The organism is Variovorax sp. 770b2 (assembly GCF_900115685.1).
Lineage (GTDB): Bacteria > Pseudomonadota > Gammaproteobacteria > Burkholderiales > Burkholderiaceae_C > Variovorax.
Genome location: NZ_FOXJ01000001.1, coordinates 3,258,449 through 3,360,669, shown reverse-complemented (window position 1 = coordinate 3,360,669; position 102,221 = coordinate 3,258,449). Strand labels below are relative to the sequence as shown.

Here is a 102,221-nt window from a genome sequence, read left to right as displayed (position 1 = left end):
GTGCTCAGTCCGGTCGATGTGGAAGTGGACAGGCTGTCGATGCTGCTCGTGGCGGTGCTCAGGCCCGACGACGTCGAAGTCGACAGGCTGCTCACGTTGCTGTTGGTCGTGCTCAGGCCGGTGGAGAGGCTGGAGACGCCGCTCGTGGCCGTGCTTAAACCGGTGGACAGACTGCCGATGCTGCTGGTCGCCGTGCTTAGACCCGTGGAGGTCGAGGTCGACAGGCTGGCCAGGTTGCTGTCGGTCGTGCTCAGGCCAGTGGAAAGGCTGCCTATGCCGCTCGTGGCCGTACTCAAGCCGGTGGACAGACTGCCGATATTGCTGGTCGCAGTACTCAGTCCGGTCGATGTGGAAGTCGACAGACTGCTCACGCTGCTGTTGGTGGTGCTCAGGCCTGTGGAGAGACTGGAGATGCCGCTGGTTGCCGTGCTCAGACCGGTCGACGTGGAGGTCGACAAGCTGCTCACGCTGCTGTTGGTCGTACTCAGACCTGTGGACAGGCTGGAGATGCCACTGGTTGCCGTGCTCAACCCGGTCGACGTGGAGGTCGACAGGCTGGCGAGGCCACTGTTGGTCGTGCTCAGCCCCGTGGACAAGCTGCCGATGCTGCTGGTCGCCGTACTCAGACCTGTGGAAGTCGAGGTCGACAGACTGGCGAGGCCGCTGTTGGTGGTGCTCAGTCCCGTGGACAAGCTGCCAATGCCGCTGGTCGCAGTGCTGAGGCCGGTCGATGTGGAGGTCGACAGGCTGGCGAGGCCACTGTTGGTCGTGCTCAGTCCCGTGGACAAGCTGCCGATGCCGCTGGTCGCAGTGCTGAGGCCAGTCGATGTGGAGGTCGACAGGCTGGTCACGCTGCTGTTGGTAGTGCTCAGGCCGGTGGAGAGACTCGAGATGCCGCTGGTTGCCGTGCTCAGACCTGTAGAGGTCGAGGTCGACAAGCTGGTCACGTTGCTACTGGTCGTGCTCAGTCCCGTGGACAGGCTTCCAATGCCGCTGGTTGCGGTGCTGAGTCCGGTCGATGTGGAAGTCGACAGGCTGCTGATCCCGCTCGCCGAAGTGCTCAGGCCAGTCGACAGACTGCTGATCGTGCTGTTGGTGGTGCTGAGACCAGTGGACAAGCTCGAGATGCCACTGGTCGCAGTGCTCAGGCCGGTCGAGGTCGAACTCGAGAGGCTCTTGATGCTGCTGGTTGCAGTGCTCAGGCCGGTCGACGTGGAGGTCGAGAGGCTGGAGATGCCGCTACCCAATGTACTCGCCACGCTATATAGTTGGCTGCCATTGATCGCGTCCGTGCTGCTGGAGCCGATCAGGCCCGCTGCAACATTCTGGATAAGACGCTCCTTGCCGGTAGTACCGACGCTCACCACGCCGAAAGGATTGGACCCGGCGAACGCACCGTAGGTAAAGCCCCCGATCGAAGCACTGGAAACGCCACCCGTACCACCTGTAGCTGACGATGCCGTCCCGGTCGTAATCGAGGAATTCCCCAGTGCGACCGAGTTGGCGACATTGCTGGAAGCATTGGTACCGATTGCAGTTGCGCCGGCAGCCAACGCGCTGCTATTGACGCCCAAGGCCATGGCGCCGTTTTGGTTCGCGATCGTTCCGTTGTTGCCTATTGCAATCGAGTTCGTGCCGCTCGCGGTCGTCTGACTGCCGATCGCGGTCGAATCGACACCGATTGCCTGTGCTGTCGTACCGATTGCAAGAGAGTCTCCCAGGCCAGTCGGACTGGAGGCGGTGGCACCCGAACCAATTGCCGTCGAAGTCCCCGCGGACGCTGCAACAGCGCTGGCTCCGGTGCCAATCGCAATGGCTCCGCTACCCGTTGCCGTCCCGCCGCCGGCTTGGTACTGCGCGTGGGCCACGTTCAGGCCGACGCCACCGAACAGCACAGCCAATGCCACCGCTTGGCTGATGGCCGACTTGCTGCGCTTGCCCCGCGCCGCGGTGTTTTCGGAGGTGGCAACCCAAGCACCAAGCGATTCGTTCCAGATGGAGCGGTAAGTTTTATTCATAGCAGTTCTCTTTGACCAATTTCCCAAGGTGCTCTGGTCGATACGGGGACTTGGTCCATCCCACTCTCCATTGCGTGTGCCGGTTCGATGACATGCATGGCGGGACACATCCAGACCGAGAGTCGTTGCGGCTGGGTGGTGCTTCGGAAGCAAACCGCGAACTGCATCGAACTGGATTCAGGCTGTCCTGTTAACTTTTGTTGTCGAATTTCAGGGCGCGAGTCTATGAGCGCGTAACTGCTTATGTGTGTTAACTACTTCTCGGCATAACGAGCGAAATTTGACAACTGTCATGGTTTGTCAACTTGCGGTCGCTTTGTGTGCAATATGTCGCGCCGATCGTGTGGTGGGCGACGCTGGGTCCGCTCAGGCGCCAGTTGTTTTCAGCGCATTGAGGCGAACTTGGATCGTTGCTCGAGAAATCGGAGCGCTTGAGCTTTTCGAGCAAGAGCGTGAGCGTGACTTACTGAACGGTGTGCGCATCAATTTCAGCTTCACCGATTCAATTTGATTACGTTTGTGAACCATTTCCTAGGGGACGCCCGGCTGAGCTTCTATCGTGCGGTTCCGCAACCTGATGGCGTTTTCGCGAGCACCGAGTGCCGATCGGGCCTCGGAATTCTCTGAATCTCATGACCGCAAAAATCCATCACCAACATCGAGTCGCTCTTGTGGATTCGGATGCCTTGCAACGCACCTGCACCGGCAGTTCGCTGCGAACCGCCGGCATCGACCATCACTCCTTCGAGCATCTCTATGGCTTGATCCATGCCGCGCGCGAAGGAGGGCGCTTCGATGCCATCCTCTTCGGGCTGCATGCGGATGCCGCGCAACAGATGGCATTGATGGCCGACGTTTGGAGCGCGCTCGGGCGGCGCGTCGGGCTGTTTTTTCTGGCGCATCACACCGAACTGCGCCTTGCGCAACTGGCCCTTTCGCAAGCCGGCGAGGGGGAAGGGCGTTCCGAGGTCATCCTTTCACCAGCAAGCGACGACGAATTGCGCGCCATGTTTCATGAAGGAGGAGTCACCCATGCTTAACCCGTTCCTGCCGGACATGAACCCTGACGAGCCGCCCGAACCCAACGTGCGCCCAGCCTACATGGGCTGGCTGCCGCTGCTCCTCTACGTCATGACGACCGCTGCGTTCCTGGTCATGGCCATGCGCATGCCGAACATCGTCGTCGCTTCGCTGTTCGTGACCGCGGCGATGGTGTCCCTGGGGGCGGGCGTCGTCCTCGGACTGAGCGCATGGATATTCCCGGAGCTTCCGCGTTGAACGCACCCGCCATGCAGGCCCGCATTTCGCGCACGCAGGGCTGGCGAGTGGCGGTGATCGCCGCCCTGATCGGACTCGTGGTCATGCTGGCGGCAACCATGGCCTGGCTCGTCGGCTACCAGGTGGAGGCGGCCAACGAGCGGCGCTCGCTAGAGGCCGCGGCGCGCGAAGCGGATGCGCGTTGCTTCGAGCTGGCAACGCGCCGCGAGATAGACCTGTGCCGAGCCGCCAACGCAATGCGCAGCAGCTCGGCGAAATAGAAACGCAGAAACGTTATCAGGCCCGCAAGTTATTCCGGAATGACCGCCAGCGGCGCGCCGCCACGTGCGCGGCCCAGCGTGCCGACGATCAGCGCGGCGATCAGCACCAGCACGCCGCTGAGCACCATCGCGCTGGAGATGCCGAAGTTGTCGACCGTGAGGCCGCCGATGAGCGCGCCCGAGGCGATCGCCACCTGGAAGCCGCTCACGAGCAGCGCCTGGCCGGCCTCGGGTGCATCGGGCACCGCTTCCATCATCCAGCCGGTGAGCGCCACCGGGATCAGGCCGAAGGCCACGCCCCAGATGAAGACCACGACCGCGCCGGGCACGAAGCCGCTACCGATCATCGTGGACAGCAGCAGCGCCGTGGCCAGCATCAGCGCCGCCAGCAACGTGGTGCCGCGCACGCTGCGCGCCACCAGGCTGCCGCCGACGAAGGTGCCGATGAATCCGACCGCGCCATAGACCAGCAGCAGCGTGGAGACCGCGTTGGGCGCGAGGCCGAACACCTGCTGCAGCAGCGGCTTGAGATACGTGTAGGCCGCGAAGTGGCCGGCAATGAAGAACAGCACCGCGAGCAGCCCGACCTGCGCCATGCGGCGCGTGAGCGGCGTGAGCAGGTCGCGTGCGCCGATGGCGCGCACCGGCGGAATCGCGGGCAAGAGCCACAACTGCACCAGCAGCACCACCGCGGCGAGCGCGCCGGTCACCGCGAACGAAGCGCGCCAGCCGAAGAGCGTGCCCAGGAACGAGCCCGCGGGCACGCCGAGCACCGTGGCCGCCGACACGCCGGCCAGCACCAGCGACATGGCGCGTGCCTTCGAGGCATCGGGCACCAGCTGCGTGGCGGCGGCCGGTGCAAAGGTCCAGAAGCCGCCCACGCACAGGCCGAGCAGCAGGCGCGCCACGAGCATCGTGGCGAAGTTCGGCGCAAAGGCCGCGAGCACGTTCGAGGCGATCAGCAAGGTGGTGAGCGCGATCAGCACGGTGCGCCGGTCCAGCTTGCCCGAGGCGACGATCAGCGCCGGCCCGGCGAAGGCGGCGAGCACGCCGGGCATCGTGACCATGAGGCCGGCCGTGCCATCGGACACGTTCAGGCCGCGCGCGATGTCGGTGAGAAGGCCGATGGGCATGAACTCCGTCGAGACCATGGCGAAGGTGCCGACGGCGATGGAGCCGACGGCGAGCCAGGCGGAACGGGTGGTCTCGACCAGCCCGGGCGAGGGCGACGGCGACAGCTCGTCGATGCAGGGGGTGCTGCTGGGTGCATTCATCATGAAGGGAGTCCTGGGGCGCATCGGCCGGGCGCGTGCCGATGCTTGTTGCGGGAGTCCAGGGAGTGTGAAAGCGGATGCCTTCGCGACAAAGGGGGCTCGCGGCAGTAGTCAGTTTCCCCTGGGCGAACAATCGGCCCTTTTTGCAACCCGGTGGCTGCGGATGGCGTCGCCGTGGCGGCTGAAGCCACCAACCTGCGCTGGACAGTCCGCCAGACGGTCCGCCTGCCAGTCCGTCAGAGGGTCCGCAACACCCGGCCGTCGGCGATGAACGAATCGCCCACCAGCACGCGAAAGTCCGCGCCCTGTGCAAAGCGCGGTCTTGCAAGCGCCGGTGCCAGGAACTCGACTTCGAGCGAATGCGGCTTCCCGCGTTCCAGCATCTCGCCCGGCGGCACGAACCATCGCGCGGAGAAGCCTTCGTTGTCGATCACCAGCGCGCAGCGGTATTCGCCCGCCGCAAGCGGCACGTCGTGCACCGGCAGCGCTGTCGGACGCAGCGTCACCTCGACCTGCAGATGGGGCGTGAACGCACCCAGCGCATCGAAGGTCACGGGCTCGGGCGGCGGCGCGCGGCGCGGCAGCTTGCCGATGAGCCACGCGATCACGTTGCCGATGATCGGCACCCACAGCACCATCAGCAGCGTGGCGATGTCGCGCGTGGTCGTGCCGCGCTCCGCGTAGTGCCGCACCACCGCCCCCGTGACCGCCACGCACAGCAGGATGATGACGATGAGCTTGCGGCGGAACTGGATCTTGGTCATGGAGGTGCAGGTAGTGCTGGCAGTGCGGAGGAGCGGTCTGGAACAGGCCCGCGGACCTTAACCCACCCGCAGCACCGCATCCGCCGGCAGCGCCTGCCAGTCGATCCACTCGCCGACGGCCGCATGGTGCGTCGGCGTCGCGGCGACTTCCGGTGCGCCCCATTGCAGCGTGAGATTGCGCTCACCGAGCCGCAGTGCGATCTCGAAGCCCGGCCAGTGCGCAGGCACGTGCGGTGTCAGCGAAAGCTGCCTGCCCTTCACGCTCAGCCCCAGCAGCGTCTCGACGGACGCGCGGTGCAGCCACGCGGCCGAGCCGGTGTACCAGCTCCAGCCGCCCCGGCCCACATACGGCGCCGCGCCGTAGATGTCGCCCGCCATCACGTAGGGCTCCAGTTCGTAGGCCGGCCCGCGCTCGGAATGCGTGGCACGGTGCGCGGGGCTCAGCCCCTCGAAGCTCTGCCACGCCGCTTCGTGGTCGCCCTGCAGCGCCTGCGCCATCAGCGCCCACACCGCGCCGTGCGAATACTGCCCGCCGTTCTCGCGCACGCCCGGCGGATAGGCCTGGATGTAGCCCGGGTTGTTGGTCGAGTGCGCGAAGGGCGGCGTCAACAGGCGCAGCAGGCCCGCAGGCTCGTCGTGCAGGTGCTTCTTCACGGCGGCCATCGCCGGGCCGGTGTGCGCCTCGTCCGAAGCACCCGAGAGCACCGACCACGCCTGCGCGATCAGGTCGATGCGGCACTCGTCGTTGGCCGACGAGCCCAGCGGCGCGCCGTTGTCGAAGAAGGCACGGCGGAACCACGCGCCGTCCCAGCCCGCATCGTGCAGCGCGGCGATCCATCCGCGGCGTGCGTCGGTCCAGCGTGCTGCGCGCTCGTGCTCGCCGCGTGCTTCGGCGATCGGCGCGTAGTGCTCCACCACGCTGCACAGGAACCACGCGAGCCACACCGATTCGCCGCGGCCTTCGTTGCCCACGCGGTTCATGCCGTCGTTCCAGTCGCCCGTGCCCATCAGCGGCAGGCCATGCACGCCGGTCTTCAGGCTCTTGTCGATGGCGCGCGCGCCGTGATCGAACACGGTGGCCGTGCGGCCGTTGTTCTGCGGCGCGTAGTAGGCGTCTTCGGCGCCGTCGGGAATCGCGGGGCCTTCGATGAAGCCGACCACCTGGTCGAGCAGCGAGGCATCGCCGGTCACTTCGACATAGTGCGCCGTCGCGAACGGCAGCCACAGCAGGTCGTCCGAGAAATGCGTGCGCACGCCGGCGCCGCCGGGCATGTGCCACCAGTGCTGCACGTCGCCCTCGGGGAACTGGCGCGCGGCGTTGACCAGGATCTGCTCGCGCAGCCGTGCCGGATCGGTGAGCGCGAAGGCCATCGCGTCCTGCAGCTGGTCGCGGAAACCGAAGGCGCCGCCGGCCTGGTAGAAGCCGGCCTTCGACCAGAGCCGGCAGGCCAGCGTCTGGTAGATGAGCCAGCGGTTGACCATCGCGTCGAAGAGCGGGTCGGGCGTGCGCACGGCAAGGCGCCCGAGCAACTCGTCCCAGAAGCCCCGCACCTGCGCGAGCGCCTCGGGCACGTCGCGCTGCCGCCAGCGGCGGGCGAGCTCGAGGGCCGCATCGGCGTTGTCGGCGTGGCCCAGCACGAAGGTGAAGGTGGCCGTCTCCCCGGCGCCGACGACGAACTCGCCGCCGATGGCCGCGCAGGCATCCAGCCCGCTGCCCGCGCGCCGCGCGAGCGTCTCGGGCACCTCGACGATGCCGTGTCCGGCGAAGAATTCGTTGCGGTCGCAGGTCCACTGCGTCGCGCCCGGCAGTCCCGCGAGCAGCAGGAAGGCCGTGCTCCCGCCGAAACCTCCGCCCGATTCGCGCTGCTGGCCGAACACGGCCGGCTGGTCTTCCGGCTTCCAGCAGTGCACGGTGCGCCGTTCGCCGCGCGCCGCGCCCATCTGCCACTCGACCATGCCGAGCGCGCGCAGGCGCCGCTGGTTCGAGCCCTCGTTGTGCACGCGCACATGCACCAGCTTCGCGGCATCGTCGCGGTCCGCGAAGAAGGTGGTCTTGAGCGTCAGGTTGCGCAGCCGGCATTCGAAGACCGTGTAGCCCTGCCCGTGCCGCACCCGGTGGCGTACGTCTTCGGACCCGCTGGCGCCCTGGCCGGCGGGCGTGAGCGGCAGCAGCTCGCGCGTGGCCAGGTCCTGCAGCAGGTAGTGCTCGAAGGCGGGGTCCTGCACCGGGTCGTTCGACCACGGCGTGACCTGGTGCATGCGGCTGTTGCCGGCCCAGGTGAAGCCCGTGCCCCACTCGGACACCTGGAAGCCGAAGTTGGCATTGGCGATCACGTTGACCCAGGGGCGCGGCGTGCGGTTGTCCATGTCGACGTCGAAGCGGAACTCGCCGCTCTCTGCATCGAAGCGGCCGGCGGGCGCCGCCATCGGCGTCGTCGCAGGTTGCGCCGACTGGGCCGCGGCCGAGCGCATCAGGAGCGGCGTGCGCTGCGGCACCGGCGCGCTGCTGTCGTCGGCAATCGCCGGGCTGCGCGCCTCGTGCAACGCGGCCACCTGCACTTCGAGCGCGCGCCCGTCGGCCGTGAACACCACGCGCGCGAGGCTGGAAAGCGCGGCCTTCTCCGATGGCGCCACCTCGTGGTCGCGCAGCAGGTAGAAGCCGGCCGTGTCGTTGCGCGGAAAGCTGTTCTGGGTCTGCTGCTGCACGCGCGTGCGCAGGGTCTCGATCTCGCGCTGCAGCGGCATCAGGTAGGAGTTGGGCTCGCTGTTGAGCACCACCAGGTCGCAGGCCACGCCGCCGAAGCCCCACCACGGCTGCGCGCGCAAGAGCGTGTTGACGAGCCCCATGCCGTTCATCGAGTGGATGTAGACCAGCACGATGGGCTTGTCGCCCGAGATGCCGAAGCGCCAGATTTGCCGGAGATCGATGAGCCCGCGGTCCTTCATCACGCGCGGCGTGGTGTAGGTGAGGATGGTCGTCAGGTCCTGCAGCGCCAGGTTCTGCGCGGGCGCGATGCTCAGGTCGCGCAGCCGCACCTGCGCCAGCGTGGCGGCCATGCGCGTGGCGCGCTCCACGTGCATGGGCTGCAGGTAGCGGTCGATGCTGGGCATCAGCGCCTCGATGCTTTCGTCGGCGGCGGTTGCGAAGGTCAGGCGCGCGGTGGCGCCCGGCGCGATCGACAGCCGCACGCGCAGGCACGCGATCGGATCCAGGCCATTCACCGGCGTGCCGTTGACGTGCAGCGGCTGCGCGTCGAGCGCGGGGCTGGCGAGCGAGCGGTTGCGGCCGATGAAGGCGCGCCGGTCGGTCATGCAGTCGATCGAGAGCACGTGCGCATCGACCGAGGCCACGAAGTGCGCGGCGGCCACCGCGGGGTCGCCGTGCAGCCGCGGCTTGCGCGACATCAGCAGCACGCGCCAGGCCGGCTCCCAGCGCGACTCGACGAACAGGTTGGCGAAGGCCGGATGCGCCTCGTCGGCCTTGGGGTTGGAGAGCACCGGCTCGAAGTACGAGATGAGTTCGAGCGTGCGCGTCTCCTCGCCCGAGTTGTGCAGCGAAATGCTGCGCAGCTCGGTGTCGTCCTCGGGGCTGATGAGCACCGTGGTGCGCACCTGCAGGCCGGGGCCGGCCGCATCGAACTGCACCTGGTCGGCCAGGAAGCGGGTGCGGTAGCGCCAGTCGGCGCCGGGCGCGGGCAGGGCGGTGAGCGAGGTGAGCTCGCGCCGGCCTTCGTCGCGGATGTAGAAGAAGGTGCCGTGGCTGTCGCGCAGCGGGTCGTCGCGCCAGCGCGTCACGTTGAACGAGCGCCAGCGGCTCACGCCCGCGCCGTTGGCGCGCAGCGCGACCGTGTAGCGGCCGTTCGACAGCAGGTGCGTGGGCTGGAAGCCGGCGGCCATCGGATCGACCAGGCGCGGCTGGAACAAGGGCGCCAGCTCGGTCTGGCTGGGCTCGGGCGGCGTGCGCGGATCGGCGCTGCCGATGATCTGCCGCGGCGTGCGCTCGTGCAGCAGCGACTCGTGCGCCTGCACCAGCGCGGCGCTGCCGAACCAGCGGCGCGGCCCGTCGGCGCACAGCACGTTGCACAGCGCCACCAGCGACATGCCCTGGTGGTGCGCCATGAAGTTGCGCACCACGGTGAAGTCCTGCCCCTCGGCCTGGCGCGAGGCGGTGAAGTCCACCGCGTCGTGAAAGCCGAACTCGCCGCGCGCGCCCAGCGATTCGAGCCGTTCGAGATTGGCCACCGCCGCCGCCGGCGCCAGCACCGCGGCCATCACGCTCGCATAGGGCGCCACCACGCGGTCGGTGGGCGGCGTGCGGCGCAGCGCGAGGCGCGGCACGCCGAAGGGCGAGTACTGGTAGGCCAGCGAGTGGTCCTGCGCGAAGTAGGCCGATTCCGAAACGCCCCACGGCAGGTTCTGCGCGCGGCCGAAGGCCTGCTGCTCGGCGATGGCCGCGGTGTTGGCCACCTGCAGCAGGCCGTCTTCGGGCTCGGACATCACGAGCGCGGGCATCAGGTACTCGAACATCGACCCTGACCACGATTTGAGGCTGGGCTCGAAGCCCACCAGCAGGAACGGCCGGCCCAGCGCCATCCAGTGGCGGCGCGGCACATCGCCCTTGGCGATCGCCAGGAAGCTCAAGAGGCGCGATTCGGAGGCCAGCAGGTCGTAGTAGCTCGCGTCGAGCACGTTCTCTTCGACGCGCAGGCCGATGTGGAACAGATGGCGCTTGGCGTCGTAGAGGCCATTGAAATCCATGCCGGCGTGCAGCGCGTCGCAGCGCTGCGCGAGCGCTTCGAGTGCGGGTGCCTCGTGGGTCTCGCAGCCCTCCGCGGAAAAGGCGCGGCAGGCCTGTGCCACCGCCACGAGGTGGCCCGCGAAGTTGCCGCTGTCCACGCTGGAGACGTAGTCCGGCGGCAGCGGCCTGAGCGTCTGCGTGTCGTACCAGTTGAACAGGTGGCCCTGGTGCTTCTGCATGCGGTCGACGGTGTCGAGCGTGGCGCCGATGCGTTCGAGCAGCGCGGCCGTGCCGATCCAGCGGAACTCGCGCGCGCAGCAGGCCGCCAGCAGGTACATGCCGATGTTGGTCGGCGATGTGCGGTGGGCGATGGTGGGCTGCGGCTCCAGCTGCAGGTTGTCGGGCGGCAGGTGGTTGTCGTCGGGGCCGACCACGTGCTCGAAGAACAGCCAGGTGTCGTGCGCGAGCTTCTCCAGATAGGTGCGCTGGTCGGCGTTCAGCGGATCGGGCACCTCGGCATCGACGCGGCTGCTCCACCACGCGGCGACGGGCGCGAGCGCCCAGAGGGCGAACAGCAGCGGGCCGACGATCGGGTATGCGCTCCAGTGCGACGCCACCGCGAGCGCAAGGCAGGCCACGCTGCTGAAAGCACCGCCGCGCAGGAACGGCAGCAACTGCTGGCTGGACTGCGCCTGCGCCTGTGCGGCGGTGGTCCATTGCAGCAGGTGCTTGCGGCTCACGACCAGCCGCCACGTCGCAAGAAACGCCGCGTCGAGCAACAGGCGCGTCTGCGCCGCGAGCTGCACGAACTGCCAGGCCGCGCCGGCCATGGCGCGCAGCAGTTCGACCGCGCCCACATCGAAGAAGTGGCGCAGCTCGATCGCGCGCCGCGTGGGCACCAGCCCGGCCAGCGCGCCGAGCAGAGGGCCGAGCGTGAGCGCCGAACCGACGGCCGCCAGCGCCCAGCCCAGCGGCATGGCCTGCGTGAAGATCACCAGCACCAGCAGCGCGAAAGAAGCGGGCACCACCTGCGAGCGGCGCAGGTTGTCGCCCATCTTCCAGAGGCCCAGCGCATCGATGCCGAAACGCCGGGCGCGCCACATCAGCGGCAAGAGCTGCCAGTCGCCGCGCACCCAGCGGTGCACGCGCGAGGCGGCCACGCCGGCGTGGTGCGGATGGTCTTCGACCAGCACCACGTCGCTCACCATCGCGCAGCGCGCGACCGTGCCTTCCAGCAGGTCGTGGCTCAGCACCGCGCTGTCGGGCAGGCGCTGGTTCAGCGTGGCGTGCACCGCGCGGACGTTGAGCAGGCCCTTGCCCGTGAAGGAACCGCTGCCGAACACGTCCTGGTAGATGTCGGAGGCGCCGCTGCCGTAGGGGTCGAGCCCGCACTGGCCGGCGAACATCCAGTGGAAGGGCGAGCGCTCGCTCTGCATCGGGAACGGCGTGACGATGCGCGGCTGCAGGATGCCGAAGCCCGCGACGACGCGGCGGCTTTCTGCGTCGACTTCAGGCGCGTTGAGCGGGTGGGCTGCAATCGACACCAGGTCGCGCAGGGCACCGGGAGGAAGGCCCGTGTCGCTGTCCAGCGTGAGCACATAGGGCGTGCGGCCCGCGGCCAGTTGCTGGCCCGGCGCGAGCGGCAGGAAGCCGCCGAAATCGCCGGTATCACTGGTATTGCTGGTATTGCCGCTCGCCAGCAGGCGCACCAGCATCTCCAGCTTGCCGCGCTTGCGCTCCCAGCCCATCCAGCGCGCTTCGGTGTCGCTCCAGGTGCGCGGGCGGTGCAGCACGAGGAAGCGCGGCGCCGCGCCTTCGGATGCAGGGTATTTCGCGTTGAGCGCGGTGACGCGCCCGATGGCGTCTTCGAGCAGCGGCGCGTCTTCGGGCAGCGAGGCCTGCGCGGCATCGGCCCAGTCGGTGAGGAGCGCGAACTGCGCGTGCTGCTCGCGGTTGGCGAGCCAGTGCAGCTCGAGCCGGTGCGCGAGCTGCGCGTTGCTCGCGGCCGAGGTCAGCAGCGTCGGGATGACGACGAGCGCGCGGTGCCGCTCGGGAATGCCGGTCGCGAAGTCCAGGCGCGGCAGCGCCTGCACGCGCACCGACTCGGCCATGATCCGCTGCGCCAGCGCGATCAGCGCCTCGGAGAGCGGCCATGCGAGCAGCACGAGCGCGACCACGGTGGTCCAGTCGCCGCGGTGCGCGAGGCCGTGCGCCACGGCGAACAGCAGCAACGCGGTGCCTACGGCGACGGACAGGAGATAGGCCGGCAATCGCCAGCTGCGATGGCTGCGCGCGGGCCGGATGGGCTCCGCACGGCCGTTGCGGCCCGCCTGCCCATCGGACTGCAGCAGCGCGGCGATCAGCCCCGGGCGGCCCTGGCCGAAGAGGTAGTAGCCCGCGGTCCCGTCGGCACGGTCGGTCTCCGCGGCAGCGTCGTCGGCAGGCGCGCTCGCGGCCATGCGCACCACGGCCTCGGCCACTTCGCGCTCGGGCTGCTCGGTGTCGCGCGCCACGCGCTCCATCGCATGCGTGATCTGCTGGCGCGTGAGTTCGCTTTCGCTCGCGAAGCTCGGCAGCTCGCGCAGCACGCGCAGCGAGCGGCTCACCGGCTCGATCAGGTCGCTCCACTCGACCTGGCCGATCATGCGCAGCGTGGTGATGATGTTGCCGACCGTGAGGTTGGCCGCCGCCTGCGCGTTCTGCGCATCGTTGATGAGCGCCGGGCCGTTGGGGCAGTGCTGCTCGGTCCACCGCACCAGCGCGGGCATGTTCTCGCCGTGCTCGACCGGCAGGCGCTGCCAGAGCTGCGTGAGGTAGTTGTCCTGCAGGCCGTGGCTTTGCAACGCGCGGTACAGCACGTCCAGGTCTTGTGCCGACAGATGCGGGGCCGCATCCCAGGCGGCGTGCGCGATCTCGCGCGCGACCTTGTTCTCGGCAATGCTCTCGGCCACGCGGCGCAGGTTCTCCAGCAGCACCACGCGCAGCGTGGTGGGCAGCGCCCAGAGCTCGCCGAGCGTGAGCTCGTCGATGTCCTGGTAGGCGTTCAGGAAGGCGGTGAACAGCGTCTTGTTGAGCACGCTGTCGGTGTGCGCCACGTAGGCCCACGCGATGCCGTACACGCGCGGCAGGCCCGCCAGCGGCGGCGTGGCCAGCTTGGGCAGGCGCGCGTAGTAGCTGCGCGGCACGCCGTCATGGATCTGCTGGAGCTGCGCCTCGACCAGGTGGAAGTTGTCGAGCAGCCATTCGGCGGCCGGCGACACGTAGCGCCCGCTCTGCGAGATGCGCGCGATGTAGTCGAAGGCGGCGCGCAGCGATTCGAGGTTCTCGTCCACGCGCGGAAAAAAGGGGGCACCCTCGCCGGCGCGGCGGCGGTCTTCCTCCACCACCTGTGCGCGCGCGAGGCTGTGGCCGTGCTGCTCGAAACGCTGGGCGCCGAAGAGTTCGGCGCGGATCGGAGGTGCTACCGGGTCATGCGGACCCAGCAGAAGGGTCCGGGCGTAGTGACTGAGCCCCTGGAGGCGGTCGGCGACGGATGCGGCGCTCAAGCGATCGCGAAGAGGCCGATGGCGAGAACCACGGCCATGCAGGCCATCGTGACGATGCGGCCCGCAGCGAGCGCGCGCACACGTTGCATGTGGCTTCGCACCGAGAACCATCGACCGTGAGCCTGCGCGCAATGGCGCATGTGGGAAGCCAGGGCTTCGAAGTCGTCGTTGACGAAATCGACTTGCGAATGGGTAAGGGACTGCGGGACGGACATTGCAACGGGCTCCTGTGAAACGACTTCGAGCTGCCGCGCGATTGCGAGAACTGTGAACGTGTCCGACCGTACGCTTTTAAATGGCCTTACAGGTGCCTGATTGGCGCCTGTTCACGTAGGAAAGGGCGCACAAGGCGCCCTTTGTCTTTGGTGCTCGACGCCTGAAGTCAGCCAGTGTTGCGCAGGCCCGCAGCCACCCCGTTGATCGAGATATGGATCCCGCGCTGCAGCCGCTCGCCGCCGTCGCCCGCGCGGTAGCGCCGCATCAGCTCCACCTGCAGGTGGTGCAGCGGATCGATGTACGGAAAGCGATGCCGCACCGAGCGCTGCATCTCGGCATTGCCTTCCAGCCGCTGCTTGGCGCCCGTGATGAGCGTGAGCGCGTCCGAGGTGCGGTGCCATTCGGCATCGATCATCGAGAACACCTTCTGGCGCAGCTTGCGGTCGGTCACCAGTTCCGCGTAGCGCGAGGCCAGCGCGAGGTCGCTCTTGGCGAGCACCATGTCCATGTTCGAGAGCAGCGTGCGAAAGAACGGCCACTGCGCATACATGCGCTGCAGCAGCGCCACGCGTTCCTTCTTGCCCGCGGCGTTGCCGGCCGAGGCGAGGAACTGCTCCACGCCCGCGCCGAAGCCGAACCAGCCCGGAATCGTGAGGCGGCACTGGCCCCAGCTGAAGCTCCAGGGCACCGCGCGCAGGTCGTCGATCTTGTGGCTCGGGTTGCGCGAGGCGGGGCGCGAGCCGATGTTGAGCTCGGCGATCTCGCGGATCGGCGTGGAGCCGAAGAAGTAGTCGCCGAAGCCCGGGGTTTCGTAGACCAGCTTGCGGTAGGCGGCCATGCTGGCGGTCGAGAGTTCGCCTGCTGCCGAGAGGAAGGTGGCGGGCGCCGACTTGCCCTGCGGCAGCAGCGTGGCTTCGAGCGTGGCGGCCACCAGCGTCTCCAGGTTGCGCCGGCCGATCTCGCGGTTGGCGTACTTCGAGCCGATGACTTCGCCTTGCTCGGTGAGGCGGATCTGGCCGCGCACCGTGCCCGGCGGCTGCGCAAGGATCGCCTGGTAGCTCGGGCCGCCGCCGCGTCCCACCGTGCCGCCGCGGCCATGGAACATGCGCAGGCGAATCGGGTTGGCCTTTTTCTTGTTGAGCTCGTCGAAGAGCGACACCAGCGCGATGCCCGCGCGGTAGAGCTCCCAGTTGCTGGTGAAGATGCCGCCGTCCTTGTTGCTGTCGCTGTAGCCGAGCATCACGTCCTGCTCGGCGCCCGAGCGCTCGATGAGCGCCTGGATGTTCGGCAGCGCGTAGAAGGCGCGCACGATGGGCGCGGCATTGCGCAGGTCTTCGATGGTTTCGAAGAGCGGCACGACGATCAGGTCGCACACCGCGTTGGTGGCCATCGCACCGCGCAGGAGCCCCACTTCCTTTTGCAGCAGCAGCGCTTCGAGCAGGTCGCTCACCGTTTCGGTGTGGCTGATGATGTAGTGGCGGATGGCCGCGGCGCCGTAGCGCGCACGCGCGGTGCGGGCGGCGGCGAAGATGGCCAGCTCGCTTTTTGCGAGCGGCGAGTAGTCGGCGTCGGGCACGCGCAGGGGACGAGCGTCGTCCAGCAGCTTGAGCAGCAGCGTCTGCTTGGCCTCTTCGGCGAGCGAGGCGTACGACGGCTCGATGCGCGCGGTGGCGAGCAGCTCGGCGATCACCGCCTCGTGCTTGTCGGAGCTCTGGCGCAGGTCGACCGTGGCGAGGTGAAAGCCGAACACCTCCACCGCGCGGATCAGCGGACGCAGGCGCTGCGCCGCGAGCACGCTGCCGTGCTTTTCGCCCAGCGACTCTTCCACGGTGCGCAGGTCGGCAAGAAATTCCTCGGCGTTGGGGTACGGGTTCTGCGGTGCGACGGCATGGCGCGCGGCCTCGCCGCCCGTGAGCTCGCGCAGCGTGGCCGCGAGACGCGCATACACGCCGGTGAGCGCGCGGCGGTAGGGCTCGTCCTTGCGGTGTTCGCTGGTGTCGGGCGAGCGCTCGGCCAGCGCCTGCATCTCGGCCGACACATCGACCAGCGTGGCCGAGAGCGAGAGCTCGCCGCCCAGGTAGTGCACCTCGGTGAGGTAGTGGCGCAGCGCCAGTTCGCACTGGCGGCCGAGCGCGTATTCGAGGGTCTCGGCGGTGACGTTGGGGTTGCCGTCGCGGTCGCCGCCGATCCATTGGCCCATGCGCAGGAACGGCGCGACCGACGGCGTGTGGCCGCCTTGCATCAATGCCTTTTCGAGGTCGGCATAGACGCGCGGAATCTCGCGCAGGAACGTGGCTTCGTAGTAGCTCAGCGCGTTCTCGATTTCATCGGCCACGGTGAGCTTGGAGAAGCGCAGGAGCCGCGTCTGCCAGATCTGGGTGACGCGCGTGCGCATCTGCGTTTCGTTGTCGGCGAGCTCGATGGGCGAGAGCGCGTCTTTTCCGCCCGCGTAGGCGTTCTGGCGCAGCTTGATTTCGTCGCGCGTGGTGAGCAGGAGCGCGATGGCGCGTTCGGCATCCAGGATGCTCTTGCGCTGCACTTCGGTCGGGTGCGCGGTGAGCACGGGCGACACGTAGCTGTGGGCCAGCGAGGCGACGATTTCGTCGGGCTTCACGCCCGCCTTGCGGATGCGGGCGAGCGCAGTCTGCAGGTCGCCGTCTGCCAGCACGCCTTGGCGATCGGCCTCGGTGCGGCGACGGATCTGGTGGCGGTCTTCCGCGAGGTTGGCCAGGTGGCTGAAGTAGGTGAAGGCGCGGATCACGCGCACCGTCTCGGCGGCGCTCAGGCCCTTGAGCAGGTTCTTGAGCGCGCGGTCGGCGGCGTGGTCGGCGTCGCGGCGAAAGGCCACCGACAGGGTGCGGATCTTTTCCACCAACGCATAGGTCTCGTCTCCTTCCTGCTCCCGGATCACATCGCCGAGGATCCGGCCCAACAGCCGGATGTCGTCGATCAGTGGCTGGTCTTCGGCCTGGCGGCGCTTGGGGAGGGCAGGGGTCTTGCTGGCTTTCATTCGATGTTGTTCCTGGGGACTTGAATGGACGCGCCGCCTGCGTTGCTGCGGCGCAACATGCTAGCATTCCGGCGGTCTGGAAACATGTACTTTTTGGGAGCGGTCTTGAGCAATATCGTGATCGCGACGCGCGAAAGCCGGTTGGCCCTTTGGCAGGCCGAACACGTGCAAGCGCTTTTGCAAGAACGGGGCCACACGGTCCAGCTTCTGGGCATGACGACCCGGGGCGACCAGATCCTGGACAAGAGCCTGAGCAAGGTCGGCGGCAAGGGCCTCTTCGTGAAGGAACTCGAAACGGCGATCGAAGACGGGCGCGCCGACATCGCGGTGCATTCGCTGAAAGATGTGCCGATGGACCTGCCCGAAGGCTTCGTCCTGGCCTGCGTGCTGGAGCGCGAAGACCCGCGCGATGCGCTGGTCTCTCCCCGCTACGCCTCGCTCGACGAACTGCCGCACGGCGCGGTGGTCGGCACCTCCAGCCTGCGCCGCGTGGTGCTGCTCAAGGCCAGGCGGCCCGACGTGCGCATCGAGCCGCTGCGCGGCAACCTCGATACGCGCCTCCGCAAGCTCGACGAAGGGCAGTACGACGCGATCATCCTGGCGGCTGCGGGCTTGAAGCGCCTCGGCCTCGAAGACCGCATCCGCGTGGCGTTCGAACCCGACGACATGCTGCCGGCCGCGGGGCAGGGCGCGCTGGGTATCGAGGTGCGCGCCGATCGCGCCGACCTGATCGAACTGCTCGCGCCGCTCGCGCACCGGGGCGACTGGCTCTCGACCGCCGCCGAACGCGCGGTCAGCCGCGCGATGGGCGGCAGCTGCTCGATGCCGCTCGCGGCGCACGCGCGCTGGCAGGCCGATGGGGCATTGCGCATCGATGCCGCCTGGGGCGATCCGGAGGGCAACACGCCGCTGGTTCGCGTTCATGCACAGGCCGAGGTCGGCGATTTCGCGCGTGCCGATGCGCTCGGCGAACACGCGGCCGCGTTGCTGCGCGACGCCGGCGCCCACTGAAATCCGTGGTCATCAGATGACTGCGCGGCCCGTCATCGTCACGCGGCCTGCACGCGAGTCGGTGCAATGGGTCGACGACCTGCGTGCCGCCGGCCTCGATGCGGTGGCGTTGCCGCTGATCGTCATCGAGCCCGTCCACGATGCCGAGCCGCTGCGCGCGGCCTGGCGGCGGCTCGAGGACTACGCCGCGCTGATGTTCGTGAGCGCGACGGCGGTCGAGCATTTCTTTCAGCACCGCGACGCGGGCTCGACCGACGAGGCCCTGGCCGGTCGCCCTGGCCTCCGCTTCTGGGCCACGGGCCCCGGCACCACGCGCGCCTTGCTGCGCGCCGGCGTGCCGCCCGACGCCATTGACGCACCGCCGCCCGAGGCCACGCGCTTCGATTCGGAAGCGCTGTGGGAGCGCGTGCAGGGCCAGGTGTCGGCCAGCGTGCGCGTGCTCATCGTGCGCGGTGGCGATGAGGCGGGGCAGCCCGCCGGCCGCGACTGGCTCGCCAGGGAGATCGATGCGGCGAGCGGGCATCGCGACACGGTGGTGGCCTATCGCCGATTGCCGCCGTTGTTCGACGTCAGACAACATCAACTGGCCGTGGATGGCGCGCAAGGGCGCGCGATCTGGCTCTTCAGCAGCTCCGAGGCGATCGCGAATCTCCAGCGCGCGATGCCCGGCACCGACTGGCACGCCGCGAGCGCCGTGGCCACGCATGCACGCATCGGCGAAGCCGCGCGGGCTGCGGGTTTTGGTGCGTTGCGTGTCTGCACACCGCTGCGGGATGCGTTGATCGCGTCGATAGAATCGTTGGCATGAGCGCCGCGTCCCCGTCCGACGACATTTCTCCTTCTTCTCCCGCTGCCGCAACGGCGCCGGTGCCCGCCACGCTGGCGCCGCACCAGACGCCCGCCGCCATGGCCGCCGCGGCCACGCTGCTGTCCCGCATCGGCTTCGGCCTCGTCGCCCTGGTGGCGCTGGCCGCGCTGGTGATGACCATCGCGCTGTGGCAAAAGGTCGGCGGCATGAAAGAGCAGCTCGCACGCCAGAGCGCCGAGGCCACCACGCAGTCGATGGAAGCGCGCACGCTGGCGCGCCAGGCCAGCGACACGGTGCGCGACGCCGCGGCCCGCGTGGCCCTCATCGAAACCCGCGTGGCCGAAGTCGCGCTGCAGCGCTCGCAGCTCGAAGAGCTGATGCAGAGCCTCTCGCGTTCGCGCGATGAAAACCTCGTGGTCGACATCGAGTCGGCCGTGCGCCTCGCGCTGCAGCAGGCCCAGGTCACCGGCAATGTCGAACCCCTGCTGGCGGCCCTCAAGGCCGGCGACCTGCGCATCTCCCGCGCCGCGCAGCCGCGGCTCGCACCGCTGCAGCGCGCCATGCAGCGCGACGCCGACCGCCTGCGCAGCAACTCGAGCGTCGACAGCGCAGAGGCGCTGCAAAAGCTCGACGAGCTGATGCGCAACGTGGACGACCTGCCCACGATCAACGCGGTGGCGGTTCGCGGCACGGGCGTCAATGCCTGGCAGCCCGAACCGATTCCGGCCGATGCACCCTGGTGGCGCCGTGCGCTGCTCACGGTGCGCGGCGAAGCGCGCTCGCTGGTGCGCGTGGGCCGCATCCAGAGCCCCGAGGCGATCCTGCTGCCCCCCGAGCAGACCTACTTCCTGCGCGAGAACCTGAAGCTCAAACTGCTCAACGCGCGCCTCTCGCTGCTGTCGCGCCAGGTCGATGCCACGCGCGCCGAACTGGCCCAGGTGACCGCATCGCTCAACCGTTATTTCGACCCCGCCTCGCGCCGCACGCAGGCCGCCGCCACGCTGCTGCAGCAGCTGCAGGCGCAAGTGAAGACCACCGAGCCGGCACGCGTGGACGACACGCTCGCGGCCCTCGCCACCGCGGCCGCAGGGCGCTGACCCGCTCATGCGCGCTGCAATCTGGCTCCTCGCGCTGTTCGCCGTCGCTGCGGCAGTGGCTCTTTTCGCGGGCAACAACCAGGGCACGATCACGGTGTTCTGGCCGCCCTGGCGTGTCGACCTGTCGCTGAACCTCGTGCTGGTGATCCTGCTGGCGACCTTCGTGCTGCTGCACGTCGCGCTGCGCGCGCTGGCCGCGTTGTTCTCGCTGCCGACGCAGGCGCGCCACTGGCGCCTCCAGCAGAAGGAGCGCGCGCTGCACGCCGCGCTGCTCGATGCGATGGTGCAGTTGATCGCGGGCCGTTTTTCTCGCGCGCGCAAGGCTGCGCAGGCCGCGCTGGTCCAGGAAAAGACCCTGGCCGCGCTCGATGCAAACCTGCCGCAGGCGCAGCAGGTGCGCGTGCTGTCGCATCTGCTGGCAGCCGAAAGCGCACAGGCCCTGCAGGACAAGCCGGCACGCGATGCGCATCTTCAGCAGGCGCTCAACGAAAGCGTCGACCGCATGGTGCTCGCGAGCCCCGAGACGCGCGAAGGCGTGCAGCTGCGCGCCGCGCGCTGGGCGCTCGAAGACCGCGATGCGGCCGCCGCGCTCGCCCGTCTCGAAGAACTTCCGCAGGGCGCGCAACGGCGCACGCTGGCCCTGCGCCTTCGCCTGAAGGCGGCGCGGCAGGACCGGCGCACGCTCGAAGCCCTCGAAACCGCGCGCCTGCTGGCCAAGCACCGCGCTTTCTCGGATGCGGCGGCGCAGAGCATCGTGCGCGGGCTGGCAACCGAACTGCTGTCGGGCGCACACGACCCGGCGCAGCTGATGCGCGCCTGGTCCGAACTCGACAGCAGCGAACGCGAAATGCCCGAAGTGGCGATCCACGGCGCTCAACGCATGGTGGTGCTGCATGGCGACCTGGCGCTTGCGCGCGGCTGGCTGCTGCCCGCATGGGAGCGCATGGTGGCGAACCCGCGCGGCCTGGGCGACGCGCTGCGCGTCAAGCTGGCGCGCGCGCTCGAAGCGGGGCTCGACTCGGTGGATGCCGACTGGCTCGCCCGCATCGAAAGCGCCCAGCGCAACAACCCGCGCGATGCGAACCTGCAGTACCTCGCCGGCATGGCCTGCATGAAGCGCCAGTTGTGGGGCAAGGCCCAGCAACTGCTCACGCAGGCCGGGCTCGCGCTGCAGGACGCCGAGCTCTATCGCCGTGCCTGGCTCGCGCTGGCCGAACTGGCCGAAGCGCGCGAGGATGCAGAACAGGCCGCCGCCGCCTGGAAGCGCGCGGCGCAGGCGCCCAGCACCTGAGCCTGCCCGGCATTCAGGGGCAAGCGCCCGAAGGCTGCAGCGACGGCCGGCGGCTGCCGAAGACCACGAAGCTGATCGCCGCCAGCACCCAGATGCCGACGCCGCCATAAGAGCATCACGAGCCCGAAGTCGCGCACCTGCTGCGATCGAGCCGGGCATGAAGATCGTCGAGGGTCGCTATGGCCTGCCGCCGTTGCCGAGCGTCGAGTTCGCGCTGATCTGGAGCGAGGGCGGCAAGACGCCGTGTGCCTGCCGCTTCGGGCAGATGATCCTGGAAATGCCAGATTTGCCAGATTTGCCGGACCTGCCGGTCAGCAGCGTGCAGGCATAAAAAAACGGCGCCCGAGGCGCCGTTTTTCATTTGCGAGCTTCGTGCTCAGTGCGTGCCGGGCGCTTGCGCGTCGGTGGCCGTCTTCTCGAACGGCAGCGACATCGAGCCCAGGTCGCGGCGGGTTTCTACCAGCACCAGCGGGCCTTCATCCAGCACGATCGCCGGCGGGCGTTCGCGCGGCACGTGCAGCGGCTTCGGCTCGGCGGCGATGGCGGCGCGCGCTTGCGCGATGCGGTCGGCGTCCGAGTTGACCCACTGCAGGCCCGAGCTCTCGGCGATCTGCGCGAGGTCGTTCAGCGGCAGTTCGAAGGGCTGCACCTTGGGCAGCGCGCGGCCGTTGCCGGCGGGCGCTGCGGGTGCTGCCTTGGGGCTCTCGACCACGATGGGCGCTGCGACCGGTGCGGGCGCGGGGCGCTCGAAGCGCGGCTGCTGCTGCGGTGCGGGTTCCCGCACTTCGGGCGCTGCGGCGACCTCGTTCACTTGGCGTTCGGCGACGGGTTCCGACGCGAGCGGCAGCGGCTGCTGGCGGGCGGCCGGCGCTTCGTACGACTCGCCGGTGGCTTCCATGGCGGCTGCGACGGCGCCTTCGGCGGCCGGTGCATCGGCTGCGTTGGCTTCGTTCTCGTCGCGCGGGCCGCGTTCGCGGCGGTCGCGGCCGTAGCGGTCACGCGAACGGCCACGGCGCTCTTCACCTTCGCGGCCTTCACGGCGTGGGGCCTGGTCGTTGCCGGCGTTGTCGCTGCCTTGTTCGCCCTCGGCGGATGCCACTTCGGCCACGCGCGCTTCGCCTTCGGCGGTCGGTGCGTCGCTCCGGCGTTCGCGGCGGCCGTCGGTGCGCTCGCCGCGTTCGCCACCACGATCACCGCGCGGGGCGCGTTGTTCGTCGCGGCCGTTGCGGGGCTGGCGCTCGCCTTGCGGGGCGCCTTCACCGGCGACGGCTTCGCCGCGCGGTTGTGCGTCGCCGTTGCGTTCGCCGCCGCGGTCGTTGCTGCGCTCACCGCGTTCGGCACGGTCACCGCGCTCGCCGCGTTCACGACGCTCGCCACGGGCGCGCGGTGCGCGTTCCGCTGCGTTGCCTTCGTCGGCGCCGGGCGCCTGCGGCTGGGCTTCGAGGTTGACGTTGCCGTCGACCAGTGCCTCGGCCGGTGCATTGCGGCTTTCGCCTTCGCGGCGCTCGCCACGTCCGCCACGGCGTTGTTCGCCGTCGCGCGGGGCACGTGCCTCGCGGGGTTCACGCGGCTCGCGGGGCTCGCGTTGCTCACGCGGCTGGCCTGCGGCTGCGTCGTTGCGCAGTTCGCTGCTGCGGCCGTCGCGGCGCTCGCCGCCGCCTTCGCGACGTTCACCGCCACCTTCGCGGCGCTCGCCACCGCGGCCGCCACGGCGTTCGCCGTCACGACCACCGCGGCGTTCGCCGCCTTCGCCGCGGCCTTCGCCACCGCGACCGCTACGGCGTTGTTCGCCATCACGTGCGCCGCCGCGGGCTTCGCCATCGCGGCCCGGACGGCCATCGCGGCGGGGCTTCGGTGCCTCGACCGGAATCGCCGACGGTGCGGGCGCCTTCGCTTCGGCGGGCGCGCCGCCGAACAGGTTCTTGATCCAGCCGAAGAAGCCGCTTTGTGCAGGAATCGGAGCGCTCACGACGGGCGGCGCGACCGGTGCGGGTGCGGCGACAGGCGCGCGCACTGCTTCGGGCTTGGGCGGAACCACCGGCGCGGGTGCGTCGGGCAGCACGCCCTTGATGACCGGCGTCTGCTTGTTGGTCGGCTCCTGCGAGCGGCGGGTGACGGCCGTCGGGTCTTCGATCTCGTCGGCCATCTTGTAGCTGGCTTCGATGTGGTCCAGGCGCGGATCGTCGTGCTTCAGGCGCTCGAGCTTGTAGTTCGGCGTTTCGAGCGTCTTGTTGGGCACCATCAGCACGGTCACGCGCTGCTTGAGCTCGATCTTGGCGATTTCGGGGCGCTTCTCGTTCAAGAGGAACGACGCCACTTCGACCGGCACCTGGACGTGCACGGCGGCCGTGTTGTCCTTCAGGCACTCCTCCTGGATGATGCGCAGGATCTGCAGCGCGCTGGATTCGGTGTCGCGGATGTGGCCCGAGCCGCCGCAACGGGGGCAGGGGATCGACGAACCTTCGCTCAGTGCCGGCTTCAGGCGCTGGCGGCTCATTTCCATCAGGCCGAACTTGCTGATCGAGCCGAACTGCACGCGGGCGCGGTCTTGGCGCAGCGCATCGCGCAGGCGGCTTTCGACTTCGCGGCGGTTCTTCGATTCGTCCATGTCGATGAAGTCGATGACGATCAGGCCGCCCAGGTCGCGCAGGCGCATCTGGCGGGCCACTTCGTCGGCGGCTTCCAGGTTGGTGCGGGTGGCGGTCTCTTCGATGTCGCCGCCCTTGATGGCGCGGGCCGAGTTCACGTCGACCGAGACCAGCGCCTCGGTGTGGTCGATCACGATGGCGCCGCCCGAAGGCAACTGCACGGTGCGGGCGTAGGCCGATTCGATCTGGTGCTCGATCTGGAAGCGGCTGAACAGCGCCGCGTCGTCGCGGTAGCGCTTCACGCGGGCGGCATGCTCGGGCATGACGTGCGCCATGAACTGCTGCGCCTGGTCGTAGATGTCGTCGGTGTCGATCAGGATGTCGCCGATGTCGTGATTGAAGTAATCACGGATCGCGCGGATCACGAGCGACGATTCCTGGTAGATCAGGAAGGCGCCCTTGCCGCCCTTGGCAGCGCCGTCGATGGCGGTCCACAGCTTGAGCAGGTAGTTCAGGTCCCACTGCAGTTCGGGCGCCGAGCGGCCGATGCCGGCGGTGCGCGCGATGATGCTCATGCCCTTGGGGTACTCGAGCTGGTCCATCGCCTCCTTGAGGTCGGCACGGTCTTCGCCCTCGATGCGGCGCGAAACGCCACCGCCGCGGGGGTTGTTGGGCATCAGCACGACATAGCGGCCGGCCAGCGAGATGAAGGTGGTGAGGGCCGCGCCCTTGTTGCCGCGTTCTTCCTTTTCGACCTGGACGGTGAGTTCCTGGCCTTCGCGGATCGCGTCCTGGATGCGGGCCTGGCTGGCCGACACGCCTTCGGCGAAGTACTGCTTGGAGATTTCCTTGAACGGCAGGAAGCCGTGGCGGTCTTCGCCGTAGTCGACGAAACAGGCTTCGAGCGAAGGCTCGACGCGGGTCACGACCGCCTTGTAGATGTTGCCCTTGCGCTGTTCGCGCCCTTCGATCTCGATTTCGTAGTCGAGGAGCTTTTGCCCGTCGACGATGGCCAGGCGCCGTTCTTCGGCTTGCGTGGCATTGATCAGCATCCGCTTCATGATGCGTTGTCCTTATATGTATCGTTTACCGGCTCATGACGAGCCAACGATGCACGGACGACGCCCGCGAAACCAGGGAATTGCCGCTTGGCCCCGGATGCTGTGACTGCCGCGCCAGGCGCGAGCAGGCCTCTCGAGCGTCAGCTCAAGAAGACAGCCGGGGTGGGGGCGCGTGGATGGGCGCGAGCCAGATTCGGTGTTGAGTGGCGATCTTTTCGATAGCCGGTTGCGCAAGGGGGGCGCGCGCTGCAAAAGATCCAATGCCGGAGGCCGCTGGCAGAAGCCAGGTCGGCCAGCGAAGGCATATTTGAATCAGCAGCATCAACACAACAAGGGACTCGCTTCGATCCGCCGGCAGCTTGGAAGCTGCAGGCTGGGTATTCCGTATCGGTGTTTCGTGGGTGTCGGCTTGACTTGGGTGCCGGGCCTGCCACTTTGCGCAATTGCGCGGGGTTTGCAGCTCGGCGCCAAAGCGGCATCGACCTCACAGCATGGTCGTCAGTGCTCTAAACTTCTGTCTAATCAAGCACTTACACGACCGCGCTGGTGAAAAACATTATAGGTGCGAAGCAAAGCCCCGAGACCGCTCCAAATCCCGCAGATCGAAATGCCGGGGCCGAGGCAGGCGCGCACGGCGCTATCAAATTCATCACTGTCGACGCGGAGTCTGCGGGGCAGCGCCTGGACAACTTTCTTTTTCGCCATCTGAAAGGCGTGCCCAAGACGCACGTCTACCGGATCATCCGGTCGGGTGAGGTGCGCATCAACAAGGGGCGCGTCCAGGCCGAGACCCGCATCGAGGCGGGCGACGTGGTCAGGCTCCCGCCGGTGCGGATATCGCCCCGCGCGGAGGAGGGCGCCACGCCACCCGCCCCGGCCCGCGAATTCCCGGTGCTGCTCGAAGACGACGCCGTGCTGGCCATCGACAAGCCCGCCGGCGTGGCGGTGCACGGCGGCAGCGGCGTGAGCTTCGGCGTGATCGAGCAACTGCGCACGGCGCGCCCGGGCGCCAGATTCCTTGAACTGGTCCACCGGCTGGACCGCGAGACCTCCGGCATCCTGCTGGTCGCCAAGAAGCGCAGCGCGCTGGTCGCGCTGCAGGACCAGTTCCGCGAGCGCGAGACCGGCAAGACGTACCTCGCGCTGGTCGAAGGCGACTGGCCCGCCAACAAGAAGGTGCTCGATGCGCCGCTCGCCAAGTATTTGCTGCCCGATGGCTCCGGCGCCGGTGCCGGCGAACGCCGCGTGCGCGTGGTCGCCAAGGACCACCCGGACGCCATGCGCGCCGTGACGCTCGTTCGCGTGCTCGCACGGCTCACGCTGCCGGGCGACGCCACGCCGCTGTCACTGCTGGCGGTGACGATCAAGACCGGACGCACCCACCAGATCCGCGTGCACCTGGCTTCGGCCGGCCATGCGATCGCGGGCGACGACAAGTACGGCGATTCCGAGCGCCAGCGCGCGTTGCAGAAACTCGGCTTGAAGCGCATGTTTCTCCACGCGTGGCGACTGCAGTTCAACCACCCGGCGGGCGGCGAGCGCATGGCGCTGCAGGCCGACCTGCCGTCCGAACTGCACGCGCTGATGCCACCCTCCGCGCTCCAGGCGCTTGCCCAACACCCCACTCCCACGGCCCATGACTGATTCCTCCGCCAGACCTCCCCGCTTCGACCTGATCGCCTTCGACTGGGACGGCACGCTCTACGACTCCACGCGCCTGATCGTGCGCTGCATCCAGGCCGCGGTGATCGATGTCGGCGGCGCCAAGCCCACCGAGAACGACGCCGCCTGGGTGATCGGCCTGGGGCTGGCAGAAGCGCTCGCGCGCGCGGCGCCCGATGTGCCGAAGGAAAAGTACGCCGAGCTCGGCGCGCGCTACCGCTACCACTACCTGCAGCACCAGGACGACCTGGTGCTGTTCGACGGCGCGTTGCAGATGCTCGATGCCCTGCGCGCGCGCGGCCACAAGCTGGCCGTGGCCACCGGCAAGTCGCGCCGCGGGCTGAACGAGGCGCTGAAGTCCGTCGCCCTGCGCGATCGCTTCGACGCCTCGCGCACGGCCGACGAGACCTTCGGCAAGCCGCATCCGCGCATGCTGCTGGAACTGATGGAAGAGCTCGACGTGCCGGCCGAGCGGACATTGATGATCGGCGACACCACGCACGACCTGCAGCTGGCGACGAACGCCGGCTGCGCCAGCGTCGCAGTGAGCTACGGCGCGCACGAGCCCGCCAGCTTCGACGAATTCAAGCCGCTGTTCGTCGCTCACTCGGTGCCCGCGCTCCAGACCTGGCTCCTGGACAACGCCTGAGGATCTCGCCATGAGCGAAGAGCACATCCCGCTGTGCAATGCCTCGGACCTGGTCGAAGGCGGCCGGGCCGTACCTTTCGACGTGATCCACGGCGGCGAGACCTGCCGCGCCTTCGCGGTGCGCTTCGAGGGCCAGCCGCATGCGTACCTCAACCGGTGCAGCCACGTGGCGATGGAAATGGACTTCCAGCCCGACCGCTTCTTCGACGACACCGGCCAGTGGCTGCTGTGCGCCACCCACGGCGCGGTCTATTCGCCCGACACCGGCGAATGCATGGGCGGCCCCTGCCGCGGCGGCCTCGTGAAGATCGCCCTGAGCGAACGCGACGGCGTGGTGCACTGGCATACTGACTGGAACCTCCAACCTCTCACCTTCTGACACATGACCGACCCGACTCGCAGGGAACCTGAAGGTTTCGATCCGTTTGAGCCGGCAGCTCCCCTCACGCCCTCGCAAGACACCCCCAAGAACATGGCCCAAGACCCCACACAGCGCCCCGGCTGGGAGCGCGCAACGCTTGAAAAGCTGGCCTTCGCCGCGTTGAGCGAGCAGAAGTCCACGCGCCGCTGGAAGACCTTCGTGCGTCTTTCGTGGCTCGCCTTCTTCATCTTCCTGGCCTGGTTCGCGCTCTCGCGCAGCACGCCGAGCACGGCCAAGACCACGGCCCACACGGCCGTCGTCGAGATCAAGGGCGAGATCGCAGCGGGCGGCGACGCGAGCGCCGAGTTCGTCGTGGCCGCCATGAAGACGGCCTTCGAGGACGACGGCGCCAAGGGCGTGGTGCTGCTGATCAACTCGCCGGGCGGCAGCCCCGTGCAGGCCGGCATCATCAACGACGAGATCAAGCGCCTGAAGGCCAAGCACAAGAAGCCGGTCTACGCGGTGGTCGAGGAGACCTGCGCCTCGGCGGCTTACTACATTGCCGCCGGCGCCGACAAGATCTTCGTCGACAAGGCCAGCATCGTCGGCAGCATCGGCGTGCTGATGGATGGCTTCGGCTTCACCGGCGTGATGGACAAGGTGGGCGTGGAGCGCCGCCTCCTCACGGCCGGCGAGAACAAGGGCTTCCTCGATCCGTTCAGCCCGATGAGCGACGCGCAGCGCGCGCACGCCCAGACGATGCTCAACCAGATCCACGCGCAATTCATCAATGTGGTGAAGACCGGCCGCGGCGATCGACTGAAGCTGGACACCCCGGGCCTCTTCAGCGGCCTCTTCTGGAGCGGCGAGCAGGCGGTCGAGTACGGCCTGGCCGATCAGCTCGGCAACGTCGATTTCGTGGCGCGCGAGGTGATCAAGGCCGAAGAGGTCATCGACTACACCCGTCGCGACAACGTGGCCGAGAAGCTGGCCAAGAAGTTCGGCGCTGCGATGGGCGAGGCTTCTGTGCGCTCGCTGCAGGTCGCGACGCCCGCGCTGCGCTGAAGCAGATCAAGACCTTCGATCTTCAGGCCGCTTCGCTGCGCGTGAAGCGGGCCGAAGCGGCCAGCGCCGCGGCAAAGATCACCACCACATAGAGCGCGGCGGTCAGCGAGCTGGCCCGCGCCAGCAGGCCGATCACCGCGGGTCCGGCCATGAATCCCAGATAGGCCACGGCCGACACCGAAGCGATGCCGCTCGCGGGCTCGACGCCCGGGACGCGGGCCGAGGCGCCGAACAGGATCGGTACCACGTTCGCAAAACCGACCCCGACGCCTGCGAAGCCGACCAGCGCGAGCCAGGGCAGGTCGGTCGACAGCACCAGGGTCATCGCCGCGGCCGCCAGCACGCCGCTGCCGCGCAGCAAGGCAACCGGGGTGAAGCGGGCGCGCATCGCATCACCGCCGAAGCGCGCAGCGGCCATGGCCGCGGAAAAGGCGGCATAGGCCAGCGCCGCCTGCTTCTGCGGGCTGCCGAGCTCCTGCTGCATATAGAGAACGCTCCAGTCGTAGATCGCGCCTTCGGCGATCAGGCCCAGCGCAGCCAGCACGCCGAGCACCGCGAGGGGGCCGCGGGGCAAGCGAAAGCTGTGATCGGCGCCGGCCGCATTGCCCGTGGCGACTGCCTTGGGCAGCATGCGCGTCGAAGACACGGCAACGAGCAGCACCATCACCGCGGCAACGAGCAGCAGGTGCGTCTGCGCACCCATGCCCGCCGCAAGCACCGCGCTGCCGCTCGCGGCGCCCGCCATGCCGCCCAGGCTGAACATGCCGTGCATGCCGCTCATCAGCGGCGTGCCGCTTTGCATTTCGAGCTGGGCCGCTTCGGTGTTGATGGCCACGTCGAACACGCTGGTGACGAGCCCGAATGCGGCCAGCAGGCCCATCAGTGCGAAGTAGCCCGGCATGGCGATGAGGCCGGCCAGCAAGAGCGCATAGACGCAGCCGGAAAGGGCAGCGATCCGTCGCGGACCATGGCGGCCGATCCAGCGCCCCGCGCTGGTCAGTCCAACCATCGCGCCGGCGCCAGCGGCGAGCAGGGCCAGTCCGAGCTGGGCCTCGTCCAGGCCGTAGTGCGCCTTGACCGTGGGCACGTGCACGCCCCAGGTCGCGAAGATGAAGCCAGAAGAAAAGAACTGCGCGCGCGAGGCCCAGCGCGTGCCGGCGGTGATTGCCACCATCGTCAGCGCCCGATCGCGAACACGGCGGGCAGGCGCTCGTCGGTCGCGGTCTGCGGCTTGGCGCGCCAGGACTTCACGGTTTCGCTGCGCACATGGGACGTTGCGAGGGTCAGGCCGCGCGCGACGGCAAGGCGGGTGTTTGGGTGCATCGTTTGAACCAAGGCCTGCAACAGGGCGGCGTTGCGGTAGGGCGTTTCGATGAACAGCTGCGTCTGGCCGGTCTTGAGGGCGATCGCTTCGAGCTCGCGGATGCGGGCCTGGCGTTCGCTCGCGTCCTGCGGCAGGTAGCCGACGAAGGCGAAGTTCTGGCCGTTCAGGCCGCTCGCGGCCAGCGCCAGCAGCAGCGAAACCGGGCCGGTCAGCGGCACCACGGTGATCCCCAGGTCGTGCGCGGCGCGCGCCACCGAGGAGCCGGGGTCGGCCACGGCCGGCATGCCGGCTTCGCTCAACAGGCCGATGTCGTGGCCCTGGAGCGCGGCGGCCAGCAGAGGCCGGGCGTCGAACTGGCCGGCGTGATCGCCTTTCTTGTGCACTTCGCGCGGTAGCTCCTGGATGACCTGCGCCTGCAGCGGGGCGGCCAGCGGTGCGACCGCGTCGATGCGCTTGAGGTACGCGCGGGCGGATTTTGCGTTCTCGCAGATCCAGTGCGTGATGCCGGCGGCCACCTGCAGGGTGCCGAGCGGCAGGGCGTCCTGCAGCGGGGCCTGGACATCGCAGCCGAAATCGAGCGGCGCGGGAACGAGGTAGAGCTTGCCGTGGGTCACAGGAGTTCGACCCCCGCGGCGCGCAGCATCTGGCAGGTGCGGATCAGCGGCAGGCCGACCAGGGCGGTCGGGTCGTCGCTGTCGATGGCATTCAGCAATGCAATGCCGAGGCCTTCGCTCTTGGCGCTGCCGGCGCAGTCGTAGGGCTGCTCGGCTTGAAGGTAGCGCTCGATGGCGGCGTCGCTGAGTTCGCGGAACACGACGCGCACGGGCGCCAGGTCGCGCTGGACGAAGCCGGTGGCGTGGCAGACGACGGCGACGGCGGTCTGGAAGATCAGCGTCTGGCCGCGCATCCGGCGCAATTGAGCGGTGGCGCGGGCGTGGTCGCCGGGCTTGCCGAGCGCCTCGCCTGCGAGGTCGGCCACCTGATCGGAGCCGATGACCACCGCTTCGGGGAAGCGGGCGGCGACGGCGTTGGCTTTTTCCAATGCGAGGCGTTCGGCCAGGGCGCGGGGCGTTTCGCCATCCAACGCGGTTTCATCGACTTCCGGGGCGTGCACATCGAAGGGCAGGCGCAGGCGGTTCATCAGTTCGCGGCGGTAGCGCGAGGTCGAGGCGAGGATCACAGGGCGTTGCATGGGGACGATTGTGCGTGAGCCGCACGAATCCTCCGCCACGCACCATGACGGTGAAGCGGTGGCGCGCTAGACTGGCGCGGATGAAGAGAGAATTTGCCCCCGAACGGCTCGACGTGGCCGGCTTTGCCGCCGCAGCCGCAACCCTGAATGCCGCCGACCCGGTCCCGAACTACGTGCGCCTTGTGGCCGAACTGGCGGATTCGGCCGCCGATGCGGTCGTCCACTGGGAAGCAGCCGGCGAGGAGCGCCCGGGCGCCGATGGCAAGGCGGCCCCCTGGCTGCACCTGGAAGCCGAGGCGATCGTTCCGCTGACTTGCCAGCGCTGCCTGGCGCCCGTCGAGGCGGAGCTCGTGGTGGATCGGTGGTTCCGTTTCGTCGCCGACGAGGCCACGGCGGAGTCGGAGGACGACGAATCCGAGGAAGACCTGCTGGTCGTCAGCCGGGATTTCGACTTGCACACCCTGATCGAGGACGAGCTCCTGATGGAAATTCCCGTCATGCCCGTCCATGACGTCTGTCCGGTGCCCGTCCAGTTGTCGTCCAGCGACGATGACTTCCAAGCCGCCGAGGAAGCCAAGCCGAACCCGTTCGCGGTGCTCGGAGCGTTGCGTTCGCGCAAGCCGGAAGAGGGCAAGTAGCCCTTTCCCGGCACCTGGGCTATAATCATGGGCTTCGCGCGCGCCGCCGTGAGCAGCGATACAGAGATGACAAACAGGGGCATTCCATACATGCCGCTCACTTTTTTGTATCGCCACCGCAAAAGAGCGCATCCAATCACTCACCTAACAGTCCAGGAGCCATCATGGCCGTCCAGCAAAACAAGAAGTCGCCTTCCAAGCGCGGCATGCACCGTTCACACAACGCACTGGTTGTGCCCGGCATCGCCGTGGAGCCGACCACTGGCGAAACGCACCTGCGCCACCACATCAGCCCGAACGGTTTCTACCGTGGCCGCCAGGTGCTCAAGAACAAGTCCGAAGCCTGATCTCGCATCCCAAGGCCAAGGCCCGAAGCTACTTTCCCTGTAGCGTCGGGCCTTTGTTTTGATGGCTACGTCTTCTTCTCCCGAATTCACTGCTGCGCCTTCCGCAATCACGCTCGCCGTGGATTGCATGGGGGGCGACCATGGGCCGCACGTCACGCTCGCGGCCTGCCGCGCGTTTCTCGAGCGGCACAGCGAAGCGTCGTTGTTGCTGGTCGGTGCGCCGGCCGCACTGGCGGGGTTCGCCCCACATCCACGTGCCCGCATCGTTGCCGCCAGCGAAGTGGTGGGCATGGACGATCCCATTGAAATCGCGCTGCGCAAGAAGAAGGATTCTTCGATGCGCGTCGCAATCCAGCAGGTCAAGGACGGCGCAGCCCAGGCCGCCATCTCCGCCGGCAACACCGGCGCCTTGATGGCGATCGCGCGCTATCTACTCAAGACGCTCGACGGCATCGATCGCCCCGCGATCGCGCCGCAACTCCCGAACGCGAAAGGCGGCGCAACCACCGTGCTCGACTTGGGTGCGAACGTCGATTGCGATGCCGAGGATTTGCTTCAGTTCGCCGTACTCGGCTCGGCGCTGGTTTCGGCGCTGACCGGCAATGAGGCGCCTTCGGTCGGCCTGCTCAATATCGGCGAAGAAGCCATCAAAGGCAGCGAAACGATCAAAAAAGCGAGCCAACTGCTGCGTACGGCCGCCAATTCCAAAGATTTGAACTTCTACGGCAACGTCGAGGGCAACGACATCTTCAAGGGCACGACCGACATCGTCGTCTGCGACGGCTTCGTTGGAAATGTCGCGCTGAAAGCCAGCGAAGGCGTGGCCTCGATGATCGGTGAGTTCATTCGCGTCGAATTTTCGCGAAACATTTTCACGAAGATTGCGGCAATTGTTGCTTATCCGGTTCTAAAAGCGTTCAAAAGTCGCCTGGATCATCGTCGGTACAACGGCGCCGCGTTGTTGGGCCTCCGCGGCCTGGTTTTCAAGAGCCATGGCTCGGCCGATGAAGTGGCTTTCGGACATGCGCTGGATCGCGCTTATGATGCCGCTCGCAACAACCTGCTCGATCGCGTGCGGGCCCGCATCGCCCACGCCGCGCCTTTGCTCGCGCGGCAGGAACCGGCGGTGCCGGTCGACGCGACGGCCCTTCACGTTTGATGACCCCTTTTTCACGCATCACCGGCACCGGCAGCTATCTGCCTCCCCGCCGAGTGACCAATGACGATCTCGCCAAGGAGTTGGCGCTGCGCGGCATCGAAACCTCCGATCAGTGGATCGTCGAGCGCACCGGCATTCACGCGCGTCACTTTGCCGCGCCGGATGTCGGCAGCAGCGATCTTGGCCTGGAGGCTGCGAAGCACGCGCTCGAAGCGGCGGGCCGCAAGCCCAGCGATGTCGACCTGATCATCGTGGCGACCTCGACGCCCGACATGGTGTTTCCATCGTCGGCCGCCATCCTGCAGAACAAGCTCGGCATCGCCGGCTGCCCGGCGTTCGACGTGCAGGCGGTCTGCAGCGGCTTCGTCTACGCGCTGACCGTGGCCGACGCGATGATCCGCACCGGCAGCGCGCGCTGCGCACTGGTGATCGGCGCGGAAGTGTTCTCCCGCATTCTCGATTTCAACGATCGCACCACCTGCGTGCTGTTCGGCGACGGCGCGGGCGCAGTGGTGCTCGAGGCCAGCGACGAGCCCGGCATCCTGTCGAGCGATCTTCATGCGGACGGCAAGCACGTCGGCATCCTCTGCGTGCCGGGCCACGTGTCCGGCGGGAACGTGCTGGGCACGCCGCTGCTGCACATGGACGGCCAGGCCGTGTTCAAGCTGGCGGTCCGTGTGCTCGAAGAGGCGGCGCGCACTGCGCTGGCCAAGGCCGGCAAGACCGAGGCCGACATCGACTGGCTGATTCCGCACCAGGCCAACATCCGCATCATGGAAGGCACGGCCAGGAAGCTGAAGCTGCCGCGCGAGAAGCTGATCGTCACGGTCAACGAGCACGGCAACACCTCGGCGGCCTCGATTCCACTGGCGCTCGACGAAGCGGTGCGCTCCGGCAAGGTGAAGAAGGGCGAAACCCTCATGCTCGAAGGCGTGGGCGGTGGTTTCACCTGGGGCGCCGTGCTATTGAATCTGTAGCGTGTCGCGGTCCTCTTCGGGGCTGCGATGCGATATGACGCATACAACAATGAAATCCTTTGCTTTTGTTTTTCCAGGTCAGGGCTCGCAGGCCGTCGGCATGCTCGACGCCTGGGGTGACCATCCGGCCGTGGCAGAAACGCTGCGCGAGGCTTCCGAAGCGCTGGGCGAAGACGTCGGCGGGCTGATCAAGAGCGGCCCCAAGGAAGATCTGGCGCTCACCACCAATACGCAGCCCGTGATGCTGGTTGCTGGTGTCGCGGCCTGGCGTGCCTGGCTGTCCGAAGGCGGTGCAACGCCCTCCGTCGTGGCGGGCCATTCGCTGGGCGAGTACTCGGCGCTGGTGGCTTCCGGCGTGTTGACGCTGGCGCAAGCCGCGCCGCTGGTGCGTTTCCGTGCGCAGGCCATGCAACAGGCTGTTCCCGTCGGTATCGGCGCCATGGCCGCCGTGCTGGGCATGGAGTCCGGCAAGGTCGTGGCGGGCTGCGCGGAAGCGACGGCCTCCTTCGGCGCGGGCAGCGCTGAAATCGTCGAAGCCGTGAATTTCAACGACCCCGCGCAGACCGTGATCGCCGGCAGCAAAGCCGCTGTCGACAAGGCCTGCGAGCTGCTCAAGGCCAATGGCGCCAAGCGCGCGCTGCTGCTGCCCGTTTCTGCGCCTTTCCATTCGAGCCTGATGAAGCCCGCCGCCGAGGCGCTGCGCGAAAAACTCGCTTCCCTTGCGTTCGCCGCGCCGCAGATCCCGGTGCTGAACAACATCGACGTGGCTGTCGAGACCGACCCGGACCGCATCCGCGACGCCCTGGTTCGCCAGGCCGCCGGCCCGGTTCGCTGGGTCGAGAGCGTGCAGGCCTTGAAACTGCGCGGTGTAGCCGCCATCATCGAGTGCGGGCCCGGCAAGGTGCTGGCCGGCATGGTCAAGCGCATCGCCCCCGATCTGGAAGCTGCGTCGGTGTACGACCCGACAACGCTCGCGGACACCCGACAATCGCTCGCCGGCTGAACGGCGCAAGGCCCCGATACTTTTTATATGAGCATTCCCAAATTCGAGGGGCAGGTCGCCCTGGTCACCGGCGCATCGCGCGGCATCGGCGCAGCGATTGCGCTCGAGCTGGCGCAGCGCGGCCTGAAGGTGGTCGGCACCGGCACCACCGAGGACAGCGCGGCGAAGATCACTTCGGCACTGAGCGCGTTCGACGGCCGTGGCCGTGCACTCAACGTGAATGACGCTGCAGCCGTCGAGGCGCTGATCGACGAGATCGTCCAGGCCTACGGCGCGATCCACGTGCTCGTCAACAACGCCGGCATCACGCGCGACACGCTCGCCATGCGCATGAAGGACGACGACTGGGATGCGGTGCTCGACACCAATCTCAAGGCCGTGTTCCGACTCTCGCGCGCGGTGATCCGCCCGATGATGAAGCAGCGCTACGGCCGCATCATCAGCATCACGAGCGTGGTGGGCGCCTCCGGCAATGCCGGCCAGGCCAACTACGCCGCCGCCAAGGCCGGCGTCGCGGGCATGACCCGCGCGCTGGCCCGCGAACTGGGCAGCCGCAACATCACCGTCAACTGCGTCGCGCCGGGCTTCATCGAAACCGACATGACAGCGAGCCTTCCCGAGGCGCAGCAACAAGCACTCCTGCAACAGATCCCGCTGGGCCACCTGGGCAAGCCGGCCGACATCGCGCATGCGGTGGCGTACCTGGCATCGCCCCAGGCGTCCTACGTGACCGGTCAGGAGTTGCATGTGAATGGCGGCATGCACATGTAGCCGCAAGGCGCAATCTTTCCCGTACCGGGGGTGAGGCAAATGCCACAATCCGCCCGGCTAAAATCCACCGATTACCTACAACCCTCAGAGGGAACCAAATGAGCGATATCGAAGCACGTGTCAAGAAAATCATCGCCGAGCAACTCGGCGTGGAAGAGTCCCAAGTGACGAACGAAAAGGCTTTCGTGGCCGACCTCGGCGCTGACTCGCTCGACACGGTCGAACTCGTGATGGCACTCGAAGACGAGTTCGGCATCGAGATCCCCGATGAAGATGCCGAGAAGATCACCACGGTGCAAAACGCCGTCGACTACGCCACCAAGAATCAAAAGGCCTGATCGGCCAGCTTGACGCTGCGATGGCGGCCAGCGGCTTGTTCTCAAACCGCATGCGCCGACCCGCAGTTGTTCAGCGCTTTCAGAAAGGTTTGCCGGCATGACCAAACGCCGCGTCGTCGTGACCGGACTCGGTTGCATCGCTCCTGTCGGAAACACCGCAACCGAATCCTGGGCCAACTTGTTGGCCGGGAAGTCGGGCATTGCGAACATCACCGCGTTCGATGCAAGCGCCTTCGCCTGCAAGTTCGCCGGTGAGGTCAAGGGTTTCGACATCACCCAATACATCTCGGAGAAAGAAGCGCGTCACATGGACCGCTTCATTCATCTGGGGCTCGCTGCCGCCATCCAGGCAGTGCAGGACAGCGGACTGCCGACCGGCGAAGCGCTGTCCTATGAAGAGGCCGTGCGCATCGGCTGCAACATCGGCTCGGGCATCGGCGGTCTGCCGATGATCGAACAGACGCATGGCGAATACGCGAGTCGCGGCCCGCGCCGCATTTCGCCGTTCTTCGTGCCGGCGTCGATCATCAACATGATCTCGGGTCACGTGTCGATCAAGTACGGCTTCAAGGGCCCGAACATCGCCGTCGTGACCGCCTGCACCACGGGCCTGCATGCCATCGGCACGTCGGCACGCATGATCGAGTACGGCGATGCCGACGTCATGATCGCGGGCGGCGCCGAGTCGACCATTTCCCCGCTCGGCATCGGCGGCTTCACTGCGCCTCGCGCGCTGAGCACCCGCAACGACGATCCCGCAACGGCCTCGCGCCCGTGGGACAAGGACCGCGACGGCTTCGTGCTGGGCGAGGGCGCCGGCGTGCTGGTGCTCGAGGAGTACGAGCATGCCAAGGCACGCGGCGCCAAGATCTATGCGGAAGTGGCGGGCTTCGGCCTGACCGGCGACGCGTATCACATGACGGCGCCCGACGTCGACGGCCCCCGCCGCTCGATGGTTATGGCACTGGCCAATGCGGGTGTCAATGCCGATCAGGTCCAGTACCTGAACGCGCACGGCACCTCCACGCAGATCGGCGACCTCAACGAGACCAATGCGCTCAAGCTCGCCTTCGGCGACCACGCGAAGAAGCTCGTCGTGAATTCGACCAAGTCCATGACCGGCCACTTGCTGGGCGGCGCGGGCGGCATCGAATCGGTGTTCACGGTGCTTGCGCTGCACGAGCAGAAGAGCCCGCCGACCATCAACATCTTCAACCAGGATCCGGAGTGCGATCTCGACTACTGCGCCAACGAGGCGCGCGATCTGAAGATCGATGTCGCGGTCAAGAACAACTTCGGCTTCGGCGGCACCAACGGTACGCTGGTGTTCAAGCGCGCTTGAGCATTGCTCTCTCATGCACAGCGCGCCGTCGGTGACCTATCCGGTGGGGCGCTCACGCGGCGCTACCCGGATTCTTGTTGTTCTCTGGACCCTGGGCGCCTGCTGCGCCGGCGCATCCTGCTATCTCTTCGATAGCGCTGGATGGCGCCAGCTGCTGCTGGTTCTCAGCGTCGTCTTCTCGGGCGTTGCCGCAGGCTTCGGCTTGCGGCGCGATGGAGCCGCCACCCTGCACTTCGATGGACTCTATTGGTCCCTGACGGGCGCCGATCCGACCCGCGGCGTTCGTGCGGCGCGGGCCACGGTCGCGCTCGATTTCCAATCGCTGATGCTGGTCCGGCTCTCGGAGCCGGGCCGCGCCTCGCGCTGGGTCTGGCTCGAGCAGCGGTCCATGCCGGAGCGCTGGCGCGACGTGCGCCGGGCGGTCTATTCGCGCGCGCCGGCTGCCGAACCTGCGTCCGATCCCTGGCGCGCGACGGCGCCCGCCGACGCGCCCTGAAACCCCGTCGATGACAACTTCTCCCCCGCCTGTGCCACCGGAGTCCGGCCTGACCGACGCGTCGGCCGAGGCGCCGCGTCCGGGCGAGGTCGATTTCCAGCTGGTCCAGCGCACGGTCGCGGGCGACCAGAAGGCCTTCGAGCTCCTGGTCATCAAATACCAGCGCCGCATCGAGCGCCTGATCGGCCGCATGGTGCGCGATGTCGACCTGGTCGAGGACATTGCCCAGGAAACCTTCATTCGGGCCTACCGCGCGCTGCACCAGTTTCGCGGCGAGGCGCAGTTCTATACCTGGCTCTACCGGATCGCGGTCAACACCGCCAAGAAGGCGCTGGTGGACATGAAGCGCGATCCGACCATCTCCGAAAGCGCGCTGCGGCCGTCTTCTGACGACGACGATGAAACTTACCGTCCCGGAAACGAACCAATCAGCGACGAAACCCCCGAATCGGTCATGGCGGCGAACGAAATCGCCAGCGCCGTCGAGGCAGCCATGGAAGCGCTCCCAGCCGAGTTGCGCCAAGCGGTCACGCTGCGCGAGATCGAGGGGATGAGTTACGAAGAGATTGCCGAGGTCATGGATTGCCCTATCGGCACAGTGCGCTCACGTATTTTCCGGGCGCGCGAAGCCATTTCGGCCAGGGTCAAACCGCTTCTGGACAACCAGTCCGGCAAGCGTTGGTAAGTAAGCAGGTGAATGAAATGAATCAGACGATGACGGTTCGGGAACAGGTGTCCGCACTTGCGGATGGTCATTTGCAGGGCGAGGCGTTCGCGCAGGCGATCGAAGCCGTCTGCACGGAGGGCGATTCGCGCGCGGCATGGCATGCCTACCACGTGGTGGGCGACGTGTTGCGCTCGGGCTCGCATTCGACGTGCAGCGACAGTTCGGCGTTCCTGGCCCGTTTCCAGCAGCGACTTGCCGCGGAGCCGGTGGTCGCGATGCCGGCGCTGGTGCCGGTTGCCGCAGCGCCCGTGGTCCAGGTCCGGCGCAGGGCCGATGCCGCCAATGAACCGGTCTTTCGCTGGAAGCTGGTGGCAGGCGCCGCTTCGATGGTCGCCGTCGCGGCCATCAGTTGGACGCTGATCGGCAACGGCACGGCCGGGTCTCAGGCCGGCGCGCAGATCGCGGCCCAGCAACAGCCCGCGGTGAATTCGGTCTTGGCGGCAGCTGCCGTCAACAGTCAGCAACCGGCCAGCGCCACGCTGACGCCCACGCGCGTGATGGTGGGCAACGGCAATCCGCAGGTCATGCTGCGCGACCCGCGGCTGGACCAGTTGCTCGAAGCGCACCAGCAGGCTGGCGGCGCTTCGCAAATGCCTTCTGGTTTCCTGCGCAACGCCACTTTCGAGGGACCTACGCGCTGATTGCGCGTCCGTAGCCACCCGCAATGACCGTTCAGATGCCGATCTCCGCACGCGCGTTCGTGCTTGTGTTTGCAGCCTTCTGCTTCGTGCAGGTTGCCACCGCACAAAACCGCTCCGGCCCGGCGACCGCCAAGGGCGCGGCTTCGGCGCAAACGGACGAGCCGCCGGCGATGAGCGTGGCCGACTGGCTGCAGCGCATGCATACCGGCGCGCGGCAACGCAACTACGTGGGCACCTTCGTGGTGTCGGCGCCGGGCGGGGACCTGTCGAGCGCGCGCATCTGGCACGTGCGCGACGGCGATCATCAGATCGAGCGCATCGAGGCCCTCTCGGGGCCGCCGCGCTCGACCTTCCGGCGCAATCGCAATGTCATGACCTTCCTGCCCGAGGCAAAGCTCGTGAAGGTGGAGAAGCGCGAGAACCTCGATCTCTTCCCCAATCTGCCGGACAAGGCCGATTCGTCGATCGGCGACTTCTACGATGTGCGCGCAATCGGCAAGGACCGCGTGGCCGGCTTCGACGCCGATGTGGTGCAACTGGTGCCGCACGATGGCCTGCGTTTCGGCTATCGCATCTGGAGCGAGCGCCGCTCGGGCCTGGTGGTGAAGCTGCAGACCATCGACAGCGAATCGCGGGTGGTGGAGCAATCGGCGTTCTCCGAGTTGCAGCTGGACGCGCCGGTGAAGGCGCAGGCGCTGGCGCAGATGATGACCAACACCACGGGCTACCGCATCGAAAAGCTGGAGCTCGAGCGCACCACGGCGCAGGACGAGGGCTGGACGCTCAGCGCGCCCGTGGCCGGCTTCAAGCCCCGCAGCTTTTTCCGCCGGCCGACCGCCGGTGGCGACAAGGCGAAGCAGGACGCCGCGACGGTCCAGTGGACTTTCTCGGACGGACTGGCCTCGGTGTCGCTTTTCATCGAGCGCTACGACGCCGCGCGTGCGCCGCGGGACGGCGTGCTGACCATCGGTGCCACCAATGCCATCCGCCGGCGCTTGCCCGAGCCCGCGAGCGACTGGTGGCTGACCGCGGTGGGCGAGGTGCCGCAGCAGACGCTCAACGCCTTTGCCCAGAGCCTCGCCCGCACACGCTGATTGCCCTTGGCGCGGATGGCGCTGAACCAAGTCGTTGACGCTGACTCACAGCCTTTGTTGTTTTCGCCGCTCTCTCTCTTCGTTCTTTTGAAAGAAAACCGATGATGTTCAAAGTCGAGGGACACAAGCTCCGTTCCTATCTCTTCGCATTCGGCCTGGCCTGCACGGCGGCCGTGGGTTTCCTGCCAGCCACACCGGTCATTGCACAGACGCGCGGCTTGCCCGATTTCGCCGATCTCGTGGAGCAGGTGGGCCCCGCGGTCGTCGGGATCCGCACCATCGAGAAAGTCTCCGCGCGTGGGGGTGGCAGCGGCAGCGGGGAGATGGACGAGGAGATGCAGGAGTTCTTCCGGCGCTTCTTCGGGCAGCCATCGCCAGGCAATCCTCGTCCGGGCCCGGGCCCGCGCCCGAACCGCCCGCAGCAACCCCAGGAAGAAGAGCGTCCGCGCGGCGTGGGCTCGGGCTTCATCCTGACGGCCGACGGCTACGTCATGACCAATGCCCACGTGATCGAGGATGCCTCTGAAATCATCGTCACGTTGACCGACAAGCGCGAATTCAAGGCCAAGCTGATCGGCGCGGACAAGCGCAGCGACGTCGCCGTCGTCAAGATCGAGGCGACGAGCCTGCCGGTGGTGAAGATCGGCGACATCTCGAAGCTGCGCGTCGGCGAATGGGTGATGGCCATCGGCTCGCCCTTCGGCCTGGAGAACACCGTGACCGCCGGCATCGTGAGCGCGAAGCAGCGCGACACCGGCGAACTGGTGCCCCTGATCCAGACCGACGTTGCGATCAACCCAGGCAACTCGGGCGGTCCGCTGATCAACCTGCGCGGCGAAGTGGTCGGCATCAACAGCCAGATCTATTCGCGCTCGGGCGGCTACATGGGCATTTCGTTCTCGATCCCGATCGACGAAGCGATTCGTGTCAGCGACCAGCTGCGCACGACCGGGCGTGTCTCGCGCGGGCTGATCGGCGTTGCCATCGGCTCGGTCTCGAAGGACGTGGCCGAGTCCATCGGCCTGGGCAAGGCGCGAGGCGCGCTCGTGAGCAGCGTGGTGCCGGGTTCGGCGGCCGACAAGGCCGGCGTGCGCGAGGGCGACATCGTCATCAAGTACGGCGACAGGGTCATCGATACGCCGAGCGATCTCTCGCGCTCGGTGGCCAGCACCAAGCCAGGGGTCAAGAGCACGCTGACCGTGTTCCGCAACGGCAGTTCGCGTGAACTCTCGATCACTGTTGCCGAGGGCGATCCGGAAGCCAAGTCGTCCAAGCGCCAGCCTGACCGCGAAGAGCCGCAACCCAAGCCCTCGGCTGCAGGCAAATCGCTCGGCCTGGCGGTCAGCGACCTGACCGACGCCCAGAAGAAGGAACTCAAGGTGCGCGGAGTGCGCATCGACGCAGCGAGCGATGCCGCTGCGAAGGCGGGGCTCCGGGAAGGGGATGTGATCCTGTCGATCGGCAACATCGAAGTCTCGAGCGTCAAGGAGTTCGAGGCCGCGGTCGCCAAGGCCGACAAGAGCAAGGCGCTCAGCGTGCTGTTCCGCCGTGGGGAGTGGGCCCAGTACGCCCTGATCCGTCCCGCACGCTGATCTGGCGCTGCCGTCAAGTGGCCCCACCCGGCAGTCGGGTTTGGGGCCGTTTTTTTGAGGTGTTTACGACGTTCGGGCGCCGGGCGTTAAAAAAATCTGAAGCGCCAAAAGCGCCGAGATTTGTTTGTGGTCACTAACTTATTTGAAGGCTTAGGACGGTTTTCGGTAGAATAGAGCACTCGCGGCGGCCGGTCAGCGCATAAGGAGTGCAACGACCTTCACGATGCGAGATGTCAGACAGCAGTCCACCGGTGCTCCACAGATCGCCCACAAGTTGTTCATAGACTGCTCCACCGATCCTGTTGATAACCTGTTTATATCTTTGATGTTGTGGACCCGCAACGAGCCCTTTGGACCCTGTTCCCGGATGTACGTGCCTCCCTTTTTGCCTACAATGAAGTTCCAACTACTGCAGTTGCCATTGCTTGTTGGTTCAGGGCGCGTCTCCAGAAGACGCGCCCTTTTTTCTTGCCCGCTCACTGCTGGGCACGAGCCAATTCAAGTACTTAAGCGTTCCCGTTGATGAATCACATCAGAAATTTTTCGATCATTGCGCACATCGATCACGGCAAGTCGACGCTCGCTGACCGTTTGATCCAGCGTTGCGGCGGCCTCGCAGAACGCGAGATGGAAGCGCAGGTGCTCGACTCGATGGACATCGAAAAAGAGCGTGGGATAACCATCAAGGCGCAGACCGCCGCGCTGCACTACAAGGCACTCGATGGACAGGTCTACAACCTCAATCTGATCGACACGCCGGGCCACGTCGACTTCTCTTATGAAGTGAGCCGCTCGCTGTCGGCATGCGAAGGCGCACTGCTCGTCGTCGACGCATCGCAAGGCGTCGAAGCGCAGACGGTGGCCAACTGCTACACCGCGCTCGACCTCGGCGTCGAAGTGGTGCCGGTGCTCAACAAGATGGATTTGCCGAACGCCGATCCCGACAACGCGCGCACCGAAATCGAAGACGTGATCGGCATCGACGCGACCGATGCGATTCCGTGTTCCGCCAAGACGGGCCTGGGCATCGACGAGATCCTCGAAGCCATCGTGCACAAGATGCCTGCGCCGCGCGGCAATCCCGACGGCGCGCTGCGCGCGATGATCGTGGACAGCTGGTTCGACCCGTACGTCGGCGTCGTCATGCTGGTGCGCGTGGTCGATGGCCGGCTGGTCAAGGGCGAGCGCATCAAGATGATGGCGTCCGGCGCCATGTACAACGCCGACAACATCGGCGTCTTCACGCCGGCCACCGAAGCGCGCGCTTCGCTCGAGGCGGGCGAGGTGGGCTTCATCATCGCGGGCATCAAGGAGCTGCAGGCGGCCAAGGTCGGCGACACCGTCACGCTGATCAAGGCCGGCACGGGCGGCGCGGCCGCAACGGCCACCGAGGCGCTGCCAGGCTTCAAGGAAATCCAGCCGCAGGTGTTTGCCGGTCTCTACCCGACCGAAGCCAGCGAGTACGACTCGCTGCGCGACGCGCTGGAAAAGCTCAAGCTCAACGATTCGTCGCTGCGCTACGAGCCCGAGGTGAGCCAGGCGCTGGGCTTTGGTTTCCGCTGCGGTTTCCTCGGCCTCTTGCACATGGAGATCGTGCAGGAACGCCTGGAGCGCGAGTTCGACCAGGACCTGATCACGACCGCGCCGAGCGTGGTCTACCAGGTGGTGCGCAACGACGGCGAAGTCATCATGGTCGAGAACCCGTCCAAGATGCCCGACGTCGGCAAGATGAGCGAGATACGCGAGCCGATCGTGACCGTGCATCTCTACATGCCGCAGGAATACGTGGGCGCCGTCATGACGCTGGCCAACCAGAAGCGCGGCGTGCAGATGAACATGGCCTACCACGGCCGCCAGGTCATGCTGACCTACGAGATGCCGCTCGGCGAGATCGTGCTCGATTTCTTCGACAAGCTGAAGTCGGTGAGCCGGGGCTATGCCTCCATGGACTACGAGTTCAAGGAGTACCGCGCCTCGGACGTGGTGAAGGTCGACATCCTGCTGAACGGCGAGAAGGTCGATGCGCTCTCGATCATCGTGCACCGCACCCAGTCGCAGTACCGCGGCCGGGCGGTGGTCTCCAAGATGCGCGAGATCATTTCGCGCCAGATGTTCGACGTGGCGATCCAGGCGGCCATCGGGGTCAACATCATTGCGCGTGAGACAATCAAGGCGCTCCGCAAGAACGTGCTGGCCAAGTGCTACGGCGGTGACATCTCCCGCAAGAAGAAGCTGCTCGAGAAGCAGAAAGCGGGCAAGAAAAGAATGAAGCAGATCGGTTCCGTCGAGGTCCCGCAAGAGGCCTTCCTGGCGATTCTGCAAGTCGAAGACTGATCAAAAAATGGCACTCATCACTTCCCTGGTCCTTGCGGCGTTCGCCAGCTATGTCGGCGCCTGGTATTTCGGCGCGATCGAAGGCAACTTCGCATTGCTGCTGTTCGTGGCCACGGTGGTCACCGGCCTCTACTGGCTGGCCGAGCGCTTTTATTTCCTGCCCCAGCGCGAGCAGGCGGCCGCCAGGCTCGAGGCCTCGATGGCCGAACGCAACACGCGGCTGGCCGGCCAGGGCATCACCCAGGTCGACACGGCCGACACCAAGGCCAGCGAGCGCCTGCTGATGCAGCCCTGGTGGCTGGACTGGACGGCGGGCCTCTTCCCGGTGATCCTGGTGGTGTTCCTGCTGCGCTCGTTCCTCTACGAGCCCTTCAAGATCCCCTCGGGCTCGATGATGCCCACGCTGCTGACCGGCGACCTGATCCTGGTCAACAAGTTCACCTATGGCCTGCGCCTGCCGGTCATCAACACCAAGATCACCGACGGCACGCCGCTCGCGCGCGGCGACGTGGTGGTGTTCCGCTACCCGCCCAAGCCCAGCATGGACTACATCAAGCGCGTGGTCGGCATCCCGGGCGACGAAGTGGCCTACCTGAACAAGAAGCTCACGATCAACGGCCAGCCGGTGTCGAAGGTTGCGGCCCCCGACTATCTGGACGGCGAATCGATGCGCCTGCTCAAGGAGTTCGACGAGGACCTCGCCGGCAAGAAGCACAAGATCCTCAACGACGAAGGCGCGCCTTCCTTCGTGCCGGGCGCCAGCGACTTCCCGTTCCGCGAGAACTGCCGCTACTCCGTCGAAGGCGTGGTCTGCAAGGTGCCCGCCGGCCAGTATTTCATGATGGGCGACAACCGCGATAATTCGGCGGATTCGCGCTTCTGGGGGTTCGTTCCGGACAAGAACGTCGTGGGCAGGGCATTCTTCGTCTGGATGAACTTCGGCGATTTCGGTCGTATCGGTCCATTTCAATAAGCAGTCAACACTGTACGAGGGGTAAGAGGGCATGAGAGCAAACCGGTCCATCCGCAGCAGGGCTGCGCATCAGCGCGGCATCTCGTTCATCGGCCTGCTGTTCGTCGCGGTCGTGGTGGGGGGGCTTGGCGTGGTCATCGCGCAAGTCATTCCGACACTGATCGAATGGCAAGCCATCGACAAGGCCGCCAACAAGGCCAAGGAGGGCGCCACCGTGCCCGAAGTGCGCGCCATCTTCGATCGCGCGCAGGCCATCGACGACTTCAAGTCGGTCAGCGGCCGGGACCTGGACATCAAGAAGGTCGGCGACAAGGTCGTGGTCTCGTATGCCTACGAGCGCGAGATCCCCCTGTTCGGCCCGGCCTACCTGACGCTCAAGTACAAGGGCGAGACCCGCTGAACGCGGCGCTGAAAAAGGTGGACGGCAGCCTCGTCGCGCTGCAGGCGCGCCTCAAGCACTCGTTCTCCGACACGCGGCTGCTCCAGCTCGCGCTCACGCACCGCAGCTTCTCGTCCGACCACAACGAGCGCCTCGAATTCCTCGGCGACTCGGTGCTCAACCTGGCGGTCTCGCACCTGCTGTACACCCGCCTCTCGGCACTGCCCGAAGGCGACCTGTCGCGCGTGCGTGCCAACCTGGTCAAGCAGGACACCCTGCATCGCCTGGCGCTCGAACTCCAGTTGTCTCCGCTGTTGCGGCTGGGCGAGGGCGAGGCCCGTTCGGGCGGCCCCAGCCGGCCTTCGATCCTGGCCGACGCGCTTGAGGCGCTGATCGGCGCGGTCTACCTGGACGCTGGCTTTTCGGCCGCCGAGGCACTGGTGCGCCGGCTCTACGAATCGGTCGAGATCAACCCGCGCATGGAGGCGGCCGCCAAGGACCCGAAGACCGAATTGCAGGAATGGCTGCAGGGCCACAAAATGAAGCTGCCGCTGTACCGCGTGGCGGCAACGCTGGGTGCAGCGCACAAACAGACTTTCGATGTCGAGTGCGAGGTGCCCGAGTTGGGCCTTCGCGAACGCGGCATCGGCGGCTCGCGCCGCGCCGGCGAGCAGGCTGCCGCGGCTGCCATGCTGATCCGGCTCAAGGCACGCGGTGCTGCGTGAAATCACAATGAACGACGCTATCAATCCAGAAGCCGGACCCGAAGACGCCACAGGCGACACCGCGGGCGCCGGCGGACCGCAACACTGCGGCCTCATCGCCATCGTCGGCAAGCCCAACGTGGGCAAGTCGACGCTTCTCAACGCGCTGGTCGGCCAGAAGATCAGCATCACCTCGCGCAAGGCACAGACCACGCGGCACCGCATCACCGGCATGCGCACGCTGGGTGCGACACAGTTCGTGTTCGTCGATACGCCGGGTTTCCAGACCCTGCATGCCAACGCGCTGAACAAGTCGCTCAACAAGACCGTGCAGGGCGCGGTGGGCGACGTGGACCTGATCCTCTTCGTGGTCGAGGCCGGCAGCTTCACGCCGGCCGACGAGCGGGTGCTCAAGCTGCTGGGCAAGGGCATTCCGACCGTGCTGCTGGCCAACAAGCTGGACAACGTGCACCGCCGCGGCGACATCGCCCCCTGGCTGCAGACCATGCAGGCCAAGCACGCCTTCGCCGAATTCGTGCCGATGTCGGCCAAGAACGCCAAGGACGTCGAGCGCCTGTTCGGCATCTGCGAGAAATACCTGCCCGAGCAGCCCTGGTTCTACGCCGAGGACGAACTCACCGACCGCAGCGAGAAATTCCTGGCTGGCGAACTGGTGCGCGAAAAGCTCTTCCGCCTCACGGGCGACGAGTTGCCCTACACCTCGACGGTCATCATCGACAAGTTCGAAGAAGAGCCGCCCCAGAAGAAGGGCCAGAAGCGCCTCTTGCGCATTGCCGCCACCATCGTGGTCGAGCGCGACGGCCACAAGGCCATGGTGATCGGCGACAAGGGCGAGCGCATCAAGCGCATCGGCATGGAAACGCGCGTCGAGCTCGAGAAGCTGGCCGACGCCAAGGTGTTTCTCGAACTGTGGGTGAAGGTGCGCTCGGGTTGGGCGGACGACGAGGCCCGCGTGCGCTCCTTCGGCTACGAATGAAGTGGCCGCTGCCCACCGCGTTTCGCACGAACCGGCGTACGTGCTCCATCGCTACGACTGGAGCGAGTCGAGCCTGATCCTGGAGGTCTTCACCCGCCACCACGGGCGCATCGCGCTGGTGGCCAAGGGGGCGAAGCGGCCGAGTTCCAATTTCCGGCCGGTGCTGCTGCCGCTGCAGCCGCTGCAGCTCAACTACGGCGGCGACGCCGAGATCCGCACGCTCAAGGGCGCCGAGTGGATGGGCGGCCACGTCATGCCGACCGGCGAGGCCCTGCTCTCGGGCTACTACGTCAACGAACTGCTGCTGCGCCTGCTGGCGCGGGACGATGCGCACGAGGCATTGTTCGATGCCTATGCCGGCGTGGTGCAGGTGCTCGCGGGCGACCATGCCGGCGCGCAGGCCGCAACCCAGGCTGCGGCGCTGCGCGCCTTCGAACTGATCCTGCTGCGCGAGGTCGGCCTGCTGCCCGCGCTCGACGTGCAGACGCTGACCCTGGAGCCGCTCGCCCCCGACCTGCGCTACAGCCTCGTGCCCGAAGCGGGCCTGCGTGCCGCGGTGGACGGGGAGGCCGCGCTGGCCGGCGCCGACTGGCAGGCCCTGCAATCCGTGCTGGACGACCGCGCGCCTTTCACCGCGACCCTGCGCGAGATCGCCACCATGAACGCCGGCAGCAACAGCGCCCTCAGAAACCAACTGCGCGCCTTGCTCAACTACCATTGCGGCGTGTCCACGCTGCGCACGCGGCAAATGATGAGAGATCTGCAAGCACTATGAGCACTTCAGGCAACGCCAGCACCTTTGCGGTCACCTCGCTGTCAGTCAACCTCAACAAGGTGGCCTTGGTCCGCAACACGCGCCACCTGGGCATTCCGAGTGTGCTGACCGCCGCCAATGCCTGCCTGGCGGCCGGCGCCCAGGGCATCACCGTGCATCCCCGGCCCGACGCGCGCCACATCCGCGCGCACGACGTGAGCGACCTGTCCGCGCTGCTCGCCAAGGACTGGCCGGGCATCGAGTTCAACATCGAAGGCAATCCCTTCCAGAACCTGATGGACTTCGTGCGCGCGCTGAAGCCGCACCAGGCCACCTTCGTGCCCGACAGCGAAATCCAGTCGACCAGCGACCATGGCTGGACCTTCCCCGACGACGCCGAGCGCCTGCGCCCGCTGATCGCCGAGGCCAAGGCCCTGGGCGTGCGCGTCAGCCTGTTCATGGACCCGATTCCCGAGATGATGGCCGCGGTCAAGGCCGTGGGCGCTGACCGGGTCGAGCTCTATACCGAAGGCTATGCCGCATCGCGCGGCACCGCCGACGAAGACGCCGTGCTCCAGCGCTATGTCGAATCGGCACGGGCAGCCCAGGCTGCGGGCCTTGGCGTCAACGCCGGCCACGACCTGAGCCGCGACAACCTGGCCGCGTTCCTGCGCGCCGTGCGCGGCGTCCACGAGGTCTCGATCGGCCACGCCTTCGTCGCCGATGCGCTCGAACTCGGCTACGCCGCCACGACGCGCGAATACCTGCGCTGCATCACCGAGGCGCAACAGGCACGGCCTGCATGATCTACGGCATCGGCACCGACATCTGCGACCTGCGCCGCATCGCCGCGACCTTCGAGCGCCAGGGCGAACGCTTCGCGCGCAAGGTGTTGTGCGACGCCGAATTCGCGGTCTGGCAAGCCCGCAGCGCGCGCTGGCCCAAGCGTGGCCTGAGCTACCTGGCCACCCGTTTTTCCGCCAAGGAGGCCTTCAGCAAGGCCATCGGCCTGGGCATGCGGATGCCGATGACCTGGCGCCTGTGCGAGATCGCGAACCTGCGCAGCGGCAAGCCCGTCATCGTGCTGCACGGCGAGCTCAAGGACTGGTTCGAGGCCAAGGGCCTCACCGCCCACGTCACCGTGACCGACGAGACCGAATACGCCGCGAGCTTCGTCGTGGTGGAGCACCAGAGCAAAAGCAACGACAACGACGCATGACCGTGACGACCAGCACCCACGCGCCGCTCATCATCGATGTGGCGGGCGCCGAACTCAACGCCGCCGACCGCCGGCGCCTGGCCGACCCCCTGGTCGGCGGCGTGATCCATTTCACCCGCAACTGGCAAGACCGCGCGCAGATGACCGCGCTCAATGCCCAGATCAAGGCGATCCGCCCCGACCTGCTGATCTGCGTCGACCACGAAGGCGGGCGCGTGCAGCGCTTTCGCACCGACGGCTTCACGCGGCTGCCCTCGATGCGTTCGCTGGGCGAGCTGTGGATGCGCGATGCCATGCACGCCACTCAGGTCGCGACGGCGGCAGGCCAGGTACTGGCTGGTGAGCTGCGTGCCTGCGGCGTGGACTTCAGCTTTGCACCCGTGCTCGACCTTGACCATGGCGGCAGTACCGTGATCGGCGACCGCAGCTTTCATCGCGATCCGCGCGTGGTGGCGCTGCTGGCCAAGAGCGTGATGCACGGCATGCTGCAGATGGGCATGCGCAATTGCGGCAAGCACTTTCCGGGGCATGGGTTCGTGAATGCGGATTCGCATGTCGAAATCCCGGTTGACCGCCGCGGCCTCAAGGCGATCCTCGAAGACGATGCGCGGCCGTTCGATTGGCTGTCAGGCGCGCTCACGGCGGTGATGCCGGCGCACGTGATCTATCCGAAGGTCGACAAGCGCCCGGCCGGGTTTTCGTCGAAATGGCTGAAAGACGTGTTGCGCACCCGGCTTGCATTCGACGGCGCGATCTTCAGCGACGACCTGAGCATGGAGGCGGGGCGCTACATCGATGGCCAACTGCTGAGCTTCACCGACGCGGCGCTGGCGGCGCTCGAGGCTGGCTGCGACCTGGCGCTGCTGTGTAACCAGAGCATTGGCAATGGGCGGCCGCTCGACGAACTGCTCGAGTGCTTTGGCGCGGCAAGGGCGGCGGGGCGCTGGCAAGCCGACGCCGACAGCGAGAGGCGGCGGCGGGCCTTGCTGCCGAGCGAGGCTGCGCCCGATTGGCAGGCGCTCGTTGCCTCGCACGGGTATCGCGACGCGCAGCGCTGGTTGCAGGCGAGCTAGAGACGCAGGGAATCCGGGAGCTTTGCGAAAAACCTGACAACCGCTGGTAAAAACTGTTAACCCCTTCCGGTACAGTCAAATACCCGTCCCGCCCACTCCCAGAGAGCACCTCTTCCATGGCACACATTGGCTACTCCTGGCCGACCTTCGATGCCTTGACGCAGCAAGTCGTCAAGACCATCAATCCCAGGCGCATCCTGGACATCGGCGCGGGTGGTGGCAAGTACGGCGCTTTGCTCAAAGACGTCGTGCCCGAGTGCGAACTGACGGCGCTCGAATGCGACGAGGCTGCATTTCCCCAACTGCGCGAAGTGGGCTACCACCACATCCTCCCCATCACCGCCGACAAACTCTACGAGCGCGGCAATGACCTCTATGACATCGTCATTCTGGGAGACGTCATCGAGCACATGCTCCACTCGCAAGGGCGGGACCTGCTGGAGTTCCTCAACTACCGCTCGCGCTACCTCATCGTCTCGACGCCCGAATGCATGCCAATGAGCCGGGCCGTGTTCTTCGAGGGCCACAACTCGCTGTGGCGCCCGGATTCCTTTGGCTGGCACGACTACTGGGCGCATCAGCAATGCGGCCTGATGCATTTCTATCTGCTCAGGGGCCACGACAACTGGGCCGGACCGGGGCTGGCCGAGGTCGTAGCTGCGGCCAACGCGGGGGGAATCTTCAATCACTACTCCGAAGAGAAGCAACTGCCCGTGCAACTGACCATTCGCGACACGCGCTACAAGGAGCCGGTGGACGAGAACAACGTGATGCTGTTCCGGCCCTTCTGACCTCAAGAAGCCTCTCGCGAGAACTCACGATCTATGGCGGAAATCGAAAAAACCTCTCTGCGCGACATCGACATCATCGTGTCGTACCGGGAAGCCAATGAGGAGCGGCGCGAAAATCTATACGCCGTTCTGGCGCATCTGGCGTATACCTATTCCGACTACCGGCTGTGGCTGATGGAGGCGGCGGCGTTGCCGAGCTTTGACTGGCAACGGTTGAAGGACCCGAAGATCCGGCACGTCTTCATTCCGCATGGAGGCCCGTTCCCCAAATCGATGCTCTATAACGTTGGTGTGCGGTTGTCCCGTAGTCCGGTGATCTGTTTTCATGATGCCGATTCGCTGGCGCGGCCGGTGATCCTGCGGCACTGCGTCGACGCATTGCTTGACGGCCAGAACAGTGACGTGCTCTGCCCCTACTGGAACGTCATCAACGTGTCCGGGGCGCTCAAGCAGAGTTTCATGGAGGTGCCCGACTACGAGCGCTTCACCTCGATCTACAACGAGCCTCTGCCAGCCGATGCCAACGAGATGTATGCGAGTGCCAACGGCGGCATCGTGCTGTTCAGGAAGCAGGAGTACATCCGTGTCGGCGGCTACAACGCAAGGCTCGAAGGATGGGGAGGCGAAGACGATGAACTGCTGCGCCGCGCCGGGCGGCTCGGCTTGCGTTGGCATTCATTCCACACGCCATTGGTCCATCTGCATCACGATACCAATTCCCGCGCCGCGCACATCGAAGGGATTCAGGGCACAGAAAACCTTCGGGCTTCGCTGGCCATCGAAGACATGTCGCAGGAAGCACTGGAGGCGCTCGCGCGCGAGCTGTCGAGTTTTTTTGACTAAGCGTGCGTTGCCTACGCACCGAGGATCGTGCTTTGCCAGGCAAAAAAATCATCGAGCGCCGGACCCAGAATCGCCGTCTGGCTTCGGCGACTGAAGGTCTCGAAACCGAGATGTTCCAGACGTTGACGCAGTTGTGGGGCTCCTGCTAAAAGTACGGCCATATCTGCAAGGTTGTCGTAGGCTGCGCCGGCGACAACTCGCCGCAACTCGGGATAAATCTCGCTGTCGCCGTAGAGTTCACAAAGCACGGCCTTGCGCTGCCGGAAAAGCATCGAGAGTCTTGGGATCTCCACAATGCGCGAGTTGTCGAAGTAGTGCATGTTGAGCACAAGCTTGGACCGGCGAATGAGCTCGTCGCGATAAACGTTGTCCCACAGGGAGCCGTCGTTGCAGACAATGTTGAGACCCTTCTTTTTCATGGCGAGAATGACCCTCTCGCGCCTCGGGCTCAAGGAACCAAAAAAGAGCACGTCGATATCCTGCAGTGCGTCGGGCAGAACGTCATCCGGACGCAGAGTGTTGGCAGCTTCTTCCTCATACCCGAGCGGCACATGATGCCCATTTGGGATGCCGAATTTGGCGTAGTGCGCCAGATTGGTCTTGCTGTAGTCCCAGACGTAGTGGGCTCTCAGCAGGGACAGATACGATTCCGTGTGGGCTTGGGAGCCTGAGACCAGTTGTTCGAAATTCACCACGATGCTGTTCGTGCGGATCTCCAACAGAGACTCAGGCGGCAGCTGATGCGCGAAGCACACGATATTGATGGCATCGGCGCGCAACGAGGCACGCTCGCTGCTTACCTCGTACCCCAGCTTTCTTGCCGCGACGATGAAGGTTTGGACCACATCGTCCACCATGTGCAGTGGCGCCAGCGACGTGAAATGCAGCGGCGTTGGATGGCTCATCTCACACGCAGCCTCAGTTGTTTACTGCAGACCCAAGACATTTCGCTTGTAGTAGTAATCCGCAAGAGCGGTCCGAAGTTCACTGGCCTTCTGAATCAGCTCTGGCGACGCCTCTTTCCCCAAGCCGAAGAAGTACAGATCGTGGCTCGTGTGGTCGTAGTTGAACGACCACACGGAAAACCAGCTGTCGCAAGGGATGATGGCCTTGAAATCGTCTTCGACCAGATTCTTGTAGTAGTTCTGGTCGTTCTGCATGGTTAGCGGAGAATCGGTCGGCGCGTACTCGGTGGTTCCATGCTGCCTGCGCCCGGTGGATGCACAAGTCATCACAACGAGACCGGATTCCTTGGCTACCCGAAGCATGTTGAGCCAGGTTTTGCGCCATCCCGGGTTGTGTTCCATGGCTTCACAGGAGATCACTACATCGAACTCGTTGGCTTTGGCGCCGTAGTCCTCGCCGTAGCAAACCAGATCGACGCCGTTGCCTTCGCCAACATCCAGCCCTATGTATTCGCACTCCTCGAAGTACGTGCGCACCGATCCATTGATGTCCAGGCTGCCGATTTCCAAGACCTTCTTGTGCTGAAAAAGGTCGCCGAGAAACTGTTTGATAGCGCCGACAAAGAACAATTGCTGTGGGTGCGACATGGCGTTTTCTATGTATGAAGAGTTGAGTGGCGCAGTTGCAAGTTAAAGCCCGCACCGGGCTTCCCCCAAGTGCGCCTTGCCGCGAAAGTTTACTTATGTTGATCGATCGATCAAAGGCCTGTTGCGGGCATCTATCGCCCAGAGCTTCGTTCCACCCGCATCCAAGTGCGTCAAATACAAACGCAGGTCAAATTCAAATCGATGGTAATCGGGCTCCATGTGCGTGCACAGTGAATAGAACGCCTTGTCATGGTCGCGTTCTTTCATATGTGCCAATTCGTGCACGGCGATCATCCGCAGCCACTCCGACGGCACTTCCTTGAACAAGCTGGCCACCCGAATTTCCCGCTTGGCCTTGAGCTTGCCGCCCTGGACGCGCGAGACCGTGGTGTGCGTGCCCAATGCATTGCGGATCACGTGCAGCTTGTTGTCGAACATCACCTTGGCAAGCGGCTCGGCCTTGCGCATGAAGTCGTTCTTTAGCCCACTCACGTAGTCGTAGAGCGCCCGGTCGGACTGGATGTCGTGCGCGCCGCCGGGATAGCGCTGGCTGAGCAGTGCCGAGAGCTTGTCTTGTGCGATCAGTTGCGCGACCTGTTCCCGCAGGCTCGCCGGATAGCCCGCCAGGTATTTCATGCCCGGCGCCGTTGAGGCGCGGCGCAGGCAAGGCCCGTGGCCACGCCGCCGAACAGGTCGCCTTCCACCAGATTCACGCCCGCGAAGCTTTTTCGCAAGGCGTGCTGGAAAGGGCGCAGGGCCGACGAGCCGCCCGTGAGGTAGATCGCATCGAGGTCACCGCTGCGCAGGCCCGCACGCTTGACGCAGGCATGTGCGCTCGCAATCACGTTCTCGAGCTGACCGGAAAGCTGTTGCGCCATGTCTGCGGGCGAAAGCGTGGCCGCCAGCCCCGGCTCCGCGCACGAGAGGTCGATCGAGATGGGCGCGTCGGTCACCGAGGCATCGATCTTTGCTTGTTCGACGGTGGCGGCAATGCGGTGGCCGTGGCGCTCTTCCAGCACTGTCATCAATCGATCGTGCAACTGCGTGTCGGCATAGCTGGTGCGCAGCTCCTTCGCCTGGCGCACCGCCTTGGCGGCATAGAGCCAGTTGATCAGGTGCCACGACGACAACTCGAAGAACACCTTGCTCGGCACCTCGCGGCCCTGCGGCCCGTGGTGGCGAAAGCCGAGCTGCGGCATCACGCGGTCGAGATTCAGGCGCTGGTCGAAGTCGGTGCCGCCGATGTGCACGCCGCTGGTGGCCAGCACGTCGTCGCTGCGGTCGGTGCGCGCGGCCCGGTCCGGGCCCACGCGCACGACGGTGAAGTCCGAGGTGCCGCCGCCGATGTCGACGATCAGCACCACCGATTCCTTCGTGATGCGCTGCTCGTAGTCGAAGGCGGCCGCGATCGGTTCGAGTTGAAAAGCCACGTCGCGAAAACCGGCCGCGCGCGCCGCATGGCGCAGGCTCTCTTCCGCGCGTTCGTCGCGCTTCGAATCGTCGTCCACGAAGTGAACGGGCCGACCGATCACGACCTGCTCGGGAATCCGGCCGAGCTCGCGCCCAGCTCGCACCGCCAGCTCGCGCAGGAAGCGGGCGATGATGTCCTCGAAGCTCACGAGCCCGTCGTACACCGCCGTCTTCTCCTGCATCAGCGCGCTGCCGAGCAGGCTCTTGAGCGAACGCATCAGGCGCCCTTCGACGCCCGAAAGGTACAGGGCGACGGCCTCGCGGCCGAAATGCGTGGTGCGGTCTTCGGCGTTGAAGAAGATCGCGGTCGGCAGCGTGGTGGCCGTGCCTTCGATGGGCAGCAGGCGGGCCACCCCGTCGACCCGGCAGGCCACGGCGGAATTGGAGGTGCCGAAGTCGATGCCGATCGTCGGCAGCGACGACGGTGAGGGCACGCTCAAGACTCCCTGCGCAGCGCCGGGAACAGGATCACGTCGCGGATGCTCGGCGAATCGGTCAACAGCATCATCAACCGGTCGATGCCGATGCCGCAACCCCCGGTGGGCGGCATGCCGTATTCGAGCGCGCGCACGAAGTCGTGGTCGTAGAACATGGCTTCGTCGTCGCCGCTGTCCTTGGCGGCCACCTGCGCGTTGAAGCGCGCGGCCTGGTCTTCGGCATCGTTCAGTTCGCTGAAGCCGTTGCCGAATTCGCGGCCCGTGATGTAGAGCTCGAAGCGCTCGGTGACCTCGGGGCGGTCGTCGTTGGCGCGCGCCAGTGGCGAGATCTCGGTCGGGTGCTCCATGATGAAGGTCGGCTGCCAGAGCTTCTCTTCGACAGTCTCTTCGAAGTACATCACCTGCAGGCTCGCCAGGCTGCGCTGCGAGAGCTTGTCCTTTTCTTCGCCGAGGCCGAGCTTGCGCAGGGCGTTGACGAGCCATGCGGCATCGTCCACGCCATCGCCAGCGTCGGTGTGCTTCAAGATCGCTTCGCGGATCGTCAGGCGCTCGAAGGGCTGTGTCAGGTCGACGGGCTTGCCGCCGTAGGTGAGCTGCTGCGAGCCCACGGCCTTGTCGGCGATGGTGCGGATCAGCGTCTCGGTGAAGTCCATCAGGTCGCGGTAGTTCCAGTAAGCCGCGTAGAACTCCATCATCGTGAACTCGGGGTTGTGCCGCACCGAGATGCCCTCGTTGCGGTAGCTCCGGTTGATCTCGAACACGCGCTCGAAACCGCCGACGATCAGGCGCTTCAGGTACAGCTCCGGCGCGATGCGCAGGAACATCTCCTGGTCCAGCGCGTTGTGGTGCGTCTTGAACGGCTTGGCGTTCGCGCCGCCGGGAATGGGGTGCAGCATGGGCGTCTCGACTTCCAGGAAGTCGTTGGCGACCATGAATTCGCGCAGGGCGCTCACGGCCTTGCTGCGTGCGGTGAAGCGCGTGCGCGCGGATTCGTCGGTGATCAGGTCGACGTAGCGCTGGCGGTACTTCTGCTCCTGGTCGGCCATGCCGTGGAACTTGTCGGGCAGCGGGCGCAGGCTCTTGGTGAGCAGGCGCAGCTTCGTCACCTTGACCGAGAGCTCGCCGGTCTTGGTCTTCATCAGGGTACCTTCGGCGCCCACGATGTCGCCCAGGTCCCAGCGCTTGAAGTCGGCGTAGATTTCTTCGCCGACCGCATCGCGCGTCACGTACAGCTGGATGCGGCTCGTCGCGTCCTGCACGGTGGCAAAGCTGGCCTTGCCCATCACGCGCTTGAGCATCATCCGGCCCGCCACGCTCACGGCAACAGCCTGGCCTTCGAGCGCTTCGGTTTCGGTGGCCCCATGCGCCTGGACGAGCGCTGCGGCGCGGTGGCTCGGCTTGAAGTCGTTCGGGAACGCAACGCCCTTGCCCTCGGTCTGCGCCGTGCGCAGCAGCTTGAGCTTTTCGCGACGTTCGGCGATGAGCTGGTTTTCGTCGACGGCAGGCGCAGCATTGGGCGTTGCAGCCGGCGTAGGAATGGGAGGGGTCAGGTGATCGGACATGAGGAACGGGTGAGGCGCAACAGGAACGTGCGCGAGCCGGTGATTTTAGCCGATCGGGTTCGAGCACGACCGGCTGCCAGCGCCCGCCAATCCTGCGCGATACGCTACGAAAAATATAGCTGACTATTCAGTGATGCCCGTGCGTGCGAGCAGATCGCTGACCAGCTCGAGCCGCATCAAGGGGCTGTCGAGTTCCATCAGCCGCTGCCGCAGTTCGAGCTGCATCGGCACCAGCTCGCACCAGCGGTTCGCCACCCAGCCGCAGTCGTCGAAGCGGTAGGGTTCGCCGATGGGCAAGCGCACGGTTTCCGCACCCTGCGCGCGTCGGCGTTCTTCGAGGGTGTCGACCAGGCGTCGCAAGGCAATGGCCGTGTGCTGGAGGTCGTCCGGAATTTCGAGCGTGATGTCGTCGATCACTGCTTCCACTTCGGCGACCCACAGCCCGTGCTTCTGCAGTTCGGTGCTCCGAATGCGAAAGCGCTGGGTGCCCACGCACTCGATCTGCAGCAGTCCGCTTTGCGGCGACTCGAACTCGCGGATGCTGGCCAGGGTGCCGACCGTGGCAAAGCCTTCGGCGTCGGCACCGGCTTTTCGCACTTCGCTGCCGTGGGTCAGGTTGACCACGCCGAAAGGCAGATCGGCCTTGCGGCACTTGCCGATCATGTCGAGGTAGCGCACTTCGAAAATGCGCAGCGGAAGGAGGCCACCGGGAAACAGCACCGTCCCCAATGGAAAAAGCGGAATTTGCACGTCAGGGCGGTTCGTCGCAGAACGTCGAAGTCAATGGGATTGAAAGATCAGATCGAGGATTTCCGCATGCTCGTTGCGCAGTATTCCTCTTGTCTCGAACCCTTGCCGCGCATTGTTCAGCAAGTTCAGGATCGATTGCCGGCAACCGCTTTCGCTTTGCCCCCAGCGGGTGTCGATGTGAGAGAGGGCACTGCGGGCGGCGCGATGAACGTCCACCATGTAGGCCAGTGTTTGCGGCATGTCTTCCTGACGCCGGTACAGCATCAGCAATTGCTCGCACTCCTGGCCACTCAGGCGTGGGAACAGCAGCGGCAGAAAGCGGCGGTAGATTCGGTCCTTGGAGGCGTACAGCCGATCCGCCTGCAGGATTCGCGAGGTCATGTTCGCATGGACACGGTAGCGCGTCAGGGGTTCGGGCAGGTTGGCGAAGCGCGCGCCGTGCAGCATGCAGTCCATCCAGAAGCCCAGATCGTCCACCACGTACAGATTGGGGTCGAATCGCAGCGCGTGCGCACGGTAGAAATCCAGCCGGCCCATCGTGCTCTGGTTCGCGAGGTACTCGAAGCCCTGGACCATGTGCGCCTTGATCGTCGCGTCGTCCGACGGCAGCATCGTGATGCCGACTTCGTCGTGAAAGTGCTCCAGCTGGCTGCCCACCACGGTGATCGAGGGCTCTCGTTCCAGCAGGGCCACCTGCAGCGCGAAGCGCTCGGGCGCGGCGCAATCGTCATGATCCACGCGGGCCAGGTACTTGCCGGAGGCCATCGACATGGCGATGTTCATGTTGGTCGGAAGCCCGACATTGACCGCGTTGCGATGCAATCGGATGCGCGCGTCGTCCAGACGGGCCAGGCGCTCCCAGGTGCCGTCCGAACTCGCGTCGTCCATGATCAGCAACTCGAAGTCGGTGAAGCTTTGCGCCATCAGGGACGCGATGGTTTCGACAACGAATTCGCCGCTGTTGAAAGTGGGAAGCACGACGCTGAGCAAAGGCATGGAAATCCGAAGGGGACGTGGGAGGCCGGAGGCCTTGTGATCCAAAATGGGCTCGTTGCCGCCCATCTCCTGAGACCCACATGTTGTACCAGATACCCTCGTTCCTTCTCGACGTGATCGTCGGCCTGCTCGGCGGCGCCTGCCTCCTGCGCCTGTACATGCAGTACCACCGGGTGCCGTTCGGCAATCCGCTCGGGCGTTTCGTGTTCGCGATCACCGACTGGATCGTGCTGCCGCTGCGGCGCATCGTGCCTGCGGTCAAGCGCTGGGACCTGGCGAGCCTGATCGCCGCCTGGCTGCTGGTGATGCTGAAGTTCCTGCTGCTGTGGCTCCTGATCGGCAACCTCGGCCGCATCGCCACCTTGCCGCTGGTGTCGCTCGTGGGGTTGCTGCAGCTTGCGATCTCGGGGCTGACCGCGCTCCTGGTGGTCTATGCCGTGCTGTCGTGGGTGCCGGGCGCGTCGCCGATGCTGCTCGACCTGATCTCCCGATTGGCCGAACCGCTGGTGCGGCCATTCCGCCGCTTCATCCCGCTGATCGGCGGCGTGGACCTGTCGCCCCTGGCCGCTATCGTGGTGCTGCAGGTGATCGCGATCGTGCTGAGCAATCTGCTGGTGTTTGCCTACCAACTGACTTTCTGAGCGCCCCCGGGGCCGGGCTGCGCCCAGCCCGCCCCCCGCGGGAGATCAAGTCAAGTGGCAAGGCCACATTGACTTGAGAGTCGCAGCAAACAAACAAAAAGGGCCCGGGTGCATTGCACCTGGGCCCTTTTGCTTTGGCTTGTCGCGTTTCGCTGCGCGGTCAGCTCACCGCGTCGGCTGGCTGGCGCAGCAGCATCGCGAGCGTGCTCGCGATGGTCTTGCGCAGTTCGCGGCGGTCGCTGATGAAGTCGATCGCGCCCTTGGTCTGCAGGAACTCGGCGCGCTGGAAGCCTTCGGGCAGCGTCACGCGCACGGTCGACTCGATCACGCGCGGGCCGGCAAAGCCGATCAGCGCCTTGGGTTCTGCAATGACCACGTCGCCCACGAAAGCGAAGCCGGCGCTCACGCCGCCCATGGTCGGGTCGGTCAGCACGCTGATGTAGGGCAGGCCCTTCTTCGCCAGGCGCGTGAGCGAGGCGTTGGTCTTGGCCATCTGCATGAGCGAGAGGAGGCCCTCCTGCATGCGCGCGCCGCCGGTGGCGGTGAAGCAGATGAAGGGCACCTTCTGTTCGATGGCCGTTTCGACGCCACGCACGAAGCGCTCGCCGACCACGCTGCCCATGCTGCCGCCCATGAATTCGAATTCGAAGCAGGCCACGACCACGTTGATGCTGTGGACCGAGCCGCCGATGACGACCAGCGCGTCGGTCTCGCCGGTGTTCTCCAGCGCTTCCTTCAGCCGCTCGGGGTACTTGCGGCTGTCCTTGAACTTCAGGGCGTCGACGGGGAGCACCTCCTGGCCGACTTCGTAGCGGCCCTCGGCGTCGAGGAACGCGTCCAGGCGCGCGCGGGCGCCGATGCGGTGGTGGTGGCTGCAGCTCGGGCAGACGTTCTGGTTGTGCTCCAGGTCGGTCTTGTAGAGCACCGTCTCGCAGGCCGGGCATTTGATCCACAGGCCCTCGGGCACCTGGCGGCGCTCGGCAGGGTCGGTTTGTGCGATCTTGGCGGGTAGCAGTTTTTCAAGCCAGCTCATAGGACTCCGGAATTAGCTCCCCTCTCCTTTGGGGGAGAGGGGCTGGGGTGAGGGCAACCGAGATTATCGGCCAGCCTCATTCTTGGGGGTAGCCGCCGGCAGGGCGTCCAGCGCCTCGCGGATGCCGGCGAGGAATTCGCGCACCGCGGGCACCACCTTCTCGCGCGGCTGCCCGTCGATCAACTGGATGATCCTGGTGCCGATCACGACGGCGTCCGCCGCCGATCCGACCGCCTGCGCGGTGCGCGCGTCGCGGATGCCGAAGCCCACGCCGACCGGGATGCTCACATGCTGGCGGATGCGCGGAATCATCTGGCCGACCGCCTCGGTGTCCAGGTGGCCCGCGCCGGTCACGCCCTTGAGCGACACGTAGTAGACGTAGCCGGTCGCGATGCGCGCGACCTGCGCCATGCGCTGGTCGGTGCTCGTGGGCGCCAAGAGGAAGATCAGATCGATGCCGGCGGCCTTCAGGTCGGCGGCGAAGGCCTCGCATTCCTCGGGCGGGTAGTCGACCACCAGCAGGCCGTCGACGCCGGCGGACGCCGCATCGCGGATGAAGGCTTGCTTGCCGTGCACGAGGTCATAGCGCTCGACCGGGTTGGCGTAGCCCATCAGCACGACCGGCGTGGTCGTGTCCTTCTGGCGGAAGGCGGCCACGATGGCGAGCACCTGCTTCATGCCGATGCCCAGTGCGAGCGCGGCCTCGCCGGCCTTCTGGATCACGGGGCCGTCGGCCATCGGGTCGGAGAAGGGCACGCCCAGCTCGATCACGTCGGCACCCGCCTCGACCATGCTGTGCATCAGCTCGGGCGTGATGTCGGCGAAGGGGAAGCCGGCGGTGACGTAGGGAATCAGGGCCTTGCGGCCCTGCGCCTGGAGCGTCTTGAAGGTTGCGGCAATGCGGCTCATCACTTGCCTCCCTTCACGCTCAGGCCGCGCATCGAGGGCCGGTCGTAGAAATCGACGCCCGACAGGTCGGCCACGGTACCGATGTCCTTGTCGCCGCGGCCCGAGAGGTTCACCAGGATCGACTGGTCGGGGCGCATGGTTTTCGCGAGCTTCAGCGCGTAGGCCACGGCGTGGCTGGATTCGAGCGCGGGAATGATGCCCTCCGTTCGACACAGGTAGTGGAAGGCCTCGAGCGCCTCGACGTCGGTGATGCCGACGTACTCGGCGCGACCGATGTCGGCCAGGTACGCGTGCTCGGGGCCGACGCCGGGGTAGTCGAGACCGGCGCTGATGCTGTGCGTCTCGGTGATCTGGCCGTCTTCGTTCTGCAGCAGGTAGGTGCGGTTGCCGTGCAGCACGCCGGGGCTGCCGCGAAGGATCGAGGCCGCGTGCTTGCCGCTGTCCAGGCCTTCGCCCGCCGCTTCCACGCCGATGAGCCGGGTGCCGGCAAACGGAATGTAGGGGTGGAAGATGCCGATCGCGTTGCTGCCGCCGCCCACGCAGGCGACCACCACGTCGGGCTGCCTGCCCTCGGCTTCACCCGTGATGCCGTCGGCCGCGAGCATGGCGGGCATCTGCTCGATGCACTCGGTGCCGATCACGCTCTGGAAGTCGCGCACCATCGTCGGGTAGGGGTGCGGGCCTGCCACGGTGCCGATGATGTAGAAGGTGTTTTCCACGTTCGTCACCCAGTCGCGCATCGCCTCGTTGAGCGCGTCCTTCAGCGTCTTGCTGCCCGACTCCACCGGCACCACGGTGGCACCGAGCAGGTTCATGCGGTAGACGTTGGGGCTCTGGCGCTTCACGTCCTGGCTGCCCATGTAGACCACGCATTCGAGGCCGTAGCGCGCACAGATCGTGGCCGTCGCCACGCCGTGCTGGCCGGCGCCGGTCTCGGCAATGATGCGGGGCTTGCCCATGTGGCGCGCGAGCATCGCCTGGCCGATCACGTTGTTGATCTTGTGCGCGCCGGTGTGGTTCAAGTCTTCGCGCTTCAGGTAGATCTGCGCGCCGCCCATTTCGCGGCTGGTGCGCGCGGCGTGGTAGATCGGCGAGGGGCGCCCCACGAAGTGCTTCAGCTCGTAGTGGAATTCGGCGAGGAACGCCGGATCGTTCTTGAACTTTGCATACGCGTCGCGCAGTTCGTTGATCGCGTGGGTGAGCGTTTCGCTCGCGAAGGTGCCGCCGTAGTTGCCGAAGTGGCCGGTGGCGTCGGGTTGCTGGTAATCCTGGAAATTGCTTTGCATGGTTCTCGATCGTTGGGCCGCAGCCCGAATGACGATCGGGTGCGGCGGCTAACTGGAGAAGGACGAGGCGTCTGCCGCCCTGACTGCGGCGACGAATTGCCGGATCTTGCCGGCGTCCTTCAGGCCCTTGTTCCCCGGGCCGTCGATTTCGACGCCCGAGCTCACATCAACGGACAGCGTCTTGCAGCGTGTCCGCAGGATGCGAATGCCATCGCTCACGTTTGCAGGTGTGAGCCCACCACTCAAGACGAGGTGAGCGTCGACGGCGGGTGGAAGAAGTGACCAATCGAAAGCCTTGCCGCCACCGCCATAACCTTCGACATGGGCGTCGAGCAGGATGGCCTGGGCGTGGGAGTAATCGGAAGCGTATTTTACGAGGTCGAAGCCGGCCCCGGCAGCCCCCAGCGGAATCCGGGCGGCGCGCATGTAGCGAAAGCGTCCCGGGCCGGTGGCTTCCTCGCACTGTCCGGACGTCTCTTCACCGTGGAACTGCGCGATGGCGCCCTTCACGCGGGCGAGTGACGCTATGACTTTGGGAGCATCCTCGTTCACGAAGAGGAGCACCGGCGTGATGAAAGGAGGCAGTCGCGAGGCGAGTTCGGCGGCACGTTCAGCCGTGATGGCGCGGGGGCTTTGGGCATAGAGCACGAAACCGACGGCATCGACACCGGCCTGGACCGCGGCATCCACGTCGGCCTCACGCGTGAGGCCACAGATCTTGATGCGGGTGCGGGGAGGCGATGACGTCATGGCGGACCATCATAAGGAGCACCGCCGGCCTGGAGCGTGGCCTCGGCCGGCAGACCCCACCTGGCGTCGTACAACGGGCCGAGGAAGTACAGGCCGTCCGCGGAGAAGGTGGGCGCCGCGACCTTGCGGCTGCGCGCCTGGAGCACCTCGGCGATCCACTCGGGCCGCTCGTCGCCGCGACCGATCCGCACGAGGCAGCCCATCAGGTTGCGGATCATGTGGTGCAGGAAGGCGTCGGCCTCGAACTCGAAGTGCCAACGGCATCGCTCGCCTTCGCCGACCCGCGTGATCTCGATGCGGCGCAGGTTCTTCACGGGCGATTTGGCCTGGCAGGCCGAGGCGCGGAACGAACTGAAGTCATGCGTGCCGATGAGCACGGTGGCGGCTTTGCGCATCGCTTCGCCATCGAGCGGGTGCATCGACCAGCCGACGCGGCCCGAATCCAGGCTCGGCCGCACCGGCGATTGCGAGAGCACGTAGAGGTAGCGGCGCGCGAGGGCACTGGCGCGGCAATGGAATTCGTCGGGCACCGGCTGGGCCCACTGCACCGCGATGTCGTCGGGCAGGAAGCGGTTGGTGCCGCGCATCCAGGAGAAGGGCTCGCGCTCGATGTCGGTGTCGAAGTGCACCACCTGCATCAGCGCGTGCACGCCGGCATCGGTGCGGCCGGCGCACAGCGTGCCGATGCGACCCGATGGGTCGGCGGCGAACTTCGCGAGGGCGGCCTCGAGCTTGTCCTGAACCGTGCGCCCTGAGCGCTGGCTCTGCCAGCCCTCGTACGCCTGGCCGTTGTAGCGGATGCCGAGCGCCAGCCTCACGAATTCAGGAAAGGAAACAGCAAGGGCTCAGCGCAGTTCCGCGAGCAGTTGCTTGGCTTGCGACTTGAGGTCGCCAGCGCTTTCGGCTTCGACTTCCTCGACCAGCGAGCGCGCGCCTTCGACGTCGCCGATGGCCTGCAGTTCGCGGGCGAGCGAGAGCTTGACGGCGTGGGGGCTGTCTTCGCCTTCGTCGTCGAGCGTGCTGGCGGCGCGTGCCGGTTCGGCGGCACCGTTGGAGCGGGCCGGCAGGCCTGCCAGTGCGCTCATGTCGAACTCGATGAAGCCCGAATCGGCAGGCAGCGCATTGCGCAGCATGGCCGGACGCGTGTTGTGCTCTGCATCGCCCAGGCTCGACGGCACGGTGTTGGGGGTCAAGGCGCCGGGGGCCGTGTCGAAATCGTTCTCCAGATCGACGGGCGTTGCCGCGTGACCGTTGGACAGCGGCGCGGCAGGGCGTGCCGTCGTCGGGGCGGGTGCATAAGCCGACTTGGGCAGGCTGGCGCCGACCGGTGCGTGGCTTGGTGCCGGTGCCAGTGGCACCGGTTGGCTCAGGTCCAGGTCGAAATCCAGCGGTGCCACCGAGGGCACGAAGGCCGGCGGCGGGGCCGAGGCGATCGGCGGCGGTGCAACGGGCGTCGGCACTGCGGCAACAGGCGGCTTGGCGGCGGATGCCAGTGCGCCTGCGAAGGCGGCCGTTTCGGCCTGGCTCGCGCTGCGGGGGGCGCCCGATTCGTACAGCGGATTGCCCGGATCGAGGTCCTTGCCCATGTCGACCACGCGGTTCCAGTCGGAACCCGCGCCGCCGGTCAGCTTGTGCACTTCGGTGGCCAGGCCTTCGTAGGCCCGCACGTCGCGGCGCTTGGCGTGGATTTCGAGCAGCTTCAAGTGGATGGCGGTGCGGTCCGGGTTCAGGCGGAGCGCTTCGCGCAGGATTTCCTCGGCCTGCAGGTCGCGGCCGTAGGCCAGGTAGACATCGGCTTCGGCGACGGGGTCGACATCGCCCGCATCGAGCTGGCTCGGCGAGTACGACAGCGACGAGACGGTGGAGTCGCCGCGGTGCTTGGTGTCCACCGATTCGCCGCCGCTGGCGCCGAAGAACGAGTCCTTCGGAATGCGGCTCTCGAGGAACACGCTTTCGCTCATTTCCTCGCGCCGGCGACCCAGCACGCGGTACAGCAGGAAGCCGACCAGGAGCGCGATCAGCGCGGCGCCGGCGAGCATCAGCGGGTTGTCCAGCAGTTCTTCGAAGAAGCTGCGTTCCGGCGGCGGCGGCGGAGCGGCCTTGACCACAGCCTTCGGAGCGGGAGCCGGTGCTGCAACTGCGGCGCTGGCTGCTGCTGCGGGGACGGCGGCGGCCTCCGTTGCCGAAGGCGCGACGGCGGGTTCGGCGGCAGCGGGTGCAGCAGCTGTCGCTTCCGGCGTGGGTGCGGCCGGTGCGGCGGCTGCCACCGCAGGAGCGGGTGCCGCAGGTGCCGGGACGGGCGCAGCCGCCACTGGCGCCGGTGCGGCGGCGGCTGGCGGCGACGTCGTGGCGCTGGTGGAAGGCGTTGGAACGGGGATTCCCGGTGCGGCAGGCGCCGGCGCTGCCGCCGCGGCGGGTGCCGACGATCCAGCGCCGGACTTGATCTTGTTCAGATCGTTGATGTTCTTGGACAGCTCCGCCACGCGGTTGCTGCTCTCCTGCGCCTGGCGGGCTTGCGCGAGCTTTTCGTCGGCCGCGCGGGTGGAGGCGCTGCCTTGCGAGATCGTGAGCTTGTCGGGTGCGCTGGCGGCCGCGTTGCGGTCTTCGACATTGGCCTGCAGTTTGCCCGAGGCCTTGCGGCTGGCGGCGGCGACGTTCGATGTCGGCGCGTTCTCGGCCAGGCGCTGGCGGTAGCTGCCGAAGTCGCGGCTTTGCGCGGTGACCGTGCGGCGTGCTTCCGCGGCGGGAACGGCGTTGGCTTCGGTCGAGCCCGGCAGATCGAGCACCGCGCCGGCCTTCATGCGGTTGACGTTGCCGCCAATGAACGCATCGGGGTTGGCGAGCAGCAGGGCGACCAGCATCTGGTCGAGGGACACGTCGGCCGGCTTGTGGGCGCCGGCAATCTTGCTGGCGGTATCGCCGCGCTGCACGGTGACCTGCTCGCCGCCACCGCTGGCGCGGGGGGCGGTGGCTGCAACTGCCGCGGGCGCAGCGGCGGGGGCTGCCGGGGTCGGCGCGGCGGCGACCGGCGGTGCTGCAGACGCTGCGGCCGCAGCGCGCTCACGGCGTGCGCGGGCTGCCGCGACGGCGGGGCGCTCGACCGGGGCGCTGATCTGGGGCGCCACAGGGGCGATCGGCGTGCTGGCGGCCGCCTGGGCCTGGCGCGTGACCGGCGGATCGAGCAGCACGGTGTAGTCGCGGACGATGCGGCCCGAGGAGCCGTTGGCTTCGAGCAACAGGTCGATGAACGGGTCGCTCAGCGGGCGGCTGCCGCTCAGGCGCACCACGTACTGGCCGCCTGCACGGCGCTGCAGCGTCGCCTTGACGTCGCTGAGCGCCGAGTTGTAGGGAACGCCCGCGTTCTTGAAGGCTTCGGCGGTGGCGATGTTGATCTTCAGGCCGTCCGCTTCGGCAGCGGCGATTTCGGTCACGTCGATCTCGGCGCGCAGCGGTTCGCCCAGCGCCGATTGCACCTTCAGCTGTCCCAGCGTGAAAGCGCTGGCGTCGGTGCTGGCCATCCCCAGGGCCACGGCGGCTGCCGCACCCAGGATGGAGAGGCGCCAACCGCTGGAGGACGGGGAGGGGCGAACGGCCGATGGGCGGGCCGCGGGCAACAGATGTCTTGTCATGCTGATAGGGGCGGCTCAGGCCCAGAATTTGTAAGAGGACGTTAGCATCATCACTCCGGACTGACAAGGCAATGCGCCTGTTCTACCCAGTGCGCGCATACTTACGAACACACTTTTCGTTGCCAAACTGCAACAATCCGGGATTCAAGGGCCTGAGCAGCCCGCATCAGGCCTCGAGCAGGATGCGCAGCATGCGGCGCAGCGGCTCCGCGGCGCCCCACAGCAGCTGGTCGCCGATGGTGAAGGCGCCCACGTATTCGGGGCCCATCGCCAGCTTGCGGATGCGGCCGACCGGAATGTTCATGGTGCCCGTCACCGCCACCGGCGTCAGGTCCTTCAGGGTCGCTTCGCGGGTGTTCGGCACCACGCTCGCCCAGGGGTTGTCGGCGGCGATCAGCGCTTCGATGTCGGCCACGGGCACGTCCTTCTTGAGCTTGAAGGTCAGTGCCTGGCTGTGGCAGCGCATCGCGCCGATGCGCACGCAGAAGCCGTCGACCGGCACGGCGGCGGTGCCGAAGCCCGCGCCCTGGCCGAGGATCTTGTTGGTTTCGGCGCCGGCCTTCCACTCTTCCTTGGACATGCCATCGCCCAGGTCCTTGTCGATCCAGGGGATCAGCGAGCCGCCGAGGGGGGCGCCGAAGTTGGCCGTTTCGGCGGCGCTCAGGTTCTGCTGCTTGTGCAGCACCTTGCGATCGATTTCGAGAATGGCCGACTTCGGATCGTCCAGCAGCGCGCGCACTTCGGTGTTGAGCGTGCCGAACTGGGTCAGCAGCTCGCGCATGTGCTGCGCGCCGCCGCCCGAGGCCGCCTGGTAGGTCATGCTGGTCATCCACTCGACCAGACCGGCCTTGTAGAGGGCGCCCACGCCCATGAGCATGCAGCTCACGGTGCAGTTGCCGCCGATCCAGTTCTTGCCGCCGTTGGTGAGCGCGTTCTGGATCACGGGGAGGTTGACCGGGTCCAGCACGATGACTGCGTCGTCCTGCATGCGCAGGGTGGAGGCGGCGTCGATCCAGTGGCCCGTCCAGCCGGCGGCGCGCAGCCTGGGGAAGACTTCGCTGGTGTAATCGCCGCCCTGGCAGGTGATGACGATGTCGCACTTCTTCAGTGCGTCGATGTCGTTCGCATCCTTCAGCGCGGTTTCGTTCTTGGCCATCGCCGGGGCCTTGCCGCCGGCGTTGGAAGTCGAGAAGAAGACCGGCTCGATGAGCCCGAAGTCGCCTTCGGCCTGCATGCGGTCCATCAGGACCGAGCCGACCATGCCGCGCCAGCCTACGAGGCCGACCAGAGGTTGAGATGCGTTCGCCATTTCAGTTTGCCCTTATGAAAAAAGAAAAAGTTGTCTTTTTTGCCCCCGACTCGTCGAGCCGGGGAGGGGCGTGACGAAGCGGGCTGCGGTTAGCCGGTAATCGTCTTTTTGGTGATTGCTGCAACGACCGCGTCGCCCATTTCGCGGGTGCCGACGCGCTTCGTACCTTCTGACCAGATGTCACCCGTGCGCAGGCCGGAGGCCAGCACGTCCTTGACCGCCGACTCGATACGGTCGGCAGCTTCGGGTTGGTTGAGTGAAAAGCGGAGCATCATGGCAGCGGACAGGATTGTAGCCAAAGGATTGGCAACCCCTTTGCCGGCAATGTCGGGCGCGCTGCCGTGGCTCGGCTCGTACAGGCCCTGGTTGCTCGAATTGAGCGAGGCCGAGGGCAGCATGCCGATCGAGCCGGTGAGCATCGCCGCCTCGTCCGAAAGGATGTCGCCGAACATGTTGCCGGTGACCACCACGTCGAACTTCTTGGGCGCCTTCACCAGCTGCATGGCCGCGTTGTCGACGTACATGTGGTCGAGCTCGACGTCCGGATATTCCTTGCCGATCTCGGTCACGATGTCCTTCCAGAACTGGAAGGTCTCCAGCACGTTCGCCTTGTCCACGCTGGTCACGCGCTTGCTGCGCTTGCGGGCCGCTTCGAAGGCCACGCGCGCGATGCGCTCGACCTCGGGGCGCGAGTAGCGCATCGTGTCGAAGGCTTCCTCGGCGCCCGGGAAGTGTCCGTCCACCGCGGTGCGGCGGCCGCGCGGCTGGCCGAAGTAGATGTCGCCGGTCAGCTCGCGAATGATGAGGATGTCCAGGCCCGAGATCAGTTCGGGCTTCAGGCTCGAAGCGTCGACCAGCTGCTCGTAGCAGATGGCCGGGCGGAAGTTCGCGAACAGGCCCAGGTTCTTGCGCAGGCCAAGGATGGCCTGCTCGGGGCGCAGCGGCCGGTCGAGCTTGTCGTACTTCCAGTCGCCGACTGCGCCGAACAGCACCGCGTCCGATTCCTTGGCGAGTTTGAGCGTCGACTCGGGCAGCGGATGGCCGTGCGCCTCGTAGGCCGCGCCGCCGACCAATGCCGACTCCATCTCGAACTTCAGGTCGAGCACATCGAGCACCTTGACGGCTTCCGCCACGATTTCGGTGCCGATGCCGTCACCCGGGAGAACTGCGATTTTCATAAGTTGGTCTGAAGCTTGAATGAGGATGGAATGCGAAAGAAATGCGGTCGCTCACGAGATCATCGTGTGCGCGAGCCAGGGCTTCTGCGCCAGGCGCTCGGTCTCGAAGGCCTTGATCTTGTCCTTGTGGCGCAGCGTGAGGCCGATGTCGTCCAGCCCGTTGATGAGGCAATACTTGCGGAAGGCCTGCACGTCGAACGCGAGCTCGCCGCCGTCCGGCTTCACCACCACCTGGCGCTCCAGGTCGATGGTCAGCGTGTAGCCGGGAAAGGCCAGCGCCTCGTCGAACAGCTGCGCGACCTGCGCTTCGGACAGCACGATCGGCAGCAGGCCGTTCTTGAAGCTGTTGTTGAAGAAGATGTCCGCGTAGCTCGGCGCAATGATCGCGCGGAAGCCATATTGGTCGAGCGCCCACGGCGCGTGTTCGCGCGACGAGCCGCAGCCGAAGTTCTTGCGCGCCAGCAGCACCGAGGCGCCCGCGTAGCGCGGCTGGTTCAGCACGAAGTCCGGATTCGGCTTGCGCGTTGTCGGGTCCTGGCCCGGAAAGCCCGCGTCCAGGTAGCGCCATTCGTCGAACAGGTTCACGCCGAAACCGGTCTTCTTGATCGACTTGAGGAATTGCTTCGGAATGATCGCGTCGGTATCGACGTTCTCTCGGTCCATGGGGGCCACGAGGCCCTTGTGCACGGTGAATTTCTGCATGTGATGTCTCCAGATCAGGCGAAGGTGCGCACGTCGACGAAGTGGCCGTGCACGGCGGCAGCGGCGGCCATGGCCGGGCTCACGAGGTGGGTGCGGCCACCGGCGCCCTGGCGGCCTTCGAAGTTGCGGTTCGAGGTCGATGCGCAGCGCTCGCCCGGCTCGAGCCGGTCGGCGTTCATCGCCAGGCACATCGAGCAGCCGGGCTCGCGCCATTCGAAGCCCGCGGCCTTGAAGATGAGGTCCAGCCCTTCGCGCTCGGCCTGTTCCTTCACCACGCCCGAACCGGGCACGACCATCGCGAGCTTCACGTTCTTGGCGACCTTTTGGCCAAGCTTCTTCACCACCGCGGCGGCTTCGCGCATGTCCTCGATGCGGCTGTTGGTGCACGAGCCGATGAACACCTTGTCGATGAAGATGTCGTTCATCGCCTTGTTCGGCTCCAGGCCCATGTAGACCAGCGCGCGCTCGATGGCGCCGCGCTTGCTCGCGTCTTTTTCCTTGTCGGGATCGGGCACGCGGCCGTTGATGTCGACCACCATTTCGGGCGAGGTGCCCCAGGTGACCTGCGGCGGGATCTGCGCGGCGTCCAGTTCGACCACGGCGTCGAAGACCGCGCCGGCGTCGGACTGCAGCGTGCGCCAGTAGGCCGCGGCCTGGTCCCATTCCACGCCGCTGGGTGCGAGCGGGCGGCCCTTGATGTAGGCGATGGTCTTTTCGTCGACCGCCACCAGCCCGGCGCGTGCGCCGGCTTCGATGGCCATGTTGCAGACCGTCATGCGGCCTTCCATGCTCAGGTCGCGAATGGCCGAGCCCGCGAATTCGATGGTGTAGCCCGTGCCGCCGGCGGTGCCGATCTTGCCGATGATGGCCAGCACGATGTCCTTGGCGGTGCAGCCGAGCGGCAGCTTGCCCTCGACCTTCACGAGCATGTTCTTGGCCTTCTTGCCCAGCAGCGTCTGCGTGGCCATGACGTGCTCGACCTCGCTGGTGCCGATGCCGTGCGCGAGCGCGCCGAACGCGCCGTGCGTGGAGGTGTGCGAGTCGCCGCAGACCACCGTCATGCCCGGCAGCGTCGCGCCCGACTCGGGGCCGATCACGTGCACGATGCCCTGGCGCTTGCTCAGGAACGGAAAGAACGCGGCGGCGCCGAATTCGGCAATGTTCTTGTCCAGCGTGGTGACCTGCTCCTTGCTGGTCGGGTCGGCAATGCCTTCGTAGCCGCGCTCCCAGCCGGTGGTCGGCGTGTTGTGGTCGGCCGTGGCCACCACCGAGCTGATGCGCCAGAGCTTGCGGCCCGCTTCGCGGAGGCCCTCGAAGGCCTGCGGGCTGGTCACCTCGTGCACCAGGTGGCGGTCGATGTAGAGGATCGCGGTGCCGTCTTCCTCGGTGTGGACGACGTGTTCGTCCCAGATCTTGTCGTAGAGCGTGCGTGCCATGTCGGTCTCTTGTCTTTCGTGGGGAAATGGATTGTCTGTCTATGCGGCCCGTGCCGCGAGGGGGGCGGTGCCTTCGGCTGGATGGACCTGGGCCGGACGGGCCGGATCGGCTGAATCAGCCGCCGCGTGCAGGTGGTTCACCAGCGTGCGCGCCGCCACCGGCAGGGTGGAGAAGTCGCGTGCCACCAGGCGGATCTCGCGCGCCGCCCAGGCGTCGTTGAGCGTGACGCTCACGAGGCCGCGGCCGATGCCGTTCTGCATGAGTTCGAAGGCGCGCTGCGGCATCACGCCGATGCCCAGGCCGTTCTCGATCATCCGGCACATGGCATCCAGGCCGGTGACGTGGATGCGCAGCTTCACGCTGCGCCCGGCGCCCAGCGCCGCCTCGTGCATCGCGACGTAGATCGAGCTGTTGGTGTGCAGGCCGACGTGGTCGAAGTCCAGCGAGTCGATGAAGTCGACGGCGCCGTGCGACGCCAGCGCGTGCCCCGTGGGAACGATCAGCGCGAGGCGGTCGTGCCGGTACGACAGGCTCTGCAGCTCGCCCGCGCCACCGGCCACGTGGCACACGCCCAGGTCGGCCGCGCCTTCCTGCACCGCGCGGATCACCTCGCTGCTCAGGTGCTCCTCCAGGTCGATCTTGATGGCCTCGTGCGCCCGGGTGAAGACGCCCAGGTCCTCGGGCAGGAACTGCACGATGGCCGAGATGTTGGCGTGCACCCGCACGTGGCCGCGCACGCCATCGGCGTATTCGCTGAGCTCGCCCTGCATCTTCTCCAGGCTGTAGAGCACCGAGCGGGCGTGGTGCAGGAGGCTTTCGCCCGCCGGCGTGAGGTCCACGCCGCGCGCGTGCCGGTAGAGCAGCGTGGTGCCGAGCGTGGCCTCCAGGTCCGACAGTCGCTTGCTGATGGCCGAGGCCGCGATGAATTCGCGCTCCGCCGCGCGCCCGATGCTGCCCAGCTCGCACACGGCCACGAACAGCTGCAGCGACGTGAGGTCGATGCGGCGGGCGAAGTTGCGTTCGGAGGTGGTCATGGGTCGTGGGCATCGCGGCTGGCGATGGGAAATTGCATTTTCTCCCCGTTTTTGTGTCTCTTGCATCTCAATCCGAGATGTCTGGGGTGGCGATCAGCGATGAGGGGCGTGTGGATCGCACCACAAATGAGGCCTATATAGCTAATTCAGGTGATGGCCCATTTTTGTTACTCGACGTAATCTGATGTAGATCAAATGTTTACCAAGTAACAAATAAGTCGTCATGAACACTTCTTTCCGCAGTCTTTGGAATAACTCGCTTGGCGCCTGGGTCGCCGTCTCGGAAATCGCCACGGCGCGGGGGAAACCGCAGCGTTCGTCCCGCGCCGGCGCGGCGCCGGACGGTGAGCGCGATGGCGGCACGCCGTTCCGGCTGAGCGGCTTGATGGCCGCGGTCGTGGTCGCGGTGGCCGGCGCGGGGCTCGTGGCGCCCGCTTGGGCGCAGAACCAGGTCATCGGTACCGCCGGTGCCGCTGGAGGCGGCGCCAACGGCGGCAAGGCCGGCGGGGCTGGCGGCTTCGGCGGTGGCGGCGGCGGCGGCAGCGGCGGTGGCGGTGCAGGTGGCGGTGGCGGCGGGTTCGGTGCCGGCGGTGGCGGCGCAGGCCTGACGACGTTTTCGGACAGCGGCGGAGCGGGCGGCGTCGGCAACGGCGCGGGCGCGGCTGGGGTTGGCGACTTCAACAGCCTCGGAGGTGCGGGCAACAACGGCGGCAGTGCCGGCGGCAACGGCGGTGGAGGCACTTCGGGCGCGGGCGGCGCGGCGCTGGTAGGCACCCCCACCGGCAACCTGGCGGGCGGAACGACCACGCGCAACATCACGAACGGCAACAGCACGATCACTGGCTCTGTCGCGGTGGGCGGCGGCGGCGGTGGCGGCGGCGGCGGGGGCGGCTTCAACGGCGGCACCGCCGGCACCGCCGGCGGTGCCGGCGTGCTCAACGTCAGCGGCGGCGCGACGACCATCAACGGTGCGCTGCTGATCGGCGGCGCGGGCGGCGGCGGCGCTGGCGGCACGGGCAATGGCCCCGGCGGCGCGGGCGGCGCGGGCGGTACCGGAAACGTCACGCTCTCGGGCGGCAACCTGTCGGCCGCGAGCATCGTGGTCGGCGGCTACAACGGCGGCACCGGCAGCGGGCGCGGGGGCGCCGGCGGCGCAGGCGGCGCCGGCACATTGACCATCACGGCCGGTTCGCTGACCACGGCTGGCGGCATCACGGTCAATGCCAACGGCCAGGTGGTCTACGCCTCCGGCGGCAACCCCGCGGCGGCCTACAACATCTCGGGCGCCGGCTCGGTCACGCAATCGGGCGCCAGCACCACGACGATGACCGGCACCAACACCTACACCGGCGGCACTACGATCTCGGGCGGCACCCTTCAGATCGGTAATGGCGGCACCACGGGCAGCCTTGCGGGCAACGTCACCAACAACGCGGCGCTGACCTTCAACCGGTCGAATGGCATCACCTTTGCGGGCACCATCAACGGCACCGGCCGCGTCACGCAAAGCGGTGGCGGCACGCTGACGCTTTCGGGCACCAACGGCTACACCGGCGGCACGTTCATCAACAACGGCACCGTCCAGGTGACGGCCGATGCGAACCTGGGCGGGGCGGCCGGCGGGGTCACGCTGAACAACGGCGCCACGCTGAGCACGACCGGCGCCTTCACCAGCGCGCGCAACGTGGCGCTCGCGGGCAACGGCAACATCGTCTCGAACGGCGCGCTCACGATGAGCGGCACCTTCAGCGGCAACGGCACCCTGTCGGTGAACGCGGGTGCCAACGCCATCACGATGACCAACGCCAACAACAACTTCGTTGGCGCGGTGAACCTCACGGGCGGCGCGACGGCGATCAATGACGTGGACGCGCTGACGCTTGGCACGCTCGCCATCACCGGCGCGCTGACGGTCACGAGCCACGGCAACCTGAACCTGGGCAGCGGCACGGCGGCTTCACTGAACGCCGCCAGCAACAACGGCAACGTCAACCAGACCGGCGCACTGGTCGTCGCGGGCACGAGCGCGATCAACGCGGGCACCGGCACCATCACCCTGACGAGCACGAACAACAACTTCGGCGGCGCAGTGTCCCTCACGGGCGGCACGACCCAGATCAACGACGTGAACGCGCTCACGCTCGGCACGCTCGCCACCGGCGCGCTGACCGTCACGAGCCACGGCGCGCTCGACCTGGGCAGCGGCACCGCGACCTCGCTGAGCGCCAGCAGCAACGGCGGTGCCATCACCCAGACCGGCGCCCTGGGCGTGACCGGCACGACCACGCTGGATGCAGGGACGGGTGCCATCACGCTGACGGACGCGAACAACAACTTCGGCGGCACCGTGAACCTCACGGGCGGCACCACCGCGATCAACGACCTGAATGCGTTGACACTCGGCACGATCGGCACCGGCGCCCTGACGGTCACCAGCCACGGCAATCTGAACCTGGGCAGCGGCACCGCCAATTCGTTGAATGCCAACAGCAACGGCGGCGCCATCACCCAGGCTGTCGGGGGCGGACTGGTCGTTCAGAACGCGAGCGCAATCAACGCGGGCACCGGCGCCATCACGCTGGCGAACGCGACCAACGATTTCCGCGGCGCCGTGAGCCTGACGGGCGATACGACCTCGATCAGGGACACGAACGCCCTGACGCTCGGCACGCTCGCGACCGGCGCGCTGACCGTTCGCAGCAACGGCTTGCTGAACCTGGGCAGCGGCACTGCGGCATCGATCGATGCCACCAGCGGCAACTCGGCCATCACGCAGACCGGCGGACTGAACGTGGCCGGCACGAGCGTGCTGAACGCCGGCACTGCCGACATCACGCTGAATCAGGCCACCAACAAGCTGGCGGGCGCCGTGACCTTCACGGGGCGCAACGTGGCGCTGGCAAACAACACCGGCCTGGTGCTGGGCGCCAGCACCGCAACCGGCACGTTCGCAGCCACAGCCGTCGGCGCGATCACGCAGACCGGTGCGTTGACCGTCGACGGCGCGAGCACGATCAACGCCGGCACGAACGCCATCACGCTGGCGAACGCGAACAACGATTTTGGCGGTGTCGTGAGCCTGACGGGCGGTACGACCTCGATCCGGGACGAGGACGCCCTGACGCTCGGCGTGCTCAATACCGGTGCGCTGACAGTTCGCAGCAACGGCACGCTGAACCTGGGCAGCGGCGTTGCGGCATCGATCAATGCGACCAGCGGCAACTCCCTCATCACGCAAACCGGCGCACTGAGCGTCGCAGGCACCACCACGCTCGACGCCGGAAACGCCGACATCACGCTGAACCAGGCCGCCAACAACTTCGCCGGCGCGGTCGGCACGACCGGGCGCAACGTCCAGATCAGAAACGGCGCCGCGCTGGTGCTGGGCGCGAGCAACGTGTCGGGCACGTTCGGGGCCACCGCCACCGGCGCGATCACGCAGACCGGTGCATTGAACGTCACGGGCGCGAGCACGATCAACGCGGGCACCAATGCCATCACGCTGGCGAACGCGGGCAACAATTTCATCGGCGTTGTGAACCTGACCGGCGGTGCGACGTCGATCAGGGACGCGAACCTGCTGACGCTCGGCACGCTCAATACCGGCGCGCTGACCGTTCAGAGCAACGGCGCGCTGAACCTGGGCAGCGGCGTCGCGGCATCGATCGATGCGACCAGCGGCAACGGCGCCATCTCGCAGACCGGCGCGTTGAACGTGGCCGGCGCGAGCACGGTCAACGCAGGCACAGGCACGATCATGCTGGCGAACGCGGGCAACGATTTCGGCGGCGCGCTGTCCCTTACCGGCGGCAAGACCACGATCATGGATGCGAATGCGCTGACGCTCGGCACGCTCAACACGGGCGCGCTGACGGCCACGAGCAAGGGCATGCTGAACCTGGGCAGCGGCGCCGCGGCTTCCCTGGATGCGACCAGCAACGGCGGCAACATCGTCCAGGCCGGCGCGCTGACCGTCGCGGGCACCAGCACGCTGACCGCAGGCGCAGGCGCCGTCTCGCTCGCGAACCCCGCCAACAACTTCGTCGGTGCGGTGACCGTGTCGGGCAGCAGCATCTCGCTGGCCGACGTCGACAACCTGAACGTCGCATCGCTCACCAATGGCACCAACGGCAGCGTGAGCCTCGTCGCCGGCGGCACGCTGACCTTGCCCTCCGCGTCCATCGACACCGGCACCGCCGCGCTGACGCTGGCCGCCAACGGCGGCGCGCTGGCAGTGAACAACGCCCTCTCGGGCGGCGCCGTTTCGCTCACCGCACGCGACGGCATCACGCTGGGCAGCGACGTGAGCGCCTCGGGCGCACTGAGCCTGAACGGCGGTGCCAACATCGCCCAGACGGCGGGCGTGATCACCACCACCACGCTGACGGGCGGCGCCACCGGCGCCGTGGTGCTGAACGGCTTGAACCAGATCGGCACGCTCGGCAACTTCACGGCCAACGGCCTGAGCCTGAACAACGCCGCTTCGCTGGCGATCAACGGCAACGTGGCGGCCGGCAGCAGCGCGAACTTCAATTCGCTCGGCGCGCTCACGCAGGGCGCGGGCAGCGTCGTCACGGCCGGCACCCTGACGGGCAGCTCGACCGGCAGCACGGCCCTGACCGGCGCCAACCAGATCGACACGCTCGGCGCCTTCACGGCCGCCGGCTTCAGCCTGAACAACGCGAAGTCGCTGACGGTCACCGGGCCGGTGGATGGCGGTGCGAGCGTTGCGCTCACCACGACCGCCGGCAACCTGGCGATCAACGGCGCGGTCAGCGGCACGGCCACGGCGCTCGTTTCGGCCGGCACGATCACGCAGGGCGCGGGCAGCGTCATCACCGCGGCCTCGCTCTCCGGCAGCGCGGTGGGCGACGCCACGCTCGACGGTGCGAACCAGATCGACGCGCTCGGCAACTTCACCGCCGCGAACCTGGCCCTGACCACCGCGAAGGCGCTCGCCGTCACCGGCAACGTCGTGGCGGGCAACATCGCGCTCGACGTCTCGAAGGGCGCGGTCGTCACGGGCAGTCTCCAGGCAACCGACGCCGCGGGCGGCACCACCGTCGCGACCGGCACCTCGCTGCAGATCGGCAACGGCGCCGCCACCGGCACGATCTCGGGCAACGTCATCGACAACGGTGCGCTCGCGTTCAACCGCAGCGACGCGGTCGACTTCGCCGGCAACATCGGCGGCACGGGCACGCTCACGCAAGCTGGCCCCGGCACGCTGACGCTCACCGGCGACGCCACCCACACCGGCGGCACCACGGTCAGTGCGGGCGCGCTGCAGATCGGCAACGGCGACAAGAGCGGCAGCATCGCCGGCAACATCACCAACAACAGCGAACTGGCCTTCAACCGCTCCGACGCGCTGAGCTTCGGCGGCGTCATCGACGGCTCGGGCATCGTGGTGCAGCGCGGCACCGGCACGCTCGAACTCACCGCCGGCAACACGTACACGGGCTCGACCTTCGTGGATGCCGGCACGCTGCGCGTGAACAACGCCACCGGCAGCGCGACCGGCACCGGCACGGTGTTCGTCGGCAACGGCGGCACGCTGGGCGGCGCGGGCACCATCGCCGGCGCGGTCGACATCGCCGACGGCGGCACGCTGGCCGCGGGCAACAGCCCCGGCGCGCTGAACACCGGCGCGCTGTCGCTGAGCGGCGGCTCGATCCTGAGCTACGAACTGGGCCAGGCGGGCAAGGTGGGCGGACCGCTCAACGACCTCATCAACGTGACCGGCAACCTCACGCTGGACGGCACGCTGAACGTCGCCGAATCCTCGGGCGGTACGTTCGGGCCCGGTCTCTATCGCCTCATCACGTACACCGGTTCGCTGACCGACAACGGGCTGAACGTCGGCACGGTGCCATTGGGCACGGTGGCGAGCGACCTGTCGGTGCAGACCTCGATCGCCAAGCAGGTCAACCTGGTGAACCGCGCCGGCTTCAGCCTCAACTTCTGGGACGGCGGCACCGGCGCCGACTACAACAACGGCGCGGCCAACGGCGGCTCCGGCACCTGGCGCGTGGGCGCGCCGGGCGACGGCTGGACCGACATGGACGGCACCCTCAACGCATCCTGGAAGCAGGACCAGTTCGCCATGTTCGGCGGCACGGGCGGCATCGTGACGGTCGACAAGTCGGGCGGCACGGTCAGCATCGGCGGCGCGCAGTTCATGGCCGACGGCTACGTGGTGCAGGGCGACGCGCTCAACATCAGCGGCGCCAGCACCGTGGTGCGCGTGGGCGACGGCATGGCGGCCGGCGCGAACATGACGGCCACCATCAACTCGGCCATCACCGGCACGGGCGGGCTGTCCAAGGAAGACTTCGGCACGCTGGTGCTGGGCGGCGCCAACACCTACACGGGCGGCACGACCGTCAAGGCCGGCGTGCTGCAGGGCAACACCACCAGCCTGCAGGGCGACATCGTGAACGACGCGAAGGTCACCTTCGACCAGGCGACGAACGGCACCTACGCCGGCACGATGAGCGGCACCGGCAGCGTGCGCAAGATCGGCACGGGCGAGCTCGAACTCGCGGCGGTCAACAGCTACAGCGGCGGCACGCAGGTGGATGCGGGCACCGTGAACGCCAGCATCACCGGTGCGCTGGGCACCGGACCAGTGTTCGTGGCGGGCGGCGCGGGGCTCGCGTTCAGCGGCACCGCGGAGGCAGGCAGCCTGCACATTTCCACGGCCGCGCGCGACGGCATCGTCAACGGCGGCTTCGTCGAGTTCAAGGACAGCAGCTCGGCCGGCAGCGCGACGCTGGTTACCGCCACCGACGCCAACGTGACCTTCTCGGGCACTGCAACGGCCGGCAACGCGACGATCGAGAACCGCGGCGGCGGCACGACGGTGTGGAACGACGCCACCGCCGGCAAGGCTCGCATCACCAACTACGCGGGCGGCCATACCGACTTCCTGGACAACGGCTCGGCCGGACAGGCGACGTTGGTCAACGAGACCGGCGGCGTCGTCGACTTCTTCGACAACGCGAAGGCCGACCAGGCAACGCTGGTGAACAAGGCAGGAGGCACGGTGCGCATCAGCAAGATGAGCACCGACGGCATCACCATCGGTTCGCTCGAAGGCGCGGGCCGGGTGCTGCTGGGCGCCAAGGCGTTGACCACCGGCGGGCTGAACACCGACACGGAAGTCTCGGGCGTGATCTCGGGCGTGGGCGGCTCGGTGGTGAAGGTCGGCACCGGCGCGCTCACGCTGTCGGGCGCCAACACCTACACGGGCGGCACGGTGCTGCATCAAGGGCGTTTGAACGTCGGCCACAACGAGGCGCTGGGCACGGGCGCGTTGTCGATGGACGACGACACGACGCTGGGCTTCAACGCCGATGGCCTGACCATCGCCAACGCGATCCAGCTCACGGGCCAGAACGATCCGGTCATCGACACCGGCGCCTTCAATGGCGCGCTGACTGGTGCGATCACCGGTGGCGGCTTCATCACCAAGGAAGGCACGGGCACGCTGACGCTGTCGGGCGCCAACAGCTACACCGGCGCGACCAACGTGGCACAAGGCACGCTGAAGGCGGGCGCGGCCAACACGCTCAGCGCCGCTTCGGCGCACAGCGTGGCGGCCGGCGCGACGCTCGATCTCGCGGGCTTCAGCCAGACGGTCGCCTCGCTCGCCAACAGCGGCACGGTGTCCCTCGCGGGCACCGCGCCGGGCGCCACGCTGACCGTGAACGGCAACTACGTCGGCAACAACGGCGTGCTGAAGCTGGCCACGGCGCTGAACAGCGGCAGCGGTCCGTCGGACCGGCTGGTGATCAACGGCGGCGCGGCCACCGGCAAGACCACCGTGCAGGTCACCAACCTCGGCGGCCTGGGTGCGCGCACCATCGGCAACGGGGTGGAGATCATCGGCGCGCAGAACGGCGCGACCACGACGGCACAGACGACCAAGGACGCGTTTGCACTCGCGGGCGGCCATGTCGATGCGGGCGCCTACGAGTACCGCCTGTACGCGGCCGATGCCAGCGGCGCCGGCGAAAGCTGGTACCTGCGCACCGACCCGGCACCGGGCTCCGCATCGGCATCGCCGACGCTGCCTGCGTACCGCGTGGAAGCCTCGCTCTATGCGGCGCTGCCGAGCCAGCTGCGCCAGGGCAATCTCGCGATGCTGGGCGACCTGCGCAAGCGCGTGGGCGACGACGACGTGAAGGGCACGGCCCCCACGCCGACCGGCTCGGACCGCCGCGCCTGGGCACGCGTGCTCTCGACCGACATCGACGTCCAGCAGGGCGGCACCGTCTCGCCGACCAGCAAGGGACGCCTCACGGGCTTCCAGGCCGGCACCGACCTGCTGGCCACGCCGAACTGGCGCGCGGGCCTTTACGTCGGCCAGCTCGACGGCGATGCAACGGTGAACGGTTTCGCGAGTGGCGTGAACAACCTGCGCACCGGCCGCAACGACCTGCGCAGCCAGTACGTGGGCATCTACGGCACCTACACCGGCGACAGCGGCTTCTATGCCGATGCCGTGGTGCAGTCGGGTCGCCATCGCTACACCGTGCAGCCCAATCTTTCGGGCGGTGTGGAAGGCAAGGGCAACAGCCTGCTGGGGTCGATCGAAGTGGGGCAGTCGTTCGAGCTAGGGGGCAGCGGCTGGCGCATCGAGCCGCAGTTGCAGCTGATCCACCAGCACATGGACCTGAGCAACTCGGCCATCCTCGGCGCCGTGGTCCAGCCTCAGGCTGACAGCGGTTGGATCGCCCGAGCCGGCGTGCGCGTGAAGGGCCAGATCGACACGGGCATGGGCGCATTGCAACCCTACGGCCGCTTCAACGTCTACAAGACCTCGAGCGGCACGGACATCGCGCGCTTCGTGAACGGCGCGACCACGACCGACATCGCGGCACCCACCGGCGGCACGAGCACCGAACTGGCGGGCGGTTTCACGTTGTCCCTGAGTGAATCGACCAGCCTCTACGGCGAAGTCGGCAAGCTCTGGTCCTCGGGCGGCGATGCCAAGGTCAAGAGCTCGATCAACGGATCGCTGGGCGTGCGCGTGAAGTGGTGAGGGACTGAGGCCTATGCCATGAAGAGCTGCCCCGGCGGGAGCTCTTCATGTCAGTTTGCAGGAACCCCCGCGCGCCAGACCGGCCAATTGCCGACGATCGCATCGACCAGCGGGCGACCCGCGATCACCAGATTGGCGGTGGCCAGTGGAAATCCGCCCGAATCGGCGGCGAGCGAGTCATAGGCGGTCTGCCTCGGATGCGGGCGGTCGAAATTGGAAGCCGTGCGCAGCACCGCCACGCGCTGCAGGTCGAGCAGTCCGGCCTGTGAGCCCCGCTTCAGTGCCTCGTAGGTTGCGTTGTCCTCCTGCTGGGTCGTGCAGTACTTGCCCTGCCCATCGGTCACGACCGACACCCAGCGCGTGGCGGTTTCGCCCAGGTACTTGCCGTGCCAGTAGGTGTCGCCGGCGGCGGTGTCGCATTGCAGCACCGACGGACGGGTCCTGGCGGCCGGTTCGAGGTACTGCGCGCGGTAGGCGCGTGCCTTGTCGTTGTCGATCAACGGCGCGCTGGCGGACAGGCTCAGGGCCTTCTGCAGCAGCCTTTCGTTCAATTTGAAGACTTCGGTCCGGTATTCGAAGGTGGGCTTCGAGTCCGGGTCCTTGGCGCCGATGCCGAAATAGCCCGAGGGCCAGCCCGAGGGCATTTCGCGCGCATCGATCTCGTGCGCGATGCCGAAGTCGACCAGGTACCGCGCCCACGTGGCCGAGCCGATGGTCGAGACATGCGGGTCGATGCCTGCGATGCCGGCGACCAGGAAGTAGGTGCGCGAAAGATCGAACTTTCCGCTGAACACCAGGGCCGTGATCGAGGTCGCGGCATTCGTGTGGCCCATGCCGGTAGTCACCTGGCACACCGAATCGGCGTTGCACCGGACCAACTGGTTGTCGGCCGACAGGCCCGGCACCTTGATCTCGCGCGTGAGCTTCAATGGCTCCCACCACACCTGGGCTTCGGGCACGAACATGCTGATGATCAGGACCTTGGGTGCGATCTGCGGTCGCGGCCCGAAGGACTCCGCCGAATCGGAGGACGCCGGGAGGGTGTCGGCCGCTGCGCAGCCGAACAGGAGAGCCGCGGCGGCGCCGGTCAACGCGCTTGCGAGCCATCGGGTCGTGGGTCGAAAAACAGGCATTCCTTTTTCTCCTTCATGCAGGGTTGGCGTGGCATCCAGCGGGCGCTGGATGAATCGTCATTCTGCGGTCCAAAAAAAAGCTGCCCGAAGGCAGCTTTTTGTTTTCAAACCGGAAGGCGACCGGTGATCAGCGAGCCGAAATCGGCTTCACATCGCGCTTGGGCGAACCTTCGAACAGCTGGCGCGGGCGGCCGATCTTGTACTCGGGGTCGCCGATCATTTCGTTCAGCTGGGCGATCCAGCCGACCGTGCGGGCCAGCGCGAAGATCGCGGTGAACAGCGGCACCGGAATGCCGATGGCGCGCTGCACGATGCCCGAGTAGAAGTCCACGTTCGGGTAGAGCTTGCGCGAGACGAAGTACTCGTCTTCCAGCGCGATCTTTTCCAGCTCCTTGGCGAGCTTGAAGAGCGGGTCCTGTTCCAGGCCCAGCTCGGTCAGCACTTCGTTGCAGGTTTCCTGCATCAGCTTGGCGCGCGGGTCGTAGTTCTTGTACACGCGGTGACCAAAGCCCATGAGCTTGACGTTCGAGTTCTTGTCCTTGACCTTCTTGATGAACTCGCCGATCTTCTCCACGCCGCCTTCCTTCTGGATGTCGTAGAGCATGTTGAGCGCCGCTTCGTTGGCGCCGCCGTGGGCCGGGCCCCAGAGGCAGGCCACGCCGGCCGCGATGGCCGCGAAGGGGTTGGTGCCCGACGAGCCGCACAGGCGCACGGTCGAGGTCGAGGCGTTCTGCTCGTGGTCTGCGTGCAGGATGAAGATGCGGTCGAGTGCGCGCTCGAGCACCGGGTTCACCTTGTACTCCTCGCACGGCGTGGCGAACATCATGTGCAGGAAGTTGCCTGCATAGCTCAGGTCGTTCTTCGGGTACATGTACGGCTGGCCGATCGTGTACTTGTAGGCCATGGCCACGAGCGTGGGCATCTTCGCGATCAGGCGGATCGCTGCGATCTCGCGGTGCTCGGGATTGTTGATATCCGTGCTGTCGTGATAGAAGGCCGACAGGGCGCCCACCAGGCCGGTCATGATGGCCATCGGATGCGCGTCGCGGCGGAAGCCCCGCAGGAAGAACTGCATCTGCTCGTTCACCATCGTGTGGTTCGTCACGAGCTTGGTGAAGTTGGCCTTCTTGGGCGCGTCGGGCAGCTCGCCGTACAGCAGCAGGTGGCAGGTTTCCATGAAGTCGCAGTTGGTCGCGAGCTGCTCGATCGGGTAGCCGCGGTACAGCAGCTCGCCCTTGTCGCCATCGATGTACGTGATGGCCGACTGGCAGGCGGCGGTCGACATGAAGCCCGGGTCATAGGTGAACATGCCGGTCTGTGCGTACAGCTTGCGGATGTCGATCACGTCGGGACCGACGGTGCCCTTGTAGATCGGCAGTTCGACGCTGTCGCCGCCGTTGCTGAACGACAGCGTGGCCTTGGTATCGGATGCTTTCATTTCGGTTTACTTTCAGAGGAGGATTCAGGACGAAGGAGAGATTGCGGGGCGCTGGGCGCCGTCGGTGCGCATCAATTGCAGCAATGCGACCACCTCGGCACCGGCCCATTCGGGCTCGGGCTCCTTCCTGCGCAGCAAAAGGTCGAGGAGATCGTTGTCCGACAGGTCCATCAATGTCTCCATCGCTCCCGCCTGACCGTTGGTCATGTGGGATTCGTGCCGCTCGAAGAAGCGGGCGATGAACAGGTCGTTTTCGAGCAGGCCGCGCCGGCAACGCCATTTCAGCTTGCTCAGCGCACGTTCGCTGAGCGGCTGCTGGAGTTCGTCGGCGGTTTGCATGGTGATTTCTTGAAGAAGGATCAGATGGCGCGACGCACCATCAATTCCTTGATCTTGCCGATGGCCTTGGTGGGGTTCAGGTTCTTCGGGCACACGTCCACGCAATTCATGATCGTGTGGCAGCGGAACAGGCGGTACGGGTCTTCCAGGTTGTCCAGGCGTTCGGCGGTGGCTTCGTCGCGGCTGTCGGCGATGAAGCGGTAGGCCTGCAGGAGGCCGGCCGGGCCGACGAACTTGTCGGGGTTCCACCAGAAGCTCGGGCAGCTCGTGGAGCAGCTCGCGCACAGGATGCACTCGTACAGGCCGTTGAGCTCTTCGCGCTCTTCGGGCGACTGGAGGCGCTCCTTTTCGGGCGGCACGTTGTCGTTCTGCAGGTACGGCTTGATCGAGTTGTACTGCTTGAAGAACTGCGTCATGTCCACGATCAGGTCGCGGATGACGGGCAGGCCCGGCAGCGGCTTCAACACGATCGTGCCCTTGAGCGTGAGCATGTTGGTAAGGCAAGCCAGGCCGTTCTTGCCGTTGATGTTCATCGCGTCCGAGCCGCAGACGCCTTCGCGGCAGGAGCGGCGGAACGACAGCGTCGGGTCTTGCGCCTTGAGCTTCATCAGGGCGTCCAGCAGCATGCGTTCGTGGCCGTCGAGTTCGATCTCGATGGTCTGCATGTAGGGCTTGGCGTCCTTGTCCGGGTCGTAGCGGTAGATCTGGAATGTGCGCTTCATCGTGGTGACCTTGTGAATGCTTTTACTTGGCTGACTGTGAGCCGTGACTTAGAACGTGCGGACCTTCGGCGGAACCGAGGCCACCGTGAGCGGCTGCAGCTTGACCGGCTTGTACGAGAGGCGGTTGTCCTGGCTGTACCAGAGCGTGTGCTTCATCCAGTTGACGTCGTCGCGGCCCAGCGGCGACACCGGATCGTCCGCGGGACGTTCGTAGTCTTCCACCGTGTGGGCGCCGCGGCATTCGCGGCGGGCTGCGGCCGAGACCATCGTGGCCTGCGCCACTTCGATCAGGTTGTCCACTTCCAGCGCTTCGATGCGGGCGGTGTTGAACACCTTGGACTTGTCCTTCAGGCCGATCGCATTGACGCGCTCGCGCACGGCGGCGATCTTGACCACGCCTTCGTCCATCGAGGCTTGCTTTCGGAACACCGCGGCATGCTGCTGCATGACGGCGCGGATCTCGCCGGCCACGTCCTGTGCGTATTCGCCGGTGGTGGTCGATTCCAGGCGGTTCAGGCGCTCCAGCGTGCGGTCGGCCGCATCCTTCGGGAGGTCCTTGTGTTCCTTCAGCTTGTCGTTGAATTCGACGATGTGGTTGCCAGCCGCGCGGCCGAACACCAGCAAGTCGAGCAGCGAGTTGGTGCCCAGGCGGTTCGCGCCGTGCACGCTCACGCAGGAGCATTCGCCCACGGCGTAGAGGCCGTTCACCACGGCGCTGTTTTCTTCACCCTTCTGGATGACGACCTGGCCGTTGATGTTGGTCGGGATGCCGCCCATCTGGTAGTGGATGGTCGGCACGACGGGAATCGGTTCCTTGGTGATGTCGACATTGGCGAAGTTGACGCCGATCTCGTACACCGAAGGCAGGCGCTTGTGGATGGTGTCGGCGCCCAGGTGGTCCAGCTTGAGCAGCACGTAGTCCTTGTTGGGACCGCAGCCTCGGCCTTCCTTGATTTCCTGGTCCATGGAGCGCGAGACGAAGTCGCGCGGTGCCAGGTCCTTCAGCGTGGGCGCATAGCGCTCCATGAAGCGTTCGCCGTTGCTGTTGAGCAGGATGGCGCCTTCGCCGCGGCAGCCTTCGGTGAGCAGCACGCCCGCGCCGGCCACGCCGGTCGGGTGGAACTGCCAGAACTCCATGTCCTGCAGCGGAATGCCCGAGCGCGCCGCCATGCCCAGGCCGTCGCCGGTGTTGATGAAGGCATTGGTCGAGGCCTGGAAGATGCGGCCCGCGCCGCCGGTGGCCAGCAGCACGGTCTTGGCCTGCAGGATGTGCAGGTCGCCGGTTTCCATTTCGAGCGCGGTCACGCCGACCACATCGCCTTCGTCGTCACGGATGAGGTCCAGCGCCATCCATTCGACGAAGAACTGCGTGCGGGCTTCGACGTTCTTCTGATAGAGCGTGTGCAGCATCGCGTGGCCGGTGCGGTCGGCCGCGGCGCAGGCGCGCTGCACGGGCTTCTCGCCGTAGTTGGCCGTGTGGCCGCCGAACGGACGCTGGTAGATGGTGCCGTCGGGGTTGCGGTCGAAAGGCATGCCGAAGTGCTCGAGCTCGTACACGACCTTCGGGGCTTCGCGGCACATGAACTCGATCGCGTCCTGGTCGCCGAGCCAGTCGGAGCCCTTGATCGTGTCGTAGAAGTGGTAATGCCAGTTGTCCTCGCTCATGTTGCCGAGCGATGCGCCCACGCCGCCTTGCGCGGCGACGGTGTGCGAGCGCGTCGGGAACACCTTGGAGAGCACGGCCACGTTGAGGCCGGCGCGCGCCAGTTGCAGCGATGCGCGCATGCCGGACCCGCCGGCGCCGACGATCACGACGTCGAACTTGCGCTTGGTGATTTGTTCTTTTGTGTAGGTCATGGTGGGGATGTCAGGTCAGATCTTCCAAAGCACTTGAATGGCCCAACCCGCACAACCGACAAGCCAGACGATGGTGAAAATTTGCAGCGCGAGACGGATGCCGACGGGCTGGACGTAGTCCATCCACACGTCGCGCATGCCGACCCACACGTGATAGAGCAGGGCGACGATCACCGAGAAGGTCAGCACCTTCATCCACTGCGCGGCGAAGATGCCGGCCCACAGGTCGTAGCCGATGGGGCCGCGCGAGAAGATCAGCTGCGCGAGCAGGATGATCGTGAAGAGCGCCATCAGGCCGCCCGTGATGCGCTGGCTGAGCCAGTCGCGCAAACCGTAATGCGCGCCGACGACGATGCGCTTGGAGCCGTAATTCACAGACATGGGTGGCTCCTTCTCAGTACAGGCCGAACAGCTTGGCGCCGAGCACCACGGTGAGCAGGACGCTCAGTGCCAGCGTGACGACGGCCGAGGTATGACCGAATTCCTTGGTCACGGCCGCATGGCTCACGTCCATCCAGAGGTGGCGCAGGCCCGCGATGAAGTGGTGCAGGTAAGCCCAGATGAGCGCGAGTGCCACCAGCTTGAAAAACCAACCCGGAACGAAACCAAGGCCGCTGTTGAATGCGGCCTTGAATCTGGCGAACGAATAGTCCGATGAGAGCGAGGTGTCGAACATCCAGATGATGAACGGCAGCAGCAGGAACATCAGCACGCCGCTCACGCGGTGCAGGATCGACACGATGCCGGCCGGCGGGAGCCGATAGGTCGTGAGATCGGTGAAGGCATTGATGTTTCGGAATTCGCGACGCGGTGGCCGGGGGGGAGTTGCAAGCTCTGTCATTGAGGGGATGCTTTCGTGGCTTTGTGACTTGTTGGCTTGTTCTGAGAGCGAACGCTTTTGTTTCTTCTGCGGAAATGCAAACAACGCAAAATTCTATTGCAATGCACCATCGCGCATCGGTCGCGTCCGAGTCGGCGCACTGCGGCAGTGGGTTGCTATTGACTTCGGAGCATGTTGCGCGCGGTGTGCGGGCGATGCAAGGCGATTGAATCGATGGTCCATGTCCGGGCGCTGTCAGCCGAGCTGATTGCGATAGTGGTGCGTGTCGGTGCGATAGAGGCCGCGGCGCAGCTCCATCGGCATGTCGTGGTAGGTGTGCGCCACGCGCTCGACGCTCAGGAGCGGCATCTGCGCCGTCACGTCGAGCAGGAGGGCCTGCTCCGCATCGGGCAGCACGGCGCGGATCTTTTCTTCGGCGCGCACCATGCGCACGCCGAACTCGGTTTCGAAGAGCGAGTACATCGGGCCGGGCCATGCGCGCAGCCGCTCGGCCGTGAGTCCCTTGAAGGGCGTGCCGGGCAGCCAGAGGTCTTCCAGGATGGTCGGCACGCCCGCATAGGCGAGCACGCGGCGCACCTGCAGCACGGCGTCGCCGGTGCGAAGGCCGAGCGCGCGCGCCACGTCGGCCGATGCGCGCTGGCGCTTGCAGTCGACGATGGTGCGTTCGGCCGGGCCTTCGGTGTTCGGGTCGCCGGCATCGGGCACCAGCTTGAGGAAGCGGTACTGCACATGCTGCTCGGCATGCGTGGCGACGAAGGTGCCTTTGCCCTGGCGGCGCACCACCAGGTTTTCGGCCGACAGCTCGTCGATGGCCTTGCGCACCGTGCCCTGGCTCACGCGATAGCGCACGGCCAAGTCCATCTCGCTCGGAATGGGTTCGCCCGGCTTCCACTCGCCCGCCTGCAGGCTCTGCAGGATCAAGGTCTTGATCTGCTGGTAGAGCGGACTGAAGGACGGCGTAGGGGGCTCGTCGAGAGGCGTGGGGGTGTTCATGGCAGCGGTGGGGTGCGCCGTGGCGGACCCCCAGAGGATATCTTATATAAGACATAAGACGAGGCTCATTGAATCGGCTTAAAATGCGGGCCGGTCTCGCGCCGCGGGACGCTGTTTCCCCCGTCGGACCTTGGCGCCCCACGAGAGCGCCGACACCGTTTCATCACCTTCTGGAGTCTTCCCATGAGCAAAAAGCCCGTCCGCGTTGCCGTCACCGGTGCCGCCGGTCAAATCGGTTACGCCCTGTTGTTCCGTATCGCATCCGGCGAAATGCTCGGCAAGGACCAGCCGGTCATCCTGCAACTGCTCGAGATCCCCGACGAGAAAGCCCAGAAGGCCCTCAAGGGCGTGATGATGGAGCTGGACGACTGCGCCTTCCCGCTGCTGGCCGGCATGCAAGCCCACGGCGACCCGATGACCGCCTTCAAGGACGCCGACTACGCCCTCCTGGTCGGTTCGCGCCCCCGCGGCCCAGGCATGGAACGTGCCGAACTGCTGGCCGTCAACGGCGCCATCTTCACCGCGCAGGGCAAGGCCCTGAACGCCGTCGCCAGCCGCAACGTCAAGGTGCTGGTGGTCGGCAACCCCGCCAACACCAATGCCTACATCGCCATGAAGAGCGCACCCGACCTGCCGCGCAAGAACTTCACCGCCATGCTGCGCCTGGACCACAACCGCGCTGCCAGCCAGATCGCCGCCAAGACCGGCAAGGCCGTGGCCGACATCGAGAAGCTCACCGTCTGGGGCAACCACTCGCCCACGATGTACGCCGACTACCGCTTTGCCACCGTCAACGGCGAAAGCGTCGCCAAGCTGATCAACGACCAGGAATGGAACGCCAACACGTTCCTTCCGACCGTCGGCAAGCGCGGCGCGGCGATCATCGAGGCCCGCGGCCTGTCGTCGGCCGCCTCGGCTGCCAACGCCGCCATCGACCACATGCGCGACTGGGCCCTGGGCACCAACGGCAAGTGGGTCACGATGGGCATTCCGTCGGACGGCCAGTACGGCATTCCGAAGGACGTGATGTTCGGCTTCCCGGTCACCTGCGAAAACGGTGAGTACAAGCTGGTCGAAGGCCTGGAGATCGACGCATTCAGCCAGGAGCGCATCAACAAGACCCTCGAAGAACTCGAAGGCGAACGCGCCGGCGTGGCCCACCTGCTGTAAGCAAGGCCAGCCCCGCATGCTCGACTGGAACCCCGCGCTCTACCGTCGCTACGAGGACGAGCGCACACGACCCGCACAGGAACTCCTGGCGCGGGTGCCATTGGCCGAAGCCGACCGCGTGGTCGACCTCGGTTGCGGGCCGGGCAACTCCACCGAGCTGCTGGTCAACCGGTTCCCGAAGGCAAAAGCCCTCGGTACCGACAACTCCGAAGCCATGCTGGTCAGCGCGCGCGAGCGCCTGCCCGGTGCGCGCTTCGAGTTGAGCGACATCGCGACCTGGGCGCCGCAAGACCAAGCGCCCGACCTCATCTACGCCAACGCGTCCCTGCAATGGGTGCCGGATCACGAAACGCTGATCCCGCGCCTGTTCGACGCGCTGGCCCCGGGCGGCGTGCTCGCCGTCCAGATGCCCGACAACCGCCAGGAGCCCACGCACCGCCTGATGCGCGCGCTGGCGGCCGAAGCGCCCTGGGCCGAGCCCATCGGCGATGCCGACCGGCTGCGCACCCAGCTGCTGCCGCTCGGCGGCTACTACGACCTCTTGGCGCCGCATGCCGCCAACGTCGATGTCTGGCACACGATCTACCAGCACCGCATGGCCGATGCCGCGTCCATCGTCGAATGGGTGCGCGGCACGGGCCTGAAGCCCTTCGTCGACCGGCTGCCGCCCGACCTGCAGGCGAGCTACCTCGCCGAATACGAGCGCCGCGTGAACGAGGCCTACCCGGCGCGTACCGACGGCAAGCGGCTGCTCGCGTTCCCGCGCATGTTCATCGTGGCGCAGAAAAAAGCATGACCCAGGCCGTCCATCCGGGTGAAGTGCTGCTGGGCGCGCAAGCCGGCGCCGTGACGCTGCCCGTGTGCGACCACTACAGCGGCGTCGAAGCGCGCATGAAGAAGAGCCTCGCGCTGCAGGCCGAGATGGCCGAGGAGTTCGGCGCCTGCGTGTTCGACGTCACCCTCGATTGCGAAGACGGCGCCCCGGTGGGCGGCGAGGCGGAACATGCCGCGCTGGTCACTGAATTGGCGCTCGCCGCCAGGCCCGGCATGCGTGTCGGCGTGCGCGTGCACCCAGTCGATCACCGCGCATTTGCCGGCGACGTGATCACCATCGCCGGACGCGCCGGCCAGCGCCTGAGCCACCTCATGGTGCCCAAGGTCGAATCGGTGGCCGACGTGTGGCAGGCCGTCGCCGCGCTCGAAGCGGCCGATGCCGATGCGCTGCCGCTGCACGTGCTGATCGAATCGCCCCTGGCGGTGCACAACGCCTTCGAGATCGCCGCGCATCCGCGCGTGCAGTCGCTCAGCTTCGGCCTGATGGATTTCGTGTCGGCGCATGCCGGCGCCATTCCCTCCGATGGCATGGGTGCGGCCGGCCAGTTCACCCACCCGCTGGTGGTGCGCGCCAAGCTGGCCATCGCCTCGGCGGCGCATGCCTACGGCAAGGTGCCTTCGCACTGCGTGGTGACCGAATTCAACGACACCGACGCGATGCGCGTCGCGGCCCGCAAGGCGGCGGCCGAATTCGGCTACACGCGGATGTGGAGCATCCACCCGAACCAGATCCGCCCCATCCTGGAGGCGTTTGCGCCCGATGAGGCACAAATCCAGATTGCTACACAAATCATTGCAAAAGCCGCCGCTGCGGATTGGGCGCCGACACAAATTGATGGCACATTGCACGACCGCGCGAGCTACCGCCATTTCTGGCAGGTCCTGACGCGCGCCCACGCAACAGGGCGCGCGTTGCCCCCCGAGGCGAAAGCCTGGTTTGCAGTCGCGGCCTCCTGAAACGAAACCTTCGAACCCAGCCTCAAGGAAACCCACACATGAAGAAAATTGCCCTGATCGCCGCACTGGCCCTGGCTCTGCCGTTCGGTGCCATGGCACAGACTGCGGCGCCCGCCAAGCCGGCCGCCAAGTCCACCGAAGCCAAGAAGGCGCCGCCCAAGCGCCAGGTCACCCGCAAGGCGGCCAAGGCTGTCGAGGAAGTCACGCCGATCGCCGACGAAACCAACGTCGTCCTCACCGACGCCGACCTGGCAGTCGCCAAGCGCGTGTCCACCGGCAAGGCCCAGTGCGAACTCGGCGCCGACGTGACCGTGACAGAAGACGAAAAGAAGCCCGGCTTCTTCAACGTGACCACCAAGGGCCTGAAGTACCGCATGCACCCGGTCGAAAGCCGCACCGGCGCCATCCGCCTGGAAGACCCGCGTGCCGGCGCCATGTGGCTCCAGCTGGGCAACAAGTCCATGCTGATGAACCAGAAGGCGGGCCTGCGCATCGCCGACGAATGCCAGACGGCCGCCCAGGTCGCCTTTGCCGAAGAAATGAAGAAGAACCCGCCGAAGAGCCTTTTCGAAGGCGCCGATCCGGCCAAGAAGTAAGAGCCCCCACCAGGGATGCGGCGCGGCTCTTGCTTGCCGCGCTGCATGCCCGCCAGCCCAGTTTCCGGAGAAAAGAAGATGTTGCAAGCCTACGTTGACCATGTTGCCGAACGCGCCGCGCTCGGTATCCCGCCGCTGCCCCTGAGCGCCAAGCAAACCTCTGAAGCGATCGAGCTCTTGAAGAGCGCGAACGAAAAGGACGGCGCCTTCCTGCTCGAGCTGCTCACCTATCGCGTGCCCGCCGGCGTGGACGACGCGGCCAAGGTCAAGGCAAGCTACCTCGCAGCCGTGGCGCATGGCACCGAGAAGAGCGCATTCCTCTCGCGCGCCCGCGCCACCGAACTGCTCGGCACCATGCTCGGCGGCTACAACATCAGCCCGATGATCGATCTGCTGGACGACGCCGAAGTCGGTGCCGTGGCGGCCGAGGGCCTGAAGAAGACCCTGTTGATGTTCGACCAGTTCCACGACGTCAAGGAAAAGGCCGACAAGGGCAACGTCCACGCCAAGGGCGTGCTGCAAAGCTGGGCCGATGCCGAGTGGTTCACCAGCCGCCCCGAAGTGCCCGAGAGCATCACCGTCAGCATCTTCAAGGTGGCTGGCGAAATCAACACCGACGACCTGTCGCCCGCACCCGATGCGACGACGCGTCCCGACATTCCGATGCACGCCCTGGCGATGCACAAGAACGCACGCCCCGGCATCGTCCCTGAAGAAGACGGCAAGCGCGGCCCGGTGAAGTTCATCGAAGACCTGCGCGCGCGCGGCCACCTCGTGGCCTACGCCGGCGACGTGGTCGGCACGGGTTCGTCGCGCAAGAGCGCCACCAACTCGGTGCTGTGGTTCACCGGCGAAGACATTCCGTTCGTGCCGAACAAGCGTTTCGGCGGCGTCTGCCTCGGCGGCAAGATCGCGCCGATCTTCTACAACACCATGGAAGACTCGGGCGCGCTCCCGATCGAGCTCGACGTGGCGCAGATGAACATGGGCGACGTGGTCGAGCTGCGTCCCTATGAAGGCAAGGCGCTGAAGGACGGCAAGGTCATCGCCGAATTCACCGTCAAGAGCGACGTGCTGTTCGACGAAGTGCGCGCCGGCGGCCGCATTCCGCTGATCATCGGCCGCGGCCTCACGACCAAGGCGCGCGAGGCGCTGGGCTTGCCGGTCTCCACGCTGTTTCGCCTGCCGCAAAGCCCGGTGGACACCAAGAAGGGCTTCTCGCTCGCACAGAAGATGGTCGGCCGCGCCTGCGGCCTGCCCGAAGGCCAGGGCGTTCGCCCGGGCACGTATTGCGAACCCAAGATGACTTCGGTCGGCTCGCAGGACACCACCGGCCCGATGACGCGCGACGAGCTGAAAGACCTGGCCTGCCTGGGCTTCTCGGCCGACCTCGTGATGCAGTCGTTCTGCCACACGGCGGCGTACCCGAAGAAGGTCGACGTCAAGATGCACCACGAACTGCCCGAGTTCATGGCCAACCGCGGCGGCGTCTCGCTGCGCCCGGGCGACGGCGTGATCCATTCGTGGCTCAACCGCCTGCTGACGCCCGACACCGTGGGCACCGGCGGCGACAGCCACACCCGTTTCCCCATCGGCATCAGCTTCCCCGCGGGCTCAGGCCTGGTGGCCTTCGCGGCCGCCACCGGCGTGATGCCGCTGGACATGCCCGAATCGGTGCTCGTGCGCTTCAAGGGCAAGATGCAGCCCGGCGTCACGCTGCGTGACCTGGTCAACGCGATTCCGCTGTACGCCATCAAGGCGGGCCTGCTGACGGTGGCCAAGCAAGGCAAGAAGAACATCTTCTCGGGCCGCATCCTGGAAATCGAAGGCCTGCCCGACCTGAAGGTCGAACAAGCCTTCGAGCTGAGCGACGCCTCGGCCGAGCGCTCGGCCGCCGGCTGCACGGTGCACCTGAACAAGGAACCGATCGCCGAATACATCAACAGCAACATCACGCTGATGAAGTGGATGATTGCCGAAGGCTACGCCGACGCCCGCACGCTGGCGCGCCGCATCGCCGCGCAGGAAGCCTGGCTGGCCGACCAGCAACTGCTCAAGGGCGATGCCGACGCCGACTACGCGGCCGTCATCGAGATCGACCTGGCCGAGATCCACGAACCCATCGTGGCCTGCCCGAACGACCCGGACGACGTGAAGACGCTCAGCGATGTGGCCGGTGCCGTGATCGACGAGGTGTTCATCGGTTCGTGCATGACCAACATCGGCCACTTCCGTGCGGCCTCCAAGCTGCTCGAAGGCAAGCGCGACATCCCGGTCAAGCTGTGGATCGCACCGCCGACCAAGATGGACGCGCAGCAGCTCACCGAGGAAGGCCACTACGGCGTGTTCGGCAATGCCGGCGCGCGCACCGAAATGCCGGGCTGCTCGCTGTGCATGGGCAACCAGGCGCAGGTGCGCGAAGGTGCGACGGTGATGTCCACCAGCACCCGCAACTTCCCCAACCGCCTGGGCAAGAACACCAACGTGTACCTCGGCTCGGCCGAACTGGCCGCGATCTGCTCGCGCCTGGGCCGCATCCCGACGCGCGAGGAATACATGGCCGCGACGGGCGTGCTCGATGCGTCGAGCAGCCAGATCTACCAATACCTGAACTTCGACAAGATCGACGACTACAAGGTGGCCGAGACGGCTGCGGCCTGATCGTCTTCAGGTCTGCGCATTGAAAAAGCCCCGCTTCGGCGGGGCTTTTTCGTGGGCGCTGCGTTTGCTCGTGCCTTGTTTATCCCGGCACGTTCGGCTTGAGGTGTTCCTCGCCCCTGAGCACCATCGCCGCGCCGGCAGGGCCGCCCACGGCGTGGGGCAGCGAGGTCAGCAGCGAGTTGGCGAAATCGCCGCGGTACATCTTGGCGCCCTGGTGGCTCAGGTTGGAGTTCGCGTCGATGTAGATCGACTCGCCCAGCCCCGACCACAGGCGGCAGAAGCCGTAGTCTTCCGACAGGTAGCGGCGCGTTTCCGGGTCGACCATCACATCGAAGAACCGGTAGTGCAGGCCGCGGTCGGCCTCGCCGATGCTGTCGGGCACGTAGTTCAGGTCGGGGTAGCTGGCCACGAGGCGCTCGAACACAGCGCGCTTGATCACCATGAAGCCGGTCGGCGCCTCGGTCATCTTCATGAAGCCGTCGGGCTGCACTTCGAGCTCGACCTTGGAGGTGACTTCGGACGCCTTCGCGTTGACCGTGTAGCGGGTGAAGGTGGCTTCGAACTGTTGCTGCGTCGTGCCTGCGGGTACGCCTTCGGCGGGCCAGTTCTCGCGCTTGAGCGGATAGACGCCGGCGGCGATGTCGTAGCCCGACAGCAGCAGCCGGAAGGCCGCCTGTGCCGAGAAGCCGACGTCGGCGTCGATCCAGAACAGGTGCGTCCAGTGCGGGTTGGCCAGGAACTGGGCCACGCAGTTGTTCCGCGCGCGCGTCACCAGGCTCTCGCCCTGGTGGAACAGCACCTGCATGCGCATGCCGGCGCGCTCGGCTTCGATGGCGAAGTTCAGCAGCGACGTCACGTAGTTCTGGAAGAACTTGCCGTCGTGGCTGGGCGAGACGACCACCGGGAAAAACTGCCGGAGTTCGGAGGGTTCAAGCATGGCGGGTTCCGTTCATCGGGCAGGGCGCTGCATCAGGCCGAGCAGCAGGTCGTTGTAGACCTCGGTGGCTGCCGCGTTGCCGGGGAGGTAGCGATCGATCAGGCGGCGCTGGCGCTCGCGGTACGCGGGGGCCTGTGCATCGTGGGTGTCGATGGCTTCGAGCACGCGGGCGCTGCCCGCGGCCACGTCGTTGCCCTGGTAGTAGTAGCCCAGGTCCGCGCACAGGTGCGCGTTGTGCACCAGCGGGTAGCCCTGCCAGCAGGTCTCCAGGTAAAAGTAGTTGAGCGGGTTCTCCCACTGGTGGGAAACCACGATGTCGGTGCTCTCGGCGAGGAACACGGGCGTTTCGTGCCGGCCGAGGAACACGGCCTTGTGTTCGCGGACCAGGTCGAGCTGGTTCATCAGCATGATGAACTCCATGTTCTCCTTGGCCATCCGCTCGGCGTTGGTGACCTGAAGGAGGGCGATGGCGTCGGGCCGCGCGCGGTAGGACAGTTCGGCAACCAGGATCGGATAAAGACAGAACTTCACGACGTTGATGTTCGGCTCCATCACGCTGAGCCGGCGCGGCCCGCTGCGGGGCTGGTACACGCCGGCGTCGGGCAGGGCGCGCGTGCGCTCGTCCAGAAACACCGGGCTCCAGACGAAAGGCACCGCGCGCGCCTCGGTGCGGCGCAGCACCTCGAAGTACGGCTGGCTGATGTTGGCGACCTGCGGAACCATCCAGATGTCGTCGTAGCGCTGGTTGACATACAGGTTCTGGCCCCAGAGGGGCTTGTTGAACAGCATCGACTCCATGGCATGGACGTACTCGAAGCCGCAGCAGTACGACACCAGCCGTGCACCGCGCTGCTTCAGGTAGTCGGTCTGCGTGCCGTCGATCTGCCCGCCGAGCTCGATCAGCACGTCGACGGTGTCCTTGGCCGCTTCGAAGGTCACGGTGGGCCAGCGGGCCTGGTCCCAGGGCAGGGCGGGGGTGATGGAGATGGCGGTGGTGTTGACCAGGACGACCGAGGCGACGTTGGGGCAGTGCTTGAGGGCTTCGGCCAGGAATACGGCGTTTTGCTTGATGCCGTTGTTCCAGAGGGTCTCGGCCTCGTGGTGGAGGCCGATGGTGATGCCGATGCGCAGGCCGGTGCCGGGGGTCATTGCGTTTCGCGGGGGACGTAGCCGGTCAGTTTCCAGCCGCCGGGCTCCAGGCGGAAGCTGACCTTTTCGAAGACGGTCTTGTCGTTGTTGAGATGCGTGGCGAAGTCGACGTTGGCGTACTGGCCGGCTGGCACGCCACTGCTGTCATCCAGATAGCGAATGCGCACCACGCTGGCCCAGTCGCGGCGGACCACGGTGCCGACCGTCTGGCGGGTGCGTTGCATGTTGCTCACGAATTCCGCCTTCGGAAGCCTCGTTTTCACGAAGGCGGAGGTGGCATCCCACAGCTCTGCGGAACGGTTCTCATCGATCTGGCGCAAGCCGGTTAGAGCCGCCTGGACCAGTTCGTCTGCCGAGGTGCCTTCTTGGGCCAAGGCACACGAAGCGCTCGCGGTAAATGCAAATACGGCAAAGAGGCGGAGAAAAAGCTGCTTCATCGGGGCGTCCTTGAATGGCGAAGCCAGGGTCTGGCAGGGCGCTCGCAATTCTAGGTGGCGCCCCGCGGCCCCGTCGTCTGGCCGCAACAGCCGTTCACGCATTGCCCGGTGAACCACGAGATTTTGTGAACTAAATCCTCAATTTTCGGTTTTCATTGCTGCAGTGCATCAAGAATGTAAACGGATGCGTACATTCCAGCATTCCTGTAAGCACACGCGCGTCTTTGCGCCTGATGTCCAGCGACCAGCCGTGGCAGCTGTCGTTTGGATGCCGACCTGTGTCAGTCCCTCTGTGAACCGAGCTCGAATCTAATGAACAAGTCATACCGTAGTATTTGGAATGAAGCGCTCGGCGCGTGGGTGGCGGCTTCCGAACTCACCTCGGCTCGGGGCAAGCGCAGCAGCAAGTCGACTGTGGCTGTTGCGGTCGCTCTCGTGGTTGCGGCCACGGGCTTTGCGCCAGGCGCGCGAGCCTCATATATAGGCACCAGCGCGACGGTCGGTGCGGCGTCGGCCACTGGCGTTGCCATCGGATCGGGCAACACGGCGACCACAAGGGCGAACGCAGCTGGCGCGAATGCTGTGGCTATCGGCTCTTTGGCAAGCGCTGGCGGCACTGGCGCGACGGCCGTTGGTTTCAGTGCCGTCGCGTCCAACACGGCCGACGTCGCCTTGGGCAACGGCGCCACGACCAACGGCGGCGGCGGCTATAACATCGCCATCGGCAACAACGCGAGCGCCACCGCCGTTGGCGGTAGCGCAACCGCCATTGGTTCCGGGGCGAAGGCTAACGGCAATGCCGGCGCATTCGCGCTCGGCAACGATGCCAACGCCAGTGGGACGTCTTCGGTTGCCATCGGTGGAGGCAACGGCACGGGCAAAGGCGGGTCCGTGGCTTCGGGCGAGCAGGCCATCGCCATCGGCCGCAGCAGCAACGCGGCGGGCTTGAACAGCGTCGCCATCGGCGGCGCTCTGACCGAGGACACCGGAGCCAAGGCTCTGGGGGCCAACGCGGTGGCGGTTGGTGTGCTGGCGGTTGCAAACGGCGGTGCATCCGTCGCGATCGGCGAAAACGCCAACACCACCTCGACCAATGCCGTTGCTCTGGGCGCCAACACAGTAGCGGGCACAAAGGCCGTCGCCTTGGGCAACTCGGCCAAGGCCAGCAGCGCGTCCGGCGTTGCGATCGGTGATAGCGCGACTTCATCGGCCACCGGGGCCGTTGCCCTTGGCGGGAATGCGGTGGCTGGCGCAAATGCCGCCGCAACCGACGCCATCGCCATTGGCGGCGAATCGTCGGTCGTGGCTGCGGCTACGTCGGGCATTGCCATCGGTCGCGGTGCGGTTTCGAACAATGCACGCAGCGTAGCGTTGGGTGACGGCGCTTCGACGGCCGCAGCAAACGGCGTTGCCAGCGCAACAGTCGGCGGGGTGACATACGGCGGGTTCGCCGGATCTGCGCCAGTTGGCGTGGTCAGTGTCGGTTCGGCGGGTAACGAGCGCCAAGTCACCAATGTGGCAGCAGGTCGTGTCACATCCACATCCACGGACGCGATCAACGGAAGCCAACTGTTTTCCGGATTGAGCACGACTGGCAGCAGCATCAGCAGTCTGTCGACATCGACTTCGTCCGGGCTGAGCACCGCCACGAGCGGCATCGCGAGCCTGTCGACGGGTTTGAGCTCCACGAACAGCAGCGTGAGCAGCCTGTCGACTTCGACGTCGAGCGGCCTGAGCACGGCGACCAGTCGCATCAGCAGCTTGTCGACCTCGACCTCTTCGGGTCTGAGTACGGCAACCAGCGGTATTTCGAGCCTGTCTACTGGTTTGAGCTCCACGAACAGCAGCGTGAGCAGCCTGTCGACTTCGACTTCTTCGGGTCTCAGCACTGCAACCAGCGGCATTTCGAGCCTTTCGACTGGTCTTAGCTCGACCAACAGCGGCGTGAGCAGCCTGTCGACCTCGACCTCGTCCGGCCTGAGCACGGCGACCAGCAGTATCAGCAGCTTGTCGACCTCCACTTCGTCTGGCCTGAGCACCGCCACCAGCGGCATTTCCAGCCTGTCCACAGGCTTGAGCTCGACCAACAGCAGCGTCAGCAGCCTCTCGACGGGCTTGAGCAGCAGCGCCAGCGGCGTTTCGAGTCTGTCCACAGGGCTGAGTTCGACGAACAGCGCCGTAAGCAGCTTGTCGACCTCCACGTCGTCCGGCCTCAGCACCGCCACCAGCGGCATCTCCAGTCTGTCAACGGGCCTGAGTTCCACGAACAGCGGCTTAAGCAGCTTGTCCACGTCGACGTCGAGCGGGCTGAGTACGGCGACCAGCAGCATCAGCAGCTTGTCGACATCGACCTCTTCTGGCCTGAGTACGGCGACCAGTGGTATCTCCAGCCTGTCGACCGGTCTGAGCTCGGCCAACAGCAGCGTCAGCAGTCTGTCGTCCTCGACGTCGTCGGGTTTGAGCACAGCGACCAGCGGCGTCTCCAGCTTGTCCACCGGCCTGAGCTCGACCAACAGCGCCGTGAGCAGCCTCTCGGCTTCCACGTCGACCGGCTTGAGCACGGCCACGAGTGGCATCGGCAGCCTGTCCACCGGCCTGAGTTCCACGAACAGCAGCGTGAACAGCTTGTCCGCCTCGACGTCGAGCGGGTTGAGCACGGCGACCAGTGGCATCAGCAGCTTGTCGACTTCGACCTCGTCCGGGCTGAGCACGGTGACCAGCGGCGTCTCCAGCCTGTCCACCGGCCTGAGTTCGACGAACAGCAGCGTGAGCAGCCTGTCGACTTCTACTTCGAGCGGCCTGAGCACCGCGACGAGCCGTATCAGCAGCCTGTCGACCTCGACGTCGTCCGGCCTCAGCACGGCGACCAGCGGTATCTCGAGCCTGTCTACCGGTCTGAGCACCACGAACAGCAGCGCCAGCAGCCTGTCGACTTCGACGTCGTCGGGTCTGAGCACGGCCACCAGCGGCATATCGAGCCTGTCGACCGGACTGAACTCCGCGACCAGCGGCATCTCCAGCCTGTCCAGCGGCCTGAGCACGGCCACGAGCGGTATCGGCAGCCTGTCGACCGGCCTGGCCAACTCGGTTCAGTACGACGACGCGAGCCACACCAAGATCACCCTGGGCGGTGTGGGCGCCGCGGCGCCGGTGGTCCTCACCAACGTCGCAGCGGGTGCGAACCCCACCGATGCAGTGAACTTTGGCCAGTTGACGTCGCTGTCGACTTCCGTCTCCAGCGGCATTTCGAGCCTGTCCACGGGACTGAGCACAACCAACAGCGGCGTGAGCAGCCTGTCGTCCTCGACATCGTCGGGCCTGAGCACCGCGGCCAGCAGCGTCTCGAGCCTGTCTACCGGTCTGAGCACCACGAACAGCAGCGTGAGCAGCCTGTCGTCTTCGACGTCGTCGGGCCTGAGCACGGCGACCAGCGGTATATCGAGCCTTTCGACTGGTCTGAGCTCGACCAACAGCAGCGTCGGCAGCCTGTCGACGTCCACGTCGTCGGGTTTGAGCACGGCGACCAGCGGTATATCGAGTCTTTCGACTGGCCTGAGCACCACGAATAGCAGCGTGAGCAGCTTGTCGACATCGACGTCGTCCGGCCTGAGCACGGCAACCAGCGGCATCTCCAGCCTGTCTACCGGCCTGAGCTCGACGAATAGCCGTGTGAGCAGCCTGTCGACATCGACGTCGTCCGGACTGAGCACTGCCACCAGTGGCATCTCTAGCCTTTCCACCGGCTTGAGCTCGACCAACAGCAGTGTCACTAGCCTCTCGACCTCCACGTCGTCGGGCCTGAGCACCGCGACCAGCAGCATCTCAAGCCTCTCGACTTCGACCTCTTCGGGCTTGAGCACGGCGACCAGCGGGATATCCAGCCTCTCCACTGGCTTGAGCTCCACCAATAGCAGTGTCAGCAGCTTGTCGACCTCCACTTCGTCCGGCCTGAGCACTGCAACCAGCGGCATCTCAAGCCTGTCGACTGGCTTGAGCTCGACCAACAGCAGCGTGAGCAGCTTGTCGAC

The 102,221-nt window shown here is 66.6% G+C and carries 83 protein-coding genes; 44 read left to right on the top strand and 39 right to left on the bottom strand.

Annotated features, from left to right (window positions below; translation table 11 throughout):
• Positions 1–2,018: ESPR-type extended signal peptide-containing protein (locus BM133_RS15550; protein WP_305728063.1), on the bottom strand; the 2,018-nt coding region annotated here is incomplete at its 3' end.
• A 632-nt stretch (positions 2,019–2,650) separates the two neighbouring features.
• Here BM133_RS15550 and BM133_RS15545 point away from each other — a divergent pair.
• The 3 genes from BM133_RS15545 to BM133_RS15535 are packed head-to-tail and all read left to right on the top strand — an operon-like array spanning position 2,651 to position 3,556.
• Complete coding sequence (locus tag BM133_RS15545; protein WP_093434914.1) at positions 2,651–3,058, top strand: hypothetical protein; 408 nt, start codon at positions 2,651–2,653, stop codon at positions 3,056–3,058.
• Complete coding sequence (locus BM133_RS15540; RefSeq protein WP_093434912.1) at positions 3,051–3,296, top strand: hypothetical protein; 246 nt, start codon at positions 3,051–3,053, stop codon at positions 3,294–3,296. The genes BM133_RS15545 and BM133_RS15540 overlap by 8 nt, the downstream gene beginning before the upstream one ends.
• Positions 3,293–3,556 (top strand): general secretion pathway protein GspL, encoded by a 264-nt coding sequence (locus BM133_RS15535; RefSeq protein ID WP_256219181.1) that lies wholly within the window; start codon positions 3,293–3,295, stop codon positions 3,554–3,556. The genes BM133_RS15540 and BM133_RS15535 overlap by 4 nt, the downstream gene beginning before the upstream one ends.
• Positions 3,557–3,585: 29 nt before the next feature.
• Here the strand turns inward: BM133_RS15535 and BM133_RS15530 are convergent, their stop codons facing one another.
• The 5 genes from BM133_RS15530 to ppc all read right to left on the bottom strand — a co-directional run bounded on the left by BM133_RS15530 (position 3,586) and on the right by ppc (position 17,103).
• A complete protein-coding gene (locus BM133_RS15530) occupies positions 3,586–4,833 on the bottom strand; it encodes an MFS transporter (protein ID WP_093434908.1) in 1,248 nt (415 codons plus the stop codon).
• A gap of 233 nt (positions 4,834–5,066) precedes the next feature.
• Complete coding sequence (locus tag BM133_RS15525; protein ID WP_093434906.1) at positions 5,067–5,594, bottom strand: hypothetical protein; 528 nt, start codon at positions 5,592–5,594, stop codon at positions 5,067–5,069.
• Between the two features lie 57 nt (positions 5,595–5,651).
• On the bottom strand, positions 5,652–13,877 hold the full coding sequence (locus BM133_RS15520) for a glycoside hydrolase family 94 protein (protein WP_093434904.1): 8,226 nt from the start codon (positions 13,875–13,877) through the stop codon (positions 5,652–5,654).
• A complete protein-coding gene (locus BM133_RS15515) occupies positions 13,874–14,092 on the bottom strand; it encodes a hypothetical protein (RefSeq protein ID WP_093434902.1) in 219 nt (72 codons plus the stop codon). Before BM133_RS15515 ends, BM133_RS15520 begins: the two co-directional genes overlap by 4 nt.
• Before the next feature lie 167 nt (positions 14,093–14,259).
• Positions 14,260–17,103, bottom strand: coding sequence for a phosphoenolpyruvate carboxylase (gene ppc, locus BM133_RS15510; RefSeq protein ID WP_093434900.1), 2,844 nt, complete (start codon positions 17,101–17,103; stop codon positions 14,260–14,262).
• Between the two features lie 84 nt (positions 17,104–17,187).
• Between ppc and hemC the strand changes: the two genes are divergently transcribed.
• The 5 genes from hemC to BM133_RS15485 all read left to right on the top strand — a co-directional run bounded on the left by hemC (position 17,188) and on the right by BM133_RS15485 (position 21,641).
• The gene (gene hemC / locus BM133_RS15505; RefSeq protein ID WP_093434899.1) at positions 17,188–18,114 is read left to right on the top strand and encodes a hydroxymethylbilane synthase; all 927 of its coding nucleotides are present in this window, start codon (positions 17,188–17,190) and stop codon (positions 18,112–18,114) included.
• A 16-nt stretch (positions 18,115–18,130) separates the two neighbouring features.
• Positions 18,131–18,922 carry a uroporphyrinogen-III synthase gene (locus BM133_RS15500; RefSeq protein WP_093434897.1) on the top strand — a complete coding sequence of 264 codons (792 nt, stop codon included), beginning with the start codon at positions 18,131–18,133 and terminating at the stop codon, positions 18,920–18,922.
• Positions 18,919–20,019, top strand: coding sequence for a uroporphyrinogen-III C-methyltransferase (locus tag BM133_RS15495; RefSeq protein WP_093434895.1), 1,101 nt, complete (start codon positions 18,919–18,921; stop codon positions 20,017–20,019). Before BM133_RS15500 ends, BM133_RS15495 begins: the two co-directional genes overlap by 4 nt.
• A 7-nt stretch (positions 20,020–20,026) precedes the next feature.
• Positions 20,027–21,310 carry a heme biosynthesis HemY N-terminal domain-containing protein gene (locus tag BM133_RS15490; RefSeq protein ID WP_093434894.1) on the top strand — a complete coding sequence of 428 codons (1,284 nt, stop codon included), beginning with the start codon at positions 20,027–20,029 and terminating at the stop codon, positions 21,308–21,310.
• A gap of 157 nt (positions 21,311–21,467) precedes the next feature.
• Positions 21,468–21,641 carry a hypothetical protein gene (locus BM133_RS15485; protein ID WP_256219180.1) on the top strand — a complete coding sequence of 58 codons (174 nt, stop codon included), beginning with the start codon at positions 21,468–21,470 and terminating at the stop codon, positions 21,639–21,641.
• 45 nt (positions 21,642–21,686) lie between these two features.
• Here the strand turns inward: BM133_RS15485 and BM133_RS15480 are convergent, their stop codons facing one another.
• Positions 21,687–24,959: an Rne/Rng family ribonuclease gene (locus BM133_RS15480; RefSeq protein ID WP_093434892.1), complete on the bottom strand. Its 3,273-nt coding sequence runs from the start codon at positions 24,957–24,959 to the stop codon at positions 21,687–21,689.
• 546 nt (positions 24,960–25,505) lie between these two features.
• Here BM133_RS15480 and BM133_RS15475 point away from each other — a divergent pair.
• Genes BM133_RS15475 through BM133_RS15460 form a run of 4 tightly spaced genes read left to right on the top strand, consistent with a single transcriptional unit; the run spans position 25,506 to position 28,696 of the window.
• Positions 25,506–26,603, top strand: a complete 1,098-nt coding sequence (locus BM133_RS15475; protein WP_093434891.1) for an RluA family pseudouridine synthase — start codon at positions 25,506–25,508, stop codon at positions 26,601–26,603.
• Entirely contained in the window at positions 26,596–27,270 is a 675-nt protein-coding gene (locus BM133_RS15470; RefSeq protein ID WP_093434889.1) for an HAD family hydrolase, read from the top strand. The genes BM133_RS15475 and BM133_RS15470 overlap by 8 nt, the downstream gene beginning before the upstream one ends.
• Before the next feature lie 10 nt (positions 27,271–27,280).
• The gene (locus tag BM133_RS15465; RefSeq protein WP_093434888.1) at positions 27,281–27,649 is read left to right on the top strand and encodes a Rieske (2Fe-2S) protein; all 369 of its coding nucleotides are present in this window, start codon (positions 27,281–27,283) and stop codon (positions 27,647–27,649) included.
• A gap of 3 nt (positions 27,650–27,652) precedes the next feature.
• A complete protein-coding gene (locus tag BM133_RS15460; protein ID WP_093434886.1) occupies positions 27,653–28,696 on the top strand; it encodes a S49 family peptidase in 1,044 nt (347 codons plus the stop codon).
• A gap of 22 nt (positions 28,697–28,718) precedes the next feature.
• Here the strand turns inward: BM133_RS15460 and BM133_RS15455 are convergent, their stop codons facing one another.
• From BM133_RS15455 to BM133_RS15445, 3 genes are read right to left on the bottom strand one after another with little or no spacing between them, the layout of a single operon-like run.
• The gene (locus BM133_RS15455; RefSeq protein ID WP_093434885.1) at positions 28,719–29,870 is read right to left on the bottom strand and encodes an MFS transporter; all 1,152 of its coding nucleotides are present in this window, start codon (positions 29,868–29,870) and stop codon (positions 28,719–28,721) included.
• A gap of 2 nt (positions 29,871–29,872) precedes the next feature.
• Entirely contained in the window at positions 29,873–30,634 is a 762-nt protein-coding gene (locus tag BM133_RS15450) for an SAM-dependent methyltransferase (protein WP_093434883.1), read from the bottom strand.
• Positions 30,631–31,212: a Maf family protein gene (locus BM133_RS15445; protein ID WP_093434882.1), complete on the bottom strand. Its 582-nt coding sequence runs from the start codon at positions 31,210–31,212 to the stop codon at positions 30,631–30,633. The genes BM133_RS15450 and BM133_RS15445 overlap by 4 nt, the downstream gene beginning before the upstream one ends.
• A gap of 80 nt (positions 31,213–31,292) precedes the next feature.
• Between BM133_RS15445 and BM133_RS15440 the strand changes: the two genes are divergently transcribed.
• From BM133_RS15440 to BM133_RS15325, 24 genes are all read left to right on the top strand, one after another.
• Positions 31,293–31,850 carry a YceD family protein gene (locus tag BM133_RS15440; protein ID WP_093434880.1) on the top strand — a complete coding sequence of 186 codons (558 nt, stop codon included), beginning with the start codon at positions 31,293–31,295 and terminating at the stop codon, positions 31,848–31,850.
• 164 nt (positions 31,851–32,014) lie between these two features.
• Positions 32,015–32,197, top strand: a complete 183-nt coding sequence (rpmF, locus tag BM133_RS15435) for a 50S ribosomal protein L32 (RefSeq protein WP_007830466.1) — start codon at positions 32,015–32,017, stop codon at positions 32,195–32,197.
• A 61-nt stretch (positions 32,198–32,258) separates the two neighbouring features.
• Entirely contained in the window at positions 32,259–33,356 is a 1,098-nt protein-coding gene (gene plsX / locus BM133_RS15430) for a phosphate acyltransferase PlsX (RefSeq protein WP_093434879.1), read from the top strand.
• Entirely contained in the window at positions 33,356–34,333 is a 978-nt protein-coding gene (locus BM133_RS15425) for a beta-ketoacyl-ACP synthase III (protein ID WP_093434877.1), read from the top strand. Before plsX ends, BM133_RS15425 begins: the two co-directional genes overlap by 1 nt.
• 49 nt (positions 34,334–34,382) lie before the next feature.
• Positions 34,383–35,336, top strand: a complete 954-nt coding sequence (gene fabD / locus BM133_RS15420; protein WP_093434876.1) for an ACP S-malonyltransferase — start codon at positions 34,383–34,385, stop codon at positions 35,334–35,336.
• 27 nt (positions 35,337–35,363) lie between these two features.
• Positions 35,364–36,107, top strand: coding sequence for a 3-oxoacyl-ACP reductase FabG (gene fabG / locus BM133_RS15415; protein WP_093434874.1), 744 nt, complete (start codon positions 35,364–35,366; stop codon positions 36,105–36,107).
• A gap of 98 nt (positions 36,108–36,205) precedes the next feature.
• Positions 36,206–36,445 (top strand): acyl carrier protein, encoded by a 240-nt coding sequence (acpP, locus tag BM133_RS15410; protein WP_007830471.1) that lies wholly within the window; start codon positions 36,206–36,208, stop codon positions 36,443–36,445.
• A 97-nt stretch (positions 36,446–36,542) separates the two neighbouring features.
• Complete coding sequence (gene fabF, locus BM133_RS15405) at positions 36,543–37,787, top strand: beta-ketoacyl-ACP synthase II (RefSeq protein WP_093434873.1); 1,245 nt, start codon at positions 36,543–36,545, stop codon at positions 37,785–37,787.
• A gap of 13 nt (positions 37,788–37,800) precedes the next feature.
• A complete protein-coding gene (locus BM133_RS15400; RefSeq protein ID WP_093434871.1) occupies positions 37,801–38,283 on the top strand; it encodes a hypothetical protein in 483 nt (160 codons plus the stop codon).
• Positions 38,284–38,293: 10 nt separating this feature from the next.
• Complete coding sequence (rpoE, locus tag BM133_RS15395) at positions 38,294–38,968, top strand: RNA polymerase sigma factor RpoE (protein WP_256219179.1); 675 nt, start codon at positions 38,294–38,296, stop codon at positions 38,966–38,968.
• A gap of 17 nt (positions 38,969–38,985) precedes the next feature.
• Complete coding sequence (locus BM133_RS15390) at positions 38,986–39,651, top strand: sigma-E factor negative regulatory protein (RefSeq protein ID WP_093434869.1); 666 nt, start codon at positions 38,986–38,988, stop codon at positions 39,649–39,651.
• Between the two features lie 23 nt (positions 39,652–39,674).
• On the top strand, positions 39,675–40,745 hold the full coding sequence (locus BM133_RS15385; protein WP_093434868.1) for a MucB/RseB C-terminal domain-containing protein: 1,071 nt from the start codon (positions 39,675–39,677) through the stop codon (positions 40,743–40,745).
• 101 nt (positions 40,746–40,846) lie between these two features.
• On the top strand, positions 40,847–42,337 hold the full coding sequence (locus tag BM133_RS15380; RefSeq protein WP_093434866.1) for a DegQ family serine endoprotease: 1,491 nt from the start codon (positions 40,847–40,849) through the stop codon (positions 42,335–42,337).
• A 522-nt stretch (positions 42,338–42,859) separates the two neighbouring features.
• Entirely contained in the window at positions 42,860–44,671 is a 1,812-nt protein-coding gene (gene lepA, locus BM133_RS15375) for a translation elongation factor 4 (protein ID WP_093434865.1), read from the top strand.
• 7 nt (positions 44,672–44,678) lie between these two features.
• Positions 44,679–45,644, top strand: a complete 966-nt coding sequence (gene lepB / locus BM133_RS15370) for a signal peptidase I (RefSeq protein ID WP_093434863.1) — start codon at positions 44,679–44,681, stop codon at positions 45,642–45,644.
• A 31-nt stretch (positions 45,645–45,675) separates the two neighbouring features.
• Positions 45,676–46,044, top strand: coding sequence for a DUF4845 domain-containing protein (locus BM133_RS15365; RefSeq protein WP_093434862.1), 369 nt, complete (start codon positions 45,676–45,678; stop codon positions 46,042–46,044).
• Positions 46,045–46,061: 17 nt separating this feature from the next.
• The gene (gene rnc, locus BM133_RS15360) at positions 46,062–46,748 is read left to right on the top strand and encodes a ribonuclease III (protein WP_093434860.1); all 687 of its coding nucleotides are present in this window, start codon (positions 46,062–46,064) and stop codon (positions 46,746–46,748) included.
• A 7-nt stretch (positions 46,749–46,755) separates the two neighbouring features.
• On the top strand, positions 46,756–47,724 hold the full coding sequence (gene era, locus BM133_RS15355) for a GTPase Era (protein ID WP_093434859.1): 969 nt from the start codon (positions 46,756–46,758) through the stop codon (positions 47,722–47,724).
• A 1-nt stretch (position 47,725) separates the two neighbouring features.
• Complete coding sequence (gene recO, locus BM133_RS15350; protein ID WP_093434857.1) at positions 47,726–48,499, top strand: DNA repair protein RecO; 774 nt, start codon at positions 47,726–47,728, stop codon at positions 48,497–48,499.
• A complete protein-coding gene (locus BM133_RS15345; protein WP_093434856.1) occupies positions 48,496–49,284 on the top strand; it encodes a pyridoxine 5'-phosphate synthase in 789 nt (262 codons plus the stop codon). Before recO ends, BM133_RS15345 begins: the two co-directional genes overlap by 4 nt.
• Complete coding sequence (gene acpS / locus BM133_RS15340; protein ID WP_093434854.1) at positions 49,281–49,697, top strand: holo-ACP synthase; 417 nt, start codon at positions 49,281–49,283, stop codon at positions 49,695–49,697. The genes BM133_RS15345 and acpS overlap by 4 nt, the downstream gene beginning before the upstream one ends.
• Complete coding sequence (gene nagZ / locus BM133_RS15335; protein ID WP_093434853.1) at positions 49,694–50,770, top strand: beta-N-acetylhexosaminidase; 1,077 nt, start codon at positions 49,694–49,696, stop codon at positions 50,768–50,770. Before acpS ends, nagZ begins: the two co-directional genes overlap by 4 nt.
• Before the next feature lie 116 nt (positions 50,771–50,886).
• Positions 50,887–51,561 (top strand): class I SAM-dependent methyltransferase, encoded by a 675-nt coding sequence (locus BM133_RS15330; RefSeq protein WP_093434851.1) that lies wholly within the window; start codon positions 50,887–50,889, stop codon positions 51,559–51,561.
• A 33-nt stretch (positions 51,562–51,594) separates the two neighbouring features.
• A complete protein-coding gene (locus tag BM133_RS15325) occupies positions 51,595–52,404 on the top strand; it encodes a glycosyltransferase family 2 protein (RefSeq protein WP_093434850.1) in 810 nt (269 codons plus the stop codon).
• Between the two features lie 11 nt (positions 52,405–52,415).
• Here the strand turns inward: BM133_RS15325 and BM133_RS15320 are convergent, their stop codons facing one another.
• From BM133_RS15320 to BM133_RS15290, 7 genes are all read right to left on the bottom strand, one after another.
• Positions 52,416–53,309: a CgeB family protein gene (locus BM133_RS15320; protein ID WP_143100136.1), complete on the bottom strand. Its 894-nt coding sequence runs from the start codon at positions 53,307–53,309 to the stop codon at positions 52,416–52,418.
• Positions 53,310–53,330: 21 nt separating this feature from the next.
• Positions 53,331–53,957, bottom strand: coding sequence for a class I SAM-dependent methyltransferase (locus tag BM133_RS15315; RefSeq protein ID WP_093434847.1), 627 nt, complete (start codon positions 53,955–53,957; stop codon positions 53,331–53,333).
• Between the two features lie 93 nt (positions 53,958–54,050).
• Entirely contained in the window at positions 54,051–54,593 is a 543-nt protein-coding gene (locus BM133_RS15310) for a YgjP-like metallopeptidase domain-containing protein (protein WP_093434845.1), read from the bottom strand.
• Positions 54,590–55,867 carry an Hsp70 family protein gene (locus tag BM133_RS15305; RefSeq protein ID WP_371286324.1) on the bottom strand — a complete coding sequence of 426 codons (1,278 nt, stop codon included), beginning with the start codon at positions 55,865–55,867 and terminating at the stop codon, positions 54,590–54,592. The genes BM133_RS15310 and BM133_RS15305 overlap by 4 nt, the downstream gene beginning before the upstream one ends.
• On the bottom strand, positions 55,864–57,426 hold the full coding sequence (lysS, locus tag BM133_RS15300; RefSeq protein WP_093434844.1) for a lysine--tRNA ligase: 1,563 nt from the start codon (positions 57,424–57,426) through the stop codon (positions 55,864–55,866). The genes BM133_RS15305 and lysS overlap by 4 nt, the downstream gene beginning before the upstream one ends.
• Positions 57,427–57,549: 123 nt before the next feature.
• A complete protein-coding gene (locus BM133_RS15295; protein ID WP_093434842.1) occupies positions 57,550–58,176 on the bottom strand; it encodes an LON peptidase substrate-binding domain-containing protein in 627 nt (208 codons plus the stop codon).
• A 30-nt stretch (positions 58,177–58,206) separates the two neighbouring features.
• On the bottom strand, positions 58,207–59,238 hold the full coding sequence (locus BM133_RS15290; protein WP_093434841.1) for a glycosyltransferase family 2 protein: 1,032 nt from the start codon (positions 59,236–59,238) through the stop codon (positions 58,207–58,209).
• 14 nt (positions 59,239–59,252) lie between these two features.
• Here BM133_RS15290 and BM133_RS15285 point away from each other — a divergent pair, with 14 nt between their 5' ends.
• A complete protein-coding gene (locus BM133_RS15285) occupies positions 59,253–59,813 on the top strand; it encodes a YggT family protein (RefSeq protein ID WP_093434839.1) in 561 nt (186 codons plus the stop codon).
• A 160-nt stretch (positions 59,814–59,973) separates the two neighbouring features.
• Here the strand turns inward: BM133_RS15285 and accD are convergent, their stop codons facing one another.
• From accD to BM133_RS15230, 11 genes are all read right to left on the bottom strand, one after another.
• Positions 59,974–60,846 (bottom strand): acetyl-CoA carboxylase, carboxyltransferase subunit beta, encoded by an 873-nt coding sequence (gene accD / locus BM133_RS15280; RefSeq protein ID WP_093434838.1) that lies wholly within the window; start codon positions 60,844–60,846, stop codon positions 59,974–59,976.
• Between the two features lie 63 nt (positions 60,847–60,909).
• Positions 60,910–61,755 (bottom strand): tryptophan synthase subunit alpha, encoded by an 846-nt coding sequence (gene trpA, locus BM133_RS15275; protein ID WP_093434836.1) that lies wholly within the window; start codon positions 61,753–61,755, stop codon positions 60,910–60,912.
• Entirely contained in the window at positions 61,755–63,041 is a 1,287-nt protein-coding gene (gene trpB / locus BM133_RS15270) for a tryptophan synthase subunit beta (RefSeq protein WP_093434835.1), read from the bottom strand. Before trpB ends, trpA begins: the two co-directional genes overlap by 1 nt.
• Positions 63,042–63,089: 48 nt before the next feature.
• On the bottom strand, positions 63,090–63,791 hold the full coding sequence (locus BM133_RS15265; RefSeq protein ID WP_093434833.1) for a phosphoribosylanthranilate isomerase: 702 nt from the start codon (positions 63,789–63,791) through the stop codon (positions 63,090–63,092).
• Positions 63,788–64,609: a tRNA pseudouridine(38-40) synthase TruA gene (truA, locus tag BM133_RS15260; protein WP_093434832.1), complete on the bottom strand. Its 822-nt coding sequence runs from the start codon at positions 64,607–64,609 to the stop codon at positions 63,788–63,790. Before truA ends, BM133_RS15265 begins: the two co-directional genes overlap by 4 nt.
• Before the next feature lie 27 nt (positions 64,610–64,636).
• Positions 64,637–67,420 carry a FimV/HubP family polar landmark protein gene (locus tag BM133_RS15255; RefSeq protein WP_093434830.1) on the bottom strand — a complete coding sequence of 928 codons (2,784 nt, stop codon included), beginning with the start codon at positions 67,418–67,420 and terminating at the stop codon, positions 64,637–64,639.
• A 166-nt stretch (positions 67,421–67,586) separates the two neighbouring features.
• Complete coding sequence (gene asd, locus BM133_RS15250) at positions 67,587–68,729, bottom strand: aspartate-semialdehyde dehydrogenase (RefSeq protein WP_093434829.1); 1,143 nt, start codon at positions 68,727–68,729, stop codon at positions 67,587–67,589.
• Positions 68,730–68,818: 89 nt separating this feature from the next.
• The gene (gene leuB / locus BM133_RS15245; RefSeq protein ID WP_093434827.1) at positions 68,819–69,907 is read right to left on the bottom strand and encodes a 3-isopropylmalate dehydrogenase; all 1,089 of its coding nucleotides are present in this window, start codon (positions 69,905–69,907) and stop codon (positions 68,819–68,821) included.
• A 51-nt stretch (positions 69,908–69,958) separates the two neighbouring features.
• Positions 69,959–70,609 (bottom strand): 3-isopropylmalate dehydratase small subunit, encoded by a 651-nt coding sequence (gene leuD / locus BM133_RS15240; RefSeq protein WP_093434825.1) that lies wholly within the window; start codon positions 70,607–70,609, stop codon positions 69,959–69,961.
• 14 nt (positions 70,610–70,623) lie between these two features.
• The gene (gene leuC, locus BM133_RS15235) at positions 70,624–72,045 is read right to left on the bottom strand and encodes a 3-isopropylmalate dehydratase large subunit (protein ID WP_093434823.1); all 1,422 of its coding nucleotides are present in this window, start codon (positions 72,043–72,045) and stop codon (positions 70,624–70,626) included.
• A gap of 39 nt (positions 72,046–72,084) precedes the next feature.
• Positions 72,085–73,080 (bottom strand): LysR substrate-binding domain-containing protein, encoded by a 996-nt coding sequence (locus tag BM133_RS15230; protein WP_093434822.1) that lies wholly within the window; start codon positions 73,078–73,080, stop codon positions 72,085–72,087.
• Positions 73,081–73,303: 223 nt separating this feature from the next.
• On the opposite strand from BM133_RS15230, the gene BM133_RS35150 reads away from it, so the two are divergent.
• Positions 73,304–82,129 carry an autotransporter-associated beta strand repeat-containing protein gene (locus BM133_RS35150; protein WP_093434820.1) on the top strand — a complete coding sequence of 2,942 codons (8,826 nt, stop codon included), beginning with the start codon at positions 73,304–73,306 and terminating at the stop codon, positions 82,127–82,129.
• 50 nt (positions 82,130–82,179) lie between these two features.
• On the opposite strand, the gene BM133_RS15220 is transcribed toward BM133_RS35150, so the two are convergent.
• From BM133_RS15220 to BM133_RS15185, 8 genes are all read right to left on the bottom strand, one after another.
• Complete coding sequence (locus BM133_RS15220; RefSeq protein ID WP_093434818.1) at positions 82,180–83,262, bottom strand: purine-nucleoside phosphorylase; 1,083 nt, start codon at positions 83,260–83,262, stop codon at positions 82,180–82,182.
• 127 nt (positions 83,263–83,389) lie between these two features.
• Complete coding sequence (gene gltA, locus BM133_RS15215; protein ID WP_093434816.1) at positions 83,390–84,700, bottom strand: citrate synthase; 1,311 nt, start codon at positions 84,698–84,700, stop codon at positions 83,390–83,392.
• A 24-nt stretch (positions 84,701–84,724) separates the two neighbouring features.
• Positions 84,725–85,039, bottom strand: coding sequence for an FAD assembly factor SdhE (locus tag BM133_RS15210; RefSeq protein WP_013540022.1), 315 nt, complete (start codon positions 85,037–85,039; stop codon positions 84,725–84,727).
• A 20-nt stretch (positions 85,040–85,059) separates the two neighbouring features.
• Entirely contained in the window at positions 85,060–85,761 is a 702-nt protein-coding gene (locus tag BM133_RS15205) for a succinate dehydrogenase iron-sulfur subunit (protein WP_013540023.1), read from the bottom strand.
• Positions 85,762–85,809: 48 nt separating this feature from the next.
• Positions 85,810–87,618, bottom strand: a complete 1,809-nt coding sequence (gene sdhA, locus BM133_RS15200; protein ID WP_093434815.1) for a succinate dehydrogenase flavoprotein subunit — start codon at positions 87,616–87,618, stop codon at positions 85,810–85,812.
• Between the two features lie 15 nt (positions 87,619–87,633).
• A complete protein-coding gene (sdhD, locus tag BM133_RS15195) occupies positions 87,634–87,999 on the bottom strand; it encodes a succinate dehydrogenase, hydrophobic membrane anchor protein (protein ID WP_093434813.1) in 366 nt (121 codons plus the stop codon).
• 13 nt (positions 88,000–88,012) lie between these two features.
• Positions 88,013–88,459, bottom strand: a complete 447-nt coding sequence (sdhC, locus tag BM133_RS15190) for a succinate dehydrogenase, cytochrome b556 subunit (protein ID WP_093434812.1) — start codon at positions 88,457–88,459, stop codon at positions 88,013–88,015.
• Between the two features lie 234 nt (positions 88,460–88,693).
• Entirely contained in the window at positions 88,694–89,452 is a 759-nt protein-coding gene (locus BM133_RS15185) for a GntR family transcriptional regulator (protein ID WP_093434810.1), read from the bottom strand.
• 183 nt (positions 89,453–89,635) lie between these two features.
• Between BM133_RS15185 and BM133_RS15180 the strand changes: the two genes are divergently transcribed.
• From BM133_RS15180 to BM133_RS15160, 5 genes are all read left to right on the top strand, one after another.
• On the top strand, positions 89,636–90,622 hold the full coding sequence (locus BM133_RS15180) for a malate dehydrogenase (protein WP_093434809.1): 987 nt from the start codon (positions 89,636–89,638) through the stop codon (positions 90,620–90,622).
• Between the two features lie 16 nt (positions 90,623–90,638).
• The gene (gene tam / locus BM133_RS15175; RefSeq protein ID WP_093434807.1) at positions 90,639–91,418 is read left to right on the top strand and encodes a trans-aconitate 2-methyltransferase; all 780 of its coding nucleotides are present in this window, start codon (positions 90,639–90,641) and stop codon (positions 91,416–91,418) included.
• Entirely contained in the window at positions 91,415–92,413 is a 999-nt protein-coding gene (locus tag BM133_RS15170) for an HpcH/HpaI aldolase/citrate lyase family protein (RefSeq protein WP_093434805.1), read from the top strand. Before tam ends, BM133_RS15170 begins: the two co-directional genes overlap by 4 nt.
• Before the next feature lie 38 nt (positions 92,414–92,451).
• Positions 92,452–93,009 carry a hypothetical protein gene (locus tag BM133_RS15165; protein ID WP_093434804.1) on the top strand — a complete coding sequence of 186 codons (558 nt, stop codon included), beginning with the start codon at positions 92,452–92,454 and terminating at the stop codon, positions 93,007–93,009.
• A 78-nt stretch (positions 93,010–93,087) separates the two neighbouring features.
• Positions 93,088–95,670: a bifunctional aconitate hydratase 2/2-methylisocitrate dehydratase gene (locus BM133_RS15160; protein ID WP_093434802.1), complete on the top strand. Its 2,583-nt coding sequence runs from the start codon at positions 93,088–93,090 to the stop codon at positions 95,668–95,670.
• Between the two features lie 79 nt (positions 95,671–95,749).
• Here the strand turns inward: BM133_RS15160 and BM133_RS15155 are convergent, their stop codons facing one another.
• From BM133_RS15155 to BM133_RS15145, 3 genes are read right to left on the bottom strand one after another with little or no spacing between them, the layout of a single operon-like run.
• Positions 95,750–96,607 (bottom strand): hypothetical protein, encoded by an 858-nt coding sequence (locus BM133_RS15155; RefSeq protein WP_093434801.1) that lies wholly within the window; start codon positions 96,605–96,607, stop codon positions 95,750–95,752.
• A gap of 12 nt (positions 96,608–96,619) precedes the next feature.
• Positions 96,620–97,756, bottom strand: coding sequence for a DUF2827 domain-containing protein (locus BM133_RS15150; RefSeq protein ID WP_093434799.1), 1,137 nt, complete (start codon positions 97,754–97,756; stop codon positions 96,620–96,622).
• Positions 97,753–98,193, bottom strand: a complete 441-nt coding sequence (locus BM133_RS15145; RefSeq protein ID WP_177224808.1) for a DUF4019 domain-containing protein — start codon at positions 98,191–98,193, stop codon at positions 97,753–97,755. Before BM133_RS15145 ends, BM133_RS15150 begins: the two co-directional genes overlap by 4 nt.
• A gap of 312 nt (positions 98,194–98,505) precedes the next feature.
• Between BM133_RS15145 and BM133_RS15140 the strand changes: the two genes are divergently transcribed.
• Positions 98,506–102,221: ESPR-type extended signal peptide-containing protein (locus tag BM133_RS15140; protein WP_256219220.1), on the top strand; the 3,716-nt coding region annotated here is incomplete at its 3' end.

What these genes read in the sequence shown, in the direction of transcription:
- BM133_RS15180 (WP_093434809.1), top strand. Translation starts at nt 89,636, where the DNA reads ATGAGCAAAAAGCCCGTCCGCGTTGCCGTCACCGGTGCCGCCGGTCAA.
- BM133_RS15160 (WP_093434802.1), top strand. Translation starts at nt 93,088, where the DNA reads ATGTTGCAAGCCTACGTTGACCATGTTGCCGAACGCGCCGCGCTCGGT.
- tam (WP_093434807.1), top strand. Translation starts at nt 90,639, where the DNA reads ATGCTCGACTGGAACCCCGCGCTCTACCGTCGCTACGAGGACGAGCGC.
- BM133_RS15285 (WP_093434839.1), top strand. Translation starts at nt 59,253, where the DNA reads ATGTTGTACCAGATACCCTCGTTCCTTCTCGACGTGATCGTCGGCCTG.
- BM133_RS15440 (WP_093434880.1), top strand. Translation starts at nt 31,293, where the DNA reads ATGAAGAGAGAATTTGCCCCCGAACGGCTCGACGTGGCCGGCTTTGCC.
- BM133_RS15460 (WP_093434886.1), top strand. Translation starts at nt 27,653, where the DNA reads ATGACCGACCCGACTCGCAGGGAACCTGAAGGTTTCGATCCGTTTGAG.
- BM133_RS15205 (WP_013540023.1), bottom strand. Translation starts at nt 85,761, where the DNA reads ATGAAGCGCACATTCCAGATCTACCGCTACGACCCGGACAAGGACGCC.
- gltA (WP_093434816.1), bottom strand. Translation starts at nt 84,700, where the DNA reads ATGAAAGCATCCGATACCAAGGCCACGCTGTCGTTCAGCAACGGCGGC.
- leuB (WP_093434827.1), bottom strand. Translation starts at nt 69,907, where the DNA reads ATGAAAATCGCAGTTCTCCCGGGTGACGGCATCGGCACCGAAATCGTG.
- BM133_RS15445 (WP_093434882.1), bottom strand. Translation starts at nt 31,212, where the DNA reads ATGCAACGCCCTGTGATCCTCGCCTCGACCTCGCGCTACCGCCGCGAA.
- BM133_RS15210 (WP_013540022.1), bottom strand. Translation starts at nt 85,039, where the DNA reads ATGCAAACCGCCGACGAACTCCAGCAGCCGCTCAGCGAACGTGCGCTG.
- BM133_RS15465 (WP_093434888.1), top strand. Translation starts at nt 27,281, where the DNA reads ATGAGCGAAGAGCACATCCCGCTGTGCAATGCCTCGGACCTGGTCGAA.
- BM133_RS15145 (WP_177224808.1), bottom strand. Translation starts at nt 98,193, where the DNA reads ATGAAGCAGCTTTTTCTCCGCCTCTTTGCCGTATTTGCATTTACCGCG.
- BM133_RS15500 (WP_093434897.1), top strand. Translation starts at nt 18,131, where the DNA reads ATGACTGCGCGGCCCGTCATCGTCACGCGGCCTGCACGCGAGTCGGTG.
- BM133_RS15170 (WP_093434805.1), top strand. Translation starts at nt 91,415, where the DNA reads ATGACCCAGGCCGTCCATCCGGGTGAAGTGCTGCTGGGCGCGCAAGCC.
- BM133_RS15310 (WP_093434845.1), bottom strand. Translation starts at nt 54,593, where the DNA reads ATGAAATACCTGGCGGGCTATCCGGCGAGCCTGCGGGAACAGGTCGCG.
- BM133_RS15540 (WP_093434912.1), top strand. Translation starts at nt 3,051, where the DNA reads ATGCTTAACCCGTTCCTGCCGGACATGAACCCTGACGAGCCGCCCGAA.
- fabF (WP_093434873.1), top strand. Translation starts at nt 36,543, where the DNA reads ATGACCAAACGCCGCGTCGTCGTGACCGGACTCGGTTGCATCGCTCCT.
- BM133_RS15480 (WP_093434892.1), bottom strand. Translation starts at nt 24,959, where the DNA reads ATGAAGCGGATGCTGATCAATGCCACGCAAGCCGAAGAACGGCGCCTG.
- trpB (WP_093434835.1), bottom strand. Translation starts at nt 63,041, where the DNA reads ATGCAAAGCAATTTCCAGGATTACCAGCAACCCGACGCCACCGGCCAC.
- BM133_RS15155 (WP_093434801.1), bottom strand. Translation starts at nt 96,607, where the DNA reads ATGCTTGAACCCTCCGAACTCCGGCAGTTTTTCCCGGTGGTCGTCTCG.
- BM133_RS15150 (WP_093434799.1), bottom strand. Translation starts at nt 97,756, where the DNA reads ATGACCCCCGGCACCGGCCTGCGCATCGGCATCACCATCGGCCTCCAC.
- accD (WP_093434838.1), bottom strand. Translation starts at nt 60,846, where the DNA reads ATGAGCTGGCTTGAAAAACTGCTACCCGCCAAGATCGCACAAACCGAC.
- BM133_RS15400 (WP_093434871.1), top strand. Translation starts at nt 37,801, where the DNA reads ATGCACAGCGCGCCGTCGGTGACCTATCCGGTGGGGCGCTCACGCGGC.
- trpA (WP_093434836.1), bottom strand. Translation starts at nt 61,755, where the DNA reads ATGAGCCGCATTGCCGCAACCTTCAAGACGCTCCAGGCGCAGGGCCGC.
- BM133_RS15485 (WP_256219180.1), top strand. Translation starts at nt 21,468, where the DNA reads ATGAAGATCGTCGAGGGTCGCTATGGCCTGCCGCCGTTGCCGAGCGTC.
- BM133_RS15230 (WP_093434822.1), bottom strand. Translation starts at nt 73,080, where the DNA reads ATGACCACCTCCGAACGCAACTTCGCCCGCCGCATCGACCTCACGTCG.
- BM133_RS35150 (WP_093434820.1), top strand. Translation starts at nt 73,304, where the DNA reads ATGAACACTTCTTTCCGCAGTCTTTGGAATAACTCGCTTGGCGCCTGG.
- acpS (WP_093434854.1), top strand. Translation starts at nt 49,281, where the DNA reads ATGATCTACGGCATCGGCACCGACATCTGCGACCTGCGCCGCATCGCC.
- rpmF (WP_007830466.1), top strand. Translation starts at nt 32,015, where the DNA reads ATGGCCGTCCAGCAAAACAAGAAGTCGCCTTCCAAGCGCGGCATGCAC.
- BM133_RS15495 (WP_093434895.1), top strand. Translation starts at nt 18,919, where the DNA reads ATGAGCGCCGCGTCCCCGTCCGACGACATTTCTCCTTCTTCTCCCGCT.
- BM133_RS15265 (WP_093434833.1), bottom strand. Translation starts at nt 63,791, where the DNA reads ATGACGTCATCGCCTCCCCGCACCCGCATCAAGATCTGTGGCCTCACG.
- BM133_RS15470 (WP_093434889.1), top strand. Translation starts at nt 26,596, where the DNA reads ATGACTGATTCCTCCGCCAGACCTCCCCGCTTCGACCTGATCGCCTTC.
- BM133_RS15455 (WP_093434885.1), bottom strand. Translation starts at nt 29,870, where the DNA reads ATGGTGGCAATCACCGCCGGCACGCGCTGGGCCTCGCGCGCGCAGTTC.
- era (WP_093434859.1), top strand. Translation starts at nt 46,756, where the DNA reads ATGAACGACGCTATCAATCCAGAAGCCGGACCCGAAGACGCCACAGGC.
- BM133_RS15185 (WP_093434810.1), bottom strand. Translation starts at nt 89,452, where the DNA reads ATGAACACCCCCACGCCTCTCGACGAGCCCCCTACGCCGTCCTTCAGT.
- nagZ (WP_093434853.1), top strand. Translation starts at nt 49,694, where the DNA reads ATGACCGTGACGACCAGCACCCACGCGCCGCTCATCATCGATGTGGCG.
- BM133_RS15320 (WP_143100136.1), bottom strand. Translation starts at nt 53,309, where the DNA reads ATGAGCCATCCAACGCCGCTGCATTTCACGTCGCTGGCGCCACTGCAC.
- BM133_RS15345 (WP_093434856.1), top strand. Translation starts at nt 48,496, where the DNA reads ATGAGCACTTCAGGCAACGCCAGCACCTTTGCGGTCACCTCGCTGTCA.
- BM133_RS15290 (WP_093434841.1), bottom strand. Translation starts at nt 59,238, where the DNA reads ATGGGCGGCAACGAGCCCATTTTGGATCACAAGGCCTCCGGCCTCCCA.
- BM133_RS15315 (WP_093434847.1), bottom strand. Translation starts at nt 53,957, where the DNA reads ATGTCGCACCCACAGCAATTGTTCTTTGTCGGCGCTATCAAACAGTTT.
- BM133_RS15380 (WP_093434866.1), top strand. Translation starts at nt 40,847, where the DNA reads ATGATGTTCAAAGTCGAGGGACACAAGCTCCGTTCCTATCTCTTCGCA.
- BM133_RS15545 (WP_093434914.1), top strand. Translation starts at nt 2,651, where the DNA reads ATGACCGCAAAAATCCATCACCAACATCGAGTCGCTCTTGTGGATTCG.
- fabD (WP_093434876.1), top strand. Translation starts at nt 34,383, where the DNA reads ATGAAATCCTTTGCTTTTGTTTTTCCAGGTCAGGGCTCGCAGGCCGTC.
- sdhC (WP_093434812.1), bottom strand. Translation starts at nt 88,459, where the DNA reads ATGACAGAGCTTGCAACTCCCCCCCGGCCACCGCGTCGCGAATTCCGA.
- sdhD (WP_093434813.1), bottom strand. Translation starts at nt 87,999, where the DNA reads ATGTCTGTGAATTACGGCTCCAAGCGCATCGTCGTCGGCGCGCATTAC.
- BM133_RS15530 (WP_093434908.1), bottom strand. Translation starts at nt 4,833, where the DNA reads ATGATGAATGCACCCAGCAGCACCCCCTGCATCGACGAGCTGTCGCCG.
- lepB (WP_093434863.1), top strand. Translation starts at nt 44,679, where the DNA reads ATGGCACTCATCACTTCCCTGGTCCTTGCGGCGTTCGCCAGCTATGTC.
- asd (WP_093434829.1), bottom strand. Translation starts at nt 68,729, where the DNA reads ATGGCGAACGCATCTCAACCTCTGGTCGGCCTCGTAGGCTGGCGCGGC.
- fabG (WP_093434874.1), top strand. Translation starts at nt 35,364, where the DNA reads ATGAGCATTCCCAAATTCGAGGGGCAGGTCGCCCTGGTCACCGGCGCA.
- lysS (WP_093434844.1), bottom strand. Translation starts at nt 57,426, where the DNA reads ATGTCCGATCACCTGACCCCTCCCATTCCTACGCCGGCTGCAACGCCC.
- leuC (WP_093434823.1), bottom strand. Translation starts at nt 72,045, where the DNA reads ATGGCACGCACGCTCTACGACAAGATCTGGGACGAACACGTCGTCCAC.
- BM133_RS15365 (WP_093434862.1), top strand. Translation starts at nt 45,676, where the DNA reads ATGAGAGCAAACCGGTCCATCCGCAGCAGGGCTGCGCATCAGCGCGGC.
- plsX (WP_093434879.1), top strand. Translation starts at nt 32,259, where the DNA reads ATGGCTACGTCTTCTTCTCCCGAATTCACTGCTGCGCCTTCCGCAATC.
- BM133_RS15385 (WP_093434868.1), top strand. Translation starts at nt 39,675, where the DNA reads ATGACCGTTCAGATGCCGATCTCCGCACGCGCGTTCGTGCTTGTGTTT.
- BM133_RS15390 (WP_093434869.1), top strand. Translation starts at nt 38,986, where the DNA reads ATGAATCAGACGATGACGGTTCGGGAACAGGTGTCCGCACTTGCGGAT.
- acpP (WP_007830471.1), top strand. Translation starts at nt 36,206, where the DNA reads ATGAGCGATATCGAAGCACGTGTCAAGAAAATCATCGCCGAGCAACTC.
- lepA (WP_093434865.1), top strand. Translation starts at nt 42,860, where the DNA reads ATGAATCACATCAGAAATTTTTCGATCATTGCGCACATCGATCACGGC.
- BM133_RS15165 (WP_093434804.1), top strand. Translation starts at nt 92,452, where the DNA reads ATGAAGAAAATTGCCCTGATCGCCGCACTGGCCCTGGCTCTGCCGTTC.
- BM133_RS15525 (WP_093434906.1), bottom strand. Translation starts at nt 5,594, where the DNA reads ATGACCAAGATCCAGTTCCGCCGCAAGCTCATCGTCATCATCCTGCTG.
- ppc (WP_093434900.1), bottom strand. Translation starts at nt 17,103, where the DNA reads ATGAAAGCCAGCAAGACCCCTGCCCTCCCCAAGCGCCGCCAGGCCGAA.
- leuD (WP_093434825.1), bottom strand. Translation starts at nt 70,609, where the DNA reads ATGCAGAAATTCACCGTGCACAAGGGCCTCGTGGCCCCCATGGACCGA.
- BM133_RS15330 (WP_093434851.1), top strand. Translation starts at nt 50,887, where the DNA reads ATGGCACACATTGGCTACTCCTGGCCGACCTTCGATGCCTTGACGCAG.
- BM133_RS15490 (WP_093434894.1), top strand. Translation starts at nt 20,027, where the DNA reads ATGCGCGCTGCAATCTGGCTCCTCGCGCTGTTCGCCGTCGCTGCGGCA.
- BM133_RS15255 (WP_093434830.1), bottom strand. Translation starts at nt 67,420, where the DNA reads ATGACAAGACATCTGTTGCCCGCGGCCCGCCCATCGGCCGTTCGCCCC.
- BM133_RS15515 (WP_093434902.1), bottom strand. Translation starts at nt 14,092, where the DNA reads ATGTCCGTCCCGCAGTCCCTTACCCATTCGCAAGTCGATTTCGTCAAC.
- hemC (WP_093434899.1), top strand. Translation starts at nt 17,188, where the DNA reads ATGTACTTTTTGGGAGCGGTCTTGAGCAATATCGTGATCGCGACGCGC.
- BM133_RS15325 (WP_093434850.1), top strand. Translation starts at nt 51,595, where the DNA reads ATGGCGGAAATCGAAAAAACCTCTCTGCGCGACATCGACATCATCGTG.
- sdhA (WP_093434815.1), bottom strand. Translation starts at nt 87,618, where the DNA reads ATGACCTACACAAAAGAACAAATCACCAAGCGCAAGTTCGACGTCGTG.
- rpoE (WP_256219179.1), top strand. Translation starts at nt 38,294, where the DNA reads ATGACAACTTCTCCCCCGCCTGTGCCACCGGAGTCCGGCCTGACCGAC.
- BM133_RS15220 (WP_093434818.1), bottom strand. Translation starts at nt 83,262, where the DNA reads ATGCCTGTTTTTCGACCCACGACCCGATGGCTCGCAAGCGCGTTGACC.
- BM133_RS15425 (WP_093434877.1), top strand. Translation starts at nt 33,356, where the DNA reads ATGACCCCTTTTTCACGCATCACCGGCACCGGCAGCTATCTGCCTCCC.